Genomic DNA, 81232 nt, shown 5'->3' with positions numbered 1-81232 from the left:
GAAAAACAGCTTAAAACTGTTGCAATTACTCATGATATTATGCAGTTACAACTTCATAAAGTTTTCAATGTGCAGTTACAACTTCAATGTTGCAGTAAGGATTTCAATTAACCCGAGCTTGCACGAATGATAGAATGTATAATCAAAAGCTATGTCCCATTATAATGAATAGGTATTTGCTATTGTGGCGGCAGAAGACTATACTGATATCAGAAACAGAATTAGAGATAGGAGTGAAGCACTGTGAGGAAACAGGTTCATTCACCACCGGACAGCGAAGCGGTAATTCAGAACCTGATCGATGCCGGGTGTGATGACAAATTGGTAGAAGAATTTCTCTCACTGGAAGAATCCGGCCAGACCGGAAAACAGCTGACATTACTGTCAAAGCACCGTCAGAAGCTGCTGGACCGGGTGCATGTGGAAGAAAGACGGATCTACTGTCTCGATTATCTTGTATATGAAATTCAAAAACAGCAGAAGAAAAATTAGTTTTGCAGGAGGTATCAGTATGAAAACAATGAACGAAGAAGTATTCAGCAAAGAAAACGTATTTGGAAAAGGACAGTCAAACACAGCCTACGCACAGTATTTTATCGGAGAATCTTTCCTGAATCCGCTGACTTCAGCAGGCTCTCCGGCAGTCGGACTTGCGAATGTCACATTTGAACCGGGATGCCGGAATAACTGGCATATCCACCATGCTGACAAGGGCGGCGGGCAGATTCTGATCTGCACAGCAGGAGAAGGATGGTATCAGGAAGAAGGAAAAGAAGTAGTCAGCCTGGTACCGGGTACTGTTATCACCATTCCGGCAAACGTAAAACACTGGCATGGAGCAAAGGCAGACAGCTGGTTCAGCCATATAGCAATGGATGTACCGGGAGAAAATGCTCAGAATGAGTGGTGCGAACCTGTAACAGATGAAGAGTACGCAAAACTCGGCTAATAAAACGAAGTAAAGAACTTTAGAAACAAATAAAAAGCTGTGAATGACCCGAAATGGGATTCACAGCTTTTCCTTCTTGTAAAATTATTTTGCAGTGTTATAAAGATAATGTAACAGTTACATCGCCATCTCCAAGGATCTGCTTCAGCTCTTTTGCCGAAATATGATCGATCGTGCCCAGCCGTGTAAAATTCCAGCTGTTTCTGTCGTAATAGATGACAAACTCAAAAAACTTAAAATAAACAGTGTATAACAGTTGACAACAGTTATATACTGTTATATACTGTTTATTAAGAAGAGGAGGAACCAGATGAAACTGATAATTAACAGTTCTTCCATGATTCCGATTTATGAACAGATTGTAGAACAGATTAAAGGGATGATTCTTAACGGTACATTACAGGAGAATGACATCCTGCCCTCGGTCCGAAGTCTATCCAAAGACTTGAAGATCAGTGCCCTGACAGTGAAGAAAGCGTACGATTCTCTGGAACAGGAAGGGCTCACCGTGACGATTCACGGAAAGGGGACATTTGTTGCAGCTGCCAATCAGGAACTGATGAAAGAAGAGCAGCGGAAGGAAGTAGAAGCCGATTTTGAACTGGCCATTCAAAAAGGCAGACGCTACGGCATGGAAGATAAGGAATTTCGGGAGATTTTAGAACTCATTTTGGAGGAATAGGCTATGTTAAAAGTAAATAAGATCGAAAAGAATTACAAGAATTTTCACCTGGACTGCACGATGGAAGTCCCGGCCGGATGCATTACCGGTCTGATTGGGGAAAATGGGGCGGGCAAAAGCACGACCTTTAAGGCAATCGAAAATCTGATTTTTCTGGATGGTGGAAGCGTGGAGCTGTTTGGAAAACCACACGATCAGCTGACCGCCGAAGAAAAACAGAAAATCGGCGTGGTTTTATCCGGAAGTACTTTTTCCGACGTCTATATGATCAAAGATGTGGTGAAGATTCTGGAAGCAGTATATCCGGATTTTGAAAAGGAGAAATTCCTTTCCCTTGTGGAGCGGTTCCGGCTCCCTCAGGATCAGAAGCTCAAGGAATTTTCCACCGGTATGAAGGCGAAACTCAAACTGTTTATCGCGCTGTGCCACAATGCCAGTCTTCTGATTCTCGATGAGCCGACCGCCGGCATGGATGTGGTTGCAAGGGATGAGGTCCTGACACTTCTCAGAGAATATATGGAGGAAGACGAAAGACGGGCGATTCTGATCAGTTCCCATATTTCCGGGGATCTGGAAGGACTCTGTGATGATATCTACATGATCCATGAAGGCCGGATTGTCCTGCACGAAGATACAGACCGTCTGCTTAGTTCCTACGGACTTTTAAAGATGACGGAAGAACGGTTTGCGACAGTCGACCGCAGCCATCTTCTCAAAAAGAAGAAAGAGTCTTACGGATACAGCTGCCTGACGGATGAAATTCACTACTACATGGAAAATTATCCGGACATCACGGCAGAAAAAGGAAGTATTGATGAAATCATTATGATGACAGTAAAGGGGGAAGCAGTATGAAAGGATTGTTAGTAAAAGATTTATGTCTGATGCGTGAACTGAAAAAAATGGTGCTTATCATTGTCTTTGTTTCCGCTATTTTCGTATTCAGCGGAACTGATCAGGCTTTCCTGACCGGATATGTTATCATTCTCAGTGCATTGATTGCAGGAATGACTCTCAGCTACGATGAGATGAACGGCGGTATGGCATTTCTGATGACCCTGCCTTACAGCAGAAAACAGTATGTGGCAGAAAAATATCTGATCGGACTGCTGATTATTGCCCTCGGTGTCGTTTATGCCCTGGCTCTGGCAGTCATTCAGAACCTGACGGGCGGCGGCGCTGACATGAAGACGACACTGCTCACGACAGCGGTATGTGCGTTCGTTGGGGTTATCATGCTTGCATTTTCCCTTCCTGCGGATCTGAAGTTTGGAGCGGAAAAGGGACGGGTTATGCTGATCTTCGGTTTCATGATTGTCTTTTTCGGAATTTTCTTTGGATTCCGGATTCTGGAAAATAATTTTCCGGATCAGCAGGCAGCCATAATCCGCTGGCTGAATGATGCCCTGATGAGCAGATATATCTATCCGGGATGCATCATCCTTGGGATTGTTGTCCTTGGAATTTCCTTCCTGCTTGCGTGCCGGATTCTGGAGAAAAAAGAATTTTAAATGATAATAAAACAGCGGGCTGCATGAAGAGTGATAGCATTCTTCGTGCGGTCCGCTTTTACTATGGTTCTTAAACCTGAGAAGCAAAGGAATTCGTGGATACTATGCTTGCACCGCTTCTGTATACATATGAGCAGCAAGTCAACAACACGTTACAGCAGGTATATCGTTATACTAACGCATCTGAATCTTATCAGTTTTTGAGCGGAGAGATGCCGGTTTATCAGAACATTCAGGAGAATACAGAAAACGAAAAACAGCACATATTTTTCAAAGAGCTCCAATAGGGAGAAGAAGCAGAATATACATTGATCTATGTCATTGATAAAGATCAGGTACAGGATGCATATTTACAGTTCTTTGAAGGTGCAGGACTAGTGAAAGTAGAGAAATAAAATTTAGAAAGAAAAAGCCGGAAAATCCATTTTATGGAGCATTTCCGGCTTTTTCTATTCTGAACGTTATATTTGCATCGGATTACTACTTGCCTGGAGGGCCGTTTTATTTTACTGTGTATCCAGTTTTTCCCTCAAAACCACAGCCTTAGATGCGCTTCTTCGGCGTTCATCGCTTAATTTGGCATAGTGTTTCTTTGTCGTGTTGACGTCGGCATGACCAAGTACATCGGCCACCAGATAGATGTCTCCGGTTTCACGGTAGAGGGCAGTGCCGTAGGTGCTTCGCAGCTTATGCGGCGTAATGGTTTTGACCGAGACAGCGGAGCAGTATTTCTTTACCATTTTTTCCACTGCATCAACGCTGATCCGCTTTTTCTGGCCGGAGAGAAAAAGGGCGTCTTCATGGCCGGAGAGGGGAGTGATGCCGTTTCTCTGAAGCTCCAGATAGTCTTTCAGTGCCTTTTCCACTTCCTCACCGAAGTAGACGATCATTTCGTTTCCACCTTTCCGGATGATCCGGATGCCGTTGTTTTTAAAGTCTACATCAGCAATGTTCAGTCCTACAAGTTCAGAGACTCGAACACCTGTTCCGAGCAGGAGAGTAACGATTGCGATGTCACGGTATTTCTGTTTCTGATAATGATACAGTTTGACTCCGGTCAGATCATTTCCATAATTTTCAATATAATCAAGAAGCGCAGCGACTTCATCGGTATCCAGCTGAATAATCGCTTTTTCTTTGATTTTCGGCATATCGACCAGACGGACCGGATTGCTTGTTAACAGTTCGCGTTTGCACAGATAATCATAGAAACTGCGCAGACAGGACATTTTCCTGGCGATTCCGGTACGGGAGTTGGTTTCGGTCCGGTTATCAGGCGTCTTATAGGCCTTGAGATATTCTTCAAATTCTTCAAAATCCACGGGCTTTAACATGGACAGATCCTCAATGGAAATATCGGAAAGCGCCTTGTCATGAAGCGTGGGATTTGTTTCCTGAAGAAACCGAAAGAACACGCGCAGATCATATGCGTATGACAATCTGGTTTTATCGGATGTTGTGGTTTCCTTGGCACGGAAATATTCCTTTACATAAGGAGGCAGTTCGGATAAAAATTCCCGAAGCCTCATGGTATTTTCAATTTTTACCTGTTCACGGTAAGTAGCAGGCTTAGCCATAAATAAAATCCTCCAAATTCTGTAAAAATGTTCCAGTTGCGGGCCGTTGGCCAAATTGGGGTTTCTGAGAGTAGTTTAACATAAAACAAAGGAAAAAGCCAGACTTTTTCGGATAAATCTGTATTTGTCCGCTAAACTAATTGTGCAGACAAACTGCTGTTTTGAGCTTGTTCAGAAGCCATGGACGTAAAAAAGCCATGAAAAATCATTTTACACAAAGTATGTAAAAAAGTTCTCATGGCTTTCAGTCTTCTTTTTACTTTTATTTTCTTATTCTACGGTTCATGGATTCCGAGAACTTCATCGACCGGTACTGAGAAAATGATTCCGTGTGCCTCGGTCTGTAATCCGCAGGCAGAACTGATTTCATTCATGATATAGGATTTTTTCTCTCTTGGCACAATGATCATGACAAATTCCTGTTCCTCCTGCATGGAAATTCCTAAAAACTGTACGACGGCTTCCGTTCCCCTTCTTCGTCCACGAATGACAGATCCTCCGCTTGCTCCCGCCTTTGTTGCGGCATCGATCACCTCGTCACTGAACCCTTCACGAACCGCCACCGTAATCATGGCATATGAAGTTTCGTTAATCATTTGCTGAACCTTCCTTTCTATATGAGCTTTTGCTATTTTTTCCTGTTCGGCACTAAGTAAGTTAAGCATGCTTGCCTGGACACCTGTGATCGGCAGCGTCAAGGCAATACCCTTCCCTTTCTTGCGGATCTCAAAGGTTTTTTCCAGCATTTCAAAGATTTCGCTGATTTTACTCTTTGGAATAAGTGCGGCCGTAATCACTCTCGTACTTCCGTCAAGACCGCAGATATCAAGAATCTCTGTTTTGGCCGTTCCCTGGGCGCGGAACTGGTAATAAATCGGCTGTTCTGCTTCCGTAAACAGATGATTGATGCTCTTGTCCGTGTCGGTATCTGTGATAATCAACAGCAGACGAAGTGCGAATAAATGTGGCGTCATACCTCTTCATCCTCCAATTCGATAATGGTATCTTCCAGAATGTGTTCCTGTGTTCTGGAAGTTTTTTTCAGTTTGTGTTCATATACAAGGCCCATGATCTGAATCGCGATCAAAGGTGCCAGGGCAACCAGGGCGACGACTCCAAACGCGTCTGTCACGACATTTCCTCCCAGTGCGGTACATGCGCCCATTGTCAGAGGGAGAAGAAATGTAGATGTCATCGGACCGCTTGCCACACCGCCGGAGTCAAATGCAATTCCTACAATGATCGGCTGAACACGGTAACTCATTCCAATAGCAAGAATGTATCCGGGAATCAGGATCCAGTAAACCGGAATTCCGGTCAGAACCCGGATCATTGCAAGCCCTACTGCTCCTGCTACTCCAATCGACAGACAGATGTTCATTTGTCCTCTTGTTACCATACCGTCCGTGATATCTTCTACCTGATGATTTAATAGCTGTACGGCAGGTTCCGCTTTTACAATATAATATCCGATCAGAATTCCTACCGGAATCAGAAGCCACTGGTAGGAACTCGAAACCATCTGCTCTCCCAGAAGATTTCCAACCGGAGCAAATCCGACATTGACTCCGACAAGGAACATGATCAGTCCAATAATCGTGTAGACAAAACCAATACACATTCTAAAAAGCTGCTTTCTGTGATATTTTTTTGTTGCCGCCTGAAACAGTACAAATACGGCAAGGATCGGAAGCATGCTGATGATCACCTCTTTCGTGTACTGTGGCAGTGCCCATAGAAACTGATCGATCACATCCCGTGTAGTTGTTACATCCGGAATGGTGACCGCTGTATAGACGGCGTCGGTCGGGTGATAAAAAATCCCAAGGAGCAGAACCATCAGAATCGGTCCGATACTGCTGAGAGCAATCAGGCCGAAGCTGTCATTGGCACTGTCTTTATCACTTCTGGCCGCTGACAGACCGATTCCAAGTGCCATAATAAAAGGTACGGTCATCGGTCCGGTCGTTACTCCGCCGGAATCAAACGCAACCGCAAGAAATTCACCGGGTGCTGCAAGGGCAACAAAAAACAAGAGAAGGTACATTAACGTCAACAGACGTGAAAGACTGATTTTAAACAGAATTCTAAGAACTGCAACGACAAGAAAAATACCTACCCCGACTGCGACTGTCAGTACGAGGACTCTGTTCGGAATAGATGCCACCTGGTTTGCCAGAACCTGAAGATCCGGTTCCGAAATGGTGATCAGAACACCCATCAGGAAGCATCCACCGACAATAAATAGAAGATTTCGTTTTTTGATAAGCTGTCCGCCGATGCCCTGTCCGAGCTGCGTCATGGAAATGTCGGCACCGAGCTGAAAGAATCCCATCCCGAAGATCAGAAATACCGCTCCGGCAAGAAAGAGGGAAAACGCTCCCACTTCCATCGGGATCAACAGAATACTCAAAAGCAGCACAATGATAGTGATCGGAAGGACGCTTGAGAGAGATTCTTTTACTTTTTCTCTGAGTTTTTCCATCATCAACCTCTTTTCTTTTTAGATTTTCATAAAGTCGCATACTCCTCTGCCAGAATACTGTAAACGGCCAGATCCACAATTCCCCGGTTATTCTTCCCGCCCTGACGAAGAGTCCCCTCATATGTCATGCGGCATTTCTGCATGACTTTTCCGGAGGCAGGATTCTCTGTATCGTGACAGGCTTCAATCCGGTTGACGCCCACCTGCTCAAAGAAAAAGCTTATAATGGCAGAAAGTGTCTCCGTCATAATTCCACGGTTCCACCAGGCACTTCCAAGACAGTATCCGATGGAAATGCTCTCAAGCTCCTCATCAATCTTGACTGCGCTGATAGTTCCGATCGGGTTTTCGGGGCAGTCTTTTAGCGTGATACTCCACTGGTAAAAATCAGGCTTTAGATAGGATTCGATCCATTCCAGAAGAATCTGTCTGGTAAGGTCAGGATCGACATGTGCAGGCCAGGAAAGAAATTTTGTGACGTGCGGATCTTTTGCCCAGTTTTCATAGACAGCATGGACGTCTTTCATTGTAAACCGGCCAAGATACAGCCGGTCCGTCTCAAGAAGACATGTTCCTTTATGTTCCATACCTATTTCCCTCTTTTCATTTTCACAGGAAACTGTGACAAATTATACTTTATTATAACATATTTATGCAGAATCTTCTTCTAAAAATTTTATAAAAATGCATTCCAGAACCGAAGCAGAAATTTTTTGAACGGATTTGCGGACGCATAGAAGAACCGTACTGTCTTTTGGCAGATTCCGCGAAGAAGCACATTTTCCTCTTCAGAAGGCGCTTTGTCGCCATAAGCGGCCGCATTGACAGCGGCCATCATGCTCCGGATCTCTTCATTTTTAAGAACCGGTACCGTTGTTTTCAAAATGTCTGCAAAGTCTGCTTCTGCCCCATGAAAGGATTTCATTTTTCCACACGCATGCAGGATCAGAATCAGATATCCAAAGGACTGGCGCACCTGATATCCGGCGGCACGTTTCAGAAGAATCGTACGCCTCAGCAGAACAAGAATGACGATGAAAGCCAGAGCAGGGATCAGATACCATACGTGGAAATATTCGGATAAGCGAAGGCTGATTCCCTCTTCTTCTGCTTCCTGACTGTCGGTATCTGCATTGGAATCTTCTTCGTCCTCCAAGGATCACCTGATTGACCTGTTGAAGGACTGCTTCCGCTTTTTTATGATAATCATTCATTGTATATCTCCTCATCCTGATAGTTTCATAATATGATTGTGTAATTCTACACCAGATTTACCTTAGCGGAAAAATGTGAGAAAATTATGAGGAAATTGTAAAAGATATGCTAGAACCGGGTGCTGTACGACAAAATAAACCTTTCTTTTACATCTGTTTGACAACCGCTGAAAATCATGTTATTTTATAATCGTTAGCACTCAATAAGTATGTTGGCTAATAAGGAGGGGTTTTATGATTGTAAGACCAATGTATAATCTTGTATTGCTTCCGGATGTAAATTACTATTTCAAGAATGATTTCTTAAAAGACTGGAGTCCGGTTCAGATAGAAGCACAGGAACGAATCCTTTTCCTCGTTCTGCGGGATAATAAACCGCGGGAAGAACTGCAGCCTGAGGACTTTTATCCGATCGGCGTTTCGGCCCGGATCGATTCGATCGAGGAAGACGGCAGTATCCATGTTCATACTCTGGAAAGGGTAGATATTTCAGAGATCGAAATTCACGACGGGTATATTGAGGCGGAGGCATGTGTCCGGGCAGAGGTAGATGATCTGCCGAAGGAAGAAGAATCCGAGCGGTTTACACGGATCCAGCGTGCGCTTCTGCAGTTTGTGCAGAAATACCAGTGGGGAATGTGGGCCAGAAGCTATATCCTTCAGTGGAACAATATGGAGGAAGCGGTCTGTACACTGACGGAATATCTGAATCTGACACCGGATGAAAAATATCAGATTCTTGCAGCAGATTCAGAAAGGGAGCGCTTTAATCGTATGGAGCAGGCCATATATGAGCTTGTGGAAGTTTCCAAAGTTTCCGAGGAAGCACAAAGCGCGCAGAAAGATGATCAGGAACAGCTGTACCGGGAGGCAGCCATCAAAAAACAGATCGGATATCTGCAGCAGGAACTGGATGAAATGCATCCGGAAAATGTGACGGATATCCAGATGTTTGAAAAGAAAATTGAAGAATCCAAAATGAACGAGACCGCAAGAAAAGAGGCGGAAAAAGTACTTGGACGAATGAAACAGGAAGGCCAGGACGGTCACGAGTACGGAATGCTGTATGATTATCTGGATTTCCTTACTTCTCTTTCCTGGGAGATGCCGGAGTCCTCACCGGTAGATCTGGATGAGGCACAGCGGATTCTGGATGAAGACCACTACGGCCTGAAGAAAGTCAAGGAGCGGATTATCCAGCAGATTGCCGTTATGTCCCTGAACAAGAAACAGTCCGGTTCGATCCTTCTGTTTACCGGTGCACCGGGAACCGGAAAGACAAGTATCGGACAGAGCATTGCCAGAGCCCTTGGACGGTCCTACGCACGAATCAGCCTGGGCGGCGTCCGGGATGAGGCGGAGATTCGCGGACACAGGCGAACCTATATCGGAGCCATGCCGGGCCGGATCATGCAAGGCATTAAGCGCAGCGGATCTTCCAATCCGGTTGTCGTACTGGATGAGGTAGATAAACTCTCCAAAGATTACAGCGGCGATCCGGCGAGCGCCCTTCTGGAGGTGCTTGATCCGGAACAGAACAATACCTTTACGGACCACTATCTCAATGTTCCGTATGATCTTTCCAATGTTCTGTTTATTTGTACGGCGAATACAACCGATACCATTCCGGAACCGCTTCTGAACAGGATGGAGGTTATCTCCTTCAGCGGATACACGGAAGTAGAAAAACTTCAGATTGCCAAACGCCACCTGATTCCAAAGGCGGAAAAAGCCATGGGGATTCCGGAAGAAAAGCTGGAAATTCCGGAAGATGTCTTAAGACAGATCATTACAGAATACACAATGGAGTCTGGTGTCCGAGGGTTGAAAAAACAAATCGATGCTATGTGCAGGGCACTGGCTGTCCGGCTTGTGAAAAATCCGGATGAGAAGCTCTCTGTCCAGCCGGGAGATCTGCGTACACTGCTTGGAAGAAAGCAGCTGCATCATGACATGAGGCTTACCGAGGCAGATCCGGGAACTGTGACCGGCCTTGCCTGGACTGCTGCCGGTGGAGAGATTCTTTATATCGAAAGCCGTCTGATGCGGGGTGACGGTAAAGTCACCATCACAGGACAGCTGGGAGACGTGATGAAGGAGTCCATCCAGATTGCCCTGAGTCTTGTCAAAATTTATTATCCGGAAGAGACAAAGGTACTGGAGGATCACGATTTACATATTCATATTCCGGCAGGAGCGATCCCGAAAGACGGACCGTCCGCCGGCATCACACTGGTTACCGCCCTCTCCTCTCTTGTGACAGGAAAGGCAGTACCTACGGAATATGCCATGACAGGTGAAGTTTCCCTGCGTGGATATGTTCTCCCGATCGGCGGTCTGCCGGAAAAACTGATGGCGGCTCAGAGAGCCGGAATCGAGAAGGTATTCATTCCGCAGGACAATGTGGAAGATCTGGAAGATGTTGCAGAGGAAGTAAAAGAACGTCTGACCATTATCCCGGTTAGAAAAATCCGGGACGTACTGGATGTACTGATCGGCGAATAAAAAAGATACGAAAAAAGACTGACGGAAATGAATTCCATCAGTCTTTTTTCTGTGCTGCGATCAGAAGCATCATCGGCCTGCGCATCTCATCTTTCATTCCGGGAAGATCAATCATCTCCTGCGGCGGCATCGGCTCCACAAGATCCAGAAGCGTAAACCCGTTTGCAAAAAGTGTCTGGAGATACGTTGTCAGTGTCCGGTGATATTTGGTCACATGCTCTCCAAGAAAGACGGCGTCCCGCTGCCCTTCATAGTAGTAATTATCTACCGGGAAGTGCAGGATGTTTCCCTCTTCATCGTAGTACCAGTCCTGGCTTCCATAAGCCGTAAATACCGGATGTTCTACGGAAAAGGTAAAATATCCTCCCGGTGTCAGCCAGCGGTGAATTTTTTTTACGACCGCCTCAAAATTTTCGACATAGTGAAATGCGAGAGAACTTAATACGACGTCAAATGATCCGTCTTCCAGGTCCAGATCTTCCATAGCACTCTGACGGTAGGTAATCTCCGGACGGTTGTTTTTCTCTTGGGCGGTCTCGATCATTTTTGCGGAAATATCTGTTCCGAGTACACGGGATGCCCCGTTGGCGGCGGCATATCCACAGTGCCATCCATAGCCGCATCCCAGATCCAGGACACTGCGGTCTTTAAAATCCGGGAGAAGCTTTTTCAGTTCGCTCCACTCTCCCGCACCGTCTAATCCTTCTCTGGATCGGAGCATCTCGCTGTATTTCTTGAAAAAAAGTTCATTGTCATAAGTATTCTCTTTCATTGCCTTTTTCCGGCCTTTCCATCGTAACGATATTCTTTTTCTTATTGTGAAGGGCAATCTCACGGAATTCCTCCGGGATGTCCTCCGGCTTCATTGTCTTGTGCACGTCGCAGGTGCCAGCCTGCTTTGCTGTCTCGTAATACCAGCGCTTGTAATTCAGAATCTTCAGATTTTCCTGAATCGCCTCTATCTGAAGCCTCACGACTTCCTGCTGCTCTTTGATGAGCTCCAGTCTCTGGTCGATGGTGGAGTCGCCCTCCATGCTCCAGTCTACAAACTCTTTGATCTCCTTGATCGGCATCCCGGTCTTTTTCAGGCACTCGATGATCTCAAGCCAGTCAAAATCCTCATCCTGAAACATCCGGATTCCGCCGCTTGTCCGCTCTACAAACGGCAGCAGACCCTCTTTGTCGTAATAGCGCAGAGCAGACGTGGAGAGATTCATTCTCTTTGCCGCTTCTCCGATCGTATAATACATCTTTTCACCACCTTTTTTCAGTTTTTTATATTTTTCTATTGACTTAAAGTTGACTTTAAGTTGTATATTCTAAACGAAGGTTAAGTTCAAAGGAATTATACCTGTAAATACAATAGAAGTCAATCAGGAGGTAAAGCAAAATGAGTTTTCAAATGTATGTACCGACAAGAATCCTGTTCGGAGCAGGACAGTTAAATCATCTTCATGAACAGGCAATGCCTGGAACAAAAGCGCTGATTACCATTTCAAACGGAAAATCCACGATCGAAAATGGCGCACTCTCCCGTACACAGGAAGAGCTTGAGAAAGCCGGCATTCCGTTTGTTGTATTTAATAAAATCATGGCAAATCCGCTGAAATCCACAGTGATGGAAGGGGCAGCATGCGCCAGAGAAAACGGCTGTGACTTTATCGTTGCACTCGGAGGAGGCAGCGTTATGGACGCGTCCAAAGCAATCGCGGCAATGGCAACAAATGACGGGGATCTCTGGGACTATGTAGCAGGAGGAACCGGAAAAGCCCTTCCGTTGAAAGAAGAACCGCTTCCAATTATCGCAGTGACAACGACGGCCGGAACAGGAAGCGAGGTCGATCAGTATGGCGTTATTTCCAACGATGAAACAAAAGAGAAAATCGGCTTTGGAGGATACGATTCCCTCTTCCCGCGCATCGCTGTTGTAGATCCGGAGCTTATGACATCCGTTCCGCCGAAATTTACGGCATATCAGGGATTTGATGCCCTCTTCCACAGCGTGGAGTGCTACATTGCAGCACCGGCTAATCTGATCAGTGATATGTACGCACTGACTGCCATCGAAAATATCGGAGCTTATCTTGCCCGTGCTGTGAAAGACGGCTCTGACATTGAGGCGAGAGAACATGTGGCATTTGCCAATACACTGTCCGGTGTAGTCATGACATTAAGCGCTTGCACAAGCGAACACTCAATGGAACACGCAATGAGCGCCTACCATCACGATCTGCCGCACGGAGCTGGCCTGATTATGATCTCCAAGGCATATTTTACTCACTTTATCGAAAAACATGCCTGTGATGACCGTTTCGTAAGAATGGCACAGGCGCTCGGCATGAAAGATGCCAAAGAGCCGATGGACTTCATCACAGCACTTGGAAAGCTCCAGGAAGACTGCCAGGTAGCGGATCTGAAAATGTCCGACTACGGTATGGAACCGTCTGAATTCCTGACACTGGCACAAAACGCACGTGCAACCATGGGCGGACTGTTCATGTGTGACCGCGTGCCGCTCAGCGATGAAGAATGCGCTGCTATTTATGAGAAATCCTATCGGTAAATCTGAAATCTGATCAATGAGAAACTAAGACAGCGTAAGAAGATCCTGGCATTATCGTCAGGATCTTCTTACGCTTCTATGATTTAGACTGTTCTGCCTGCACAAAGTCCTGTCACGCCAGAATCGCTGTTTCACCGAGAAAGTATCCGGCACCGACAAATACCAGATTCCAGACCAGAACCCCGAAAAAAGAACTGACGGTGTAGGTCCAGAAATTCATCCGGATCATGCCAGCAGGAATGGAAATCAAAGTGCGGGCAACAGGGAGCAGCTTACTGATAAAAACACCTATGCAGCCCTTTTTCCGAAGCATCTCCATTTTTTCCCGGATGAGCGGCTCCTGCGTTGGAAATTTGCGGAAGTACCAGCCCAGCACGGTCTTTCCGCCGAGGCGCCCGATTAAATACAAAAGCCAGCTTCCTATCAGTCCGGCCAGAACGGTCAGAATTAGTACAACGCCAAAATGAATTTCTCCTTTGGATGCCCAGATACCGGAAAGAGGCATGATGACACCCGCGGGAAATCCCGGCAGATTGAGGTATTCCAGAAGAACAATCAGAAAAATAAAGAAAGCTCCATATTGTAAAAAATAATCTGTCAAAATCTGAATGCTCATAGTCCATTTCCTCCTTTGCTAAGTATAGGATACCCTCTAAATCTAAAGGAGACTTGCAATAGTTTCTTAAGATTTCATAAAGAATGACAGTCGCGGAGCGGTCGGATTTATGTTATACTATCAGACATAAAACTAAAAAGAGACAACTTCTGTATGCATGATGAATATAGATAGACTATGAGGAAAGGGGATGGTTTCAGATGCAGCAGGGAAGTGATTCAGGAAGACTGAAAAAGAACCTGGGACTTGCAACTGCCACTTCAACCGTTGTGGGCTGTGTAATTGGTTCCGGTGTCTTTTTTAAACCACAGGCGATTTTTACCGCAACAGGAGGTGCTCCCGGTCTTGGCATTCTGGCCTGGTTGATTACCGGTCTGATCAGTATCGCAGGCGCACTTACTTTTTCGGAAATCGCAATCCTGATTCCGGAAACCGGAGGGATCCCGACTTATATCAGCAGGATCTACGGACCAAAGCTTGGATTCCTTGCAGGATGGTCTCAGATGGTTCTCTTCTATCCGGCCATGATCTCGGCACTGGCTGTAGCCTTTGCACAGCAGGCTGCGCTGTTTGTCGGAGACGCGGTGATTGTACCGCTTGCGATCCTTGTGATCTTTTTTATTGTGTTTTTAAATACGCTTGGTTCCAAGATCGGGGGAGGTATCCAGATCCTTTTTACAGTGTGTAAGATGATTCCGCTGATTCTTCTGACTGTTTTTGGATTTTGGAAAGGCACCGGCAATTATCCGGTTTTTGAGCCGATGATCGGAGAAGGACTGAATCCGGCTGTTGTAATGGGACAGCTCATTGTCGCTGTATTGTTTGCATTTGAGGGATGGACATCCGTAGGCGCAATCGCCGGAGAGATGAAGAAACCTGCCAGAGATCTTCCGATTGCTATCATCGGCGGAGTTTCCATTATTACAGGAGTATATTGCATCGTCAATATTGCTTACCTTCAGGTACTTCCGGCATCGGAGCTTGCCACCCTTTCAGCGCCTGCATCCGCGGTGGCCATTGCGCTGTTCGGGGATATGGGCGGACGTATTGTATCGGTTGGAATCATGATTTCGGTATTCGGAGCGTGCAACGGATTTATCTTTTCCGGATCCCGTGTCGCTTATTTCCTGGCTGACAAGGGAAGCCTTCCGGGAAGCAGACGTCTTGCACGGCTGAATAAAAATCAGGTGCCGCCAAACAGTCTGATTCTGGTCGGAACAATTGCTGCCGTACTCGCTCTGACAGGACAGTTTAATCTTCTGACAGATCTGGCTGTCTTTTCCAGCTGGACCTTCTATACACTGACTTTTATCGGTGTGATGAAATACCGGAAAGACCGTCCGGATCTGCACCGTACCTACCGGGTCCCAGGTTATCCGATCGTTCCGCTGATCGCTATTGCAGGCGGTATTTATATTATTATTAACCAGCTGTTCCTCTCCGGTATGCGTGCATGGCTCATGTCCGTATTCAGCATTCTGCTGACATTGGTAGGTTTACCGGTATACTATGCGGTACAACGCGGGAAAAAGAAGAAAAACATAGGATAACAAACAGGCCTTCTGTACCGGGTATGTGGTACAGAAGGCCATAAATGGGAAACGTCCTACTTATATTCGGTGTCATAATAGGTAATGATCAGGGACTGCCCTGGAATCAAACCACTTGACTTCATGTGATTGAGCTTTCGGATCTCACTGACGTACTCACGGTCAGAAGAGACCGAAGGCTCATTGTATTCTTCGGCCAGACTGTGAAGTGTATCTCCCGCCTTTACCTCAATATTTTTATAATATTTGAAATAGGACGGATCTTCCTCACGGCTTCCTCTGGCACTTGATAAAAAGCTTCCAAGAGTAAATGATGTAACTGCCACAAGTAAAAGAAGTAAGATAAAAAGAAATCTTCTCTTACGTGCGGCACGCTTCCTTTTCGCGTGCTGCTTTCTCGCGGCTGCGCTTCTGGCTGTTCTTGTATGAATCGTAGCTGTAGTTCCCTGCATAGTCTCAATCCTCCTCTATCGATCCCTGTCAGGTCTTCTCTTTTGAAAAAGTGTATCCGGTTTCTAAAAAACTATTCACCGTTCAAGGGCGAACGTTTGTTCTTTCTGTAATTAAGTATAACGTCCAAACATATGTTTGTCAATCGTTTTTTGAATGTATGCAAGCATTTGTTCTGTTACTGAAAAAGAATATAAAAAAAATCTGCAAAACCAGTCTTTTTAGAAATGTTTGGTGATTGGTTTTACAGAGAATTAAATAGTATGGTTTAACGCTAACTATGAGCAACTTAGCAAATTATCAAGAAAAAACGCGGGATCACAACGATCCCGCGTTAAGAAATAGTCATATTATTCATTTGTCAACTGCTCTTTTCTTTCATGTACAATCTGCTCTAACTTTGTAATGAGATCCAATTCTTCGATCTGATCGATGTAGTGTGCAAACAAGGATGGGTTATGCAGAATTTTATTTAAATCCGTTTCGATGGAATTTGTATAATCTTCCTTAGAAATAAGAGTTCGATATCTCCTTGATAATACTGTCCCGCTGTAAACAATATCCGCTACTTCAATATAATTCTTTTTAACAAGGCTTCTGAGGGCAGCCTGCACAGTATTGACATTCAGATCTTCTCTTGCTTTTACAATTTCGGATGCAATCATAGGTTCACCGGATTCCCACAATACATCCATCACTTCAAGTTGTCTTTTCTTCAATTCGCCCAACCTTATCACTCCTTACATGAATTAATCTATATTAACATCGTAGCATATTTGTGAGAGATTTCAAACAAATTTTTTAGAAATAATGTAAAATTTTTGTGAGAATTTTGATTTATTCGCATAGTTTTGGCGATCTGAAGAATTTTTCTTTCATTCTGTGACACAAAACGAAAAACGGTATTGTTAATATTAGTATAATGATGGAACTAGCAAAAACATCCGGCCAGGAAAGAATTCGTGCTTCTGTCTGAGACGCAGCTGTTGGATTTGTAAACAAGGCGCCCATTCCGTTGTTTAAATAATGCATGATGGCAGGAAGCCAGATGCTGTTTAGTTTCATACGCAGGATAAAGCATCTGTACACCGGCATAAATGCTAACGGGTTGATTGTTTCGGAAAGCTGCTCTCACCAGAAAGCCCATCAACAAAGTGATACCAAATACTGTTCCCAAATAAATGATCAGTCCTTTTTTCTCATTCTTTTTTAACATAACGTTCCCTCCATTCTACCTTGTATAATAAGGTTCTTGTCTACATTATATAACAAGGTAGATAGAAGTCAAGATATTTATTCACTTATTTTTTTGCAAAAAAGAGTTAGATCGAACATATTTTCTAAACATTTGTTTGCCTTTTATACCTTGCTATGATAAAATAGAAAAAAAGTATGTAGTCTGACAGAGACATTAGAAAGCAGGAGGACATTCCATGGGTAACGGAAATATTACAGAAAAGCAATCCGAGATTCTTGAATATATAAAAGCACAGATTTTAGAAAGAGGATTTCCGCCGGCAGTGCGTGAAATCTGCGAAGCAGTACATTTGAAATCTACTTCTTCTGTCCACTCTCATCTTGAGACGCTGGAGAAGAACGGGTACATCCGGAGAGACCCGACGAAGCCGCGTGCGATCGAGATTCTGGACGAGTCGTTTAATCTGACACGCCGCGAGATGGCACAGGTGCCGATTATCGGACGTGTAGCTGCAGGAGAGCCGCTTCTGGCAGAGCAGAATATTGAAGACTATTTCCCGATTCCGGTAGAGCACCTTCCAAACAATCAGACATTTCTCCTTCGTGTGCGCGGTGACAGTATGGTGAATGTCGGAATTCTTGACGGGGATTATATTTTAGTTGAGCAGAGACCGACTGCGGAAAATGGCGAGATTGTCGTTGCCCTTGTAGAGGACGGGGCTACAGTGAAACGGTTTTTCAAAGAGGACGGACACTACCGGCTTCAGCCGGAGAATGACGCCATGGATCCGATCATTGTTGATGAAGTTACGATTCTCGGAAAGATGATCGGCCTGCTGAGATTTATGAGATAAGGATATTGATATTACAAAAGGCTGCGAGCACCTGAGGTTCGCAGCCTTTTCTTCATCTCCTGTCAGGATTTACTTTTCCAGATCTTCCATGGAGATCGTCTTTCCATCTTTCCAGATACGTTCCAGATCGTAGAAAAGACGGTTTTCTTTATCAAATACATGGACGATAATATCTCCGAAATCGAGCAGCACCCAGTTCCCAAGTCCATAGCCTTCCCGCTGTTTTACGGTATATCCTTCTTTTGCAAGCTCTTCCTCAACGTTATCTACAAGAGCCTGTACCTGACTGTTGCTGTTTCCGTTTGCAATGATGAAATAATCGGCCAGTACACTGATTTCCGAGATATCAATGACCCGGATATCTTCGCCTTTTTTGCTGTCCAGCGCACGGCAGGCAGCGGCTGCCATCTTTTTTGATGTTTCTAATGCGTTGCTCATCCATCTTCCTCCTGTTTTTGATTATTTGTTCAGATAGTTCTTATAGTATAAATATGTCTTCTCTGTCATAGGGTCAATGGCCAGATTGCGGGTGTGAAGGTAGGCAAGGGAATCCTTCAGAATCAGATAAAGGCAGGCGTCAATATCCTGAAAAGCCAGTTTTCTGACTTCCGGAAGATTCGGTGCCTCTTTTCTTCCCGGCTCGATATAGTCCGCGATATAAAGAATCTTATCCAGCATGGTCATCTTCGGCTTTCCGGTCGTATGGCAGATGATCGCATCCAGAATCCGCTGATCCCGGACATGATATTTCGTTGCTGCCAGGTAGGCGCCAAGCTTTGCGTGAAGCAGACTCGGATTCTGACGCTCGCTTTCTGAAATCGATAAATGGTATTTCTCACAGAGCCGGATTTTCTTTTTGGACGGGATACATTTGGCACAGTCGTGAAGGAGACCTGCGATCATGGCCTCGTTAATGTCTTCATTGTAACGCATGGCCAGGGATGCACACAGATACATCACGCCAAGCGTGTGCTCATATCTGTCCTGATCCAGGTATTTTTTCACTTTTTTACGCATCTTATGGATTGCATTGCTCATCTTCTATTCCTCCCTGTATAGACGATGGTCAGAAATATAGGAAGCTACATCAGACGGAACAAGCCGGCTGATGTCCTTTCCCTCTTCTACCATCTCACGGATTTCACTGGATGATACTTCAAATACCGGAGAATGGGAAAACAGAATCGTCGTTTCGTATGTGTTTTCCAGATGCCGGATCTGAGCCTCCATGGCTGCATCTGTCTCACTTAAATCGCGCTTTGCGGCAATAATGGAACAGGAATGTAAAAACCGGTCCGGATGCCGCCATGTTTCCATCTGAAAAAGGGAATCTGCCCCTACAATATAGAAGAACTCCCTCTCCGGGAAAGCGTCTTTGAAATATTCCATTGTTTCATAGGAATAGGAAACCGTATCCTTTTCCACTTCATAAGGCTGAAGGGAAAAATGCGGCTTCCCGCTGATTGCAAGCTTTACCATTTCCAGACGGTCTCCCATCCCTGCACCGGTCTTTTCCGGCTGCTTATGCGGGGGATTACCATTTGGCATAAACCAGATTTCGTCAAGACCGAACTCATCCATCACATGTCCGGCAAGAATCAGATGTCCGTTATGAATAGGATTAAAGGTTCCTCCCATGATTCCTGTCTTCATCTGGCTACCTCGGAAGTTCGATTTTCTTTTTCTCTTTTTTGCCCTCTTTGTAAAGGACGATCTTTTTGCCGATGACCTGCACTACCTGAGAGTGAGTGCGCTCAGCAAGCATCTCCGCGATTTCACGCGGATCATCTGCACAGTTTTTCAGAACATTGATCTTGATCAATTCTCTTGCTTCCAGTGCTTCCTGTACAGCACCGGTCAGTTCCGGCGTCATGCTGAATTTTCCGATCTGAAGAATCGGATCCATAGTCATGGCAAGACTTTTCAAATATGCTCTCTGCTTTGACGTCATGTGTATATTCCTTTCTGTTTTTCACTCTATTCCTATTTAAAATACTCAAAACTCAGTCCGTACATCCGGATTGTGTCGCCTTCCTGAACACCAAGCTCTTCCAGTTTTTCCAGAATACCGGCTTCCTTGAGGAAGTTCTGGAAGAAGCGGAATCCTTTCTCGGAATCGAGATTGGTATATCCAAGCATCTTTTCGATCTTCGGTCCTTCTACTACAAAGACACCGTCTTCTTCTTTCTCCACTGTGTACGGAAGATCCGCAACCAAAAGCTCGTCCTCCGGGAAGAACTCCTGCGCAAAGGTGATCGGTTTGGAATCCAGCTTTTTCAGTTCGTTATTCACATACCATAACAGATCCTGAATTCCCTCTCCTGTCACACCGGAGATGGCAAACACCTTATATCCTTTTGGCTCGAACTCAGCCCGGATCCGCTCTACCGGATCTTCATCGCCTTCGTAGATCAGATCGGTTTTATTTGCCGCAATGACCTGAGGGCGTTCGGAAAGTTCTTTATTATATTTTTCAAGTTCACCGTTGATTTTGTAGATATCCTCGATCGGGTCTCTGCCTTCACTTCCGGCAGCATCCACCACATGAATCATCATCTTTGTACGTTCGATATGGCGGAGAAACTCGTGTCCAAGTCCTGCTCCAAGTGAGGCACCTTCGATCAGTCCCGGAATATCCGCCAGGACAAATCCCTCTCCGTCTGCCAGATCTACAACACCCAGGTTTGGCGCCAGTGTCGTAAAGTGATAGTTAGCGATCTTCGGGTTCGCATTCGTTACTCTGGACAGGAACGTGGATTTTCCGACATTCGGGAAACCGAGAAGTCCTACATCGGCAATGACCTTGAGCTCCAGATTCACCCAGAGTTCCTGGGCCGGCTGTCCCGGCTGTGCATACTTCGGAACCTGCATGGTGGAAGTTGCAAAGTGCTGGTTTCCAAGACCGCCTTTACCGCCTTTTAAGATGATCTGCCGGCGGTTGTCACCGGACATATCAGCTACGACCTTTCCGGTCTCCGCTTCTCTTACGATCGTACCTTCCGGAACACGGAGGACAATGTCTTTTCCGTTTGCTCCGTGGCAGCGCTTTTTCTTGCCGTTCTCACCCGGTTCCGCGCAGTATTTACGGCGGTGTCTGAAATCTACGAGCGTATTCAGGCCGTCATCGATTTCAAAAACCACGTCGCCGCCCTTGCCGCCGTCGCCGCCGTCCGGGCCGCCGTTTGGAACATAAAGCTCACGGCGGAAGCTAACGTGTCCGTCGCCGCCTTTTCCTGATTTTATAAAAATTTTTGCTCTGTCTGCAAACATGTTTCTTTCCTCTCAAAAAAGTGTTACAGCTTGTTTCTACTACATTATATAAAGAAAAGGTGTAAAAAACAAGGCTTCAAACCGACCAGATTTGAAGCCTTTGTATGTTCTTCGATTCATAACATCAGCAGATGACTACTCAGCTACCGGGTATACAGAAACCTGTTTCTTGTCTCTGCCCTTTCTTTCGAATCTTACGATACCGTCAGATGTAGCAAATAATGTGTCATCTCCACCGCGTCCAACATTTACACCCGGATGAATCTTTGTTCCGCGCTGTCTGTAAAGGATGTTGCCGGCTTTGACGAACTGTCCGTCTGCTCTCTTGGCACCAAGTCTCTTGGACTCGGAATCACGTCCGTTCTTTGTAGAACCAACTCCCTTTTTATGAGCGAAAAACTGAAGGTTTAATTTCATCATGGTTTACACCTCCCTGAATCTCAAATCAATATATTTTCTGTACTCTTCATCTTCTGCCATATTCTGAAGTCCCAGAACCATGGCGGAAAACAGTAATGCCGCTTCCTTCGATGGAGAATGTAAAAACCGGTAATCGATCTTTCCGCTCTCATCATCGGCTGTGACAGAAGCCTCGTCCTGAGTGAAGGCCTCAATGGAATTGACCGTGTTGATCACAAGCATTGACGCAGCTGCACAGACGATGTCTTCACCTGCCGGAGCGTATCCGGCATGTCCCTCTGTCAGGAAACCGACATACTCATTTTTTGCATTTTGATAAACCGTAATCTTAATCATTTTGATTAAGCGTTGATTTTTTCAATCTTCACAGCTGTGTACTGCTGTCTGTGACCGTTTTTCTTGTGGTAGCCTGTCTTCGGTTTGTATTTGTAAACGACAACTTTTTTCGCTTTGCCGTCTCCAAGTACAGACGCTTCTACAGTTGCACCTTCCACTGTCGGATTACCGATCTTCAGTCCGTCATTGCTCACTGCAAGAACCTGATCAAATGTGTAAGTCGTACCAGCTTCTGCTCCGAGCTTTTCTACCTTAATGATATCGCCTTCAGCTACTTTGTACTGTTTACCACCTGTTGCTATAATTGCGTACATATGGCACCTCCTATTATCATTACTCGCCAGCTTCGGTGTCCTGAAAAGAAACTTTGAAACCTCGCTGTGCGGCATACTCATATATATTAGCATGACCTTTTAGGAAAATCAAGCACTTTTCAGTAATTTTTCTGCATTTTTCCAAAGGATATTTTCCTTATCTTCAGATGAAAGATCCAGTCCCTGAAAATACCGGAGAAATTCACTCTGTCCTGCCCATGGCGAATCTGTCGCAAAGAGAATCCGGTCCGCTCCGTGTTCGGACACAATCCGTAGAAACTGTTCGTCCGGAATCTTTGTGAAGCAGGCTGCCGTATCCAGCCAGACATCTTTCCCGATCAGGCATTCCTCCACCTCATCCCAGCGCATAAATCCGCCCATATGGGCAAGGATAAGCTTCTGTGGATGAACCTGCTGAATTACATCCCGGATCATGGCAGGAGTAGCATGTACAAAATCCGGATATCCCGGATCCAGTCCTGCATGGACACTGATGATCATTCCCAGTTCCGATGCATAGTCCAGAATCTTCAGATAGCCGGGATCATCAAACCGTGTCTCCTGGTAATCCGGATGAAGCTTGATCCCCTGAAATCCGTTTCGTTTCAGCTCCTGCAGCCGTTCTTTCAGATGGTCGCATGCCGGATGAATCCCGCCAAAAGAAAGAAGCTTTCCTCCGGTCTTCTCCGTGACCTCCATTGCGAACCGGTTGATCGAATCAAACTGAGAAGGCTTTGTCACAACCGGAAGTACAATACTTCTCCCGATTCCTGACTTCTCCATGGATTCCAGGAGGGATTCGTATGTTCCGGACAGGTGAGCTTTTTCTCCACACTGCTGTTCCAGAAAGGAGATGGTACGCTCCACAATCTTTTCCGGAAAAATGTGGGTGTGAAAATCAATCGTCATTCTTATCGCCGCTTCCCTTAACTTTGTCATTCAGATATCCGATGATATCACGTCTTGTCACAATACCGATAAAGAAATGCTGATCGTCCTCCACCGGTACAAAATTCTGCTCCATGGCCCGCTTTACCAGATCTTCCATATCCGCCTCAATGCTGACCGGAAGGTAATCATGCCTTCTTTCAAATTTCATGACGGAAAGGTTTTCAGCCTGCCGGATATCAAGGGTATGGGAATCCTTCAGTCCCCACAAAAGATCCCCTTCTGTAATGGTCCCGACATATTTTCCCTCTTTATTCAAAATCGGCACGCAGGAATATTTATAATGCTCCATAATCTCCATTGCCTGACGTACTGTGTGATAATCGTAGATAAAAGCCAGTTCTGCCTTTGGATGCAGAAAAAATAAAATATTCATTTTAAAACCTCTTCTATAAATCTTTCCTGTAAGTTGTTTTTAAAGCTGTGTATTCACAAAAATATCGTAAATCGCCGTGATTGCCTGTTCAAAATCATGGCACCGCACGCCGATGATGATGTTAAGCTCGCTGGATCCCTGGTCGATCATCTTGACATTGACATTGGCGTGGGACAATGCCGCGAAGATACGTCCGGACGTTCCCCTCGTCTGACGCATTCCTCTTCCCACGACAGCAATCAGTGCCAGATCGGATTCCAGTTCAATAAAGTCCGGTGACACGGCACGGTGGATGCCTGCAAGGACTTTCTGCTCTTTGCTTTCAAATTCATCCTGATGAACGAACACCGTCATCGTATCGATCCCAGAAGGCATGTGTTCGATACAGACATTGTTTTCCTCGAATACCTGAAGCACCTTCCGGCAGAAGCCGACTTCCGTGTTCATCATGGCCTTGTCAATCGTGACGGATGCAAATCCTTTCTTTCCGGCAATTCCGGTGATCGTAAACCGCGGGTGCCGGCAGGTGTCCTCCACAATCAAGGTCCCCGGGTCCTCCGGCCGGTTCGTATTCCGGATGTTGATCGGAATTCCTTCCTTTCGTACCGGGAAAATCGCATCCTCATGCAGGACAGTCGCTCCCATATAGGACAGCTCACGCAGTTCCCGGTAGGTGATCGTTTCAATCACTGCCGGATCTTTGACAATCCGCGGATCTGCCACCAGAAATCCGGAAACATCCGTCCAGTTCTCGTAAAGATCAGCGTGAACGGCCTTTGCCACAAGGGATCCGGTGATATCTGATCCTCCTCTGGAAAAGGTGGTTACGTTTCCATCCGGATCGCTTCCGTAAAATCCAGGAATGACCGCACATCCGGTATTTTCCAGGCGCTGCTGCAGCATGGAATTGGTTTTTTCCGTATTAAGACGTCCGTCTTTGTCGAAGGAGATCACATCAGCGGCATCGACAAACTCAAACTCCAAATAGGCAGCCATAATCAGTCCGTTCAGGTATTCGCCTCTGGAGGCCGCGTACTGCCGTCCTGCTTTCTGCTCAAACTGCTCCCGGATCTGTTCAAACTCTTTCTCAAGAGAAAGAATAAGGGAAAGCCCGTCGATGATTTCCTGATAGCGGGATGTAATGAACTTCCACTCCTCAGAATAATCCAGCCCTTTCTCGGCCTTGTCATAGCACAAGTAAAGCATGTCCGTAATCTTGGTATCTCTGGAGTTCCGTTTTCCGGGTGCCGACGGTATTACATATTTTCTCGACTTTTCACTTCGGATGATCTCTCCCGCTTTCTGGAACTGGGCCGCGCTTGCAAGAGAGCTTCCTCCGAATTTTACTACTTTTGGCATATTCAAACGCTCCTTCACTTATCGATTGTGCAGAATATCAAAGGCAACAGACGGAGTAAAGACGACGCCATGAATTCCTTCCCTGCAGGCTGCCGCTGCGTTTTCCTCGATATCGTCAAAGAACAGAGCCTTTGCCGGATCGATCTGATACCGCTCAAGCAGTGTCTGGTAAATCTGCGGTTCCGGTTTCAGGCACTTTTCCTGCCAGGAAAAGACGCCGCCGTCAAATGTTTCGATAAAAGAAAGTCTGTCCTTTGTCATTTCGTACAGGCCTTCTGAATAGTTGGAAAGATAATATACCCGGTATCCATGCTCACGGAACCAGTGGATCAGATCCAGGGTGTAGTCCGCAGGCTGAATACATTCGCAGAGTCTGTCATAGACAAGCCGGATCTCCTCTTCGATTCCCGGATCATTGGCGATGAATGCGTCACACCAGTCATCCGGTCCATACGTCCCTTTATCGCCTTCATACCAGGCACTGCTGCGAAAAACAGCATTTGCAACCCGTTCTCTGATGTCCGGGTCAAAATCAAACTGATCGAGGCAGAATGCTTCGCTGTACCGGATCAGAACATTTCCAAGGTCGAAGATGACCGTGTTACAGGTATCTACAGGTATTTTCATCTCATTTTCCTCCTGTCTGCTTCTCCACTATGTACTACTTTACATTGATAAAGTGAAGAATGCAACAAATTTCTTTACTTTTCCTCTTTTCTTATGACATCGCCATAGACAGCACGGGAAGCTGTTTTCAGATCCTCCGGCGACAGTCTCAGCTGCATTCCCAGTTTTCCTCCGCTTACATAAAGTTTTTCCAGCTGCTTTGCATCTTCCTGAATCACGGTTGGAAACTGCTTTTTCATGCCGATGGCGGTACATCCTCCACGGACATATCCTGTGATCGAAGTCAGATTTTTCAACGGGATCATTTCCAGTGATTTTTCTCCTACCACTTTTGCCGCCTTTTTGAAATCAATCTCCTCCTCGATGGGAATGACAAATACATAGTGGGACCCGCTTTTTGCCTGGGTTACCAGCGTCTTATACACTTCTTCATGCGGCAGCGACAGCTGGTCGGCGGTCGCGATACCGTCCTCGAAATTTTCACATTCATACGTCTGATATTCATACGGAATATTCATCCGGTCCAGAATCCGCATGGCATTGGTTTTCAGTTCTTTTTTACTCATCTGTGTGCGCCTTCTTTCTGACTGCCTCATAAAGGGGCGGATGTACTTTTTTTCTTGTAATTTCCATCAGTTCCAGCCGGGTGATGTCAATCACCTCTGTCTTAACCGGGTCTGCTGCTGTCAGCTCCCGCATGGTCCGGATCAGAATTTCCCGGTCTTCCGTCTCTGACAGATTGATAAAATCAATCAGAATGATGCCGGACAGATTCCGAAGCCGGATCTGCCTTGCCGCCTCTTTGGCCGCCTCCAGATTCTGCTTCAGGTAACGCTCATTTTTCCCTGAGACCGCCCGTCCTGTATTGACATCGATTACCGTCAGTGCTTCTGTAGGCTGAATAATCAGGCTTCCGCCCGATTTCAGCCAGACTCTCTGAGAAAGCGCCCTTTCCATTTCCCGCTCCAGACTGTAGAGCTTGACAAGAGGAAACTGCGGATCCGTATACAGCCTGAGACTGTCCAGCGCTTTTGGTTCGGTCTGTTCCAGATAGGATCTGAGACGATCATAAACGTCCGGGAGGTCGGTCACAACCTCTTCCAGCGTATCCCAGCGGACATGGGCAAATCCCGCCTCTTCTCCTGCCGCTCCCGCTTTCAGGCGGGTGAAACAGGTGCGTGTCCTGGCTTTTTCAAGCAGGTCTGCAAGCTCTTTTTCCTGTTTCTGCAACTCTTGGTGCAGTTCCTCCAGAGTCAGCTGAGCCGCTTCCGTACGGAGAATCACGCCAAATGGAGAGCTGTCTGTTTCCTGAAGCCATGCTTTCAGAGCTTCCCGTTCCTTTTTCGGAATCCGGGAGGAAACGCCGGGCATCTGCTTTTTGCGCGATACGGCAGCGTACCGGCCGGTCAGCGAAATATCCGTAGTAAGAGACGGCTTTTTTGCCTTGGATGCTTCCTTTTTCACCTGTACGACCAGTTCATCCCCGACACAGACCGGCTTTTTCCCTGCTTTGGAAGTAAAACAGCCATCTGCTGCCTCCTCCTCACTGCAGTAACACTCCATCCCTGGAAAAATTTCAATAAAAACCGCATGGATATTCGGAATTCTTTTTTTTACCTTTCCAATATAGATATCTCCCGCATGAGCTGTTTTTTCCGGATGCTCATTTTGAGCCGTTTCGTCCGTGCAGAAGATTTCGGCCGTCTTTCCGTCCTCTTCCAGGAAAAAGCAGAGACGATCCATTACGTTTGTTACAAGAACTTTCTGTTTCATTATACGATCTCCGTTCCAAGCGCATCCAGCGGTACCAGTGCTTCATTCTTTCTGGCATAGTTCTCCAGCCGGTGATAACGGTAATCTGCTTCTGCATCCAGATTTGATCCTGTCTGCTTTAAGAGCGCGGACATCACAAGTTCCGGTTTCAGATTTGTGGAACTTCCCGCGCATACTTTCATAAAAATCGACGCGCCCTGCTTTTCCATTTCCAGAATCCATGGACGGATATTGACTTCTTTTTCGCTCTTCTTTGTCTGTTTTACGACCAGAATCTCTTCCTGAGAAAGGAAGTTTTGAATATCCTCTTTAGTGACTTCTTCTGTCTCATCTTTCGGAAGGGCAAGGTAATCAGCCGCCTCGATGATCGCCATACCAGTTGCTTTCTTTTCCTCCGGAATCTGAACGAAGCTTACGACTTCCATTCCTTCTGCCATCACTTCGTTGAGCCTTCTCACCGCCTCTTTGGATGCAACCGGCCCGGTCAGTTCAATGTCAAAATATTCCCCGTCACTTGTCAGTCCGACGCCAAGGGGATTGGCAAAGGACATGATCATATGCGGACTGAATCCCTGGGTAAATGCGATCGGGATCTCTGCCCGGCGCATAGCCTTCTGGAAATACCGCATGACGTCCAGATGACCGATAAATTTCATTACTCCGTATTTTCGGAACTTAATTCTTGCCTTCAAAGCAGACACCTCCCTGATAACACATTGCGCCGCAGGCCGAGCAGCGTTCCCGGCAGTTTGGCGTAACTTCCCCTTTCATGGCACGCTCCCATTCCCGCTTCAGGAATGATTTGCTGACGCCCACATCAATGAAATCCCACGGGAACAGCTCGTCTAGATCCCGTTTGCGCATCGTATAGAATTCCAGATCCACTCCGGTATTGTCAAACGCCTGCATCCATTTTTCATTGTCAAACTCATCGCTCCAGGAATCATAGAGACATCCCAGACGGTACGCTTCCAGAAGTACTTTGCCGGTCCGGCGGTCACCACGGGCAAACACGCCCTCCAGCACCGTCACATCCGCCTCGTGCCAGTTGTATTTGAGGCTCTTCCGGTTTAACTGCTCTTTCATCTCCTGATTCACGACATGAGCCCGGTGGATATAATCTTCCTGCGTAAACATTTCCGCCCACTGGAACGGCGTAAACGGCTTCGGGATAAAGAAGGACGTACTGAATGTAATCTGGCATTTTCCGTTTCTCTGATCCTTCGGAATCTCGTAGTACTTTCTAGCCACCCGATCCGCCAGTCTTGGGATCTCTTTCATATCCTCTTCTGTCTCACCCGGAAGTCCGAGCATAAAGTAGAGTTTGACTTTATTCCAGCCGCCTTCAAAGGCTTTGGAAGCACCGTCCAGAATCATTTCTTCGGTCAGACCTTTATTGATGACATTCCGCATTCGCTGGGATCCGGCTTCCGGCGCGAAGGTCAGACTGCTCTTCTTGATATCCTGTACCTTACCCATCACATCCAGAGAGAAGGAATCGATCCGAAGGGACGGAAGGGAAATATTGATCCCTTTCCCCTTAAATTCCTCGATCAGGAAGGTCACAAGTTCTTTTAACTGAGAATAGTCGCTGGAACTTAACGAGCTTAAAGAAATCTCTTCGTGCCCGGTATTTTTCAGCATCTCATACGCATACTGCTTTAATGTTTCCAGATCTTTTTCTCTGGTTGGACGGTAAATCATTCCCGCCTGGCAGAACCGGCATCCACGGATACATCCTCTCTGAATCTCCAGTACGACACGATCCTGGGTCACTTTGATGAAAGGAACGACTGGTTTTGTCGGATATGGCACCGCGCTCAAATCCATGACAACCTGTTTTTTGATCGTTCTTTTTGCATGGGGATTGTTTGGTTCAAAGGACTTTAATGTTCCATCCTCATGGTATTCGGCATCATAAAACTGTGGAACATAGATTCCTTCGATCTCCGCTGCCATCTCCAAAAATTCTTTTCTTGTTCCGTTCTTTTTCTTGTTTTCCTTATAGGCATCCAGAAGCTCATCATAAACGGTCTCGCCCTCTCCAATGTAAAAAAGGTCAAAAAAGTCAGCCAGCGGCTCTGGATTGACGGCACATGGGCCTCCTCCGATGACAATCGGATCTTCTTCTGTACGATCCTTGCTGAACAGCGGAATACCCGAAAGATCCAGTACCTGCAAAATGTTGGTATAGCACATCTCATACTGAATTGTAATGCCAAGGAAATCAAATTCCCGGACCGGATCCTGGGACTCCAGGGCAAACATCGGAATGTGCTCCTCTCTCATAATCCGGTCCAGGTCGGTCCATGGGGAGTAAACACGCTCACACCACGTATCATCTCTCCTGTTGAACATGTCATATAAGATCTTCATTCCGAGATGAGACTCCCCGATTTCGTAGACGTCCGGGAAGCACATGGCGAAACGGATATCCACCTGGCTCTTATCTTTCATCACCGAGTTGATCTCGTTTCCGATGTAACGGGCCGGTTTCTCGATTTTTAGTAATATTTCATCACTTAATGCTAGTTTTCTCAATTTTTCAACACCTTTTATTGTAAATTTTATACAATTTCCATTTCTCTAATTTAACTACAAGTTACGGTTATCAAGTACGATTATACTTGATCTATTTTAATATACTTTGCTCCATTTTGCACCTTAAATTTTAATCAAAAAATGGCAAATGGCGACAAATTTTCATTTTCCAAATCAATAATATCCGGTCTTCCTGATATTTTGCATCCGCCGTTTTTTTTCGCTGTATCCGTCAGCTCTTTTTTGAAAATCCTCCTTCCCGCATATAAGAGATCGTGAAGTTACGGATGTTCACGTCCCTTTTCATAAAGCACCAAATGTCATTTACAAAAAAACTTCATTATTCATAGTATCCTCCATGGTATCTGCGATGGAGAAATTACGAATCCGTATAAATTGTACTAAAAGGAGAATGCCATGTCAATCTAACGGATCAACATCCAGATACCATTCCATATTGCTGATCCGCCGCTGGTAAAGTTTTTCTGTGGCAACGGCCGTTCCTACTACCTTGACATCTTGTTCCCGGATACCGGCACCCGGTTCCGAAAATTTTCGTAGAAAAAGAGAGGCTCAAGTCAAGCCTCTCTTCTGTGTCAATTTCTGTCCTATTTTGTTTCGTCCATAGGAACTGGAATAGCAGCCATTCTTGCGTTTGCATTCGGCTGGTAGGTAATGTCTTCCGTAAACTGGTTGACATCGGTAATGGTATTCGTTGCTGCATCGTAATCGAATACGTGCCAGTTCACACCTGTTTTTCCTGTCGGTACCGGATACGCTTTGTAAAGCTGTCCGTCCAGGTATACTTCCACGATGGCCCCGGACTGGGACATTGCCGTACTGTCAGAGTTTCCACCATTGGAATAGTCATGAACATAAAAGCTGTATGTTCCGGATTCATTCTTTTGATACAGGCTGGTCGTTTCCGGTCCGTAAGAAGTAATGTCATCCACATCCAGATCTGCAATCCTTACAGAATCTTCGTTATGTCTCTTGTTTCCATAATAAATGTGGAAGTAATCGGATCCGTCTGCAGTTGGTCCCAGCAGATGGGAATCCAGGTCTGACGGGGTTTCTCCCCAGGTCAGTACCACACGCAGGTCTGCGGCTTCCAGGTCTTCCCCGTTCGGATTCATGGCCGCACTCTGCATACCAAGATCCATCGGGAACACAACAATATTCTTTGTTACCGTTACATAACCATCCCGTTCGATGGTTGCGGTGTAGTTGCCGGAAGCCATCTCGATCCGGTAGTCCCCGTATTCGTTTGTTTCTGTTGTCGCAACGACATCGCCGGACGTCTTGTTCCAGCCTCTCCGAAGCGTAAGAGTTGCCTCAGGGATTCCTTCTCCTGTCACTGCATTGGTAATACGGCCCCGTGCAGAACCGGTCACACCCTCATACTGCTCGTCGATCATCAGCAGTACTTCCGTGTAGTTTTCCTTGTCTTTTTCTACCGTTACATCACATTCAAAGCTCTGATATCCGGCTGCTTCCACCTTAATCTTGTACTCTCCTGCCGGAAGGGACAGTTCAAATCCGCCGTCCTGCCCTGCCTGGGTGCTTCCTGCTGCAGTCGTGCTGTCGCCCTGATATGCGGTAATGGTAGCACCTGTAATGGATGTATTCCGGTCTGCTGCGTCAGCCACCCTGCCGACGATCTTTCCGGTTTCCTCTTCATATGTACAGTGGTCTACCCGTGAGAAGTTTTCAAAGTGCCAGTTCGCTTTCAACGGGCTGTTTTCTTTCTTCCAGAATTCCCAGGTATAGCCAATATCCAGCCAGTCACCGATTACGCCTTCATCCAAGGCCGAAAGTTCCCCGTACAGGAAGACGTTTGCATCAATACACATCAGCTCGGTGTTGCGGATCAACAGTTCCCCGCTGGCTTCCGGGCCTGCAGAAACGCCAAAATCAATCAAATCCCAGCGCTTGCAGACTTCCAAAAGTCCGGAAAGGCTCGGCCCGATTTTTGCAGAGCCGGCCAGTGCTTTGAAGTCCACATCTGCTTCCAGGGAATCCACTTTCCGCAAGCGGTTATTTAATACCTGGACGCCGGTTTCACCGTCAATATTGCAGACAACTTCAATCTTGCCGCTGATCTCATACTTGATGCCAATCTGGGCATAAATTGTGACACCAGGGATTCCGGCAATCGGAAGTTTTCCAAGTTCCAGCAATCCGCCATTCGGGATATAATCATCCGGAACATAAGACCCGCCGTCTTTCTTGACCTCATATCCGCCGGTAGCTTCGATTGTCAATGGGAATTTCAAGTAAACATCTTTTATGTTAAATCCGCCCCATCCAAGATCCACATCCGCTTTGTATTTGATTTTCGGGAGGTTAATGGCAACATTACCATACAGTTCCCCTTTTCCGATCTTCTTGTGGATTTTGAAGTTGACTTTTCCTGGTGCTGCAAGGGAACCTTCCACGTCCACAACATTCACCCTGGCTGCTTTTGCCATGGCCGGTGCTGCTTCCGTAAATGTCACGCCCTCTGCCGGAATGAATCCGGACATATCCGCTGTTGCGGTTCCGGATGCAGTAATCTCATCCAGTGTTTCCTGGATATCCGGCTCCGCTGTTTCCACAACAACCGCCCCATCCGTTTTCTGGACAGTGACCGCTTTGTAAGGGGTCTGGTCCGGCAGGATAAAGATGCTGCCCTCTGTTATCATATCCCCGCCGGATGTAAAGGTGATGGTTGTCCCGTCCATCGTATACTCTGCATCTTCCGGGATGATGATAGCATCCTCGTCATAAACCACCTCTCCGGTATTTTCCTCCGGAGTTTCCACGTTTGCGATTTCCCGCACCTTAGAAAGTGCCGCATCTGCTTCTGCCTGTGTCAGTTCCTCTGCTGGACGGAAAGCTTCGTCTGTCAGCTGGAACAGTTCCATTGCAACCGCCGTTTCCACCTCCTGCTTGTAGGTGATGGCTGCTGCATCGGCACACGCGATGTCCTTTACTGGCTGGAATCCCAGTGCCTTCACTGCGGTATAAGCCGCAAACTCACGGTCTGCCGGTGCATCCGGACGGAATTCTGTTCCCATTTCCGGAAGAAGCTGGTTCGCATATGCAAGCAGGATCTGGTTTTTCTTTGCATGGCTGTCGATATCTGTAAACGGCAGTGTTTCGTTGTCATATACCACTTCCGTTTCCGGTGCATTGACCGCTGCCAGCAGTTCATCAATCCATTGTGCCCTTGTCAGTACTGCTCCGGAAGGAGCTACTGTCTCCGGAAGGGAATAGCTGATATCTGCAGTCAGGGTGTATGATTTGTCCCCCAGCGCTACGTCTGCTGCAACCTGCAGTCCGCCCTGTCTGGAATCTGCCGCCTTCACTGGAAGCACACCGATGACGTATGGTCCTACCAGGGCTGCTACTAAGAGCAGGGAAAGAAGACCTTTTCCTTTTTTCTTCCGGATGCAGACGATCAGGATCACGCCTGCTGCTGCCACGCATACGACAATGAAAATGACCGGATTTGCGGAGTCCCCGGTGTCAACGGCATCTGCATCCTCGGAAGAAGGGGTAGCTGTCTTGTCTCCTCCCTTGGATGGGTTTCCGCCATTGTCATTCTGGTCTGGATTTGGGGATGGGTTCTTGTCTCCGCCATTCTGGTTGGATTCTTCCCGATCCCCACTGTCTTGGGATCCGCCGTTGTCCTGTGTTTTTGCTGCTTTCACTGTGTACTGAAGTGCGGTTTCTGAACCCGGTGCCAGCGTTTCCTCTTCTTTGGTCAGTGTGTCCCCCTCTTCCAGGCTGAGGCCTTCTGGAAGGACGCCCTGAATCCGTACCTTGCTGACCGGCTCATTCCCGGTGTTCTGCAAATGCACGGTGACTTCTGCTGAAGTCTTGTCCTTGGAAACTTCTGCTGTGATCTCTGCTGTCACGTCTTCATTGGACTTTGCCAGTGCCACGGTCGGCATACAGGCTGCAGTCATAATGAATGACAGCAAAAGAAGGGGCAGAAATTTCCTGCCTTTTGTTCTCATTCCTAGTTTCCTCCTGTTATTCCATATTGTTAGACAACTACATTCTTAATTATAAATTCCAGCTGACAGGAGTTCAATGGGAGAAAGTTCCAAAAATGGATTCGGAAATTTTACGTTTCTGACAAACTTTGTTATACTATAACAAAAAAGTCAAAGGAGGGATGAATCATTGAAACCACATATCCCAAAACACGATCCCCGCTACCGTAACATCCGTCCGGAGGAGCTGCACAAAAGGACGCTCTATGAAAGTGAGGTGGAAGTGATCCAGAATCTGAAAAAGAACCTGAACGGGACATCCACCGTTGCAGGCTGGTTTGCCTTCTTCATGGGTCTTGCATTTCAGGGGATCAGCCTCTACCTGGTTTCCCTCGGGCAGTCCAGTACAAAAGACGTTGTGGGTCTGGCAGTCGGCACCCTGATCTTCTGGCTGGTGGGTGGACTCACTCTCCACAGCCGGATCCCGAAGCACGCTTCCATCACTCATACCCAATACGGCATCGTTAACGGAAAATGGCCGTCCCCTGCAAGAAGTGGAAACACCAACGGCCGGACCTACTATCTGGATGTAATCTTCCCGGATACCGGCACACGGATCCAGAAAGTGATCTGCAGCTATCAGGACTACAAACGTGCAGAGAGAGGGCAGCAGGTTCTGGCTGTGGTATTCGAGGGGAAACACGGCAGAAACGTGTATGGCTCCATTTTTACCCGACGTAAAAAATGATCTTACTTGGATGATCTTCTGGATATGGACTATTTTCTGAACGAAGATGACCCTTTTGACGACGTATTTGGCGAAGAAGGTTTTTATATACTTTAACCCTATTACCATCTTAATGTCATGTCCACCTCCCACGTTTACCTGATATCTATTTGATAAACGTGGGATTCTTTTTGACCTTCTTAAAAATCGGAATTTCCCATCTTCAAAGCCGAAATTTTTCGTAGAAAATTTAACAGCATAAGCAGGCTGATATTTGCCTATATAGAGTTTTAAACTCTTTGCCCTGGATCACTTAATGCTAATTATCTTTCAGTGGGTATACCCCACTTCTGTTCCACACAGCATTTTCTACATCAGCTGTTCCAGTATGCACCGCACTTTCATCCAGAATGATAAGAACATCGTATTCTTTTTTTATTTCATCCATATTACCCGCATCCAGCCGCTCTGTCACTTCCACATTTGGCGCGTTCAAAAAATATCTGCTCACATAAAAAACTTCACCGTTTGAGACCTGACCTTCGCGGTCAGAAGCTGCAACAAGATATTTCCGTTGATCCTCTTCTTCCTGCCACCGGTCACCCGCCAGTGTTTCCATTCTGCCGGCCAGAGACTGAGAATAGTTACTCTGAATGTAGAGAAGGCCATTGATTTCTGAATACAGAAAATTGACTCCGATCATCATGGTCGCCAGCACCATGTACTGATATCTCAGCTTTGCCGCAGGAGAAGAAAACGCACGATAGGTTCCGTTGCCCTCGATCCGCACGGCAAAAGAATGTTCCATGTCAATGGTCGCCTGCATAAAAAGCAGACCCGCAGCCAGGACCATGATGCTGCACGCATACCGGTCAAATCCGGCCAGGCGAACCGCTTCTTCCTCCGGCATAGAAAAAAGGTAAAGTCCAAGAATCCCTATATGATACAGAATCGCCATAAGGTCAACCACAACCAGCACTCTTCCAAGTTCCCACTGCTTTTTCAGAAAAATCCGGACGAACAGTACAGCCAGGACAGCGGCAATATTACATAGAAAAAATGCCAAAATAGCTCTGTTAGATGTAGAAAACGCAGCTTTTACAAATTCCTCTGTAATCTGTCCGTACTGCTCTTTGGATACCGCTAAGCTTTCTTGTTTTCCAAAAGCCAGCTGGAATTTCTGTTCAATCCCGGAAAACCGACAGCGGACGTAGAGAATCCAGACCACATACGGGATCAGCGCTAAACAAACAGTCATGCATACGGTCACCGCTTTTATCCATGCTGCAATTCCCTTTTTCTTTCCAATGTTCCATATATAGTAGGCAAGAACAAATCCTGCAAACACAATTCCTGTATTTTTGACAATGCATGTAAAGCCAAGAATCAGAGTCGTGCACAACGACGTCTTCCAGAGAGAATCCCGGCTTTGATACACAAAAGCAATCGCTGCCATTGCAAGAAGCGGCAGCAGGAAATCAACAAGGAGGTTGTTGATGCGTATGGTAAAATTCAGATAAGACAAAAGAGAGCATCCCATACCAAGAAAGGAATACAAAAGAAATCGTTGCTTCTCTTTTATAATACCAAACACCGCCAGAAAACAGGAAAACAGAATACTGTTCTGCGCAAGCAGCATCACACCCTGCGCATTTCCAAGGAATTTGCAGACGTAGTAGATAAACACCGCACATCCCGGCGGATAATTTTTAAACGTAACAAGTTGGTTCCCTGCATCTGGCAGTTGATCCGTAATCAGCATGGATTTTACGATCATTGCCCAGTGGGAGAAATTGTCATAATGTTCAAACCGGAATCCCAAAGTCAACACTGTAAATATCAGGATACCGCTGCCAAAGCAGACAGAAAATAAGGTTGGAGCAGGAAATGATACGTTCTTTTCTGCCACATTTTTTATAAAAAAACTAAATCCCAAAAGTCCTGCACCAACCACAAGCCAGGATGAAGGATTCAGCATGCCAGTCAAGGCGCCTGCATACAAAAACAGACTGATTCCCACTGCTGTCACTACAGGAACAAACAGGATGGGAATTTTGCCTTTCCTGTAAACAATAAACAGCCAGCCCCACATGGATGCCAGGAACAAACCCCCTTTGATCAGTTCCATTTTATTGAGCCCCCTTTCTTGCTGAACGGATACGCATGCGAATATTTCTGCAGACATCATCGTACACGGTCATCCACGGATCCATCTCTTTCGGGAGGGAATGCTCTCTGTCATGAATGATCTGCATCCAGTTTTGGAACGATGTTTCCTCTTTTGGAGTCACTGTTGCCGCATAATAAAACGCTTCTGGCGTCTGTTTTACATACACGAATTCCGCCTTCAGCTCTGCATGATAATCATTGGCATGAACAACAATCCGAAACTTCTCTCCCTTTTCCATGGGAATGTATTTATCCAGTAAGAAAGCAATTCCATTTTCTGAGACATCAAAGGTTTCTCCTTCCTGCCAATTCCCGCGAACACAGATTTTTACGTTCTCTTTTGCCATGATTCTTTCAAATTTGCGTTTGGAATCTCTGCCAAGCATAAAAAATACCGCGTAGGTCAGTGCGATTAGATTGTATAAAAGCCAAAATAAGATGACACTGCTGAACAACAGCGCCATTCCGTATTTTCCCTTCACGTAGCGGATAATCGCTGCGATGCTCAATATGATCAACGCTCCATGTGGAAGGATATACCAGAAAGAGGTTGTTTTGTTACTTGTCTTTTTCTTTTCTGTTACCTGAAATGTTTTCTGCTGAATTCCAATAGACTCCAAAAGCACCGGGAATATAAGATAAGGTGCAAGGATCGTGTCTATGATCTGACTCCACCGCATGTTTCTGATATTGGTACTCAGATAGCGCATGGACATGCTGGAGCATAAATGAGATGGAAGCCAGAAAATCATCAGTTCCCAGAAGCCGCATCTCGCCAACTGGAAATCAAATAATGCAAACAGGATCGGAGCCAAAATAAAGATCATTCTGTTAAAGAATGACCACCAGTAAAAATACGCATTGAGATAGGAAAGATTTCCGGCAAGGGATAATTTCCTTGTAAACACAGCATTGGTATTTCGTATACTCTGGATGACACCTCCGGCCCAGCGGATTCTCTGCCGGATCATACTTTTTACCGTTGTGGTAGAAAGTCCGGATGCCAGTACTTTTGACGTCGCATATGTAATGTATCCCGCCTTTTGCAGTCGTATGCTTGTCTCAAAATCTTCTGTAATTGTTCCATATGGAAATCCACCGATTTCTTCCAGCGCTTTTCTTGAGATTACCGTATTACTGCCGGTATAAGCAGCGGAATTGGAAGAGTTTCTTAAAATATTGATCTCTCTCGAGAAAAAATCCTGCTCGTTTGGAATGTCTCTTTCCGAATACAGGTTAAACTGAAATAAATCCTGATTATAAAAACTCTGCGGTGTCTGAATCAGCCCAACTTTTTCTTTGTTCTGCAGAAAATAAGGAACCGTCTCCATAAGAAATTCTTTTCTAGGGATCATGTCCGCATCAAAAGTAGCAATCAGAGGCGAACTTGTCTTTGAAAGTGCGTGATTGTAATTCCCTGCTTTTGCATGCACATTGTCGGCAAGCCCGAGGTATCCCACTCCCAGTTTTTCTGCAAGATCAGCAATCTCCTGTCTGTTTCCGTCATCGCATACGTAAATATGTACTTTGCTTTTGTCCGGATAGGTAAGATAGGTACAGGCATTGATCGTGGTGTACAGCAGTTTCTCAGACTCATTATGCGTGGCAATAAAAATATCTACATCCGGAAACTGTTCCCTCGGTACATCCGGAAATTCCAGTTGTCTTCCTTTAAAGCGCATCTTGCTCGCCATCAGCTCAAATACTCCAAGCGTTGTCACAGCCTCTGCTATAACCAGAAGAATTCCAAAAAAGAGCTGTAAGGGTGTCGTCTTCCACGGCAGTGTAAAGAAAATTCTCCATATCAGATAAATACTGGAAAAACAAAAGGTGAGCGCAAAACATAAAATTCTCTTTTTTTCTAAACTCATTCTCTTACACGCTCCGTTCTCAAAAACACCCAGCTTTTCTGTATTCTGTAAGACACAAAAAATAAAATAGAATCACAGACTATTTTACTGGTTGCAGGGTTGATATGTAAAATCCGGTTCATTCCGAATACACTGACAGCGGATGCTGCTGTAAGAGCATAGCACAAAAGCGCATAGCGCATCAGCGACTGCGATCGGGTTTTGCTTTCAAATACGAGATGCCGATTCATCTTATAATTTGTTCCGGCAGACGCAATTCTTGCCACCACGGTTGCGGCAAAAACTGTGTGTAAACCAAACATCCCGTTTCCGTTCCCTGTCATGTTCAGCATAAGCCAGAATAAACATACATCCAGCAGGGCACATAAAAAGGAAGACAGACCAAACTTGCCAATATTGGAGAAGAGCGCTCCAAGCACTCCGAAGCTGTCACGCACAGGTCGAAAATGCGAGCCGGAATTTCCGTCCTGGTAAATCGTCCGGATCGATTCTGTCCGGATAGGAATCTTATTTTGAATACATGTCAGCAGCATCTGCATCTCATATTCAAACCGGGTGCCGGAAACTTCCAGCATCAGCTCTAAAAGACTTGTATCAAATGCGCGGAAACCTGTCTGCGTGTCTGAGAGCCATCTGCCGCTCATTATCCACAGGAAAAAGGAAGTTGTCCGGTTTCCGATCAAAGAGCGAAAAGGAATATTCCCGCCGCTAAACGCTCTGCTTCCCAGTAGCAAAGTCCCCGGATATCGTTTCATTTTTTCACAGATTGCAACAACATCTTCCACAGCGTGCTGTCCGTCACAGTCCACACATACAATGTGATCGCCCTCTTCCGCCTGCTCTTTTACGTACTGAAACCCTGTTTTTAGCGCTGCTCCTTTTCCTTCGTTTTTGTGATGCGTCAACACCACACAATTTTCCATGTGTTTCAGCGTTTGAAACACTGTCTGATAGTTCTCTCCGGAACCATCATCTATCACCACAATATATGGATTTTGCATTTTTTGAAGTTTTCTAACATAATCACAAAATTCTAATTCCGGCTCCAAAGCCGGTATAATGATATAGGTTTTTTTCATCCCGTTCTCCTTTGTGCCAGGAAAAATCTCCCCGGAGCTTTTTTATCGGCCAAATCATTTCTGCATTTATCAGCTCTTCCAATATATCAAGTCCTGCCCATGAAATCATCTGGAAATTAATGGAAATTAGATATTTAATCACTCTGCGATTTTTTATTTAAATTTGAAATATCAAAAAAATTTCACTTCTCTTATTATTTATGCTATGATAACGAATAAGACTATAAATCAAAAAATCTGGGAGGGAAAAATAAAAGTTGGAATTCTATGTGCGGGCGATGAAGAAGTTGCTCCTTTTTTACCTTTACTAAACAATTGTAAACTAACAGAGAAAGCGATGCTGAAATTTTATGAAGGACAAATTGACGGGTTGGAAGTGGTCACTTTGTTTTCCGGAGTATGCAAGGTCAATGCTGCCATAGCTTCACAGCTTTTGATCGATGTGTTCACTGATTGAATTATCAAAACTTGCTGTTAGAAAAATGAGTCTGGAAGGAAAGGTGATCTGGGGCCGGATGGTGACAGGTGAGTCCTTTATAACGGATGAGGGGCGCCGGGAGATTTGCGATGCATTACCGACACCGCTTCATACAGCGGAACCGAAAACTTTGAAGAAAACTGCGCAAAGGCCTCTGTAATTGCGAAGGATATTACTGTGGCTTTGCTGAAGGAAATAAGAAAGAAATAAAATAATACGCCAGAGGTCAAAGTCCATCTGGCGTATTGCTTATTTCCTGTTTTCCACTGTGCTTTCAGATTCAATTACTCGATACCCTATCACTGCAATGACTTCTGAATTCCTGGTCATATAAATTTCTGTATCGTAGTCATCATTATATTCCCCTTTTATGTCCATTCACCTGCAGTAAGGAAGTCCCGAATATTCCGGTGTTTGATACCGTTGCGGCTCATATCAAGTTCATCCATCGTGACAACATATTTCGGAAAGTTATCCTTTATGGAATCATACACACCGAACTCTCTTCTGACAGTGCTTTCATCTGCCAGCAGATAGGCCACCTGTACATAAAGTTTTTCACCATGTTGATCGCAAACAAAATCAATCTCTTTATCACCCGTTTTTCCAACCGTTACCCTGTATCCACGGCGGAGGAGCTCCATATATACGATGTTCTCAAGAATCCGGTTAATGTCCCTCATATTGCCGCCAAAAACAGCCTCCCTGATACCATAATCCGCAATATAATACTTCTCGTTAGTCGCAAGTATTTGTTTTCCCTGCAAGTCTTCACGCTTTACCTGATAAGCTTCTTTATCTGGTATAATCGATAAAATTATTATCTTTAATCAATTTATCTTTTGTGTCAGTTTGATTTTCTTTTTAATATCCGAAAAAGTAAAATGATCCAGGAAGTTTTTACTGAAATTTCGTAAAAACTATTTATAATTCAATGATTTTTTGGTACATTATAGGTAAAAGTTCAATCAAACGTCAATGGATCCGCTTTAGTAATGATGCCTCAGGATCTGACATTGACTACCGCATTATTATTCCAGGAGGAGAAATATGATAATACGACCGCAATATATGGATATGCTGAAAACTTACCGCGATGTTCCGCTCGTTAAGATACTGGCGGGAATTCGGCGCTGCGGTAAATCCACAATTTTGGAAATGCTTCGGAATGATTTGATGGAAAATGGGATATCCCCGGATCATATCATTAGTATGCGCTATACCTCAGAGGATTTCGATGATAAAATGACCGATAAGGAAATGTATCTTGGAATTAAAAAGCAGATGAATGACGACGGACGTTACTATCTTCTGTTGGATGAGGTACAGGAAATCAACGGATGGGAAAAAGCAGTTAACAGTCTGCTGGAAAATACGAATACTGATATTTATGTGACCGGATCCAATTCGAAACTGATGTCAAGTGAAATATCCACCTATTTAACAGGAAGGTATATTTCTATTCCTGTTTATACGCTGTCTTTCGCAGAATATTTAGATTTTAAGAAATCCGATTCCCGTTCTCCAAAAGAACTGCTGAATGAATATGTAAGATTCGGAGGATTTCCAATTGTGGCACTTGGAAACTTCGATGAGCATTCATCCTATCAGATTGTTGAAGGAATCTATAACTCAGTGATTACAAATGATATAACAAGACGCCATAATATTACGAACTTTGATCTGTTCAACCGTGTTGTGAAGTATATTTTAGAAAATGTCGGCAAGACTTTTTCGGCGAATGCCATAGCAAAGTTTCTGAAAAGCGAGGGACGCTCCCTGTCTGTTGAAGCCGTTTATAACTATCTGAGCTGGCTTGAGAAAGCGTTTGTCATTTACCGATGTCAGCGATATGACTTGCAAGGAAAATCTGTATTGAAAACACAAGAAAAATTCTATTTGGCCGATCCTTCTCTAAAATATTGTATCATGGGATTTAATCCCAAATCAATTGCGACCATGCTGGAAAACATTGTGTACTTTGAATTACGCCGAAGAGGATATCATGTATATATTGGAAAAAATGGAACAAAAGAAATTGATTTTGTTGCAGTCCAAAGAGATGAACGTATTTATGTGCAAGTATGCCGCAGACTGCCTGAAGAATCTGACCGGGAGGTTTCTAACCTGCTTGAAATCAAAGACCATTATCCTAAATATGTGGTAACACTGGACGAACTCGCCACAGGAAATATTAACGGAGTAAAAATTGTTCATTTGGCAGATTTTCTGTTGAGCAGAGAATACTAAAGGGTATGACATTGCATCATACTGAAAAGTGAACATCCGGAGATCATCTGCAAAAGAGATTTCCGGATGTTCACTCTAAAGGGATAATAACTTTACGCCGGAACAATCTCGATCCAGTATCCGTCCGGATCTCCGATAAAATAGATACCCATCTCCGGATTTTCAAACAGGATCACTCCCATTTCTTTATGTTTCCGGTATGCTTCTTCGTAATGATCTGTTGTGAAAGCAAGGTGGAATTCTTCCTCTCCCAGATCGTATTTTTCTGTTCTTTCTTTCAGCCAGGTCAACTCAAGTGTAAAGGAACTCTTGCCGTCTCCGAGGTAAACAAGGATAAAGCTTCCGTCTTCGGCTTCCTTTCTCCTTACCTCTTTCAAACCCAGAGCCTCTTCATAGAATTTCAGGCTCTTTTCCAGATCGAGAACGTTAAAATTAAAATGATTAAATGCGAACATGGTATTTCTCCTTTCTGAATCTACCATACCTGTTTTTTAGAAAAATGTCAATGCATAGAAATCTACGGCAGCGTTTCTATTCTCGTACAGACTTTTTGGAGCAGGGCGTCATCGTGACTTACGATCAGCATTCCCAGATCTCTTTGTTTTCCCTCTTCCAGCAGGAAATTCCAGATCTGCGCCTGGGTGACCAGATCCAGCATGGCCGTAATCTCATCGCAGAGGAGAAAGCGGGTGTCCGGATGCAGAGCCCGGGCAAGGCAGAACCGCTGCAGTTCCCCGCCGGATAATTCCGAAGGATACCGTTTCAGCCACCCTTCTTCAATATGAAGTTCCTTCAAAAGCCGTTCCTCCGGCTTTCCTGCTTCGTTCAAGGTGACACCAAGCTGTAACAATGGATCCACTACCGTTTCCGGATGCTGCCATACCATCTGAACCGGACAGACGCCGCGAAAAGAGGAAAGTGCCTTTCCATTCAGAAGGACCTTCCCCTGCTGCGGCTTTTCATATCCTGCCAGAAGCCTGCACAATGTCGTCTTTCCACGGCCGCTTGGTGCTCTCAGGCCTACGCGCTCTCCGGAAGTAATTGACAGGCTGTAATCCTGCAAAATGCACTCCTGTTTTCTTCTTCGATAGGAAAATGTAAGGTGTTCTGCCTGCAGTATCATTTTGCCTCCTCCTTCCCCGGATACAGACATCGTACCAGTCCGCCCCGGTATGGTTTCAGTGAAATCTGATCTGCCTCCCGGCAAAGTATTGTGCACTTTCTGCACTGCCGCGCAAACGGGCATCCTTTCGCCATTGTTCCCGGATAAGGCTGCGATCCTGGAATCGGATGAAATCCATGTTCCGGCATGGCATGCCATAAGGATTTTGTAAACGGATGCCGGAGTTTTTCTACATCCTTAAAATCTGAAGCATCCGCTTCTTCTATAGTCTCCCCGGCATAAAATACTGCAACCCTGTCCGCAACAGTCAGGGCAAGTTCCAGATCATGTGTGATAAAGAGGATACCGGCTCCTTCCTCAGCCAGCTCCCGAAAATGCCCGAGAATTCTTCCAGCCGCCTTTTTATCCAGTCCCGGTGTGGGCTCGTCGGCAATGATCAGTCTGGGAGATTCGGTTACTGCCGAGGCAATCAGTACCCTGCGTGCCATACCGCCGGAAATTTCAAACGGATACTGCTCCTCGATCTCTTCCTTCAGCTCATACCGCTTCAGCGCAGCCCGGCACCGTTCCCGGATTCCCGCATCTCGTTTTCCTTTTCTGATCTGCGGCCCGATCTTCATCAGTGGATCCAGATACGTGACGCCCTGCGGGATCAGCATAATCTCCCGCCCCCTGAGGGCTTCTGCCCGCTCTTGTGTCAGAGGCCGGCCGTCATATTTCAGTGTTCCACTCATCCGGCTGTTATAAGGCAGGATGCCCAGAATACTGTGAGCCAGCAGACTTTTTCCGGATCCGCTTGCTCCCACTGCGGCGACAATCTGCCCCGGCTCGATCTGCAGTGACAGATCTTTAATTACAGGGAGCTCGCGCTTATGAATGCCGCGTTCGTATTGTATAAACGTAATAGACAAATGGGAAATTTCTAAAATCGGTTCCAAAATATTCCTCCTTACTCATGTGCACTGGCCGGGTTCAGCAGCTTCGCCACCCGTTCTCCAAGCAGGGCAAACAGCATCACGACACAAACCAGCGACAGCCCCGGGAACAGTGCAAGCCACCATCTTCCGGTTGTCAGGTAACGCATGCTTTCTGAAAGGATTACTCCGATGGCAGGCTGCTCCGAAGAGAGACCGAATCCCAGAAAGGTAATACTGGATTCATGCAGAATCGCATGCGGGAACAACAGAATCAGCCCGGTTACAAACTGCGGAAGAAGGTGGGGAATCATATGGTTTTTTACGATCTGCATCTTTGATACGCCCAATTTTGAGGCCGTCAGAATATATGGCGCTTCCCGAAGCTGCAGCACTTCCCCGCGGATAACCCGCGCAAGAGAAGTCCAGTGGCTCAGGGCGACACCGGCAACCACTCCGGTAAATCCCCGCCCGCAGGCGATGGAAATAAGCATCACCAGAAGGATATGCGGGATACCCATCATCAGATCAATCCACCAGGAAATCACTGCATCTGCTGCTCTTCCCAGAACTGCGCAGGCCGTTCCAAGAATCAGGGCAATCAGGGCGCTTACCGCGGCTGTGAGCAGTCCAATCCGGATACTAAGTGACAGCCCCGCCAATGTCCGGGCAAACATATCTCTCCCCATCCAGTCGGTGCCAAATAAGAATTCTCTGGAAGGCGCCAGATTCTTTCTTGCAAAATTTGTCTGGACAGCCTGATCCTTCAGAAGCATTCCCGCTGCGGTGATCAGAATGAGCACTCCGGCCGTCACAATTAGAAACAGGATCGTATTTCTTCTTTGATTCTGTGGTTTCATAACTTTGCGGCCCTCCTTCGGATTTTTGGATCGATGACACCGTAGAGAAGATCCGCTGCCAGATTTCCGGCAAAGACAATCGCCGCCGTAATAACGGTAATGCCAAGAAGCAGCGGAAGGTCACTTCCCAGACCTGCGGTAACCGCCGCCTGTCCAAGCCCCGGATAGGAAAAGACCTGTTCCACCAGAACCGACCCTCCGATGATTTCACTGATGGATGCAAACTGCAGGGTCATGGCAGGAAGCGAGACATTACGCAATCCGTGCCGCAAAAAATGGATGTCTGCGATTCCCCTCTTGCTTTTGCGAAAAGTATATAGTCCGATGACAGGACTTCGATCAGTTTTTCTCTCGTGTGCAGGGCAATGTTCGCTACTCCGGTCATGCTTAGCGTAAGAACCGGGAGAATCCCGTGACGAAGCCGGTCAATGAACGTGACCGAATCCGCCTGAAGTCCCATCGGAACGGCGAGACCTACGGGCAGCCATCCCAGTTCCACCGCAAAGATCATCAGAAGTAAAATGGCAAGCCAGAAAGCCGGCGTACTGGAAATCAAAAGGCAGTATCCCCGGATCACCCGGTCCGGCCATCGATTTCGGTAAGCCCCTGCAAGCATGCCAAGAACCAGTCCAAGGACCCCAGAAAAGATCCAGGTGGCCGCCATCAGCCCCACCGAATTGGCAAGACGCTCTCCTATCACCGTCAGAACCGGCTGACGGTAAAGAAGTGAGGTGCCGAAATCTCCGTGAAGTACGCCGCTCAGCCATCCGAGATACCGCTGTGCCGGAAGCATATCCACGCCCCAGTACGCTTCCAGTTCTGCGATCTGTTCCTGCGTCATGGAGCCAAGCGCAGTCTGACCGACATTGGTCTGCAGCGGATCCAGCGGCGAAGACCACATCAGGAGAAAGGTCAGAAGGCTCACTCCCAGAAGGAGAAGCAGCATCCGGATCAGTTTTTTTCCGGCAAATTTCAGTCGATGTTTCAATGCTATCCGTCCTTTCCTTTCGATCTCGTTTTGATCATCTAACTCCAGCTCCACTGATCGACATTATTCACAATGGACCAACCATGTCCATGAGGGTGGATTTTCTGTTCTGCGACCTGAAGTCCGTCCGCTACCCAGTAGAGATGATCAATATTGACCAGCCATACCCACGGAATATCTCCATCCTGTGTTACTCCGGTAGTGCCGTCCCACTGGGCTTTCTGCCAGAGATCATAAGATACTTCCAGATCACTGGAGGCAAGTGCCTGATCCATATAGACATCCACAGTGGAGTTGGAATACGGAGAATACTGCGCCAGTCCGGTGTCTCCAATTGTATGGTAAATATTATAAAGCTCCATCGGCGTATGCGCGCCCCATCCCCAGATCAACGGATCGGACTGTGCCCGGTCATAAGCTGTATCCCAGCCGACACCTTCCAGCGTACAGGAAATTCCAAGTTCCTTCAGCTGTTCGGCAAAATCAGCCGCCAGCGCCTGGCGCACTGAATCTCCGGTTGCATAGAGCAGATTTAATTCTGCCTTGACACCGTCTTTTTCCCGGATTCCGTCTTCTCCTGTCTTCCATCCTGCTTCGTCCAGAAGTGATTTGGCTTTCTCCGGATCATAAGTGACTTCCGATGCGGAATTATACCACGGCATTTGGTCACAGACACTATACGCCGGGGATCCGTAACCGTTCAGGACATGATCGATCATTTCCTGACGGTCCACACCAATATTGATGGCACGGCGTACCTGTACATCGGTAGTAAAATCATTTCCGATCGTCTCTCCGGATTCTGTCGTCTGCTCCGGGACAGCCGGAAGATTGAATCCTCTGTTATCCACGCTTTCATATGCGGCAAGGGAATAGCCTTCCACAGTCTGATCGGAGTAAGTCGCAGAAGTATAGGCAAGGTCTACTTCTCCGGCCTGAGCAGCCAGAAATGCCGCGTCCTCTTCCATAAATACAATCGTTACCCTCTGCATATTTGGCTGTTCGCCATAATAGTCCGGATTAGCATCCAGAATGACCTGCTGTCCCTTATCCCACTGTTTCAAGATATATCTGCCGGAACCGATCGGATTAGAACCATAGGAAGCGCTGCCATATGCATGTTCCGGAACGATTCCCACAACAGCCATAGTGTAAGGCCAGATGGAAAACGGCCGTGTCATATGGAAAACAACTGTTGTATCATCCAGAGCCTCTGCATGATCCAGCATGGTAAAATCATTGACGGAACTGGCTTCTTTCACTGTATTATAAGTAAATGCCACATCTCTGGCTGTCAGCGGTTCTCCATCGGTAAACTTTACATCATCCCGGATATGAACAGTCCAGAGCAGTCCGTCCTCACTGACAGAATAATCTGTAGCCAGATCATAATCGATGGTCAGATTCGTATTTGTGACCGTCAGCGTGCTCTGGATCAACGGTTCATGCACATGCTCTCCCGCTCCCCAGCCAAAAGCAGGATCAAATCCGGCTTCCGGCTCCGAGTTGGGATCCATGGCAATCACAACGGAAGAACGATTCTCTGAGGTATTCGACCGGGATTCAGAGGAGGACCCACCGCATCCTGCCATCAGGGAAAGCACTAGCAAACAGGCAAGGAGGGCCGCCGGTTTTCGTTTTACATTGCTTCTCATTATTCTGCATCCTTTCCATGTTCATTTTGCATAGAAGCAAACACTTCCTCCCGTACCTGTTCGCAGGAAATCTGGTGTACTCTTGCAAGCCTGGATACATCGTCAAATTCCGGTTTCATATGAGTCACGCCATATCCACTGGCTTTTTTGACTCTCACCGTCCCCCATTTGGTCTCCACTTCGCTGATTTCCGGCTTCAGAAAGTACTTCCGGCATCTGCGGATCCGAAGCCCATTTGTAGTTGTCTGCGCCAGGATATGCCGTGCCATCTCTTCTTCCTTTTCTGGATCACAGAGAACTGTCAGAACATGTCCTGATCTTCCTTTTTTCATGGTTCCCGCAACCGTATAGACATCCAGTGCACCAAGCTCCAGAAGTCTTGTGCAGGCAAAGGCAAGGGTTTCCGGCGTCATATCGTCAATATTGCATACCAGTTCCGTAATCATGGAGCCGCCCTCTTCCTCTGTTTCTCCCAGAAAGGCACGGACGCAGTTTGCCTGTTCAAACTGTTTGGTGCCGATTCCGATTCCCGTTTTCGCGATTTTCATCATCGGCATTTCCGCAAATTGATCCGCAAAATGTGTCAGAAGCGCTGCTCCGGTCGGGGTACAAAGCTCACCCTGAACCGTTCCTGCATAGACCGGAACACCTGCAAGCAGATTCGCCGTAGCAGGAGCCGGAACCGGCATAATGCCGTGGGCACAACGCACCGTTCCCTTTCCTACATGTACAGGCGATACAATCACCTTGTCCAGATGAAGCAGGAACATGGCGTAGCAGACACCTGCCACATCCGCCACTGCATCCAGAGCACCCACTTCATGAAAATGGATTTCCTCCACCGGACAGCCATGTGCTTTGGATTCCGCGTCCGCAATAGCAGAATAAACGGATTTTGCGTGATTCTTAACCTCTGCCGGAAGTTCCAGATGTTCAATCAGGTCCGCAATATATCCCGGAGCTGCGTGGTGGTGAGAATGTCCATGATGATGGTCGTGGCTGTGATGATGGTCATCGTGGTGATGCTCCTCATGATGGTGTTCCCCGTCATGTTCATGATGATGTTCGTGACCATGATGATCATGACCTCCGACAGCTTCTTCTTCTCCGTGCACTATTACTTTCATGTGAGTTCCGCTGATACCGCAGGTGGATCCATTTTCAGCTTCCACCCGGACATCCGACAGCCCCAGATGATTCATTGTGTGCAGAAATGTTTCTTTCTCTTTATCCTCCAGAAGTTCGTATAATGCAGCCATCAGCATATCTCCGGCTGCTCCCATATTACATTCGATATAAAGTGTTCTCATTACTCTTCCTCCAATCCTTCCATCTGATTGATTCTGCTGGCAAGATATCCTGCTCCGAATCCATTATCAATGTTGACGACGCTGCACCCGGAAGCACAGGAATTCAGCATGGACAACAGCGCAGATAATCCCCCAAAGCTGGCTCCATACCCGACGCTGGTCGGCACCGCAATCACCGGACAGTCCACCAATCCACCGATGACAGACGCCAGAGCACCTTCCATTCCCGCCACGGCAACAATGCATCTGGCGCTCATCAGGTCGTCCAGATGGGATAACAGCCTGTGAAGGCCTGCCACCCCAACGTCATACAGGCGGACAACATGATTTCCCAGGACTTCCGCGGTCAGAGCCGCTTCTTCTGCCACCGGGATATCGCTGGTTCCTCCGGTTGCGACAACGATACGCCCCCTCTTTTTATGTTCCGCCGGATAGGCAATGGCAAGCCTTGCATCCGCATGGTAATCAAGGGGAATCGAATCCGGAAGCTGATTTACGGTTTCCTGGCTGACTCGGGTAATCAGGATGTTCCGGCATCCCCGGTTTCCCATAGCCTGAACGATCCCTGCGATCTGCTCCGGTGTTTTGCCTGCCCCGTAAATGACTTCTGCCGCGCCCTGACGGACACTGCGGTGCAGATCGATTTTGGCATAGTCCAGATCTTCAAATGGTGCTTCTTTTAACTGTAATAATGCCTGCTCCGGTTCAGTTGTGCCGTCTGCCACACTCCGAAGCAACTGTAAAATATCATATTTATTATCCATAATGCTCTCCTTCCCGATGATGTTATACTGATTTGGCCCGCGCTTCCAGATCCAGCAGGATGGATGAAAAGAGCGGCCGAAGTGTTGTCAGGATTTCTTCCCTTTTGGGAAACAGCAGAGGCATCTGTTCTTCTGTGACCTGAAGCCGCGCGCCGCCATCCTCCATCAGACGGACGCGGAAATCCTGAAATCCAAGATTTGCCAGTGCCGTCTCTGCCGTCTCTGCCGTCTTCAGCAGTTCCGGTGTAATAGGTGTCCCTGTCGGGATTCTTGTTGCGAGACAGGCGTAAGCCGGTTTTCTGCTTGTAAAGAGCCCTGCTTCTTCGGACAGACGCCGGACTTCGCTTTTGGAAATTCCACATTCCCGAAGGGGCGAACGTACCTCAAGTTCCCGAATCGCCTGCATACCCGGACGGTCATCTGCATCGTCTGACGCATTGGTTCCATCCAGAAGACAGAAGTAACCATCTTTTCGCGCTGCCGCCCATAGCTGTGAAAACAGCGCTCTTTTGCAGTAGTAGCACCTCTTTGGTCCATTTGCGGCCGCTTCCTGAACGGATAAAATGTCCTTTTCCAGAACAGTCATCGGAATGCCAAGCTCTTCTACAACTTTGCGTGCGTCTTCCATCTCAAAATCCGGCTGAAAAGCCGTTTTCATATAATAAGCATGTACGTCGCAGCCATACTGCTTTGCCGCCCATAAAAGAAATGCCGAGTCTGTGCCGCCGGAAAATGCCAGGGCCGCTTTTGGCACTTCACAGAAAAACTCTTCCAAAGTCATCTATTATTTCCTCCTTTTCGACAAAAAAGAAGGTATCCGCCTTCTTCTGAAAGCAGATACCTTCCTGGTATCAAAATTTCTATTCTGCATTTTAATTCGTAATTTTTACTGCAAAATTTCTGCTCTATCAGTCGATTGCCAGTAATGCTGTTTCTCTGTCATATGGCACTGATCCGCTTCTGCCGATCATTCCGGCTTCCTGCCGGATTAGTTAGTCTATCAGTGTACCCAGAATCTCAACTGCATTCTGTACATTTTTCGTCATAGAGAGGTCTGTAACGCCGACAATGATATTGTCGCACAGATTCACCGGAATCAGTATCCGTTTTGCACGGCTTTGTCCGACAGCCTGCGCCATAGCCGGGGTGATCTCCCCCAGCATGGAATCTGCAATCACAATTCCCACCGGCCCTATGATCACATCTGCCCTGCGGCATGCAACGATCACAGAATTCTCTCCCGTGGCCGCCTGCGTTGCCCCGGCACGAAGCATGGCATTGGTCGCTGCACTGTTTGCCCCTATTGCAATGATCTCAATGTCCGGATACCGGTCTTTGACTGCGCTTACCAGCTGACGGCCAAGTCCGCCGCCCTGGCCATCTATGATTACCAGATTCAAGTCTGTTCCTCCCTCATGTTTCCATCAATAAATTACAACTATATAGTTTAAACGATTTTGGGAAATTTTGCAATTTTTATTTAGAAAAGCCTCCTCTTTCTTTTACCAATTATTCATTTTGTTCTGCTGCTTCTTTTTCCTGCAGCAGTTCATCCTCTTCGTAGGCCTTATGATCCCGTGGATCCAGCAGATATTTCATGAACTCGCGGTCAGTATATTCCGTTTCCAGAAATTCGCTGAAGCATGGGTAAATCAGGTCGTGGAATCCTTTTTCAAAAAGGTAATCTTCCAGATTTCCTTTGTAATCAGTGTCCTCTTCCCGCTTCTGACGCCACGTATCTGCTGTTTCAGACAATTCCCGTAATGTGATACCATGAATAAACATCCACCACATCTGAAACTTTGCATATGCTTTCTTCCGAAAAACTTCCCGCTCGGACGGCTCCTCCTCACGTGTTTCGTAATGTTTTAAAATCTCCCGATTCCGTGCTGTATCCAGGTAATAACGCTCGAAGCCTTTTCCGAGATTGAGATCACGGATCATGACAACTCCGTCCATCTCCGCAAAGCGGACAGCATCTTCCAAAGACATGTCTGCATCAGCGGATGTATTAATGAACTTTGCTCCATACTGATCCGTATCTATTACGTAATGTGTCGGTCTCGCCCAGAAAGCTTCCATTAGTATCTGTACTTTCTCCGCGATGATTTCTGCTCTTCTGTCTGTATTTCCATATTTAGATCCGACTCTGTTGCGGACCCGGACATAGGCGTATCCGAGAAGTGCCTCCTTGTTTGGAGCCAGTGTCCCGATGATTTTTTTCAGTGCTCTGTTGGCACAGACTCTTTCCCCTTTCGTAATCTCGTCCTGAATCTGTAACAGTCCCTGTTTGACAAATTCATATGTATTTCTGGTAAATCTTTGCATGTTGCTTCCCCCTGTTTATCTAAATGTATTCCTTCTATAACGAAAATATGAAGTGAACTCAATCATCGTGAAAACGACAGGAAAGAATGTAGATATTGTCATCGTCCATGCAATATACCAGCCTGTCTTTATCATTGATCCGGCGGCTCCAGCAACCTTCCATCCTGCCTGTCAGGGGCTCAGGTTTACCGATTCCGGTAGTTCCGTTTTCACAGATATCCGCAATAAGCAGATTGATCTTTTTCAGTGTTTCCCGGTCGTTTTGCTTCTGAAAAAGATAGTCTTTCCACCCATTTTCCGTAAAATGCTTATTCTTCATCTTCTGCCATTCCGATCAGATCATGGATCTGTTCGTTTCCCCTTTTCAACTGTCCGGCCGATTCCAGCAGCCATCTGTAGTTGGATTCCTTCGCAGTCAGATGCATGTTTTCCAGCATATTATTGTACATTTCCTCGGAAATCATTACAACATTCCGGTTTTTCTTTCGGGTGATGATAAGTGTCTCGTAATCATCAGTCACTCTGTCCATACATTCTTTCAGATTGTTCCGCAATTCTGTGTAGTTTATTGCAAGCACACTTTTCACTGTCCTTTCAAGTACAAAATATTGTACTTGTATTATAGTATATGTACATCATGTCGTCAACACAGGAAAAGAATTCCTGAAATCAGTTTTCCAGAGTATAAAAAGGCCGAAGATCACTCTTCGGCCCCTGATTTTTTCGGTTGTATGCCGGCTCACCGTGCGGATTTGGCATTCGGATAAATCTTCTCCATTCTGGCATCGTCAAATCTGGTATCAATCAGTTTTTCAACGGCATTGTCCGGTGTATCACCTTGTGCTCTCTGGTCGTATCTTACAAGAGCAGCGGCTGATACAACCATATTCGCTGCCATAAACAGGATAAGACACCATGTAACAATATATCCTGTGAGTTTTGGTATCTTTTCGATCCAGTCGGATATACGGGGATACAGTACCTTGATCCATATTACTGCAGCGATTCCCCAGAAGAAACAGTAAAGCAGGTTAATTCGCCCGCCCAGATTAAAAGGAATGCCACTGTAATCCCAGAATACTTTTCCGAAAAACAATTCGGCGAAAACACTGCACAGGTACTCATAAGCGCCGCCCAGAAACGTGCCGACCATAAAAAGATACCGGTCCGGCTTCTCTCTGTCCTTATGTAAAAGAATTGTTGCCGCAACAATCGCCATTCCCCAGATGATACTAAACGGCCCCCATACAAGGCTGCTCCGGCTCATCCATACTCCTGCTGTAATCCGGCAGAAAATGGTCTCAACCAGATCCCCGAGGAGCGAACCGATAACGAACAGCCAGAACAGTTTGTAAAATCCGCATCCCTCGGCAAACCGTCCTTCTTTCTCAGCTTCTTCTCTTGCCACCTGGATCAGAGGATAAGCTTTTTCCATTCTTCGCTCTACATGGCCGACAATCAGCGCCGTGAATTTTCCCGTAACAACTGCCACTTTCCGGTTCCAGCGGACTGCGGCTTTTGTCGGCCTGCCAATGCGCAGCGCCGCCGCCGATGACACAGACATATCAACAATAATTCCGACAAAGGCGATACCAACCAGTATATTCCCAAACGGCCTGGGGATAAGATGAAACAGCCTGGTGAAATCTTCATCTCCGAATTTGACTGCCAGTACACCAAGAACTCCCCAGAGAACGCTGTACTGCAGACAGATATATCCGTCAAAATTCCATTTTTTTTCGGAATAGTCCCACCATTTGCGCTGATTCATCCGTTCCAGAATTTTACCGGCAAACCACTCGATCGTCGTAGCAATTATCATGCATCCGAGAAACAGGAAAAACGGCTGATTTTCCAGATCTTCCAGAGAAATAATCATGATCAATGCTGCTGTTCCGTATATAAAACAAAACGGTCCTGAAGAAAATCCCCGGTTTACAAATTTCTTTTTCCGTATGGTTCCGACAATTGTCTCTATGAACCATCCCAGAAAGGAATAGATCAGTACCAGCCATATAAGCTCCGAAAATGTATAATGCATAATTACTCCTGCTGTCTTGTTTTATCTTTTGTATTCCTGCTCCATATATTCTTCCAGTGCATCAATCCATGTCGGCATCTTATGTATGCCGAGTACCGTAATCAGAAAATTGTCAAGTACTGTAAAAGTCGGTCTTGCAGAACAGTATTCAGCTTTTCTGGTCGGTACAGGGATTACCCTGACATCTTTTTCCGAAATCCTTACAATCTCTTTTGCGAATTCGTACCGGTTGCAGACACCGCTGCATGTCACATGGTAGGTCCCGTATTCTTCTGTATTGATCAGTTTCAGCATAAATGCCGCCAGTGCATTGGCACTGGTCGGTGAACCGTACTGATCATCGGAGATATAGAGTTCTGTCTTTGTTTCAATTGCTTTTAAAATCTGATTGACAAAATTTGCATCACTTCCGCGCCCAAAGACCCAGTTGCTCCGGATAATGAAATGGTCATGCGCAAATTCCTTGACATAATTTTCTCCTGCAAGTTTGCTTCTTCCATAAACTGTCATCGGATCCGTCTCATCAAATTCATGGTACGGCACCTGACGGATCCCGTTAAACACGTCATCCGTTGACAACAGGAGAATTCTGGCCTGAACTTTAGATGCTGCAATCGCAAGATTTCTTGCACCGATCGCATTAACTTTATAGGCGTATTCCGGCGATTCTTCACATGTCCCGACGTTTGTGACCGCAGCGCAGTCAAAAATCACATCCGGCCTTTTTTCCTTTGCAAAGTCGATAACCTGATTTAAATTTGTCACATCGACCTCTTCGATATCTGTGTTGATAATCTCAGCGTCCGGCTGATACTGCTTTGCCATATCATTAAGCGCGCATCCAAGCTGTCCGGCCGCTCCTGCAATCCATATTTTCATCTTCTTCACCTGATTTCTCTACTGTTGTGTATTTCCGGCTTCCGGATATTTCGCTTTTAATGCTCTGGAAACAACCTTAGGAACATATCTGTCTGTATCGGAGCCATAATATGCAAACTCTTTTACCAGTGTAGAACTTAAAAAGGCATATTCCAGACTTGTCGTAAAGAACATGGTATCAATCTCATTGTCCACACTGTGGTTGATCTGTGCCAACTGCATTTCATATTCAAAATCCGTAACGGCCCGAAGTCCACGGATAATCAGTCTTGCATGGTTCTGCTTTGCAAACTCAACGGTCAGCCCTTCAAATGCCTTTACTGTTACATTCGGGAAATCTTTTGTCACTTCCTGAAGAAGCTGCAGACGCTCCTCCATGGTAAAAAGCGGTGTCTTTTTCTGGTTGACAAGGACGCCGATAATGAGTTCATCTACGACTTTTGCCGCCCTTGTGATGATATCCAGATGTCCGAATGTAACCGGGTCAAAACTGCCTGGATATACTGCTTTAATCATCTGTATTCCTCATTTCATGAAAATTTCTTCAATAACTATACTACAAAATACCGGTCAGGTCAAACTGTTTCACGGATGGAAGGGAAAACGGCGCCTGTATCTGACGGAGAATCTCTGTCCTTTGCGGAACAGACGAAGGAAGCTTCTCATAATCCAGAGAAAGGAAGCCTGCAAACAGCAGAATACTGATGACAATCCGGACTCCTAATGTTCCGGTCTGACGCGTTTCCTGTTCCGGATAGATGCTTCCGTAAGCCGCGCGGTATCTCGGGTGGACTGCCGGTGCATGAAGGGGCGACTCCGCCGGATTCTCCTCCCTTGCCCGCATCTGCTCCAGTGCCTCTTTTCTCTTTCTTTCCCGGCTGTCATTCAAAACCATACACCTCCGCATTGCCGTCTAAAAAAGACAGGATATATAATCATAATATACCCTGTCTTTCCAAAGTATGCTAGTGTCTGTCAGATAATTCCTGAATAATGTCGTTCCAGTCAAGTCCCCGCTCTACCATCAGCACCATGGCATGATAAAGGAAGTCGGAGAGCTCGTATTTCAGCTCCTCTGTGTTCGGATTCTTGGCTGCAATAATGACCTCTGCCGCCTCTTCTCCCACCTTCTTCAGAATTTTATCAATTCCTTTATCAAAGAGATAATTGGTGTATGATCCTTCTTTTGGATTCTTCTTCCGGTCCAGGATCGTGCCATATACGGTTTCAAAAATCTGAAGCGGGTTGGTTTCATCATAATCCGTGCCTGCGATAGTCTGGAAAAAGCAAGTCGGATTTCCGGTATGGCAGGCTGCTCCGATCTGCTCTACTTTTGCAAGAAGGGTGTCCTTGTCACAGTCGATGGTCAGAGATTTGACATACTGGAAATGACCGGATGTCTCTCCTTTTGTCCAGAGACACTGTCTGCTCCGGCTGTAATATGTCATTTTTCCGGTTTTCACCGTCCGGTCAAATGCTTCTTCATTCATATAGGCAAGCATCAGCACTTCGCCTGTTCTGTAATTCTGCGCGATAACAGGAATCAGGCCGTCGGAATTCAGCTTGAAATCCGAGAAATCAAGTACGCTCTCAAAGGAAGTCATCTGGATGCCGCATTCCTGACATTTTGTCTTAAAGAGATGAAAATCCATATCCATGCGGCTGACAAATTTTCCGGAAATACCTCTTGCCCCCGGACTTTTCAGAATCCGGAAAATCTCAGATTCTTCCATCGTATCGGTCAGGACCACATATGGAATTTCTGTCAGTGTCATCACAGAGTTCAGATCCAGTCTGTGCATGAAAATGATCTCGCTGCTGTATTTTTCAATCAGATGCTGCTGTTTGAAAAGGGTATCAAAATCATTCAGAGAAACGGCCGTTTTCTCTTTTCCGAATCTCTTGGACGCTTCCTCCAGCATTTTTACAGAGCTTGCTTTGGAGAAATTCAGAACGACCCGTTTAGCTCCGGTGTAAAGTATCTTTTTCACATCTTCCAGACGTTTGATATTTCCTCCTGCTACAACAGGGATCCCGGCTGATTTTGTGATTTTTTTCAGCAGGTCGATGGACTCCTCATGATCCTCATCCGAATCAGAAAGGTCGAATACAAGAAGCTCGTCTGCTCCCTTATCGCTGTAATGCTTTGCAAGAGCAACCGCGTCTTCCGAGAGAACATCCATATCATCGAACCATCTGACTGCTTTTCCCTGCCATAAAAACAAGCAGGGAACAATTCTTTTATAACTCATCTGTTTTCAGTTCCTTTCTTCTATAAGCTTCCTTTTGTAGACCATACTTCCGTCATACCAGGCTCAAAGGAAACGGCCATGTGAAGAGCCTTTCCAAAACTTTTAAAAAGCGCCTCCGCCATATGATGATTGTTTCCTTCATCTACGATTTTCAGATGCAGATTCATCATGGCGCTGTAGGATACTGCATAGAAAAACTCCCGGATCATCTCCGTATCCATTTCTCCGATCTTTTCCACGGTAAACTCTGCCTGATATTTCAGAAACGGACGACCGGAAAGATCGATTGCCGCAAGGGAGAGTGTTTCATCCATTGGAAGGAGAAAGAATCCAAACCTCCGGATCCCTTTTTTATCGCCGACTGCTTCTGCGATCGCCCGTCCAAGAACAATCCCGGTATCCTCGATGGTGTGATGCGTATCTACGTTCAGATCGCCTTCTACCTGCACTTCCAGGTCAAAAAGGCCGTGCCTTGCAAACCCTTCCAGCATATGGTCAAAAAATCCGATTCCGGTCCGGATCTTTGTCTTTCCGGTCCCGTCCAGATTCAGGCGGACGGAAATATCCGTCTCTTTCGTCTTTCTGTGTTGTTCTGAAATTCGCTCCGGCATCGCTATTCCCCCTCTTTTTCAAACCGTACTTTGATCGAATTGGCATGAGCGGTCAGCTGCTCTGCCTGCGCAAAATATTCGATGTCCTCGTGAATTTTCTCAAGCGCATCTCTGGAGTAGGAAATAATGCTGGACTTCTTGATAAAATCGTCGACAGAAAGCGGAGAGAAAAACTTCGCTGTTCCATTTGTCGGCAGAATGTGGTTCGGTCCTGCAAAGTAGTCCCCAAGCGGTTCGCTTGCATACTCTCCAAGGAAGATAGCTCCTGCATTTCGGATCTTTGTCATCACATCGAACGGATTTTTCGTCAGAATTTCCAGATGTTCGCTTGCAATTTCATTGGCTGTCTCGATGGCTTCCTCCATCGTTTGGGCAACAAGGATATATCCGTAATTATCCAGTGATTTCTGTATAATCTCCGCACGGGAAAGTTCCTTTAAGAATCCATCCACTTCGTCGGATACCTTCTCTGCCAGTTCGGCGCTTGTCGTTACCAGAATCGCAGAAGCAAGTTCGTCGTGCTCTGCCTGGGAAAGAAGATCCGCCGCAACATATCTTGGATTTGCGGTTTCATCTGCGATAACCAGAATTTCCGAAGGTCCCGCTACCGAGTCAATGCTGACATATCCGTAAACTGCTTTTTTTGCAAGGGCAACATAGATATTACCCGGTCCTACAATCTTGTCCGTCTTCGGAATACTCTCTGTCCCGTAGGCAAGGGCAGCGATGGCCTGAGCCCCGCCGACTTTATAGATCGCGTCCACTCCTGCTTCTTTTGCCGCAACCAGCGTATGCGGACTGACTTTTCCATCCCTTCCCGGAGGCGTCACCATGATGATCTCGTCCACTCCGGCAATCCTTGCAGGGATCACATTCATCAGTACGGAAGAAGGATAGACCGCCTTCCCGCCCGGCACGTAAACACCCACACGTTTCAGCGGGGTGACTTTCTGTCCGAGAAGCGTACCGTCCGGCTTGCTGTCAAACCAGCTGTACTGCTTTTGCTTTTCGTGGTAGCTTCTGATATTTTCCAGCGCTTTTCTGATTACACCGATCAGCTTTTTGTCTGTTTTTTCATATGCCTCTGCAATCTCCTCTTCGGATACCCGAACCGTTTCTTTTGTAAGATGGGCGTGGTCAAACTGTTCGGTATAGGCAAAGAGCGCCTCATCACCTTTTTCTTTTACCTGCTTCAGAATCGCGGCAACCCGCTCTTCGTATTCTCCATAACTGTCCGGACTTCTCTTTAACAGATCCTGTAAAAGGTTCTGTTTTGTCTCTTCTGTCAATTTCTGGATTCTCATCTTCTATCCCGCCTTTACTTTAAAATTTCCCTCAGTCCGGTGATCAGTTCCCGGATTCTGTCATTTTCCATTCTCATGCTGACCGGATTGACGATCATTCTTGCGGAAAGCGGGCAGACTTCCTCCAGAACTTTCAGTCCGTTTTCTTTCAATGTCGTTCCAGTCTCAACGATATCTACAATTACTTCGGAAAGCCCGACGATCGGAGCAAGTTCAATGGAACCGTTCAGTTTGATGATCTCCACCGTCTGGTGCTTCTGGTCGAAGAAATAATTTTTTGCGATATTCGGATATTTTGTGGCTGCCCGGATAATCTCCCGGTGTCCCAGAAGCTCCTTTGCGCTTTCCGGTCCGCAGACACACATCCGGCAGGCGCCGAATTTCAGGTCGAGTACTTCGTGGACTTTCCGGTCCTCTTCCAGAATAATATCCTTTCCGACCACACCGATATCCGCGGCTCCGTACTCTACATAAGTCGGAACATCCGGCCCTTTTGCAAGGAAAAACCGGAGTTTCAGCTCTTCGTTTACAAAAATCAGTTTGCGCGAGGACTTGTCTTTCATTTCCTCACAGGTAATGCCAACCTGCTCCAGAAGCTCCAGCGTCTGTTTTGCAAGGCGCCCTTTACAGAGGGCAAAGGTCAAATATCTCATGACTGTTCCTCCTCCTTCTTCTGTCCGATTGTTTTCCGTTCCCCGGTTTTCAGGTTAATCATCTCGATCTCTCCGTTTTCCGGAAGATAGAGGAGATTCTCCGCCTGATTTTTCTTACCGTACTGGATGTAATAATCCAGGGATTCTTTGGCCTTTTTGCAGAACAGTTCCGTACTGTTCTGTCGTGCCCGGAATTCTTTCGCAAGGCTGATCGCCTGTCTGCGCTGGGAATCCGCATAGACAATGATAGCAGCATTCTCTTCGTAGGAAATCTGCACATGCTGTCTTGCAAGGGCATTCATCAGTTCATCGATAATAACGGCAAATCCGATGGAAGGCGCCCGCTTTCCGAATTTTTCCATCAGATGATTGTACCGGCCTCCTTTGACAACCGCGTCTCCGGTGCCGAATGTATATGCTCTGAAAATCACGCCTGTATAATAGCCGTATGCACCGCTCATGCTCAGGTCAAATGTGATATATTTCTGTACGGTATATGCTTTCAGAATTTCATATGTATCTTTCAGACGTTTGATGGCGCGTTTTGCAAGCTCGTTCGGCGCAATCGCCATCGCCTTATCAAGAACTTCCGGTCCTCCTACCAGTTCCGGCAGATGGCCGAACAGCTCTTTCATCTCCGGTTTGACATTTGCCTCGTCCAGGAGCTCCGTCACACCGTAATAATTCCGGTTTGAGATCAGCTGCCGCAGGTGTTCCTCATATTCCGGCGGAAGTTTGGCTTCCTTCATGAGACTGTACAGGAATCCGACATTCCCTACGCTGATCTGGAAATTCTCAAGACCGGACTGTCTTAAACAGTCCACAACCATTGCCAGCATTTCCGCATCCACATCCTTGGAATCTACCCCGATATACTCGGCGCCAAGCTGTGTATTCTCCCGCAGGCGTCCCTGATAGCGGGAATGGTTGATAAACGTGTTTCCTATATAGCAAAGCCGAAGCGGCTTTTCTTCGATTTCATACAGAGCCGAAGCAGCTCTGGCAACAGAAGGCGTAATATCCGGCCGAAGCGCAAGGATATTTCCCTCCCGGTCAAAAAATTTATATAATTCCTTCACAGAAATCGTTCCGATCTCTTTTCGGAATACGTCAAAATATTCGAAGGTCGGCGTCTGTATATCATGATAGCCATAAAGATGCAGGACGTGATGCAGCTTATCCTGCAGTGCCAGCTTTTTCCGGCACTCTACTTTGTAAATGTCCCGTACCCCTTCCGGTGTGTGTAAAATTTTCTGTTTCATGTCTTATCCACTCTTTCTCTTTTTCTTTTTGTTCACTTTATCATGCTACCATGTTAAATTGAAATTACAACGAATATTATAAAAATCTTACTCTCTTTTGTCAAGATCTTTCTGTATCTCATCCAGATAAGGAACCATGCACCCGCTTTTCAATGTGAAGAAAAATTCGGGATCCAGTTCTTCATACCGGATACTTTTTCTTCCGCCTTTCTCCATCCGTTCCCAGAACCGCTTCAGTTCCTGAAAACGCATGTAGTAAAGCTCTGTCCTTCCCGTGTAGAGGATCAGCAGAAAGGCGATCCCTCCCTGACGCTCAAATTCCTCCATAAATTCTACCTGATGCCGGTGTACATTCTGAAGCGGGAAGGTGTCCGCCGCGCACTCTTTGGCATCGAAGCAGACCGGAATCCCCTGCACGGCGCCGATATAATCGACGGTACTTCTCTGGTCGAAATACGCCAGGGTAATGTGCCGGTGTTCTTTGTCGATCCGGACCGGAGTGATCGGCGTTGGAATCTTCTGAATCAGAGCAAGGCCTTTGTTGCGGTATTGTTCATTTGTGTGATTGATATAGTCCTCCAGGGCAGAACCCCGCAGTCCTCTCGATGTCCATGTGGCCATGTTGCTGCTCCTTTTTCACTCTAAATATATACTTTTTGAATCATCTCAAACTGTTTCGGAAGCTCCGCCCGGACGATCAGGCCGGACAGCTTTTTCAGTTCTGCCGTTTCTTCCGGGAACTCCATCCGGTATGCATGAAGAAGCTGGTGTGTCAGTCCGAACTCCTTTTTCAGACGGTCGTTTTCTCTCCGGTTTCCGTATTTGTAATCTCCGATAATCGGATATCCGAGGGAAGCAAGGTGTGCCCGGATCTGATGGGTCCGTCCGGTAATCAGGTGCACCTCCAGAAGGGTGTGCTTCGCCCCTGTCTGAATTGGAACATATTCGGTCTCGATCGGGACGCTGCCCTCGGAAGGCTTGGAACTGATCGATACTTTGTTATGCTGCTCGTCCTTGGTCAGGAAACCGCAGGCCCGGACAGGCTCTTTCATCTGTCCGTACACGATGGTCCGATAATACTTCCGAACAGAACGGTCTTTCAACATCCCGCTCAACACCTGAAGGCCCCGCAGGCTTTTCCCGGCTGTCACAATGCCGCTTGTATTCCGGTCCAGGCGGTTACAGATGGACGGGCGGAAACGCCGAAGCTCTTCCGGTGTGATCTCCCCCTTTTCCAGCAGGTAGGCTGTCAGATACTCAACCAGAGAGATGTCGCCGGGCGATGCTTTCTGCGAGAGCAGTCCGCACGGCTTGTTGACAAACAGTACATCCTCATCTTCATAAAGTACCTGAAGCTTTCCGGCCAGTGCTTTTTGATCCCTGACAGCCGGCCCCTGGGACTTGCTTTCGGAAAATTTTTCGATCGTCTCATCGGAGAGAAACATCTGGATAAGGTCTCCCCCGGTAAGATGTTCGCTCCCCGTCATCTTTTTCTTATTCAGGGTGATGTTTTTTTTCCGCATCATTTTATAGATAAAGCTTTTTGGTGCCTTGGACAGGTATTTGGACAAAAACTTGTCCGCTCTTTGCCCGGCATCATTCTTTTCAATTCTGATTGTCTGCATTGGATTCTCCTATACCGCAGCCGTCAGGATCAGCCGGCGCATTTCACGCACCGCTCTGTCCGGCTGCCCTTCTGATTTCTGCTTTGTTTCTCCAAAACTTTCGGCCCGCTTCAGAAAGGAATCGTAGTCAGTAAAAATTTTGACTGTTACTTTGTCGTAATGATTCTCTTTCAGTATCCGGGCGAGATATGCCTCCACCTCTGCCGGAGGAACCTTGGTTCTGGAAACATACCCGCAGATCAGGTGTCTGGAAATCAGGAGTACATCTACAGGCATTACTTTCTCCGAGCTGGTAAGCACCATGTCATAAGCGGAAAGAATTCCGGCAGCCGCTGTTTCCACCTCCCTGACTTTCTCTTCCTCAAAAGACCGGTATGGCAGCAGCATAATCATTCCGACAGCGGATCTGGCGGCCGGAAGGCATCCCAGAATCGCCACGATGGTAAGCAGATTGTTTCTCGTGTGTGTTGTCAGATATCCGGTCAGAAAGACGGCAATGCTGATCCCAAAAAGAAGGATGGTGATCAGGATCCGCTTTTTCTTCTGGTCCTTGATATAACCTGGCATCCCTTTTGTAATTTTCATAAATGCTCCCCTTTATTTCATCCATTTGTCCATGGCGTAAAAGATGACATTCTCCGGCATCAGTTTACCGGCGATCCTTGCCCCTTTCATCAATGTTCCATGAACAGAAACAGGCTTTTTCATTTTTGCATCCAGCAGTGCGGTCCGGACTACATCCTGCGCCGAAACCATCGTTGCCTGTTTGGCCTTGCTGTTATTGGTTCCGGACACCTCAAAGAATTCCGTATCCACAGGTCCCGGGCAGACCGCTGTCACAATGATTCCGTCTTTTTTCAGCTCTTCGGCGAGTCCTCTGGAGAAGCTGGTGACATACGCCTTTGTTGCCGCGTAAACTGTAAATCCAGGCTGCGGGCAAAAGCTTGCCCCGCTTGATATATTTAAAATCCTGCTTCCCTTTTTCATGTACGGGAGGATCATCAGCGTCATTTTCGTGAGCGCGCGGCAGTTGACGTCGATCATCCGAAGCTGGGCCTGCGGATCGTGCCCGGCAATCTCTTTTGCCTCTCCGATTTTTCCAAATCCGGCGGCATTTACAAGCATCCGGACATCCGGATTCTGATTCTCGAGGCGGTTTAAGATTTGCTTATAGATCAGATCTTTTTCCAGATCGCCTGCAAAAATCCGGACATAGATCCCGGTTTTCTCCTCCACGGTCTTTTTGACCTGTTCCAGCCTTTCCGCTCTTCTGGCCGTGATCCATATCTCATCAAGCTGCCTGTAAAATGCGGGGATCCGGGTTACAAACTCTCTCCCGATCCCGGAAGATGCTCCTGTCACAACTGCAATCCTCATATACATTCCTCCCTGCTGCTATTTTTTCTTTTTCTTATGTGTATTTCTGATGGTTTTCTTTTTCCTCGGTGCGGCAGCCTCCTTTGACTGCTGCCGTTTTTTTGCAAAATACCGGTCCTCTTTTGTCTGCCTCGGACGGATCAGACAATGCTTTCCGAACCCAATCAGATCTTCCCGCCCTGCTTTTTTGAGAGCTTCCATGACCAGCTCATAGTTTTTCGGATTCCGGTACTGAATCAGCGCCCTCTGCATCGCCTTTTCATGCGGGGACTTCGGTACATAAACCGGCTTCATTGTCCTTGGATCGACTCCCGTGTAGTACATACAGGTGGAGATGGTGGACGGTGTCGGATAAAAGTCCTGCACCTGTTCCGGCATATAACCAAGATCCCGCAGATATTCCGCAAGAGCCACCGCCTCTTTTAAGGTGGAGCCCGGGTGAGACGACATCAGGTATGGCACCAGATACTGTTTCTTTCCAAGCTGTTCGTTGATCTTTTTATATTTTTCAGTAAATGCGCGGTACACGGAATTCTCAGGTTTTCCCATCATCTGAAGAACCGGGTCCGCAATATGTTCCGGCGCTACTTTGAGCTGCCCGCTTACGTGATATTCGCAAAGCTCCCGCATAAAGGTATCATCCGGATCTGCCATGACATAATCAAACCGGATACCGGAACGGATAAAGACCTTCTTGACCTTCGGTATTTCCCGGAGGCTTCGCAGGAGCTTCAGGTAGTCTTTATGATCCACATTCAGATTTTTGCATGGTTTCGGGAACAGGCACTGTCTGTGCTTACATGCTCCGTGAGTCAGCTGCTTGTCACAGGCCGGATGCCGGAAGTTGGCAGTCGGTCCGCCTACATCGTGAATATATCCTTTGAAATCCGGCTCCTCCGTCAGAAGTTTCGCCTCCTCAACAAGGGACTCATGACTTCTTGTCTGAATGATTCTGCCCTGATGGAATGTCAGTGCGCAGAAACTGCAGGCACCAAAACATCCCCGGTTGCTGATCAGACTGAATTTCACTTCTGAGATGGCCGGAATTCCTCCGTCCTTTTCGTACATCGGATGATAGGTCCGCATGTAAGGAAGCGCGTACACATCGTCCATCTCGGTCTGGGACAACGGCTTTGCAGGCGGATTCTGTACGACATAGACGTGCTCCGAATACGGCTCAATCAGCCGCTTTGCCGTAAACGGATCCGTATTACAGTACTGGGTATAGAAACTCTCGGCATAACGAAGCCTGTCTTTCTGAAGCTCGGAATAGGCCGGCAGCTCCACGGCGTCATATATCGCTTCCCGGTCTTTGACCTTGCAGACTGTCCCGTCAATATAAGTCAGGTCTTCCACCCGGATTCCGGCGTTCAATGCATCTGCGATTTCCACAATGGAGCGTTCTCCCATTCCGTAGGAAATCAGATCCGCTCCGGAATCCAGAAGCACGGAGCGTTTCAGCCGGTCAGACCAGTAATCGTAATGGGCCAGTCTTCTGAGACTTGCCTCGATTCCGCCGAGAATCACCGGCGTCTTTTTGTACGTCTGGCGGATCAGATTTCCGTAGACGACGCAGGCGTAATCAGGACGTTTCCCCATGACGCCGCCCGGCGTATAGGCGTCCTGGCTTCTGCGCTTCTTGGAAACGCTGTAATGGTTGACCATGGAATCCATATTTCCGGCCGATACAAGAAATGCAAGTCTTGGCTCCCCGAAAACGGTAATGCTGTTCTTGTCCTTCCAGTCCGGCTGTGCAATGATCCCGACTCTGTATCCATGAGCCTCCAGAAGTCTTGTAATGATGGCGTGTCCAAAGGACGGATGGTCTACATAGGCGTCTCCGCTGATGTAGACAAAATCAACCTGATCCCATCCCCGCTCTTCCATCTCTCTTCGGGAGACCGGTAAAAACTTATTTTCCATCTGTGTTCCTCTCTTTGATGCGATCCATTACATCGTGAAAATCATGGATGTAATAGTCGGCAAGTTTTTTCTTTTCCTGATCCAGTGGACGGGAAAACTCATCGTAGACGGCGCACACCTGCATGCCCGCGCGTTTTCCTGCCAGAATCCCCATCGGCACGTCCTCGAACACAAGACAGTGCTCCGGCCGGACCTGCATGTCCTCAGCCACCTTGAGGTAAATATCCGGAGACGGCTTTCCAACGTTTACCTCCCCGGAAGTCCGCATGGCCGTAAAATAGGTATCGATCTGAAGCGCTTTCAGTGCTGCTTCAGCAAGAGTCCTTCCGTTGCTCGTCGCAATTCCGAACAGGATTCCGTTTTCCTTCCCATACCGGAGGAATTCCTCCACTCCCGGTTTCAACGTGACCTCCTCGGTATATCTCTGGTAGGCAAGGCTGGTCCATTCGTCCATGATTTCTTCGGTCGATAGTGCCATGTCAAATGTATCCCGGAAATACTGTGCCGTCTCATGGTAGGACTTTCCCTCGATCGCTCTGTGAAAATCATCCGGAAGCTCCAGATGATATTTTTTTACATAATATGAATCAATGTCCGGCCAGATCCACATGGAGTCGATCAGGGTCCCGTCCATGTCAAAGATCACTGCTTTTGTTTTTTCAGTCATATCTGTTCTCATTTAGCTCTCCTTTGCCCAGGCCTGTTTTAACGCATCAATTTCTTCTTCTGTCAGCCGGCGCGATGCTCCTTTTGGGAGCGCCGGATCCAGATTCAGTGTCCCCATCCGGATTCGTTTCAGATAGACAACGTGCTTTCCAACCGCCTCAAACATCCGTTTGATCTGGTGATAGCGTCCTTCCTGTATTGTGATGGAAATTTCGGAACAATTCTGCTCCGGATCGGTATTTAAAATTTCCAGCACTGCCGGAAGTGTCAGAGTATCGTCTCCGATATCCACTCCCCGTGCAAATGCGGCTGCGTCCTCTTCCGTGACAATACCGGAAATGACAGCCTCGTATGTCTTATCTACATGCTTTTTCGGTGACAGGAGACGATGGGCCAGCTCTCCGTCGTTTGTCAGAAGCAGAAGCCCCTCTGTGTCCTTGTCAAGGCGTCCCACCGGAAACAGATCTTTTCTTGCCGGATTTTCCAGCAGCTCCAGTACGGTCCGCTCTTTGGAATCCTCTGTCGCAGATACGACACCGGCCGGTTTGTGGAGCATATAATAAACATAAGGCTCATACCGGTACGAAATGCCAAGGCACCGGATCCTGGCGGTTTTTTCCTCTACTTTGACCTCCGGCTTTTTGATGATCTCTCCATCCACGCTGACCTGTCCTTTGCGGATCAGCTTTTTGACTTCCTGCCGGCTGCCTGCTCCCATCTCTGTTAAAATCCGATCTAACCGCATCATGATGACATCCATCTCCATCCTGGAAGATATTTGTTCTTCAACGTGCCCTGGGAAAGCTTTCCGAATCCAAGTGGATATCCGTCCACGCAGACGAGATACCATCCCTTTTCTTTCGGCCCGGTCAGATCATCGGTGAGAATCGTCTCACCTTTCAGATATTTAATTACACGCTCATCTGAAAGCGGAAAATCGAGAATATTCTCATATTCGTCTTTTTTCAGATTCATCGCAAGCGCCTGGCTTGGCTCAAATCTTCCTTTTTTCAGTTCTCCGATGAGAAGACCGCTTCGTAACAAGCGGATGCCGGTAAGATCCGGCAGCCCTTCCGGCATATAGTAAACCCGTTCTTTACGGATATCAAACCGGCCGGCATCAAACGGGCGGTGCACAAGCTGTAAGAAATTTCTCAGATCTTCCGGCAGTTTCTCGTAGGAAGCACTTCTTCCTTTCGCCGGGTGAATCCTGGATGTCTGTGTTTCGGAACCTTCCCCGTTCCCCTTTTTCAGAAGGGCAAGGTAATGTCCCTCGCCTTTCATGTGATGTGGGAAAATCCGGACGGTTTTACGAAACTCTTCCTGACGGATGGAAGCATATTCCGGGCGTCCTTCCCGGAATCCTTCATATGGGCGGATCTCCTGAAGTTCAAACTCCGGATACTGTTCCAGAAGCCGGGAGACGCTTCCCTCATTTTCCAGCGGGTCAAACGTACAGGTGGAATACAGAAGCATTCCGCCCGGCTTCAACATTGCTGCGGCCTGGGTCAGAATGCTTCTTTGAAGTTTTGAGAAAAACTCAGGGCCGTGTTCCTCCCATGCCTTCATCATCTTTTTATCTTTCCGGAACATCCCTTCGCCGGAGCACGGAGCGTCGATCAGAATTTTATCAAAATATTCCGGGAAGTAGTCCATCAGCTTTCCCGGCTCCTCGCTCAGAACAAGCATATTTCCGATTCCGAACAGTTCGAGATTCTTTAAAAGTCCCTTGGCCCGGGAGTTGCTGATATCATTGGCGATCAGCACGCCCTCTCCCTGAAGCTTCGCTCCAAGTTCCGTTGCCTTTCCGCCGGGAGCGGCACAGACGTCCAGCACCCTCTCCCCCGGTGTAATATCCAGGCGGTTGGCCGGTGTCATGGCACTTGGCTCCTGCAGATAATAAAGACCTGCGTAATAATACGGGTGTCTGGCCGGGCTTTCTTTTTCTCCGTCATAATAAAATCCGTTTTCGATCCACGGAACCGGGGTAATGGAAAACGGACAGATCTTTTGGAATTCTTCCACGCTGATTTTGGAAGTATTGACACGGAGGCCATAGTAGCGCGGCTCCTCATAGCAGGCCGTATATGCATCAAATTCTTCACCCAGGAGGGTTTTCATTTTCTCTTCAAATGCTTTTGGTAACTCCATATTTTCTCCTTTCGCATACAGAGTCAGTATACCATACCTGCAGCAAATTCTCCATGCTTCAGTCACTTTTTCTACAGAAAAGTTTGGAGTCTTCCACATATCGGAGAATCCAGTATGGATTGATACTGATTTCTTCGTCCGGCTCTTCCAGATAAATCCCAAGATGCAGGTGTACCGGGAATTTACCCGTTGTCCCCTCGTCTCCGTATCCGCTGTCACCCATATACCCAATCAGGTCGCCCGCCTCTATCTCCTCCCCGATTTCCACATCCGCGTAAGAATCCAGATGAGCGTAATAGAAATAGCCTCCGTGAGGTGCCGTGATCCCGATCCGCCATCCTCCTTTCGGAAGCCATCCTTTACTTGTGACCGTTCCATCCGTCATGCTGACAATCGGGAAAATCCCTCTTTTATTTTCGGATGCCATCAGATCCGTCCCCTCGTGTCCCCTCTTTCCTCCGTAAGTCCGCTCATACATCCAGGAATCTTCGTAGGTGACGGTAAGATCCGGCTCCTCTTTCCAGAACATAACCGGAAAATACCGGACATCCGCCCAGATCTTTTCGCAGGCTGCCATATAGGCGGAATAAGACGGGCTGGCCCGCCACTGTTTTTCGATCTTCTGAAAATTCTGCTTTGTCAGTGAAGGAAAAGAAATATCCGAGTGGAAGTTCTGTTCCAGAAGAAACAGTCCGGCCGCCCGTCCCGGTTCTTTGGAAGTTCTCATATACGAGACCATCTCCTCTGTCAGTTCATGACTGCGGAAAAACTCTTCCGAAACAACGCTTTTGCCAAGGGAAAAATAGGATGCGTCATTTTGAAATTTGGGAATGGCAGCTCCTTCCAGAATCAGAAGAAGAACCAGTATCAGAAACTGCATATATCCTCTGCGTCTCTGCATATGTGCCAGCTTCCCCCTTTTTGACTAGTAGTATGAAATGTCCGGCCGGGATATGACAAAGAGTTCCGCAAGAGGAACTCTTGCGCCGAGCGCAGTCGCTTTAGCGACTAATTTTCTGCTTTGCGCGAGTACGCATCCTGCGGAGCCTTTTTGTTTAACAGGGAATGAAGTTTCCTGTTAAACAAAAACTGCCGGTTCATCAGGGAATCCGGCAGTTTTGTTTTCAGATTTGAATTTAATAAAATTTCGCGGTTTCATCGACGCTTTTTCTCTTCGGCATTTCCGGATCTACATCCGCATATCCGACTCCGATCACGCTGACAACGATCTCTTCTTCCGGAATCTCAAATACCTCTTTCAGTTTCCCGGCATCCCGGATTCCCATTACAAGGGTTCCCAGACCAAGTTCGGTCGCTTTCAGAAGCAGATTCATATTCTGCATGCCGCAGTCGTAGCATCCCCAGCCGTCTTCCAGTTCATTGGAGGCAGTACCATCCACATTGTATCCGGAACGGCCCTTAACGATGGTGGAAACGATCAGAACCGGGGCATCTTTTGTATTATTACGGTTAAACTCCGGCAGCGCTTCTCTTACCTTTTGCAGTGCCTCTTCAGACTGTGCGACATAATATCTCGTAACCTGAGAATTCTTCCAGGACGGAGCAAGAATAGCCGCCTGGATCATCTGGCGGATTTTCTCAGGCTCCACCGGTTTTGCCTGATATTTCCGGATACTTCTTCTTGTTTCCAATGCATTCTGTAATTCCATAATATCCTCCTTTTCAGAATAAAGAGTTCCGCTTGCGGAACTCTCGCGCCGAGCGCGGTCGCTTTAGCGACTAATTTCTGCTTTGCGCGAGTGCGCATCCCGCGGAGCGTTTTTTGTTTAACAGGGAACGGAGTTTCCTGTTAAACAAAGAGTTCCGCGCCGGCAGCATTCCTGTCACCGGCGCGGCGTCCACATTCTGTTTTATTTCAGTTTTGCGAGAACCACTTTGATCATTTCCCATACACGCGCGGTTGACTCGATATCCAGACGCTCATTGACAGAGTGTACATCCGGGATATCCGGTCCGAAGGAAACACAGTCCAGTGTCGGCTTTTTCGCAGACAGAAGGCCACATTCCAGGCCGGCATGTACAGTAGAAATCACGGCATCCTTACCTGTGACTTCCTTGTATGCTTCCGCCATCAGAGGACGTATTTTTGATTCTTTTTGATACATCCATGCAGGATATTCTCCACTCTCTTCATGAGTGCCTCCAAGCATTTCAGCCCATGTCCGGAAAATGGATTTTAATTCCTGCATCTGGGAGTTCACGCTGCTTCTCAGATAGTACATCAGGGAGATGGCTGTCTCATCAGTTTTTACAATACCAAGATTCAGGGAAGTCTCTACCACACCTGGAAGATCTCTGCTGAGTCCCTGTACACCGTACGGTGTGCAGACCATTGCAAAAATCACTTTCTTTGTGACTTCTTTTGTGAGTGCCTGTACCGTCTCTTCCGTGACGGTAACCGGAACCTGAAGATCCGGTTCATCAGAGGAAAACTCTGCCTTTAATGTAGCTTCCATGTCAGATACAATCTCCTGAGCCTTCTTCGGATCTGCCACTGCAATTACTGCTTCTGCCGTACCGGCAATGACATTATCTTTGGAACCTCCACTTACGGATACAAGAGCAATCTCAGTACCCTGATCGAGATGATTCAGGATTCTTCCCATGATTTTATTTGCGTTTCCACGCTGCTCGTGGATCTGGGATCCGGAATGTCCTCCCCGAAGTCCTCTTACTTTGATTCTCATCACAGAACCGCTCTTTTCTTCCCGCTCTGCAGGAATCTTCAAAGTCTCAAGAACACCTCCTGCACAGCCTGCAAGAATAATGCCTTCCTCTTCTCCGTCGATGTTAAGGAAAATATTTCCCTTGATCTGTGACATGTCAAGGGCATTGGCTCCGCCCATTCCGATCTCTTCGTCTGTTGTCACAATAACTTCCAGCGGCGGATGCGGAATATCATCGCTGTCGAGAAGCGCAAATGCGTAGGCAATGGCAATTCCGTCGTCACCGCCAAGTGTTGTTCCTTTCGCTTTTACATATCCGTCTTCTACATAAAGCTCCAGAGGATCATTCTCAAAATCGTGATCTGAGCCCTCCACTTTCTCACAGACCATATCCATATGTCCCTGCAGAATGACCGGCTCCGAATTTTCATATCCAGGTGTTCCCGGCTTTTTGATGATGACGTTCCCCGCGTCGTCCTGTATGTATTCCAGATTCCGTTTTTTTGCAAAGTCCACACACCAGTTGCTGATTTTCTCATCGTAAAATGTTCCTCGCGGAACAGAGGAAAGCTCCTCAAAAATCTGAAATACTTTTTTTGGTTCTAATTGTTCCAGTACTGCCATTGTTATCTCCCTTTCTCTCGTTTTTTACCAAATCTGAACTTATTATAGCATAGTGCTTCTAAAATCGCCATATTTTTCATACAATTTATTGACTATTTTTACCAAAGGAACAATTTTGAAACGTTATTTTTTTGTCATTTTCACGATTTTTCTATTTGTCATCATGCTGTTGTTTCCGGGAGATGTATTTCAGGGGGCCAGGAACGGGCTGCTGCTCTGGTTTGAGACGGTACTTCCGACTCTGCTTCCTTTTCTGATTATTGTCAATATCATGCTGAGGACCAGTCTGATCCGGCACATTTCACGCCTTGTCTATCCGGTCCTCGGACCTTTGTTTTCTGTCAGTCCGGGCGGCTGCTTTGCGGTGCTTACCGGATTTTTATGCGGTTATCCCATGGGTGCGAAGGTCACGGCGGATCTGGTGCGGGACCGGAGGATTTCATCCCGCGAGGGGGCATATCTGCTCTCTTTCTGCAATAATACCAGCCCTGGTTTTATGGCCGGGTTTGTAGTATGCCAGACGATCGGGGACCCTTCTCTTGTCTTTGGATCCATGATAATTTTTCTTCTTGTTCCCGTGGTACTGAGCTTCGCCTTTTGCAGGATCTATCTGAAAAAAGAAACCTATCCGGCACCGACAGTTTTTCACGGAGACAACGGACGTTTTTCCATGGATGTACTTGATCTGTCAATTATGGACAGCTTTGAAACGATAACCAAAATCGGGGGATATATTATTGTATTTTCGGTATTTCTGGAACTTGCGTGCAAGCTCCCCTTCGCCGGTACTCTTCCAGGCAGGCTGCTGCTTTCTTTTCTGGAGATCACAAATGGAGTGGTAATGCTGGAAACACTCCCTCTTCCCTTTTCGTTACGCTATGCCTGTATCATGGGACTTTGTGCCTTCGGAGGATTTTGTGCCGGTGCGCAGACAAACGGCATGCTGAATGGAAGTGGTCTGAAAATCACTCCGTATATTGCAGAAAAACTGGCTGCCGGTGCGGCAGCCAGTCTCATGGCGTATCTCTATATTCAAATACTGTAGCAGCTATTATTCCTCATCCATAGCCTGAGCGAACTCTGCTTCTGTCTCATCCTGAATCCGGAGTTCCTCGCGGTCATTGCGTACCATGTCGTAAGATTCCTGAAGGGAATTGACAAGGCTGTCATACTTGGATGTATAATTATCCAGCGCATGTCCGATCATATTTTCTACTTTTGCCATCAGATCATCTGCATATCCCATGGCACCCATGCGGAGCTGGTTTGCATCCTCAGTCGCGCTGTCAATAATCTGCTGTGCCTGTTCCGTAGCAGCCGCTACGATCTCGTTTGCCTGTGCATATGCCTGCTGCATGATTTCATGATCACTTACAAGCTCGTCTGTCTTTGCTTTTGCTTCCTGAATCATCGTATCTGCCTTTGTCTGGGCATCTGCAAGGATTGCGTCTTTATTATCGATGATCTTCTGATAACGCTTGATCTCTTCCGGCGTCTTCATTCTGAGTTCTCTCAACAACTCGTCGATCTGATCTTTGTTCACAATAATCTTTGTCGTGGATAATGGCTGGAACTTACAATTATCTATGTATTCCTCAATTTCATCAATAATCTGCTCAATTCGGCTGCTCATAGTTACACTCTCCTTCTTACTTCGACAAATCCTGTCATTTACTTTGTTATTCTATCACGTTCCACGAAAGAACTCAACGTCTTTCGACAAAAATATGCCTGTTTGTTTTATATTTTTTTTCTTTTATAATCTCGTATCCCATCTCCTCCAGAAAACTGAAATCAGTATCCAAAGATGCCTCCAGAATGATCAGTGTATCCTCGCTGACGAGTGAAGAAGATCTCAGATAATCAAATACTTCAAACTCTGCTCCCGCATGATACGGCGGATCCATGAAAATGAAATCGAACGGCGCTTCTCCTTCCATTTTTCTCAGTGCGCTGATGACATCCGTTTTCATCAGGACCGCCCGATCCTCCAGTCTGGTATGTTTCAGATTGTCACGGATGCAGGCTGCCGCCTTTTGGTTTTTTTCTACAAAATACGCGGTCCGCGCGCCACGGCTTAATGCTTCAATCCCGATGGCTCCGCTGCCGCTGAACAGATCAAGAAACCGGCAGTCGGCAAGTTCCGGGGAAATCATATTAAACAGTGTCTCCTTGATCCGGTCTGTTGTCGGCCTTGTGTCAAGCCCTTCTATCGTTTTTAGCTGCAATCGTTTTGCACTTCCTGCTATTACACGCATGTTTTTATTCCTTTCTTCCACCTGAAAAGGCAGTATGATTCTGCCACTTATTATATCGGATGGATCCTTTTTCTGTCAAATCACGATCGGGCAGAGCTTGAGTATTTTTTTAGACTGTGATACACTTTTGGAGAAAAGGAGGAATACTGCTATGAAATATTTTATTGCATCCGATATCCACGGATCCGCTTTTTACTGCAAGAAAATGCTGGAAGCATTTAAAAACGAATCCGCCGACCGTCTGGTTCTTCTTGGAGATATTCTATATCACGGCCCGCGCAATGATCTTCCTGCGGAATATGATCCGAAGAAGGTGATTGAACTGCTCAATCCTCTTGCATCACGTGTTTTCTGTGTGCGTGGAAACTGTGACAGCGAAGTCGATCAGATGGTTCTCAACTTTCCTATTCTTGCAGACTACTGTCTGATTTCCGAAAAGGACCGGATGGTTTTTGTTACACATGGTCATCAGTATAATCTGCAGACACCACCGCTTCTTCAGGAAGGAGATATCCTGCTTCACGGACATACTCATGTGCCTGCATGTACAAAAACAGAGACCTTTACTTATCTGAATCCGGGATCTGTCTCTCTTCCAAAAGAGAACAGCCGGCATAGCTATATGATTCTTGAAAATGGTACCTTTCACTGGAAAACTCTGGAAGGAGAGGAATATCAGATCTATTCCATGTAAGAAAAACGGCAGAGGCATCCGTCATGATTTTCACGCGATGCTCTCTGCCGCCTTTTTATGATTCTGTCATTCTTTCATGACAATTTCCATCTTTTGTCCGGCAAAGCGGATTCCCGCTTCGTCAAGTGCAAGTTTCGTCTTTTCCATGATACTCGCCCGTATATCCCAGTATACATCGGATTTCAGCCATAGTCTTACGCAAAGTCTCACGTAACTTTCTGCCAGATCATCCACAAAAACCGTATGCTCTTTATCCTTGATTACTTCCGGCTCCTGCTCCATTACATGCCGGATAATCTTCTGAGCAGACTGCAGATCCTCATCGTATCCGATTCTGACATAAAAATCCAGCCGTCGAAGATCCATCGCTGTTACATTGGTCAGACTGTTGTTTGATAAACTTCCGTTTGGTATAACGATCGTCTTGTTGTCAACAGTGGAAAGCTTTGTGTAGAAAATCTGAATCTCTTTAACAGTTCCTTCCAGATTATCCGTATGCTCAATAATATAGTCTCCTACTGTAAATGGTCTCAGAAGAAGAATCAGCACTCCTCCGGCGAAGTTTGACAAGCTTCCCTGTAACGCAAGACCGATTGCCACACCTCCGGAAGCAAGAAGCGCTGCTACCGAAGAAGTATCCACTCCAAAACGCACAACAATTGTTAAAATCAGTATTGCATACAGCCCCGTCTTAAGACAGGAATCCACAAACTGCTCTACCCCTTTGTCTGCATTGGACCGTTCGATGGAAGCGCGGACGAGTTTCCGTACCCAGTTGATCAAAACCCTTCCGATCGCAAAAAAGATCAGCGCAAAGATCACACCGATTCCGAATTCAATGACCTTTGGCAGATTTTCATTCAAGAAATTGACAGCAAAGTTTGTCTGTGTCTCAACTTCCTGCTGAATATTTTCGGTTACCCTCTCTGTTACATTTTCTGTCAGAAGTGTGTAATACATGGTGGTTGATTTCCCTCCTGTGTTTCTTTCAGGGCAAGAAAGGCGGCAAGACTCCCCCGTCTGCCGCCGGACGCCCTGTGTGAATATAATAGCTCCGGATTACAGTTCGTACAGATATTCGTCACCGCAATGTGTTCCGTCAAAATGCCGGCCTCGGCAAAGACCGCTTCATTTGCTTTCCAGAGGTTAAGCTGATATTTCCCGTCCGGTTTTTCGTAGAACAGTGTTTCCCAAAGCCTGGGAGAAAAAGACTCCCGGAACGCATCAATGACATCTCCGCTCACTTCATAGCATGACTGGCAGATGGACGGGCCGATACATGCCAGAGTATCCTCCGGGCGGCTTCCATAGACTTCCTGCATCTTCTTCACCGTTTCCAGGCCGATTTTTGCCACAGTCCCGCGCCACCCGGAATGGGACAGACCGATCACCTTCCTGACCGGATCCAGAAAAAACAGCGGAACACAGTCTGCATAAAATGTCACAAGGCAGAGTCCCGGCACATCGGTGACAAGGCCGTCAACATTATCGTAATCTACCGGACAGACAATTCCTTTTCCACGATCCTCCTCTGTGACAATACGGACATTGGACGTATGTGTCTGTCTGGAAAAGACCATGTCAGAAGTCCGGACGCCGATTGCAGCGCCGAACCGTTCAAAATTCTCCCGGACAGATGCATCTTCATCGCCCCTTGTGAAGCTCAGGTTCATGCTCTCATAGATTCCGGTACTCACTCCGCCCATGCGGGTGGAGAATCCATGATGTACCAGACCGCTCTGCTCAAGAAGCGGAAACGACAGATACGGAACGTCTCCTGCTCCGGTGCGGCACACAATATCATTCTGATTGTTTGTTGTTTTCCATGTTTTCATAATCTGTTACCTGTTATTCCTGAAATTCAAATGCATGTTCAAAGTGCGTGATCTCCTCTCCAAGGACGGCAATCACATCAAAGCGGACCGGGCTCTCCAAAAGCCCATGGGTTGTAAGATAGTAAAGTGCAGCCCTGCAGATCCGCCGCTGCTTTCTCTGGTCAACCGCTTCCTCCGGCCGTCCAAGAGACGTGCTGCTCCGGTATTTGACCTCTGCGAAAACGATACAGTCCCCTTCCTTCGCAATCAGATCAATCTCCCCGGCACGGCAGCGGAAATTCCGTTCCAGAATCTGAAAGCCTTTTCTCTCCAGAAAGGCTGCCGCAAGATGTTCCGCAGCATTTCCTTTGTCTTTCTGATTCATCCGGCATCCTCCGTTACACAAAGTGTGTGATAAATGTGCTTCTGTGAATCGGGGACGGTCCATATGTTTTCAGTGCCTCGATGTGGTCTTTGGATCCATACCCTTTATTGGACGCGAATCCATATTCCGGAAGTACTTTGTCGTATTCCACCATCAGCCGGTCTCTTGTCACTTTTGCAATAACACTGGCACAGGCGATGGAAATGCTTTTCGCATCTCCTTTGATAATCGGGACCTGTGGAATCAGGACATCCGGAATCGTGACCGCATCATTGAGCAGCAGATCCGGCCGGACCGTCAGCTTACTCACTGCTTCCCTCATTGCCTCATAAGTCGCCTGCAGAATATTGATTTCGTCAATTCTCTGCGGTCCCGCCATCCCGATTCCTACTGCAATCGCTTTTTCCATGATCTCGCCATAAAGCTCTTCCCGCTTTTTGGCCGAAAGTTTCTTTGAATCATTGATATAGAGGATTTGGCAGTCCTTTGGCAGGATCACTGCCGCCGCTACCACCGGGCCGGCAAGCGGCCCTCTCCCCACTTCGTCAATCCCACAGATATAATCATAGGACTGATATTTCTTTTCGTACCGGCACATTTCCTCCAGACGTATCAGCTCCTGCTTTCTGGCCTCCTCCTGCTTCCGAAAAGAGTGAAGCAGTTTCTGAACGCCGGAACGGGAATCACCTTCGTATTCCGAATAAAGCGCATTCCAGCTCTCCACAGGGGTTCGCCCGAACTCTTCTTTTATTTCTTTGATTGTTTTACTCATGTACAACAAACCCCATTTCATCAAACGGATAAATCCGGATCCAGGCTCTTCCGATCAGATCCTCCCTTTTCAGTACTCCGACACTGGCGTCCCGGCTGTCCGAGCTGTGGTTCCGGTTATCGCCCAGGACAAAATATTCATCGTCGCCAAGCTGAATCGGCTCCGCGGCAATTCCGGCATCCTCCATCGGCTCTGCCCCGTAGTCTTCTCCGAGCAGTTCCCCGTCAATATAGACTTCCCCGTCTTTCACCTGGACCGTCTCTCCCGGCAGGCCGATAATCCGTTTGATATAATATGTATTCTCTTCATATTTGTACGGAAAAACGATGATTTCATAACGTTTCGGATCACGGAAACGGTACGACAGCTTATCTACAATCAGGTTGTTTCCGTCATGAAGTGTCGGCTCCATGGACCGGCCGTCTACTACAGTGCGTACTCCGACAAATGTGATAATCAGCCAGGAAAGCAGCAGGACAATGCCAATATAGATGATCCAGTCCATCACTTCCCTCGCAGCTGATTTCCTTTTCCCCTTTTCTTCTTTATCCTCTTGTTTCATCTTTGTCTCCCCTTATTCGTAATCCTCCGGAATTTCCAGCGTCAGCCTTCCAAGCTTTCCGCTTCGGAAATCATCCATAAATAATACAGCCGCTTTCTCTAAGTCAAGCTCTCCTCCCTTTGTCAGGCAGTGTTTCTTTTCTGCGATCAAACGCAGTGTTTCGTACGGATCCCGGCTTTCCTCTATCTCGTAATGTTCTTCCGTCAGATTCGGGTATCTGCCCTGCAAACGCCGGATCAGCTCTGCAGCAAGCTCTTCTGTATTTAAAATCTCATCTTTGATTGATCCAATGAAAGCCAGCTTCATCCCGACTTCCTGATCCTCAAACTTCGGCCAGAGAATTCCCGGTGTGTCCAGAAGCTCCACCTGCTTATTCAGACGGATCCACTGTTTCCCCTTTGTCACACCCGGCTTGTTTCCGGTCTTGGTGCAGGCCTTTCCAGCCAGGGAATTGATAAAGGTCGACTTTCCTACATTCGGAATTCCGACTACCATGGCACGGACCGGTCTGTTCAAAATACCGCGTCTTCTGTCACGTTCGATTTTCTCCCTGCAGGCTTCCTGAATCACCCCGTTGATGGATTTGATCCCTGCTCCGCTTCTGGAATTCACCTTCACAACGGAAAAGCCCTTATCTTTGAAATACTTCTCCCATTTTTCGTTGCATCCTTCCGATGCCAGATCTGACTTGTTCAGAAGGATCAGTCTTGCTTTCTGTTTTCCAAGTTCATCGATGTCCGGGTTCCGGCTGCTGACCGGAACTCTCGCATCCACAAGTTCGATAATCAGGTCAATCAGTTTGATATTTTCCTGCATCATTCTTTTCGCTTTGGTCATATGACCCGGGTACCATTGAAAATGCATAGGTGCCTCCTTTTATCTATATAAATCCAAAATTTCCTTTTGTCGAAAGAACAAACCATGCTTTGCCTTCGATCTCGGAACGTTTTACATTCCCGATATCTGCCATTCTGCTGTCTTCACTGTTCCTGCGGTTATCGCCCAGAACAAAATACTCATCTCCGTCCAGAGTGATCTCCTCCGAAGCGGTTCCGGCATCCTCAATGGCAGTTGTTTCGTACTTTTCTTCCAGCTTCTCGCCGTCAATATAGATTTCCCCGTCCTTGATCTGAACAGTCTCTCCGGGAAGTCCGATAATCCGCTTGATATAGGATCGGGCGTTTTCATTGCCGTTTGGCTTGAATACAATAATATCGCCGCGTTTTGGCTTGCTTGCGTCATAAATCATTCGGTTTACCAGAACGATATCCCCGTCCAGCACTGCCGGACGCATGGAATCTCCTGAATTTTTTACCTGTCTTCCAAAATAAAACACAATGACAAGTGCCAGCAGGCATACAAGAATAATTTTAAATGCCCAGATTCCGACAGTACGGATCAGGTCATAATCAATCTGCTTTTTTTCTTTTCCAAACTGTATTCTTTTCTTCATGTAACATACCTGTTTATTTAACACAAAAGGGGCAATCATACATGAATGTACCTTGCCCCTTCCCATGTCCTATTTAACTAATTCTTTGACCTTTGCTCTCTTACCTACACGGCCTCTTAAGTAGTTAAGTTTTGCTCTTCTGACTTTACCTCTTCTTACTACCTCTACCCTTTCTACGTTTGGAGAGTGCAGCGGCCATGTCTTCTCAACGCCCACACCGTTGGAGAATTTTCTTACTGTGAAAGTTTCTCTTGTGCTTCCGCCCTGTTTCTTTAATACAGTTCCTTCAAACACCTGGATTCTTTCACGGTTTCCTTCTTTGATTTTACCGTAAACTTTTACAGTGTCTCCCACGTTAAACTGTGGTACGTTTTCTTTGAGCTGTTCTGCTTCAATCTTTCTGATGATTTCGTTCATTGTGTGACCTCCTTGATTCTTTTGACGTTCTTAATACTTGATATACCGTATCAGAGGACCATCTCTTTCTTCTCACAACAGTCCTAGTGTATCATATAGTCTTTAGGATTGCAAGCTGTTTTTTCTATATTCTTCGAGGAATTTCTGCTCTTTTTCCGTAAGTTCTGCTTTTTCAAGCAGATCCGGCCTGTTTTCAGCAGTCCGGA

Annotated in this window: 89 protein-coding genes and 3 pseudogenes (1 of these 92 running past the window's edge); 15 read left to right on the top strand and 77 right to left on the bottom strand. The window is 46.7% G+C overall.

Annotated features, from left to right (window positions below):
• The first annotated feature begins 243 nt into the window (after positions 1 to 243).
• The 5 genes from H6A32_RS05140 to H6A32_RS05115 all read left to right on the top strand — a co-directional run bounded on the left by H6A32_RS05140 (position 244) and on the right by H6A32_RS05115 (position 3142).
• Positions 244 to 492 (top strand): hypothetical protein, encoded by a 249-nt coding sequence (locus H6A32_RS05140; RefSeq protein ID WP_087167911.1) that lies wholly within the window; start codon positions 244 to 246, stop codon positions 490 to 492.
• A gap of 19 nt (positions 493 to 511) precedes the next feature.
• On the top strand, positions 512 to 949 hold the full coding sequence (locus H6A32_RS05135; RefSeq protein ID WP_204863877.1) for a cupin domain-containing protein: 438 nt from the start codon (positions 512 to 514) through the stop codon (positions 947 to 949).
• A 310-nt stretch (positions 950 to 1259) separates the two neighbouring features.
• Positions 1260 to 1631 carry a GntR family transcriptional regulator gene (locus H6A32_RS05125; RefSeq protein ID WP_087167909.1) on the top strand — a complete coding sequence of 124 codons (372 nt, stop codon included), beginning with the start codon at positions 1260 to 1262 and terminating at the stop codon, positions 1629 to 1631.
• Between the two features lie 3 nt (positions 1632 to 1634).
• On the top strand, positions 1635 to 2486 hold the full coding sequence (locus H6A32_RS05120) for an ABC transporter ATP-binding protein (RefSeq protein ID WP_204863876.1): 852 nt from the start codon (positions 1635 to 1637) through the stop codon (positions 2484 to 2486).
• Positions 2483 to 3142: an ABC-2 transporter permease gene (locus H6A32_RS05115; protein WP_204863875.1), complete on the top strand. Its 660-nt coding sequence runs from the start codon at positions 2483 to 2485 to the stop codon at positions 3140 to 3142. The genes H6A32_RS05120 and H6A32_RS05115 overlap by 4 nt, the downstream gene beginning before the upstream one ends.
• Positions 3143 to 3648: 506 nt before the next feature.
• Here H6A32_RS05115 and H6A32_RS05110 read toward each other — a convergent pair.
• The 5 genes from H6A32_RS05110 to H6A32_RS05090 form a co-directional block, all read right to left on the bottom strand.
• A complete protein-coding gene (locus tag H6A32_RS05110; RefSeq protein WP_138374080.1) occupies positions 3649 to 4719 on the bottom strand; it encodes a tyrosine-type recombinase/integrase in 1071 nt (356 codons plus the stop codon).
• Positions 4720 to 4994: 275 nt separating this feature from the next.
• On the bottom strand, positions 4995 to 5693 hold the full coding sequence (locus H6A32_RS05105) for a P-II family nitrogen regulator (protein ID WP_087167901.1): 699 nt from the start codon (positions 5691 to 5693) through the stop codon (positions 4995 to 4997).
• On the bottom strand, positions 5690 to 7204 hold the full coding sequence (locus H6A32_RS05100) for a DUF1538 domain-containing protein (RefSeq protein ID WP_243424859.1): 1515 nt from the start codon (positions 7202 to 7204) through the stop codon (positions 5690 to 5692). Before H6A32_RS05100 ends, H6A32_RS05105 begins: the two co-directional genes overlap by 4 nt.
• Positions 7205 to 7230: 26 nt before the next feature.
• Positions 7231 to 7791 (bottom strand): GNAT family N-acetyltransferase, encoded by a 561-nt coding sequence (locus tag H6A32_RS05095; RefSeq protein ID WP_118638059.1) that lies wholly within the window; start codon positions 7789 to 7791, stop codon positions 7231 to 7233.
• Positions 7792 to 7880: 89 nt separating this feature from the next.
• Positions 7881 to 8360, bottom strand: a complete 480-nt coding sequence (locus tag H6A32_RS05090; RefSeq protein WP_204863873.1) for a hypothetical protein — start codon at positions 8358 to 8360, stop codon at positions 7881 to 7883.
• Between the two features lie 292 nt (positions 8361 to 8652).
• Here H6A32_RS05090 and lon point away from each other — a divergent pair, with 292 nt between their 5' ends.
• Positions 8653 to 10923, top strand: coding sequence for an endopeptidase La (gene lon, locus H6A32_RS05085; protein ID WP_204863872.1), 2271 nt, complete (start codon positions 8653 to 8655; stop codon positions 10921 to 10923).
• A 37-nt stretch (positions 10924 to 10960) separates the two neighbouring features.
• Here the strand turns inward: lon and H6A32_RS05080 are convergent, their stop codons facing one another.
• Entirely contained in the window at positions 10961 to 11695 is a 735-nt protein-coding gene (locus H6A32_RS05080; RefSeq protein ID WP_204863871.1) for a class I SAM-dependent methyltransferase, read from the bottom strand.
• On the bottom strand, positions 11676 to 12173 hold the full coding sequence (locus H6A32_RS05075) for a MerR family transcriptional regulator (RefSeq protein ID WP_204863870.1): 498 nt from the start codon (positions 12171 to 12173) through the stop codon (positions 11676 to 11678). Before H6A32_RS05075 ends, H6A32_RS05080 begins: the two co-directional genes overlap by 20 nt.
• A gap of 140 nt (positions 12174 to 12313) precedes the next feature.
• On the opposite strand from H6A32_RS05075, the gene H6A32_RS05070 reads away from it, so the two are divergent.
• On the top strand, positions 12314 to 13486 hold the full coding sequence (locus H6A32_RS05070) for an iron-containing alcohol dehydrogenase (RefSeq protein WP_204863869.1): 1173 nt from the start codon (positions 12314 to 12316) through the stop codon (positions 13484 to 13486).
• A gap of 112 nt (positions 13487 to 13598) precedes the next feature.
• Here the strand turns inward: H6A32_RS05070 and H6A32_RS05065 are convergent, their stop codons facing one another.
• Complete coding sequence (locus H6A32_RS05065) at positions 13599 to 14102, bottom strand: DedA family protein (protein WP_087252385.1); 504 nt, start codon at positions 14100 to 14102, stop codon at positions 13599 to 13601.
• A 200-nt stretch (positions 14103 to 14302) separates the two neighbouring features.
• On the opposite strand from H6A32_RS05065, the gene H6A32_RS05060 reads away from it, so the two are divergent.
• Positions 14303 to 15652, top strand: a complete 1350-nt coding sequence (locus H6A32_RS05060) for an APC family permease (protein ID WP_204863868.1) — start codon at positions 14303 to 14305, stop codon at positions 15650 to 15652.
• A gap of 56 nt (positions 15653 to 15708) precedes the next feature.
• On the opposite strand, the gene H6A32_RS05055 is transcribed toward H6A32_RS05060, so the two are convergent.
• The 3 genes from H6A32_RS05055 to H6A32_RS05045 form a co-directional block, all read right to left on the bottom strand.
• Positions 15709 to 16104, bottom strand: coding sequence for a LysM peptidoglycan-binding domain-containing protein (locus tag H6A32_RS05055; RefSeq protein WP_087167891.1), 396 nt, complete (start codon positions 16102 to 16104; stop codon positions 15709 to 15711).
• Between the two features lie 348 nt (positions 16105 to 16452).
• Positions 16453 to 16830 (bottom strand): BlaI/MecI/CopY family transcriptional regulator, encoded by a 378-nt coding sequence (locus H6A32_RS05050; protein WP_242958938.1) that lies wholly within the window; start codon positions 16828 to 16830, stop codon positions 16453 to 16455.
• A gap of 203 nt (positions 16831 to 17033) precedes the next feature.
• On the bottom strand, positions 17034 to 17318 hold the full coding sequence (locus H6A32_RS05045; RefSeq protein WP_204863867.1) for a hypothetical protein: 285 nt from the start codon (positions 17316 to 17318) through the stop codon (positions 17034 to 17036).
• 217 nt (positions 17319 to 17535) lie between these two features.
• Between H6A32_RS05045 and lexA the strand changes: the two genes are divergently transcribed.
• Positions 17536 to 18153, top strand: a complete 618-nt coding sequence (gene lexA / locus H6A32_RS05040) for a transcriptional repressor LexA (protein WP_204863866.1) — start codon at positions 17536 to 17538, stop codon at positions 18151 to 18153.
• Between the two features lie 69 nt (positions 18154 to 18222).
• Here the strand turns inward: lexA and rsfS are convergent, their stop codons facing one another.
• From rsfS to H6A32_RS04955, 17 genes are all read right to left on the bottom strand, one after another.
• Positions 18223 to 18591, bottom strand: coding sequence for a ribosome silencing factor (rsfS, locus tag H6A32_RS05035; protein ID WP_087167888.1), 369 nt, complete (start codon positions 18589 to 18591; stop codon positions 18223 to 18225).
• 21 nt (positions 18592 to 18612) lie between these two features.
• Positions 18613 to 19191 carry a bis(5'-nucleosyl)-tetraphosphatase (symmetrical) YqeK gene (gene yqeK / locus H6A32_RS05030; RefSeq protein WP_087167887.1) on the bottom strand — a complete coding sequence of 193 codons (579 nt, stop codon included), beginning with the start codon at positions 19189 to 19191 and terminating at the stop codon, positions 18613 to 18615.
• Between the two features lie 3 nt (positions 19192 to 19194).
• A complete protein-coding gene (gene nadD / locus H6A32_RS05025; RefSeq protein ID WP_138373939.1) occupies positions 19195 to 19806 on the bottom strand; it encodes a nicotinate-nucleotide adenylyltransferase in 612 nt (203 codons plus the stop codon).
• A gap of 4 nt (positions 19807 to 19810) precedes the next feature.
• Positions 19811 to 20104, bottom strand: a complete 294-nt coding sequence (yhbY, locus tag H6A32_RS05020; protein WP_087167885.1) for a ribosome assembly RNA-binding protein YhbY — start codon at positions 20102 to 20104, stop codon at positions 19811 to 19813.
• A gap of 32 nt (positions 20105 to 20136) precedes the next feature.
• Entirely contained in the window at positions 20137 to 21423 is a 1287-nt protein-coding gene (gene obgE, locus H6A32_RS05015; protein WP_118636269.1) for a GTPase ObgE, read from the bottom strand.
• 135 nt (positions 21424 to 21558) lie between these two features.
• Positions 21559 to 21843, bottom strand: a complete 285-nt coding sequence (gene rpmA / locus H6A32_RS05010) for a 50S ribosomal protein L27 (RefSeq protein WP_024732559.1) — start codon at positions 21841 to 21843, stop codon at positions 21559 to 21561.
• A 3-nt stretch (positions 21844 to 21846) separates the two neighbouring features.
• On the bottom strand, positions 21847 to 22179 hold the full coding sequence (locus H6A32_RS05005) for a ribosomal-processing cysteine protease Prp (protein WP_087167883.1): 333 nt from the start codon (positions 22177 to 22179) through the stop codon (positions 21847 to 21849).
• A 5-nt stretch (positions 22180 to 22184) separates the two neighbouring features.
• Positions 22185 to 22493 carry a 50S ribosomal protein L21 gene (rplU, locus tag H6A32_RS05000; RefSeq protein ID WP_087167882.1) on the bottom strand — a complete coding sequence of 103 codons (309 nt, stop codon included), beginning with the start codon at positions 22491 to 22493 and terminating at the stop codon, positions 22185 to 22187.
• Positions 22494 to 22601: 108 nt separating this feature from the next.
• A complete protein-coding gene (locus H6A32_RS04995) occupies positions 22602 to 23432 on the bottom strand; it encodes an amidohydrolase family protein (RefSeq protein WP_243424858.1) in 831 nt (276 codons plus the stop codon).
• The gene (locus H6A32_RS04990) at positions 23392 to 23817 is read right to left on the bottom strand and encodes a CBS domain-containing protein (RefSeq protein ID WP_087252377.1); all 426 of its coding nucleotides are present in this window, start codon (positions 23815 to 23817) and stop codon (positions 23392 to 23394) included. Before H6A32_RS04990 ends, H6A32_RS04995 begins: the two co-directional genes overlap by 41 nt.
• Positions 23818 to 23856: 39 nt before the next feature.
• Positions 23857 to 25176 carry an aspartate kinase gene (locus H6A32_RS04985; protein WP_204863865.1) on the bottom strand — a complete coding sequence of 440 codons (1320 nt, stop codon included), beginning with the start codon at positions 25174 to 25176 and terminating at the stop codon, positions 23857 to 23859.
• An 18-nt stretch (positions 25177 to 25194) separates the two neighbouring features.
• Positions 25195 to 25803, bottom strand: coding sequence for an HAD family hydrolase (locus H6A32_RS04980; protein ID WP_087252376.1), 609 nt, complete (start codon positions 25801 to 25803; stop codon positions 25195 to 25197).
• A gap of 74 nt (positions 25804 to 25877) precedes the next feature.
• Positions 25878 to 26369 carry a Cys-tRNA(Pro) deacylase gene (ybaK, locus tag H6A32_RS04975; protein ID WP_087252375.1) on the bottom strand — a complete coding sequence of 164 codons (492 nt, stop codon included), beginning with the start codon at positions 26367 to 26369 and terminating at the stop codon, positions 25878 to 25880.
• Positions 26362 to 27576, bottom strand: coding sequence for a ribonuclease E/G (locus tag H6A32_RS04970; RefSeq protein WP_204863864.1), 1215 nt, complete (start codon positions 27574 to 27576; stop codon positions 26362 to 26364). The genes ybaK and H6A32_RS04970 overlap by 8 nt, the downstream gene beginning before the upstream one ends.
• Positions 27576 to 28277: a TIGR03936 family radical SAM-associated protein gene (locus H6A32_RS04965; RefSeq protein WP_346342246.1), complete on the bottom strand. Its 702-nt coding sequence runs from the start codon at positions 28275 to 28277 to the stop codon at positions 27576 to 27578. The genes H6A32_RS04970 and H6A32_RS04965 overlap by 1 nt, the downstream gene beginning before the upstream one ends.
• Positions 28252 to 30117 (bottom strand): TIGR03960 family B12-binding radical SAM protein, encoded by a 1866-nt coding sequence (locus H6A32_RS04960; protein ID WP_204863862.1) that lies wholly within the window; start codon positions 30115 to 30117, stop codon positions 28252 to 28254. The genes H6A32_RS04965 and H6A32_RS04960 overlap by 26 nt, the downstream gene beginning before the upstream one ends.
• 608 nt (positions 30118 to 30725) lie before the next feature.
• Positions 30726 to 34121, bottom strand: coding sequence for a carboxypeptidase regulatory-like domain-containing protein (locus H6A32_RS04955; RefSeq protein WP_204863861.1), 3396 nt, complete (start codon positions 34119 to 34121; stop codon positions 30726 to 30728).
• A 169-nt stretch (positions 34122 to 34290) separates the two neighbouring features.
• Here H6A32_RS04955 and H6A32_RS04950 point away from each other — a divergent pair, with 169 nt between their 5' ends.
• Positions 34291 to 34848 (top strand): hypothetical protein, encoded by a 558-nt coding sequence (locus tag H6A32_RS04950; RefSeq protein WP_191427378.1) that lies wholly within the window; start codon positions 34291 to 34293, stop codon positions 34846 to 34848.
• Between the two features lie 298 nt (positions 34849 to 35146).
• Here H6A32_RS04950 and H6A32_RS04945 read toward each other — a convergent pair whose 3' ends face one another.
• Genes H6A32_RS04945 through H6A32_RS04935 form a run of 3 tightly spaced genes read right to left on the bottom strand, consistent with a single transcriptional unit; the run spans position 35147 to position 39946 of the window.
• Positions 35147 to 36955, bottom strand: a complete 1809-nt coding sequence (locus tag H6A32_RS04945; protein WP_204863860.1) for a hypothetical protein — start codon at positions 36953 to 36955, stop codon at positions 35147 to 35149.
• Position 36956: 1 nt separating this feature from the next.
• Entirely contained in the window at positions 36957 to 38867 is a 1911-nt protein-coding gene (locus H6A32_RS04940; protein WP_204863859.1) for a glycosyltransferase family 2 protein, read from the bottom strand.
• The gene (locus H6A32_RS04935) at positions 38864 to 39946 is read right to left on the bottom strand and encodes a bifunctional glycosyltransferase family 2/GtrA family protein (protein ID WP_204863858.1); all 1083 of its coding nucleotides are present in this window, start codon (positions 39944 to 39946) and stop codon (positions 38864 to 38866) included. The genes H6A32_RS04940 and H6A32_RS04935 overlap by 4 nt, the downstream gene beginning before the upstream one ends.
• Positions 39947 to 40151: 205 nt before the next feature.
• Here H6A32_RS04935 and H6A32_RS16280 point away from each other — a divergent pair, with 205 nt between their 5' ends.
• Together H6A32_RS16280 and H6A32_RS16275 are read left to right on the top strand one after the other, a co-directional pair.
• The gene (locus H6A32_RS16280) at positions 40152 to 40403 is read left to right on the top strand and encodes a hypothetical protein (protein WP_243424857.1); all 252 of its coding nucleotides are present in this window, start codon (positions 40152 to 40154) and stop codon (positions 40401 to 40403) included.
• Positions 40404 to 40428: 25 nt separating this feature from the next.
• A complete protein-coding gene (locus tag H6A32_RS16275) occupies positions 40429 to 40584 on the top strand; it encodes a hypothetical protein (RefSeq protein WP_243424856.1) in 156 nt (51 codons plus the stop codon).
• A gap of 208 nt (positions 40585 to 40792) precedes the next feature.
• On the opposite strand, the pseudogene H6A32_RS04925 reads toward H6A32_RS16275, so the two are convergent.
• A pseudogene (locus H6A32_RS04925) lies at positions 40793 to 41212 on the bottom strand (DUF4143 domain-containing protein); the annotation flags it as partial.
• A 262-nt stretch (positions 41213 to 41474) separates the two neighbouring features.
• On the opposite strand from H6A32_RS04925, the gene H6A32_RS04920 reads away from it, so the two are divergent.
• Positions 41475 to 42674 (top strand): ATP-binding protein, encoded by a 1200-nt coding sequence (locus tag H6A32_RS04920; RefSeq protein ID WP_204863857.1) that lies wholly within the window; start codon positions 41475 to 41477, stop codon positions 42672 to 42674.
• Positions 42675 to 42766: 92 nt separating this feature from the next.
• On the opposite strand, the gene H6A32_RS04915 is transcribed toward H6A32_RS04920, so the two are convergent.
• The 34 genes and pseudogenes from H6A32_RS04915 to H6A32_RS04755 all read right to left on the bottom strand — a co-directional run bounded on the left by H6A32_RS04915 (position 42767) and on the right by H6A32_RS04755 (position 72671).
• Complete coding sequence (locus H6A32_RS04915) at positions 42767 to 43129, bottom strand: VOC family protein (RefSeq protein WP_118636279.1); 363 nt, start codon at positions 43127 to 43129, stop codon at positions 42767 to 42769.
• A gap of 62 nt (positions 43130 to 43191) precedes the next feature.
• Entirely contained in the window at positions 43192 to 43797 is a 606-nt protein-coding gene (locus H6A32_RS04910; RefSeq protein WP_204863856.1) for an ABC transporter ATP-binding protein, read from the bottom strand.
• A complete protein-coding gene (locus H6A32_RS04905) occupies positions 43794 to 44735 on the bottom strand; it encodes an ATP-binding cassette domain-containing protein (protein WP_087167864.1) in 942 nt (313 codons plus the stop codon). Before H6A32_RS04905 ends, H6A32_RS04910 begins: the two co-directional genes overlap by 4 nt.
• An 11-nt stretch (positions 44736 to 44746) precedes the next feature.
• Positions 44747 to 45571 carry an ABC transporter permease gene (locus H6A32_RS04900; RefSeq protein WP_243424855.1) on the bottom strand — a complete coding sequence of 275 codons (825 nt, stop codon included), beginning with the start codon at positions 45569 to 45571 and terminating at the stop codon, positions 44747 to 44749.
• A pseudogene (locus tag H6A32_RS04895) lies at positions 45568 to 46517 on the bottom strand (ABC transporter permease). The gene H6A32_RS04900 and the pseudogene H6A32_RS04895 overlap by 4 nt, the downstream one beginning before the upstream one ends.
• A gap of 80 nt (positions 46518 to 46597) precedes the next feature.
• Positions 46598 to 48214: an ABC transporter substrate-binding protein gene (locus H6A32_RS04890; protein WP_204863855.1), complete on the bottom strand. Its 1617-nt coding sequence runs from the start codon at positions 48212 to 48214 to the stop codon at positions 46598 to 46600.
• Entirely contained in the window at positions 48214 to 49524 is a 1311-nt protein-coding gene (gene larC / locus H6A32_RS04885; protein WP_204863854.1) for a nickel pincer cofactor biosynthesis protein LarC, read from the bottom strand. The genes H6A32_RS04890 and larC overlap by 1 nt, the downstream gene beginning before the upstream one ends.
• Entirely contained in the window at positions 49524 to 50288 is a 765-nt protein-coding gene (gene larB / locus H6A32_RS04880) for a nickel pincer cofactor biosynthesis protein LarB (RefSeq protein WP_087167861.1), read from the bottom strand. The genes larC and larB overlap by 1 nt, the downstream gene beginning before the upstream one ends.
• A gap of 22 nt (positions 50289 to 50310) precedes the next feature.
• Positions 50311 to 51069 (bottom strand): ATP-dependent sacrificial sulfur transferase LarE, encoded by a 759-nt coding sequence (gene larE, locus H6A32_RS04875; RefSeq protein WP_204863853.1) that lies wholly within the window; start codon positions 51067 to 51069, stop codon positions 50311 to 50313.
• A gap of 211 nt (positions 51070 to 51280) precedes the next feature.
• Positions 51281 to 51688: a DUF3842 family protein gene (locus H6A32_RS04870; RefSeq protein ID WP_087252352.1), complete on the bottom strand. Its 408-nt coding sequence runs from the start codon at positions 51686 to 51688 to the stop codon at positions 51281 to 51283.
• Between the two features lie 109 nt (positions 51689 to 51797).
• Complete coding sequence (locus H6A32_RS04865) at positions 51798 to 52616, bottom strand: hypothetical protein (protein ID WP_118636286.1); 819 nt, start codon at positions 52614 to 52616, stop codon at positions 51798 to 51800.
• Between the two features lie 58 nt (positions 52617 to 52674).
• Complete coding sequence (locus tag H6A32_RS04860; protein ID WP_087167857.1) at positions 52675 to 52935, bottom strand: Txe/YoeB family addiction module toxin; 261 nt, start codon at positions 52933 to 52935, stop codon at positions 52675 to 52677.
• Positions 52925 to 53146, bottom strand: a complete 222-nt coding sequence (locus tag H6A32_RS04855; protein WP_207753128.1) for a type II toxin-antitoxin system Phd/YefM family antitoxin — start codon at positions 53144 to 53146, stop codon at positions 52925 to 52927. The genes H6A32_RS04860 and H6A32_RS04855 overlap by 11 nt, the downstream gene beginning before the upstream one ends.
• A gap of 209 nt (positions 53147 to 53355) precedes the next feature.
• On the bottom strand, positions 53356 to 54657 hold the full coding sequence (locus tag H6A32_RS04850) for a putative ABC transporter permease (protein ID WP_204863852.1): 1302 nt from the start codon (positions 54655 to 54657) through the stop codon (positions 53356 to 53358).
• A gap of 21 nt (positions 54658 to 54678) precedes the next feature.
• Complete coding sequence (gene rfbD, locus H6A32_RS04845) at positions 54679 to 55536, bottom strand: dTDP-4-dehydrorhamnose reductase (RefSeq protein WP_118636288.1); 858 nt, start codon at positions 55534 to 55536, stop codon at positions 54679 to 54681.
• Positions 55537 to 55554: 18 nt separating this feature from the next.
• Entirely contained in the window at positions 55555 to 56052 is a 498-nt protein-coding gene (gene coaD, locus H6A32_RS04840; RefSeq protein ID WP_087167854.1) for a pantetheine-phosphate adenylyltransferase, read from the bottom strand.
• 40 nt (positions 56053 to 56092) lie between these two features.
• Positions 56093 to 56431: a hypothetical protein gene (locus tag H6A32_RS04835; RefSeq protein ID WP_087167853.1), complete on the bottom strand. Its 339-nt coding sequence runs from the start codon at positions 56429 to 56431 to the stop codon at positions 56093 to 56095.
• A 70-nt stretch (positions 56432 to 56501) separates the two neighbouring features.
• Positions 56502 to 57140, bottom strand: coding sequence for a bifunctional phosphoribosyl-AMP cyclohydrolase/phosphoribosyl-ATP diphosphatase HisIE (gene hisIE / locus H6A32_RS17010; RefSeq protein WP_430749573.1), 639 nt, complete (start codon positions 57138 to 57140; stop codon positions 56502 to 56504).
• A gap of 270 nt (positions 57141 to 57410) precedes the next feature.
• Positions 57411 to 57788: pseudogene (locus tag H6A32_RS17005) on the bottom strand (HisA/HisF-related TIM barrel protein); the annotation flags it as partial.
• A 20-nt stretch (positions 57789 to 57808) separates the two neighbouring features.
• A complete protein-coding gene (gene hisB, locus H6A32_RS04825) occupies positions 57809 to 58399 on the bottom strand; it encodes an imidazoleglycerol-phosphate dehydratase HisB (RefSeq protein ID WP_087167851.1) in 591 nt (196 codons plus the stop codon).
• Positions 58400 to 58401: 2 nt separating this feature from the next.
• Positions 58402 to 59703, bottom strand: coding sequence for a histidinol dehydrogenase (hisD, locus tag H6A32_RS04820; RefSeq protein WP_087252346.1), 1302 nt, complete (start codon positions 59701 to 59703; stop codon positions 58402 to 58404).
• Between the two features lie 14 nt (positions 59704 to 59717).
• Positions 59718 to 60356: an ATP phosphoribosyltransferase gene (hisG, locus tag H6A32_RS04815; RefSeq protein ID WP_087167849.1), complete on the bottom strand. Its 639-nt coding sequence runs from the start codon at positions 60354 to 60356 to the stop codon at positions 59718 to 59720.
• A complete protein-coding gene (gene hisZ / locus H6A32_RS04810) occupies positions 60353 to 61618 on the bottom strand; it encodes an ATP phosphoribosyltransferase regulatory subunit (protein WP_087167848.1) in 1266 nt (421 codons plus the stop codon). Before hisZ ends, hisG begins: the two co-directional genes overlap by 4 nt.
• Before the next feature lie 87 nt (positions 61619 to 61705).
• Positions 61706 to 62239, bottom strand: a complete 534-nt coding sequence (locus H6A32_RS04805) for a Holliday junction resolvase RecU (protein WP_087167847.1) — start codon at positions 62237 to 62239, stop codon at positions 61706 to 61708.
• A gap of 20 nt (positions 62240 to 62259) precedes the next feature.
• Positions 62260 to 63243 (bottom strand): RluA family pseudouridine synthase, encoded by a 984-nt coding sequence (locus H6A32_RS04800; protein ID WP_087167846.1) that lies wholly within the window; start codon positions 63241 to 63243, stop codon positions 62260 to 62262.
• A 9-nt stretch (positions 63244 to 63252) separates the two neighbouring features.
• On the bottom strand, positions 63253 to 63828 hold the full coding sequence (locus tag H6A32_RS04795; protein WP_087167845.1) for a hypothetical protein: 576 nt from the start codon (positions 63826 to 63828) through the stop codon (positions 63253 to 63255).
• Positions 63829 to 63840: 12 nt separating this feature from the next.
• On the bottom strand, positions 63841 to 64620 hold the full coding sequence (locus H6A32_RS04790) for an SDR family NAD(P)-dependent oxidoreductase (protein ID WP_087167844.1): 780 nt from the start codon (positions 64618 to 64620) through the stop codon (positions 63841 to 63843).
• Between the two features lie 18 nt (positions 64621 to 64638).
• Complete coding sequence (locus H6A32_RS04785) at positions 64639 to 66543, bottom strand: YgiQ family radical SAM protein (protein ID WP_087167843.1); 1905 nt, start codon at positions 66541 to 66543, stop codon at positions 64639 to 64641.
• Positions 66533 to 67222, bottom strand: a complete 690-nt coding sequence (locus tag H6A32_RS04780) for an HAD family hydrolase (protein WP_242960114.1) — start codon at positions 67220 to 67222, stop codon at positions 66533 to 66535. Before H6A32_RS04780 ends, H6A32_RS04785 begins: the two co-directional genes overlap by 11 nt.
• Positions 67223 to 67957 (bottom strand): pseudouridine synthase, encoded by a 735-nt coding sequence (locus H6A32_RS04775; RefSeq protein WP_242960113.1) that lies wholly within the window; start codon positions 67955 to 67957, stop codon positions 67223 to 67225.
• Entirely contained in the window at positions 67954 to 69360 is a 1407-nt protein-coding gene (locus H6A32_RS04770; protein ID WP_087167842.1) for an RsmF rRNA methyltransferase first C-terminal domain-containing protein, read from the bottom strand. The genes H6A32_RS04775 and H6A32_RS04770 overlap by 4 nt, the downstream gene beginning before the upstream one ends.
• Positions 69361 to 69418: 58 nt before the next feature.
• A complete protein-coding gene (locus H6A32_RS04765; protein WP_243424854.1) occupies positions 69419 to 70261 on the bottom strand; it encodes a M23 family metallopeptidase in 843 nt (280 codons plus the stop codon).
• Positions 70262 to 70496: 235 nt separating this feature from the next.
• Positions 70497 to 71030, bottom strand: a complete 534-nt coding sequence (locus tag H6A32_RS04760; RefSeq protein ID WP_118636296.1) for a nitroreductase family protein — start codon at positions 71028 to 71030, stop codon at positions 70497 to 70499.
• A 201-nt stretch (positions 71031 to 71231) separates the two neighbouring features.
• A complete protein-coding gene (locus H6A32_RS04755) occupies positions 71232 to 72671 on the bottom strand; it encodes an aminoacyl-histidine dipeptidase (RefSeq protein ID WP_087252340.1) in 1440 nt (479 codons plus the stop codon).
• Between the two features lie 115 nt (positions 72672 to 72786).
• On the opposite strand from H6A32_RS04755, the gene H6A32_RS04750 reads away from it, so the two are divergent.
• A complete protein-coding gene (locus H6A32_RS04750; RefSeq protein ID WP_243097610.1) occupies positions 72787 to 73716 on the top strand; it encodes a transporter in 930 nt (309 codons plus the stop codon).
• Between the two features lie 6 nt (positions 73717 to 73722).
• Here H6A32_RS04750 and H6A32_RS04745 read toward each other — a convergent pair whose 3' ends face one another.
• Entirely contained in the window at positions 73723 to 74304 is a 582-nt protein-coding gene (locus tag H6A32_RS04745; RefSeq protein WP_087167840.1) for an ATPase, read from the bottom strand.
• Positions 74305 to 74377: 73 nt separating this feature from the next.
• A complete protein-coding gene (gene rsmD, locus H6A32_RS04740) occupies positions 74378 to 74929 on the bottom strand; it encodes a 16S rRNA (guanine(966)-N(2))-methyltransferase RsmD (RefSeq protein ID WP_087167839.1) in 552 nt (183 codons plus the stop codon).
• 151 nt (positions 74930 to 75080) lie between these two features.
• Here rsmD and yfcE point away from each other — a divergent pair, with 151 nt between their 5' ends.
• Positions 75081 to 75623, top strand: a complete 543-nt coding sequence (gene yfcE / locus H6A32_RS04735) for a phosphodiesterase (protein WP_087252338.1) — start codon at positions 75081 to 75083, stop codon at positions 75621 to 75623.
• A 66-nt stretch (positions 75624 to 75689) separates the two neighbouring features.
• On the opposite strand, the gene H6A32_RS04730 is transcribed toward yfcE, so the two are convergent.
• The 9 genes from H6A32_RS04730 to trmD all read right to left on the bottom strand — a co-directional run.
• Complete coding sequence (locus tag H6A32_RS04730; protein WP_087167837.1) at positions 75690 to 76583, bottom strand: mechanosensitive ion channel family protein; 894 nt, start codon at positions 76581 to 76583, stop codon at positions 75690 to 75692.
• Complete coding sequence (gene pgeF, locus H6A32_RS04725) at positions 76565 to 77458, bottom strand: peptidoglycan editing factor PgeF (protein ID WP_118636298.1); 894 nt, start codon at positions 77456 to 77458, stop codon at positions 76565 to 76567. The genes H6A32_RS04730 and pgeF overlap by 19 nt, the downstream gene beginning before the upstream one ends.
• 13 nt (positions 77459 to 77471) lie before the next feature.
• A complete protein-coding gene (locus H6A32_RS04720) occupies positions 77472 to 77822 on the bottom strand; it encodes a YraN family protein (RefSeq protein ID WP_087252336.1) in 351 nt (116 codons plus the stop codon).
• A gap of 13 nt (positions 77823 to 77835) precedes the next feature.
• Positions 77836 to 78615 (bottom strand): ribonuclease HII, encoded by a 780-nt coding sequence (locus H6A32_RS04715; protein WP_346342243.1) that lies wholly within the window; start codon positions 78613 to 78615, stop codon positions 77836 to 77838.
• Positions 78587 to 79156, bottom strand: coding sequence for a signal peptidase I (gene lepB, locus H6A32_RS04710; protein WP_204863850.1), 570 nt, complete (start codon positions 79154 to 79156; stop codon positions 78587 to 78589). Before lepB (H6A32_RS04710) ends, H6A32_RS04715 begins: the two co-directional genes overlap by 29 nt.
• A gap of 12 nt (positions 79157 to 79168) precedes the next feature.
• Positions 79169 to 80020 (bottom strand): ribosome biogenesis GTPase YlqF, encoded by an 852-nt coding sequence (ylqF, locus tag H6A32_RS04705; RefSeq protein WP_204863849.1) that lies wholly within the window; start codon positions 80018 to 80020, stop codon positions 79169 to 79171.
• 16 nt (positions 80021 to 80036) lie between these two features.
• Entirely contained in the window at positions 80037 to 80609 is a 573-nt protein-coding gene (gene lepB / locus H6A32_RS04700; RefSeq protein WP_087252400.1) for a signal peptidase I, read from the bottom strand.
• Positions 80610 to 80678: 69 nt separating this feature from the next.
• Positions 80679 to 81026: a 50S ribosomal protein L19 gene (rplS, locus tag H6A32_RS04695; RefSeq protein WP_087167831.1), complete on the bottom strand. Its 348-nt coding sequence runs from the start codon at positions 81024 to 81026 to the stop codon at positions 80679 to 80681.
• A 102-nt stretch (positions 81027 to 81128) separates the two neighbouring features.
• A protein-coding gene (trmD, locus tag H6A32_RS04690) for a tRNA (guanosine(37)-N1)-methyltransferase TrmD (RefSeq protein ID WP_191426742.1) crosses the window boundary here: on the bottom strand, positions 81129 to 81232 show its final stretch. The gene runs 655 nt beyond the window's last position; 104 of the gene's 759 nt are visible here — the last part of the coding sequence; its start codon lies off the right edge, out of view; it ends in the stop codon at positions 81129 to 81131.

It is taken from the genome of Drancourtella massiliensis (genome assembly GCF_016900655.1).
Taxonomy (GTDB): domain Bacteria; phylum Bacillota; class Clostridia; order Lachnospirales; family Lachnospiraceae; genus Sellimonas; species Sellimonas catena.
This window is presented reverse-complemented; position numbering and strand designations above follow the sequence as displayed.

Bases quoted from the DNA above. Each gene is read 5' to 3' on its own strand.
- H6A32_RS05135 (WP_204863877.1), top strand. From the start codon at position 512: ATGAAAACAATGAACGAAGAAGTATTCAGCAAAGAAAACGTATTTGGA.
- H6A32_RS05125 (WP_087167909.1), top strand. From the start codon at position 1,260: ATGAAACTGATAATTAACAGTTCTTCCATGATTCCGATTTATGAACAG.
- H6A32_RS05120 (WP_204863876.1), top strand. From the start codon at position 1,635: ATGTTAAAAGTAAATAAGATCGAAAAGAATTACAAGAATTTTCACCTG.
- H6A32_RS05115 (WP_204863875.1), top strand. From the start codon at position 2,483: ATGAAAGGATTGTTAGTAAAAGATTTATGTCTGATGCGTGAACTGAAA.
- H6A32_RS05110 (WP_138374080.1), bottom strand. From the start codon at position 4,719: ATGGCTAAGCCTGCTACTTACCGTGAACAGGTAAAAATTGAAAATACC.
- H6A32_RS05105 (WP_087167901.1), bottom strand. From the start codon at position 5,693: ATGACGCCACATTTATTCGCACTTCGTCTGCTGTTGATTATCACAGAT.
- H6A32_RS05100 (WP_243424859.1), bottom strand. From the start codon at position 7,204: ATGGAAAAACTCAGAGAAAAAGTAAAAGAATCTCTCTCAAGCGTCCTT.
- H6A32_RS05095 (WP_118638059.1), bottom strand. From the start codon at position 7,791: ATGGAACATAAAGGAACATGTCTTCTTGAGACGGACCGGCTGTATCTT.
- lon (WP_204863872.1), top strand. From the start codon at position 8,653: ATGATTGTAAGACCAATGTATAATCTTGTATTGCTTCCGGATGTAAAT.
- H6A32_RS05080 (WP_204863871.1), bottom strand. From the start codon at position 11,695: ATGAAAGAGAATACTTATGACAATGAACTTTTTTTCAAGAAATACAGC.
- H6A32_RS05075 (WP_204863870.1), bottom strand. From the start codon at position 12,173: ATGTATTATACGATCGGAGAAGCGGCAAAGAGAATGAATCTCTCCACG.
- H6A32_RS05070 (WP_204863869.1), top strand. From the start codon at position 12,314: ATGAGTTTTCAAATGTATGTACCGACAAGAATCCTGTTCGGAGCAGGA.
- H6A32_RS05065 (WP_087252385.1), bottom strand. From the start codon at position 14,102: ATGAGCATTCAGATTTTGACAGATTATTTTTTACAATATGGAGCTTTC.
- H6A32_RS05060 (WP_204863868.1), top strand. From the start codon at position 14,303: ATGCAGCAGGGAAGTGATTCAGGAAGACTGAAAAAGAACCTGGGACTT.
- H6A32_RS05055 (WP_087167891.1), bottom strand. From the start codon at position 16,104: ATGCAGGGAACTACAGCTACGATTCATACAAGAACAGCCAGAAGCGCA.
- H6A32_RS05045 (WP_204863867.1), bottom strand. From the start codon at position 17,318: ATGTTAAAAAAGAATGAGAAAAAAGGACTGATCATTTATTTGGGAACA.
- lexA (WP_204863866.1), top strand. From the start codon at position 17,536: ATGGGTAACGGAAATATTACAGAAAAGCAATCCGAGATTCTTGAATAT.
- rsfS (WP_087167888.1), bottom strand. From the start codon at position 18,591: ATGAGCAACGCATTAGAAACATCAAAAAAGATGGCAGCCGCTGCCTGC.
- yqeK (WP_087167887.1), bottom strand. From the start codon at position 19,191: ATGAGCAATGCAATCCATAAGATGCGTAAAAAAGTGAAAAAATACCTG.
- nadD (WP_138373939.1), bottom strand. From the start codon at position 19,806: ATGAAGACAGGAATCATGGGAGGAACCTTTAATCCTATTCATAACGGA.
- yhbY (WP_087167885.1), bottom strand. From the start codon at position 20,104: ATGACGTCAAAGCAGAGAGCATATTTGAAAAGTCTTGCCATGACTATG.
- obgE (WP_118636269.1), bottom strand. From the start codon at position 21,423: ATGTTTGCAGACAGAGCAAAAATTTTTATAAAATCAGGAAAAGGCGGC.
- rpmA (WP_024732559.1), bottom strand. From the start codon at position 21,843: ATGATGAAATTAAACCTTCAGTTTTTCGCTCATAAAAAGGGAGTTGGT.
- H6A32_RS05005 (WP_087167883.1), bottom strand. From the start codon at position 22,179: ATGATTAAGATTACGGTTTATCAAAATGCAAAAAATGAGTATGTCGGT.
- rplU (WP_087167882.1), bottom strand. From the start codon at position 22,493: ATGTACGCAATTATAGCAACAGGTGGTAAACAGTACAAAGTAGCTGAA.
- H6A32_RS04995 (WP_243424858.1), bottom strand. From the start codon at position 23,432: ATGACAAAGTTAAGGGAAGCGGCGATAAGAATGACGATTGATTTTCAC.
- H6A32_RS04990 (WP_087252377.1), bottom strand. From the start codon at position 23,817: ATGAATATTTTATTTTTTCTGCATCCAAAGGCAGAACTGGCTTTTATC.
- H6A32_RS04985 (WP_204863865.1), bottom strand. From the start codon at position 25,176: ATGCCAAAAGTAGTAAAATTCGGAGGAAGCTCTCTTGCAAGCGCGGCC.
- H6A32_RS04980 (WP_087252376.1), bottom strand. From the start codon at position 25,803: ATGAAAATACCTGTAGATACCTGTAACACGGTCATCTTCGACCTTGGA.
- ybaK (WP_087252375.1), bottom strand. From the start codon at position 26,369: ATGAGTAAAAAAGAACTGAAAACCAATGCCATGCGGATTCTGGACCGG.
- H6A32_RS04970 (WP_204863864.1), bottom strand. From the start codon at position 27,576: ATGAAACAGAAAGTTCTTGTAACAAACGTAATGGATCGTCTCTGCTTT.
- H6A32_RS04955 (WP_204863861.1), bottom strand. From the start codon at position 34,121: ATGAGAACAAAAGGCAGGAAATTTCTGCCCCTTCTTTTGCTGTCATTC.
- H6A32_RS04945 (WP_204863860.1), bottom strand. From the start codon at position 36,955: ATGGAACTGATCAAAGGGGGTTTGTTCCTGGCATCCATGTGGGGCTGG.
- H6A32_RS04940 (WP_204863859.1), bottom strand. From the start codon at position 38,867: ATGAGTTTAGAAAAAAAGAGAATTTTATGTTTTGCGCTCACCTTTTGT.
- H6A32_RS04935 (WP_204863858.1), bottom strand. From the start codon at position 39,946: ATGAAAAAAACCTATATCATTATACCGGCTTTGGAGCCGGAATTAGAA.
- H6A32_RS16280 (WP_243424857.1), top strand. From the start codon at position 40,152: ATGATAACGAATAAGACTATAAATCAAAAAATCTGGGAGGGAAAAATA.
- H6A32_RS16275 (WP_243424856.1), top strand. From the start codon at position 40,429: ATGAGTCTGGAAGGAAAGGTGATCTGGGGCCGGATGGTGACAGGTGAG.
- H6A32_RS04920 (WP_204863857.1), top strand. From the start codon at position 41,475: ATGATAATACGACCGCAATATATGGATATGCTGAAAACTTACCGCGAT.
- H6A32_RS04915 (WP_118636279.1), bottom strand. From the start codon at position 43,129: ATGTTCGCATTTAATCATTTTAATTTTAACGTTCTCGATCTGGAAAAG.
- H6A32_RS04910 (WP_204863856.1), bottom strand. From the start codon at position 43,797: ATGATACTGCAGGCAGAACACCTTACATTTTCCTATCGAAGAAGAAAA.
- H6A32_RS04900 (WP_243424855.1), bottom strand. From the start codon at position 45,571: ATGAAACCACAGAATCAAAGAAGAAATACGATCCTGTTTCTAATTGTG.
- H6A32_RS04890 (WP_204863855.1), bottom strand. From the start codon at position 48,214: ATGAGAAGCAATGTAAAACGAAAACCGGCGGCCCTCCTTGCCTGTTTG.
- larC (WP_204863854.1), bottom strand. From the start codon at position 49,524: ATGAGAACACTTTATATCGAATGTAATATGGGAGCAGCCGGAGATATG.
- larB (WP_087167861.1), bottom strand. From the start codon at position 50,288: ATGGATAATAAATATGATATTTTACAGTTGCTTCGGAGTGTGGCAGAC.
- larE (WP_204863853.1), bottom strand. From the start codon at position 51,069: ATGACTTTGGAAGAGTTTTTCTGTGAAGTGCCAAAAGCGGCCCTGGCA.
- H6A32_RS04865 (WP_118636286.1), bottom strand. From the start codon at position 52,616: ATGCAAAGATTTACCAGAAATACATATGAATTTGTCAAACAGGGACTG.
- H6A32_RS04860 (WP_087167857.1), bottom strand. From the start codon at position 52,935: ATGAAGAATAAGCATTTTACGGAAAATGGGTGGAAAGACTATCTTTTT.
- H6A32_RS04855 (WP_207753128.1), bottom strand. From the start codon at position 53,146: ATGGACAGAGTGACTGATGATTACGAGACACTTATCATCACCCGAAAG.
- H6A32_RS04850 (WP_204863852.1), bottom strand. From the start codon at position 54,657: ATGCATTATACATTTTCGGAGCTTATATGGCTGGTACTGATCTATTCC.
- rfbD (WP_118636288.1), bottom strand. From the start codon at position 55,536: ATGAAAATATGGATTGCAGGAGCGGCCGGACAGCTTGGATGCGCGCTT.
- coaD (WP_087167854.1), bottom strand. From the start codon at position 56,052: ATGATTAAAGCAGTATATCCAGGCAGTTTTGACCCGGTTACATTCGGA.
- H6A32_RS04835 (WP_087167853.1), bottom strand. From the start codon at position 56,431: ATGGTTTTGAATGACAGCCGGGAAAGAAAGAGAAAAGAGGCACTGGAG.
- hisIE (WP_430749573.1), bottom strand. From the start codon at position 57,140: ATGACTTCCTTTGAGAGCGTACTTGATTTCTCGGATTTCAAGCTGAAT.
- hisB (WP_087167851.1), bottom strand. From the start codon at position 58,399: ATGCCGGAGCGAATTTCAGAACAACACAGAAAGACGAAAGAGACGGAT.
- hisD (WP_087252346.1), bottom strand. From the start codon at position 59,703: ATGAGAATCCAGAAATTGACAGAAGAGACAAAACAGAACCTTTTACAG.
- hisG (WP_087167849.1), bottom strand. From the start codon at position 60,356: ATGAGATATTTGACCTTTGCCCTCTGTAAAGGGCGCCTTGCAAAACAG.
- hisZ (WP_087167848.1), bottom strand. From the start codon at position 61,618: ATGAAACAGAAAATTTTACACACACCGGAAGGGGTACGGGACATTTAC.
- H6A32_RS04805 (WP_087167847.1), bottom strand. From the start codon at position 62,239: ATGGCCACATGGACATCGAGAGGACTGCGGGGTTCTGCCCTGGAGGAC.
- H6A32_RS04800 (WP_087167846.1), bottom strand. From the start codon at position 63,243: ATGCAGACAATCAGAATTGAAAAGAATGATGCCGGGCAAAGAGCGGAC.
- H6A32_RS04795 (WP_087167845.1), bottom strand. From the start codon at position 63,828: ATGAAAATTACAAAAGGGATGCCAGGTTATATCAAGGACCAGAAGAAA.
- H6A32_RS04790 (WP_087167844.1), bottom strand. From the start codon at position 64,620: ATGAGGATTGCAGTTGTGACAGGAGCATCTTCCGGGATCGGGAGAGAG.
- H6A32_RS04785 (WP_087167843.1), bottom strand. From the start codon at position 66,543: ATGGAAAATAAGTTTTTACCGGTCTCCCGAAGAGAGATGGAAGAGCGG.
- H6A32_RS04780 (WP_242960114.1), bottom strand. From the start codon at position 67,222: ATGAGAACAGATATGACTGAAAAAACAAAAGCAGTGATCTTTGACATG.
- H6A32_RS04775 (WP_242960113.1), bottom strand. From the start codon at position 67,957: ATGATGCGGTTAGATCGGATTTTAACAGAGATGGGAGCAGGCAGCCGG.
- H6A32_RS04770 (WP_087167842.1), bottom strand. From the start codon at position 69,360: ATGGAGTTACCAAAAGCATTTGAAGAGAAAATGAAAACCCTCCTGGGT.
- H6A32_RS04765 (WP_243424854.1), bottom strand. From the start codon at position 70,261: ATGCAGAGACGCAGAGGATATATGCAGTTTCTGATACTGGTTCTTCTT.
- H6A32_RS04760 (WP_118636296.1), bottom strand. From the start codon at position 71,030: ATGGAATTACAGAATGCATTGGAAACAAGAAGAAGTATCCGGAAATAT.
- H6A32_RS04755 (WP_087252340.1), bottom strand. From the start codon at position 72,671: ATGGCAGTACTGGAACAATTAGAACCAAAAAAAGTATTTCAGATTTTT.
- H6A32_RS04745 (WP_087167840.1), bottom strand. From the start codon at position 74,304: ATGAGCAGCCGAATTGAGCAGATTATTGATGAAATTGAGGAATACATA.
- rsmD (WP_087167839.1), bottom strand. From the start codon at position 74,929: ATGCGTGTAATAGCAGGAAGTGCAAAACGATTGCAGCTAAAAACGATA.
- yfcE (WP_087252338.1), top strand. From the start codon at position 75,081: ATGAAATATTTTATTGCATCCGATATCCACGGATCCGCTTTTTACTGC.
- H6A32_RS04730 (WP_087167837.1), bottom strand. From the start codon at position 76,583: ATGTATTACACACTTCTGACAGAAAATGTAACAGAGAGGGTAACCGAA.
- pgeF (WP_118636298.1), bottom strand. From the start codon at position 77,458: ATGAAAACATGGAAAACAACAAACAATCAGAATGATATTGTGTGCCGC.
- H6A32_RS04720 (WP_087252336.1), bottom strand. From the start codon at position 77,822: ATGAATCAGAAAGACAAAGGAAATGCTGCGGAACATCTTGCGGCAGCC.
- H6A32_RS04715 (WP_346342243.1), bottom strand. From the start codon at position 78,615: ATGAAATGGGGTTTGTTGTACATGAGTAAAACAATCAAAGAAATAAAA.
- lepB (WP_204863850.1), bottom strand. From the start codon at position 79,156: ATGAAACAAGAGGATAAAGAAGAAAAGGGGAAAAGGAAATCAGCTGCG.
- ylqF (WP_204863849.1), bottom strand. From the start codon at position 80,020: ATGCATTTTCAATGGTACCCGGGTCATATGACCAAAGCGAAAAGAATG.
- lepB (WP_087252400.1), bottom strand. From the start codon at position 80,609: ATGAAGAAAAGAATACAGTTTGGAAAAGAAAAAAAGCAGATTGATTAT.
- rplS (WP_087167831.1), bottom strand. From the start codon at position 81,026: ATGAACGAAATCATCAGAAAGATTGAAGCAGAACAGCTCAAAGAAAAC.